The organism is Flavobacterium amnicola, assembly GCF_004122165.1.
Lineage (GTDB): Bacteria > Bacteroidota > Bacteroidia > Flavobacteriales > Flavobacteriaceae > Flavobacterium > Flavobacterium amnicola.
Genome location: NZ_SBKO01000001.1, coordinates 403,701 through 519,043, shown reverse-complemented (window position 1 = coordinate 519,043; position 115,343 = coordinate 403,701). Strand labels below are relative to the sequence as shown.

107 protein-coding genes and 1 tRNA gene (2 of these 108 cut by a window edge) are annotated in these 115,343 nt (G+C 35.0%); 68 read left to right on the top strand and 40 right to left on the bottom strand.

What is annotated here, in order from left to right; genetic code table 11:
- Window positions 1-575, top strand: the final stretch of a protein-coding gene (locus EQG63_RS02400) for an amidophosphoribosyltransferase (RefSeq protein WP_129434047.1). Its footprint begins 1,324 nt before the window's first position; only the last 575 of its 1,899 coding nucleotides appear in the window; its start codon lies off the left edge, out of view; the stop codon is at window positions 573-575.
- Between the two features lie 473 nt (window positions 576-1,048).
- On the opposite strand, the gene EQG63_RS02395 is transcribed toward EQG63_RS02400, so the two are convergent.
- Entirely contained in the window at window positions 1,049-1,654 is a 606-nt protein-coding gene (locus tag EQG63_RS02395; protein WP_129434046.1) for a superoxide dismutase, read from the bottom strand.
- 113 nt (window positions 1,655-1,767) lie between these two features.
- On the opposite strand from EQG63_RS02395, the gene EQG63_RS02390 reads away from it, so the two are divergent.
- The 4 genes from EQG63_RS02390 (at window position 1,768) to EQG63_RS02375 (ending at window position 10,515) form a co-directional block, all read left to right on the top strand.
- A complete protein-coding gene (locus EQG63_RS02390) occupies window positions 1,768-4,914 on the top strand; it encodes a UvrD-helicase domain-containing protein (protein ID WP_129434045.1) in 3,147 nt (1,048 codons plus the stop codon).
- A gap of 48 nt (window positions 4,915-4,962) precedes the next feature.
- Window positions 4,963-6,159 carry a glycine C-acetyltransferase gene (gene kbl, locus EQG63_RS02385; RefSeq protein WP_129434044.1) on the top strand — a complete coding sequence of 399 codons (1,197 nt, stop codon included), beginning with the start codon at window positions 4,963-4,965 and terminating at the stop codon, window positions 6,157-6,159.
- A 104-nt stretch (window positions 6,160-6,263) separates the two neighbouring features.
- Window positions 6,264-7,691: an OmpA family protein gene (locus EQG63_RS02380; protein ID WP_129434043.1), complete on the top strand. Its 1,428-nt coding sequence runs from the start codon at window positions 6,264-6,266 to the stop codon at window positions 7,689-7,691.
- Window positions 7,692-7,752: 61 nt separating this feature from the next.
- Window positions 7,753-10,515 carry a PD-(D/E)XK nuclease family protein gene (locus EQG63_RS02375; protein WP_129434042.1) on the top strand — a complete coding sequence of 921 codons (2,763 nt, stop codon included), beginning with the start codon at window positions 7,753-7,755 and terminating at the stop codon, window positions 10,513-10,515.
- Here the strand turns inward: EQG63_RS02375 and EQG63_RS02370 are convergent.
- Window positions 10,512-11,294 carry an alpha/beta fold hydrolase gene (locus EQG63_RS02370; protein WP_164974443.1) on the bottom strand — a complete coding sequence of 261 codons (783 nt, stop codon included), beginning with the start codon at window positions 11,292-11,294 and terminating at the stop codon, window positions 10,512-10,514. The genes EQG63_RS02375 and EQG63_RS02370 overlap by 4 nt on opposite strands.
- 36 nt (window positions 11,295-11,330) lie before the next feature.
- The gene (locus EQG63_RS02365) at window positions 11,331-12,233 is read right to left on the bottom strand and encodes an alpha/beta fold hydrolase (RefSeq protein ID WP_129434040.1); all 903 of its coding nucleotides are present in this window, start codon (window positions 12,231-12,233) and stop codon (window positions 11,331-11,333) included.
- A gap of 83 nt (window positions 12,234-12,316) precedes the next feature.
- Between EQG63_RS02365 and EQG63_RS02360 the strand changes: the two genes are divergently transcribed.
- Entirely contained in the window at window positions 12,317-13,537 is a 1,221-nt protein-coding gene (locus EQG63_RS02360) for an AbiH family protein (protein ID WP_129434039.1), read from the top strand.
- Between the two features lie 55 nt (window positions 13,538-13,592).
- Here the strand turns inward: EQG63_RS02360 and EQG63_RS02355 are convergent, their stop codons facing one another.
- Together EQG63_RS02355 and EQG63_RS02350 are read right to left on the bottom strand one after the other, a co-directional pair.
- Entirely contained in the window at window positions 13,593-14,885 is a 1,293-nt protein-coding gene (locus EQG63_RS02355; protein ID WP_129434038.1) for an aminopeptidase P family protein, read from the bottom strand.
- Between the two features lie 149 nt (window positions 14,886-15,034).
- Window positions 15,035-15,619 (bottom strand): Crp/Fnr family transcriptional regulator, encoded by a 585-nt coding sequence (locus EQG63_RS02350; protein WP_129434037.1) that lies wholly within the window; start codon window positions 15,617-15,619, stop codon window positions 15,035-15,037.
- Window positions 15,620-15,708: 89 nt separating this feature from the next.
- On the opposite strand from EQG63_RS02350, the gene EQG63_RS02345 reads away from it, so the two are divergent.
- The 9 genes from EQG63_RS02345 (at window position 15,709) to EQG63_RS02305 (ending at window position 23,870) form a co-directional block, all read left to right on the top strand.
- Window positions 15,709-16,572 carry a ChaN family lipoprotein gene (locus tag EQG63_RS02345; protein ID WP_129434036.1) on the top strand — a complete coding sequence of 288 codons (864 nt, stop codon included), beginning with the start codon at window positions 15,709-15,711 and terminating at the stop codon, window positions 16,570-16,572.
- Between the two features lies 1 nt (window position 16,573).
- Window positions 16,574-17,461 (top strand): hypothetical protein, encoded by an 888-nt coding sequence (locus EQG63_RS02340; protein ID WP_129434035.1) that lies wholly within the window; start codon window positions 16,574-16,576, stop codon window positions 17,459-17,461.
- A gap of 123 nt (window positions 17,462-17,584) precedes the next feature.
- Window positions 17,585-18,400, top strand: coding sequence for a succinate dehydrogenase cytochrome b subunit (locus EQG63_RS02335; protein ID WP_129434034.1), 816 nt, complete (start codon window positions 17,585-17,587; stop codon window positions 18,398-18,400).
- Between the two features lie 19 nt (window positions 18,401-18,419).
- On the top strand, window positions 18,420-20,429 hold the full coding sequence (locus tag EQG63_RS02330) for a fumarate reductase/succinate dehydrogenase flavoprotein subunit (protein WP_129434033.1): 2,010 nt from the start codon (window positions 18,420-18,422) through the stop codon (window positions 20,427-20,429).
- Between the two features lies 1 nt (window position 20,430).
- Window positions 20,431-21,015: a DUF2846 domain-containing protein gene (locus tag EQG63_RS02325; RefSeq protein ID WP_129434032.1), complete on the top strand. Its 585-nt coding sequence runs from the start codon at window positions 20,431-20,433 to the stop codon at window positions 21,013-21,015.
- Window positions 21,016-21,019: 4 nt separating this feature from the next.
- Window positions 21,020-21,781, top strand: a complete 762-nt coding sequence (locus EQG63_RS02320; protein ID WP_129434031.1) for a succinate dehydrogenase/fumarate reductase iron-sulfur subunit — start codon at window positions 21,020-21,022, stop codon at window positions 21,779-21,781.
- 70 nt (window positions 21,782-21,851) lie between these two features.
- On the top strand, window positions 21,852-22,433 hold the full coding sequence (locus EQG63_RS02315) for an outer membrane beta-barrel protein (protein ID WP_129434030.1): 582 nt from the start codon (window positions 21,852-21,854) through the stop codon (window positions 22,431-22,433).
- Window positions 22,434-22,518: 85 nt separating this feature from the next.
- Window positions 22,519-23,034 (top strand): thioredoxin family protein, encoded by a 516-nt coding sequence (locus EQG63_RS02310; protein WP_129434029.1) that lies wholly within the window; start codon window positions 22,519-22,521, stop codon window positions 23,032-23,034.
- A 68-nt stretch (window positions 23,035-23,102) separates the two neighbouring features.
- Window positions 23,103-23,870, top strand: a complete 768-nt coding sequence (locus EQG63_RS02305; RefSeq protein ID WP_129434028.1) for a nitrilase family protein — start codon at window positions 23,103-23,105, stop codon at window positions 23,868-23,870.
- A 13-nt stretch (window positions 23,871-23,883) separates the two neighbouring features.
- On the opposite strand, the gene EQG63_RS02300 is transcribed toward EQG63_RS02305, so the two are convergent.
- From EQG63_RS02300 to EQG63_RS02290, 3 genes are all read right to left on the bottom strand, one after another.
- Entirely contained in the window at window positions 23,884-25,344 is a 1,461-nt protein-coding gene (locus tag EQG63_RS02300) for a rhomboid family intramembrane serine protease (RefSeq protein WP_206733252.1), read from the bottom strand.
- 59 nt (window positions 25,345-25,403) lie between these two features.
- Entirely contained in the window at window positions 25,404-27,005 is a 1,602-nt protein-coding gene (locus EQG63_RS02295; protein WP_129434027.1) for an Ig-like domain-containing protein, read from the bottom strand.
- Between the two features lie 74 nt (window positions 27,006-27,079).
- A complete protein-coding gene (locus EQG63_RS02290) occupies window positions 27,080-27,763 on the bottom strand; it encodes a ComF family protein (protein WP_129434024.1) in 684 nt (227 codons plus the stop codon).
- Between the two features lie 68 nt (window positions 27,764-27,831).
- Here EQG63_RS02290 and EQG63_RS02285 point away from each other — a divergent pair, with 68 nt between their 5' ends.
- Together EQG63_RS02285 and EQG63_RS02280 are read left to right on the top strand one after the other, a co-directional pair.
- Window positions 27,832-28,674: a hypothetical protein gene (locus EQG63_RS02285; RefSeq protein WP_129434022.1), complete on the top strand. Its 843-nt coding sequence runs from the start codon at window positions 27,832-27,834 to the stop codon at window positions 28,672-28,674.
- Window positions 28,675-28,744: 70 nt separating this feature from the next.
- The gene (locus EQG63_RS02280; RefSeq protein WP_129434020.1) at window positions 28,745-30,286 is read left to right on the top strand and encodes a glycine--tRNA ligase; all 1,542 of its coding nucleotides are present in this window, start codon (window positions 28,745-28,747) and stop codon (window positions 30,284-30,286) included.
- An 80-nt stretch (window positions 30,287-30,366) separates the two neighbouring features.
- Here the strand turns inward: EQG63_RS02280 and EQG63_RS02275 are convergent, their stop codons facing one another.
- Window positions 30,367-30,957: a riboflavin synthase gene (locus EQG63_RS02275; RefSeq protein WP_129434018.1), complete on the bottom strand. Its 591-nt coding sequence runs from the start codon at window positions 30,955-30,957 to the stop codon at window positions 30,367-30,369.
- Window positions 30,958-31,015: 58 nt separating this feature from the next.
- Between EQG63_RS02275 and pdxA the strand changes: the two genes are divergently transcribed.
- From pdxA to accC, 6 genes are all read left to right on the top strand, one after another.
- Complete coding sequence (gene pdxA / locus EQG63_RS02270) at window positions 31,016-32,065, top strand: 4-hydroxythreonine-4-phosphate dehydrogenase PdxA (protein WP_129434016.1); 1,050 nt, start codon at window positions 31,016-31,018, stop codon at window positions 32,063-32,065.
- 175 nt (window positions 32,066-32,240) lie between these two features.
- Entirely contained in the window at window positions 32,241-32,765 is a 525-nt protein-coding gene (locus EQG63_RS02265) for a YceD family protein (protein ID WP_129434014.1), read from the top strand.
- Window positions 32,766-32,774: 9 nt separating this feature from the next.
- Complete coding sequence (gene rpmF / locus EQG63_RS02260) at window positions 32,775-32,969, top strand: 50S ribosomal protein L32 (protein WP_129434012.1); 195 nt, start codon at window positions 32,775-32,777, stop codon at window positions 32,967-32,969.
- A 161-nt stretch (window positions 32,970-33,130) separates the two neighbouring features.
- The gene (locus EQG63_RS02255) at window positions 33,131-34,132 is read left to right on the top strand and encodes a beta-ketoacyl-ACP synthase III (protein WP_129434010.1); all 1,002 of its coding nucleotides are present in this window, start codon (window positions 33,131-33,133) and stop codon (window positions 34,130-34,132) included.
- Between the two features lie 22 nt (window positions 34,133-34,154).
- On the top strand, window positions 34,155-34,640 hold the full coding sequence (gene accB, locus EQG63_RS02250; RefSeq protein ID WP_129435246.1) for an acetyl-CoA carboxylase biotin carboxyl carrier protein: 486 nt from the start codon (window positions 34,155-34,157) through the stop codon (window positions 34,638-34,640).
- Between the two features lie 94 nt (window positions 34,641-34,734).
- On the top strand, window positions 34,735-36,081 hold the full coding sequence (accC, locus tag EQG63_RS02245; protein ID WP_129434008.1) for an acetyl-CoA carboxylase biotin carboxylase subunit: 1,347 nt from the start codon (window positions 34,735-34,737) through the stop codon (window positions 36,079-36,081).
- Between the two features lie 70 nt (window positions 36,082-36,151).
- Here the strand turns inward: accC and EQG63_RS02240 are convergent, their stop codons facing one another.
- The 4 genes from EQG63_RS02240 to tyrS form a co-directional block, all read right to left on the bottom strand.
- Entirely contained in the window at window positions 36,152-37,345 is a 1,194-nt protein-coding gene (locus EQG63_RS02240) for a C1 family peptidase (RefSeq protein ID WP_129434006.1), read from the bottom strand.
- Between the two features lie 139 nt (window positions 37,346-37,484).
- Entirely contained in the window at window positions 37,485-39,383 is a 1,899-nt protein-coding gene (locus EQG63_RS02235; RefSeq protein WP_129434003.1) for a S9 family peptidase, read from the bottom strand.
- A gap of 110 nt (window positions 39,384-39,493) precedes the next feature.
- A complete protein-coding gene (locus tag EQG63_RS02230) occupies window positions 39,494-43,432 on the bottom strand; it encodes a reprolysin-like metallopeptidase (protein ID WP_129434001.1) in 3,939 nt (1,312 codons plus the stop codon).
- 165 nt (window positions 43,433-43,597) lie between these two features.
- Window positions 43,598-44,908: a tyrosine--tRNA ligase gene (gene tyrS / locus EQG63_RS02225; protein ID WP_129433999.1), complete on the bottom strand. Its 1,311-nt coding sequence runs from the start codon at window positions 44,906-44,908 to the stop codon at window positions 43,598-43,600.
- Window positions 44,909-45,039: 131 nt separating this feature from the next.
- Here tyrS and EQG63_RS02220 point away from each other — a divergent pair, with 131 nt between their 5' ends.
- Window positions 45,040-46,020 carry an NAD-dependent epimerase/dehydratase family protein gene (locus tag EQG63_RS02220; protein ID WP_129433997.1) on the top strand — a complete coding sequence of 327 codons (981 nt, stop codon included), beginning with the start codon at window positions 45,040-45,042 and terminating at the stop codon, window positions 46,018-46,020.
- Here the strand turns inward: EQG63_RS02220 and EQG63_RS02215 are convergent.
- From EQG63_RS02215 to EQG63_RS02205, 3 genes are read right to left on the bottom strand one after another with little or no spacing between them, the layout of a single operon-like run.
- Window positions 46,017-46,448, bottom strand: coding sequence for a DUF4296 domain-containing protein (locus EQG63_RS02215; protein WP_129433995.1), 432 nt, complete (start codon window positions 46,446-46,448; stop codon window positions 46,017-46,019). The genes EQG63_RS02220 and EQG63_RS02215 overlap by 4 nt on opposite strands.
- Window positions 46,448-47,785: a dihydroorotase gene (locus EQG63_RS02210; RefSeq protein ID WP_129433993.1), complete on the bottom strand. Its 1,338-nt coding sequence runs from the start codon at window positions 47,783-47,785 to the stop codon at window positions 46,448-46,450. Before EQG63_RS02210 ends, EQG63_RS02215 begins: the two co-directional genes overlap by 1 nt.
- A gap of 10 nt (window positions 47,786-47,795) precedes the next feature.
- A complete protein-coding gene (locus tag EQG63_RS02205; protein ID WP_129433990.1) occupies window positions 47,796-48,521 on the bottom strand; it encodes a polyprenol monophosphomannose synthase in 726 nt (241 codons plus the stop codon).
- Between the two features lie 99 nt (window positions 48,522-48,620).
- Between EQG63_RS02205 and EQG63_RS02200 the strand changes: the two genes are divergently transcribed.
- From EQG63_RS02200 to EQG63_RS02190, 3 genes are all read left to right on the top strand, one after another.
- Window positions 48,621-49,286 carry a DUF4271 domain-containing protein gene (locus EQG63_RS02200; RefSeq protein WP_129433988.1) on the top strand — a complete coding sequence of 222 codons (666 nt, stop codon included), beginning with the start codon at window positions 48,621-48,623 and terminating at the stop codon, window positions 49,284-49,286.
- 33 nt (window positions 49,287-49,319) lie between these two features.
- Window positions 49,320-50,069 (top strand): uroporphyrinogen-III synthase, encoded by a 750-nt coding sequence (locus EQG63_RS02195; protein WP_129433986.1) that lies wholly within the window; start codon window positions 49,320-49,322, stop codon window positions 50,067-50,069.
- A 69-nt stretch (window positions 50,070-50,138) separates the two neighbouring features.
- On the top strand, window positions 50,139-50,903 hold the full coding sequence (locus EQG63_RS02190; protein WP_129433985.1) for an enoyl-CoA hydratase/isomerase family protein: 765 nt from the start codon (window positions 50,139-50,141) through the stop codon (window positions 50,901-50,903).
- Here the strand turns inward: EQG63_RS02190 and arfB are convergent.
- Genes arfB through EQG63_RS02170 form a run of 4 tightly spaced genes read right to left on the bottom strand, consistent with a single transcriptional unit; the run spans window position 50,900 to window position 54,125 of the window.
- Entirely contained in the window at window positions 50,900-51,301 is a 402-nt protein-coding gene (arfB, locus tag EQG63_RS02185; RefSeq protein ID WP_129433983.1) for an alternative ribosome rescue aminoacyl-tRNA hydrolase ArfB, read from the bottom strand. The two genes, EQG63_RS02190 and arfB, sit on opposite strands and share 4 nt — an antisense overlap.
- Window positions 51,294-52,829 carry a DUF4301 family protein gene (locus tag EQG63_RS02180; protein WP_129433981.1) on the bottom strand — a complete coding sequence of 512 codons (1,536 nt, stop codon included), beginning with the start codon at window positions 52,827-52,829 and terminating at the stop codon, window positions 51,294-51,296. The genes arfB and EQG63_RS02180 overlap by 8 nt, the downstream gene beginning before the upstream one ends.
- Window positions 52,799-53,413, bottom strand: a complete 615-nt coding sequence (gene pnuC, locus EQG63_RS02175) for a nicotinamide riboside transporter PnuC (RefSeq protein ID WP_129433979.1) — start codon at window positions 53,411-53,413, stop codon at window positions 52,799-52,801. The genes EQG63_RS02180 and pnuC overlap by 31 nt, the downstream gene beginning before the upstream one ends.
- 1 nt (window position 53,414) lies before the next feature.
- Window positions 53,415-54,125 carry a geranylgeranylglyceryl/heptaprenylglyceryl phosphate synthase gene (locus EQG63_RS02170; RefSeq protein WP_129433977.1) on the bottom strand — a complete coding sequence of 237 codons (711 nt, stop codon included), beginning with the start codon at window positions 54,123-54,125 and terminating at the stop codon, window positions 53,415-53,417.
- 117 nt (window positions 54,126-54,242) lie between these two features.
- Here EQG63_RS02170 and EQG63_RS02165 point away from each other — a divergent pair, with 117 nt between their 5' ends.
- Complete coding sequence (locus EQG63_RS02165) at window positions 54,243-54,569, top strand: hypothetical protein (protein WP_235827799.1); 327 nt, start codon at window positions 54,243-54,245, stop codon at window positions 54,567-54,569.
- Between the two features lie 12 nt (window positions 54,570-54,581).
- On the opposite strand, the gene EQG63_RS02160 is transcribed toward EQG63_RS02165, so the two are convergent.
- Window positions 54,582-55,232 (bottom strand): 4'-phosphopantetheinyl transferase family protein, encoded by a 651-nt coding sequence (locus tag EQG63_RS02160; protein ID WP_129433975.1) that lies wholly within the window; start codon window positions 55,230-55,232, stop codon window positions 54,582-54,584.
- A 141-nt stretch (window positions 55,233-55,373) separates the two neighbouring features.
- Here EQG63_RS02160 and ahcY point away from each other — a divergent pair, with 141 nt between their 5' ends.
- On the top strand, window positions 55,374-56,690 hold the full coding sequence (ahcY, locus tag EQG63_RS02155) for an adenosylhomocysteinase (protein WP_129433973.1): 1,317 nt from the start codon (window positions 55,374-55,376) through the stop codon (window positions 56,688-56,690).
- Between the two features lie 84 nt (window positions 56,691-56,774).
- Here ahcY and EQG63_RS02150 read toward each other — a convergent pair whose 3' ends face one another.
- On the bottom strand, window positions 56,775-57,179 hold the full coding sequence (locus tag EQG63_RS02150; protein WP_129433971.1) for a hypothetical protein: 405 nt from the start codon (window positions 57,177-57,179) through the stop codon (window positions 56,775-56,777).
- Window positions 57,160-57,750, bottom strand: coding sequence for an RNA polymerase sigma factor (locus tag EQG63_RS02145; RefSeq protein WP_129433969.1), 591 nt, complete (start codon window positions 57,748-57,750; stop codon window positions 57,160-57,162). Before EQG63_RS02145 ends, EQG63_RS02150 begins: the two co-directional genes overlap by 20 nt.
- Before the next feature lie 146 nt (window positions 57,751-57,896).
- On the opposite strand from EQG63_RS02145, the gene EQG63_RS02140 reads away from it, so the two are divergent.
- From EQG63_RS02140 to EQG63_RS02130, 3 genes are all read left to right on the top strand, one after another.
- Window positions 57,897-58,244, top strand: a complete 348-nt coding sequence (locus EQG63_RS02140) for a DUF6249 domain-containing protein (protein WP_129433967.1) — start codon at window positions 57,897-57,899, stop codon at window positions 58,242-58,244.
- A 31-nt stretch (window positions 58,245-58,275) separates the two neighbouring features.
- The gene (locus tag EQG63_RS02135; protein ID WP_129433965.1) at window positions 58,276-59,133 is read left to right on the top strand and encodes a CPBP family intramembrane glutamic endopeptidase; all 858 of its coding nucleotides are present in this window, start codon (window positions 58,276-58,278) and stop codon (window positions 59,131-59,133) included.
- A 79-nt stretch (window positions 59,134-59,212) separates the two neighbouring features.
- Complete coding sequence (locus tag EQG63_RS02130; RefSeq protein WP_129433963.1) at window positions 59,213-61,471, top strand: M1 family metallopeptidase; 2,259 nt, start codon at window positions 59,213-59,215, stop codon at window positions 61,469-61,471.
- Window positions 61,472-61,528: 57 nt separating this feature from the next.
- On the opposite strand, the gene EQG63_RS02125 is transcribed toward EQG63_RS02130, so the two are convergent.
- The 7 genes from EQG63_RS02125 to EQG63_RS02095 all read right to left on the bottom strand — a co-directional run bounded on the left by EQG63_RS02125 (window position 61,529) and on the right by EQG63_RS02095 (window position 70,641).
- On the bottom strand, window positions 61,529-62,509 hold the full coding sequence (locus tag EQG63_RS02125; protein WP_129433961.1) for a LuxE/PaaK family acyltransferase: 981 nt from the start codon (window positions 62,507-62,509) through the stop codon (window positions 61,529-61,531).
- Between the two features lie 71 nt (window positions 62,510-62,580).
- On the bottom strand, window positions 62,581-62,907 hold the full coding sequence (locus EQG63_RS02120; RefSeq protein ID WP_129433959.1) for a hypothetical protein: 327 nt from the start codon (window positions 62,905-62,907) through the stop codon (window positions 62,581-62,583).
- A gap of 233 nt (window positions 62,908-63,140) precedes the next feature.
- Complete coding sequence (locus EQG63_RS02115; protein WP_129433957.1) at window positions 63,141-63,962, bottom strand: T9SS type A sorting domain-containing protein; 822 nt, start codon at window positions 63,960-63,962, stop codon at window positions 63,141-63,143.
- Window positions 63,963-64,134: 172 nt separating this feature from the next.
- Entirely contained in the window at window positions 64,135-65,892 is a 1,758-nt protein-coding gene (locus EQG63_RS02110) for a T9SS type A sorting domain-containing protein (protein ID WP_164974442.1), read from the bottom strand.
- A gap of 107 nt (window positions 65,893-65,999) precedes the next feature.
- A complete protein-coding gene (locus tag EQG63_RS02105; protein WP_129433953.1) occupies window positions 66,000-66,335 on the bottom strand; it encodes a T9SS type A sorting domain-containing protein in 336 nt (111 codons plus the stop codon).
- Between the two features lie 107 nt (window positions 66,336-66,442).
- Window positions 66,443-67,660: a hypothetical protein gene (locus EQG63_RS02100; protein ID WP_129433951.1), complete on the bottom strand. Its 1,218-nt coding sequence runs from the start codon at window positions 67,658-67,660 to the stop codon at window positions 66,443-66,445.
- A 167-nt stretch (window positions 67,661-67,827) separates the two neighbouring features.
- Window positions 67,828-70,641: a TonB-dependent receptor gene (locus EQG63_RS02095; RefSeq protein ID WP_129433949.1), complete on the bottom strand. Its 2,814-nt coding sequence runs from the start codon at window positions 70,639-70,641 to the stop codon at window positions 67,828-67,830.
- 176 nt (window positions 70,642-70,817) lie between these two features.
- On the opposite strand from EQG63_RS02095, the gene EQG63_RS02090 reads away from it, so the two are divergent.
- The 3 genes from EQG63_RS02090 (at window position 70,818) to EQG63_RS02080 (ending at window position 73,004) form a co-directional block, all read left to right on the top strand.
- Complete coding sequence (locus tag EQG63_RS02090) at window positions 70,818-71,501, top strand: response regulator transcription factor (RefSeq protein ID WP_129433946.1); 684 nt, start codon at window positions 70,818-70,820, stop codon at window positions 71,499-71,501.
- Window positions 71,502-72,542: a sensor histidine kinase gene (locus tag EQG63_RS02085; protein WP_129433944.1), complete on the top strand. Its 1,041-nt coding sequence runs from the start codon at window positions 71,502-71,504 to the stop codon at window positions 72,540-72,542. It begins immediately after the preceding gene.
- A 111-nt stretch (window positions 72,543-72,653) separates the two neighbouring features.
- Entirely contained in the window at window positions 72,654-73,004 is a 351-nt protein-coding gene (locus EQG63_RS02080) for a toxin-antitoxin system YwqK family antitoxin (RefSeq protein ID WP_129433942.1), read from the top strand.
- Between the two features lie 47 nt (window positions 73,005-73,051).
- Here EQG63_RS02080 and EQG63_RS02075 read toward each other — a convergent pair whose 3' ends face one another.
- Together EQG63_RS02075 and EQG63_RS02070 are read right to left on the bottom strand one after the other, a co-directional pair.
- Window positions 73,052-74,119, bottom strand: coding sequence for a glycosyltransferase (locus tag EQG63_RS02075; RefSeq protein ID WP_129433940.1), 1,068 nt, complete (start codon window positions 74,117-74,119; stop codon window positions 73,052-73,054).
- A gap of 2 nt (window positions 74,120-74,121) precedes the next feature.
- Window positions 74,122-74,946, bottom strand: a complete 825-nt coding sequence (locus EQG63_RS02070) for a UDP-2,3-diacylglucosamine diphosphatase (RefSeq protein WP_129433938.1) — start codon at window positions 74,944-74,946, stop codon at window positions 74,122-74,124.
- Between the two features lie 117 nt (window positions 74,947-75,063).
- Between EQG63_RS02070 and trmB the strand changes: the two genes are divergently transcribed.
- The 8 genes from trmB to EQG63_RS02030 all read left to right on the top strand — a co-directional run bounded on the left by trmB (window position 75,064) and on the right by EQG63_RS02030 (window position 80,604).
- Complete coding sequence (trmB, locus tag EQG63_RS02065) at window positions 75,064-75,738, top strand: tRNA (guanosine(46)-N7)-methyltransferase TrmB (RefSeq protein ID WP_129433936.1); 675 nt, start codon at window positions 75,064-75,066, stop codon at window positions 75,736-75,738.
- A complete protein-coding gene (locus EQG63_RS02060) occupies window positions 75,738-76,370 on the top strand; it encodes a LysE family transporter (protein WP_129433934.1) in 633 nt (210 codons plus the stop codon). The genes trmB and EQG63_RS02060 overlap by 1 nt, the downstream gene beginning before the upstream one ends.
- Window positions 76,371-76,372: 2 nt before the next feature.
- Window positions 76,373-76,705, top strand: a complete 333-nt coding sequence (locus tag EQG63_RS02055; RefSeq protein WP_129433932.1) for an MGMT family protein — start codon at window positions 76,373-76,375, stop codon at window positions 76,703-76,705.
- A gap of 116 nt (window positions 76,706-76,821) precedes the next feature.
- Complete coding sequence (locus EQG63_RS02050; RefSeq protein WP_317125536.1) at window positions 76,822-77,211, top strand: YMGG-like glycine zipper-containing protein; 390 nt, start codon at window positions 76,822-76,824, stop codon at window positions 77,209-77,211.
- Window positions 77,212-77,449: 238 nt separating this feature from the next.
- On the top strand, window positions 77,450-78,583 hold the full coding sequence (locus EQG63_RS02045) for an Mrp/NBP35 family ATP-binding protein (protein WP_164974441.1): 1,134 nt from the start codon (window positions 77,450-77,452) through the stop codon (window positions 78,581-78,583).
- A gap of 5 nt (window positions 78,584-78,588) precedes the next feature.
- Window positions 78,589-78,828: a NifU family protein gene (locus EQG63_RS02040; RefSeq protein ID WP_129433924.1), complete on the top strand. Its 240-nt coding sequence runs from the start codon at window positions 78,589-78,591 to the stop codon at window positions 78,826-78,828.
- Between the two features lie 150 nt (window positions 78,829-78,978).
- Window positions 78,979-80,037, top strand: a complete 1,059-nt coding sequence (locus EQG63_RS02035; RefSeq protein WP_129433922.1) for an NAD(P)/FAD-dependent oxidoreductase — start codon at window positions 78,979-78,981, stop codon at window positions 80,035-80,037.
- Entirely contained in the window at window positions 80,038-80,604 is a 567-nt protein-coding gene (locus tag EQG63_RS02030) for a ferritin-like domain-containing protein (RefSeq protein WP_129433920.1), read from the top strand.
- 1 nt (window position 80,605) lies between these two features.
- Here the strand turns inward: EQG63_RS02030 and EQG63_RS02025 are convergent, their stop codons facing one another.
- The gene (locus EQG63_RS02025; protein ID WP_129433918.1) at window positions 80,606-81,472 is read right to left on the bottom strand and encodes a DMT family transporter; all 867 of its coding nucleotides are present in this window, start codon (window positions 81,470-81,472) and stop codon (window positions 80,606-80,608) included.
- Between the two features lie 92 nt (window positions 81,473-81,564).
- Here EQG63_RS02025 and EQG63_RS02020 point away from each other — a divergent pair, with 92 nt between their 5' ends.
- Both EQG63_RS02020 and EQG63_RS02015 read left to right on the top strand, forming a co-directional pair.
- A complete protein-coding gene (locus EQG63_RS02020) occupies window positions 81,565-81,924 on the top strand; it encodes a heavy-metal-associated domain-containing protein (protein WP_129433916.1) in 360 nt (119 codons plus the stop codon).
- Window positions 81,925-82,089: 165 nt separating this feature from the next.
- Complete coding sequence (locus tag EQG63_RS02015) at window positions 82,090-82,680, top strand: hypothetical protein (protein WP_129433914.1); 591 nt, start codon at window positions 82,090-82,092, stop codon at window positions 82,678-82,680.
- Window positions 82,681-82,683: 3 nt separating this feature from the next.
- On the opposite strand, the gene gldD is transcribed toward EQG63_RS02015, so the two are convergent.
- Genes gldD through mutY form a run of 3 tightly spaced genes read right to left on the bottom strand, consistent with a single transcriptional unit; the run spans window position 82,684 to window position 84,742 of the window.
- Window positions 82,684-83,247, bottom strand: a complete 564-nt coding sequence (gldD, locus tag EQG63_RS02010; RefSeq protein ID WP_129433912.1) for a gliding motility lipoprotein GldD — start codon at window positions 83,245-83,247, stop codon at window positions 82,684-82,686.
- 5 nt (window positions 83,248-83,252) lie between these two features.
- On the bottom strand, window positions 83,253-83,672 hold the full coding sequence (locus EQG63_RS02005) for a single-stranded DNA-binding protein (RefSeq protein ID WP_129435242.1): 420 nt from the start codon (window positions 83,670-83,672) through the stop codon (window positions 83,253-83,255).
- Between the two features lie 38 nt (window positions 83,673-83,710).
- On the bottom strand, window positions 83,711-84,742 hold the full coding sequence (gene mutY / locus EQG63_RS02000; RefSeq protein ID WP_129433910.1) for an A/G-specific adenine glycosylase: 1,032 nt from the start codon (window positions 84,740-84,742) through the stop codon (window positions 83,711-83,713).
- A gap of 131 nt (window positions 84,743-84,873) precedes the next feature.
- Between mutY and EQG63_RS01995 the strand changes: the two genes are divergently transcribed.
- The 16 genes from EQG63_RS01995 (at window position 84,874) to EQG63_RS01920 (ending at window position 100,103) form a co-directional block, all read left to right on the top strand.
- Window positions 84,874-85,164 carry an HU family DNA-binding protein gene (locus tag EQG63_RS01995; protein WP_129433907.1) on the top strand — a complete coding sequence of 97 codons (291 nt, stop codon included), beginning with the start codon at window positions 84,874-84,876 and terminating at the stop codon, window positions 85,162-85,164.
- A 363-nt stretch (window positions 85,165-85,527) separates the two neighbouring features.
- Window positions 85,528-87,072 carry an Rne/Rng family ribonuclease gene (locus tag EQG63_RS01990; protein ID WP_129433905.1) on the top strand — a complete coding sequence of 515 codons (1,545 nt, stop codon included), beginning with the start codon at window positions 85,528-85,530 and terminating at the stop codon, window positions 87,070-87,072.
- Window positions 87,073-87,235: 163 nt separating this feature from the next.
- The gene (locus EQG63_RS01985; protein ID WP_129433903.1) at window positions 87,236-87,601 is read left to right on the top strand and encodes an NADH-quinone oxidoreductase subunit A; all 366 of its coding nucleotides are present in this window, start codon (window positions 87,236-87,238) and stop codon (window positions 87,599-87,601) included.
- A 10-nt stretch (window positions 87,602-87,611) separates the two neighbouring features.
- The gene (locus EQG63_RS01980; RefSeq protein ID WP_129433901.1) at window positions 87,612-88,163 is read left to right on the top strand and encodes an NADH-quinone oxidoreductase subunit B; all 552 of its coding nucleotides are present in this window, start codon (window positions 87,612-87,614) and stop codon (window positions 88,161-88,163) included.
- A gap of 2 nt (window positions 88,164-88,165) precedes the next feature.
- Complete coding sequence (locus EQG63_RS01975) at window positions 88,166-88,687, top strand: NADH-quinone oxidoreductase subunit C (protein ID WP_129433897.1); 522 nt, start codon at window positions 88,166-88,168, stop codon at window positions 88,685-88,687.
- Between the two features lie 21 nt (window positions 88,688-88,708).
- The gene (locus tag EQG63_RS01970; RefSeq protein WP_129433894.1) at window positions 88,709-89,944 is read left to right on the top strand and encodes an NADH-quinone oxidoreductase subunit D; all 1,236 of its coding nucleotides are present in this window, start codon (window positions 88,709-88,711) and stop codon (window positions 89,942-89,944) included.
- A gap of 5 nt (window positions 89,945-89,949) precedes the next feature.
- Window positions 89,950-90,480 carry an NADH-quinone oxidoreductase subunit NuoE family protein gene (locus tag EQG63_RS01965; RefSeq protein WP_129433892.1) on the top strand — a complete coding sequence of 177 codons (531 nt, stop codon included), beginning with the start codon at window positions 89,950-89,952 and terminating at the stop codon, window positions 90,478-90,480.
- 4 nt (window positions 90,481-90,484) lie between these two features.
- Window positions 90,485-91,852 carry an NADH-quinone oxidoreductase subunit NuoF gene (nuoF, locus tag EQG63_RS01960; protein ID WP_129433890.1) on the top strand — a complete coding sequence of 456 codons (1,368 nt, stop codon included), beginning with the start codon at window positions 90,485-90,487 and terminating at the stop codon, window positions 91,850-91,852.
- A 38-nt stretch (window positions 91,853-91,890) separates the two neighbouring features.
- Window positions 91,891-92,919 (top strand): 2Fe-2S iron-sulfur cluster-binding protein, encoded by a 1,029-nt coding sequence (locus tag EQG63_RS01955; protein WP_129433888.1) that lies wholly within the window; start codon window positions 91,891-91,893, stop codon window positions 92,917-92,919.
- A 3-nt stretch (window positions 92,920-92,922) separates the two neighbouring features.
- Window positions 92,923-93,960 (top strand): NADH-quinone oxidoreductase subunit NuoH, encoded by a 1,038-nt coding sequence (nuoH, locus tag EQG63_RS01950; RefSeq protein ID WP_129433886.1) that lies wholly within the window; start codon window positions 92,923-92,925, stop codon window positions 93,958-93,960.
- Window positions 93,961-93,964: 4 nt separating this feature from the next.
- The gene (locus EQG63_RS01945; protein ID WP_129433884.1) at window positions 93,965-94,504 is read left to right on the top strand and encodes a NuoI/complex I 23 kDa subunit family protein; all 540 of its coding nucleotides are present in this window, start codon (window positions 93,965-93,967) and stop codon (window positions 94,502-94,504) included.
- A gap of 1 nt (window position 94,505) precedes the next feature.
- Window positions 94,506-95,015 carry an NADH-quinone oxidoreductase subunit J family protein gene (locus tag EQG63_RS01940; protein WP_129433881.1) on the top strand — a complete coding sequence of 170 codons (510 nt, stop codon included), beginning with the start codon at window positions 94,506-94,508 and terminating at the stop codon, window positions 95,013-95,015.
- A gap of 1 nt (window position 95,016) precedes the next feature.
- A complete protein-coding gene (nuoK, locus tag EQG63_RS01935; protein ID WP_129433879.1) occupies window positions 95,017-95,337 on the top strand; it encodes an NADH-quinone oxidoreductase subunit NuoK in 321 nt (106 codons plus the stop codon).
- Between the two features lie 6 nt (window positions 95,338-95,343).
- The gene (gene nuoL, locus EQG63_RS01930; protein WP_129433877.1) at window positions 95,344-97,227 is read left to right on the top strand and encodes an NADH-quinone oxidoreductase subunit L; all 1,884 of its coding nucleotides are present in this window, start codon (window positions 95,344-95,346) and stop codon (window positions 97,225-97,227) included.
- Between the two features lie 12 nt (window positions 97,228-97,239).
- The gene (locus EQG63_RS01925) at window positions 97,240-98,679 is read left to right on the top strand and encodes a complex I subunit 4 family protein (protein WP_129433875.1); all 1,440 of its coding nucleotides are present in this window, start codon (window positions 97,240-97,242) and stop codon (window positions 98,677-98,679) included.
- A 53-nt stretch (window positions 98,680-98,732) separates the two neighbouring features.
- Window positions 98,733-100,103 carry an NADH-quinone oxidoreductase subunit N gene (locus EQG63_RS01920; protein WP_129433872.1) on the top strand — a complete coding sequence of 457 codons (1,371 nt, stop codon included), beginning with the start codon at window positions 98,733-98,735 and terminating at the stop codon, window positions 100,101-100,103.
- A 62-nt stretch (window positions 100,104-100,165) separates the two neighbouring features.
- On the opposite strand, the gene EQG63_RS12215 is transcribed toward EQG63_RS01920, so the two are convergent.
- Window positions 100,166-100,306, bottom strand: a complete 141-nt coding sequence (locus tag EQG63_RS12215) for a hypothetical protein (protein ID WP_164974440.1) — start codon at window positions 100,304-100,306, stop codon at window positions 100,166-100,168.
- 233 nt (window positions 100,307-100,539) lie between these two features.
- On the opposite strand from EQG63_RS12215, the gene EQG63_RS01915 reads away from it, so the two are divergent.
- The gene (locus EQG63_RS01915; RefSeq protein WP_164974439.1) at window positions 100,540-102,273 is read left to right on the top strand and encodes a helix-turn-helix domain-containing protein; all 1,734 of its coding nucleotides are present in this window, start codon (window positions 100,540-100,542) and stop codon (window positions 102,271-102,273) included.
- Here EQG63_RS01915 and EQG63_RS01910 read toward each other — a convergent pair.
- The gene (locus EQG63_RS01910) at window positions 102,270-102,494 is read right to left on the bottom strand and encodes a hypothetical protein (protein ID WP_129433868.1); all 225 of its coding nucleotides are present in this window, start codon (window positions 102,492-102,494) and stop codon (window positions 102,270-102,272) included. The genes EQG63_RS01915 and EQG63_RS01910 overlap by 4 nt on opposite strands.
- A gap of 258 nt (window positions 102,495-102,752) precedes the next feature.
- Between EQG63_RS01910 and EQG63_RS01905 the strand changes: the two genes are divergently transcribed.
- The 6 genes from EQG63_RS01905 to EQG63_RS01885 all read left to right on the top strand — a co-directional run bounded on the left by EQG63_RS01905 (window position 102,753) and on the right by EQG63_RS01885 (window position 111,448).
- Window positions 102,753-104,324 carry a vitamin K epoxide reductase family protein gene (locus EQG63_RS01905; RefSeq protein ID WP_164974438.1) on the top strand — a complete coding sequence of 524 codons (1,572 nt, stop codon included), beginning with the start codon at window positions 102,753-102,755 and terminating at the stop codon, window positions 104,322-104,324.
- A gap of 62 nt (window positions 104,325-104,386) precedes the next feature.
- Window positions 104,387-107,137: a T9SS type A sorting domain-containing protein gene (locus EQG63_RS01900; RefSeq protein ID WP_129433864.1), complete on the top strand. Its 2,751-nt coding sequence runs from the start codon at window positions 104,387-104,389 to the stop codon at window positions 107,135-107,137.
- A 140-nt stretch (window positions 107,138-107,277) separates the two neighbouring features.
- Window positions 107,278-107,451 (top strand): hypothetical protein, encoded by a 174-nt coding sequence (locus EQG63_RS12210; RefSeq protein ID WP_164974437.1) that lies wholly within the window; start codon window positions 107,278-107,280, stop codon window positions 107,449-107,451.
- 345 nt (window positions 107,452-107,796) lie between these two features.
- Complete coding sequence (locus EQG63_RS01895) at window positions 107,797-109,989, top strand: peptidase domain-containing ABC transporter (RefSeq protein ID WP_129433861.1); 2,193 nt, start codon at window positions 107,797-107,799, stop codon at window positions 109,987-109,989.
- A 2-nt stretch (window positions 109,990-109,991) separates the two neighbouring features.
- The gene (locus EQG63_RS01890; RefSeq protein WP_129433860.1) at window positions 109,992-111,290 is read left to right on the top strand and encodes an HlyD family secretion protein; all 1,299 of its coding nucleotides are present in this window, start codon (window positions 109,992-109,994) and stop codon (window positions 111,288-111,290) included.
- Between the two features lie 84 nt (window positions 111,291-111,374).
- Window positions 111,375-111,448: transfer RNA gene (locus tag EQG63_RS01885), tRNA-Ala, on the top strand.
- 65 nt (window positions 111,449-111,513) lie between these two features.
- Here the strand turns inward: EQG63_RS01885 and EQG63_RS01880 are convergent.
- Both EQG63_RS01880 and EQG63_RS01875 read right to left on the bottom strand, forming a co-directional pair.
- A complete protein-coding gene (locus tag EQG63_RS01880) occupies window positions 111,514-114,978 on the bottom strand; it encodes an efflux RND transporter permease subunit (protein WP_129433857.1) in 3,465 nt (1,154 codons plus the stop codon).
- Window positions 114,979-115,093: 115 nt separating this feature from the next.
- Window positions 115,094-115,343, bottom strand: partial view of an efflux RND transporter periplasmic adaptor subunit gene (locus EQG63_RS01875; protein WP_129433855.1) — the end only. 890 nt of this gene lie beyond the right edge of the window; the window shows 250 of its 1,140 coding nt (coding positions 891-1,140); its start codon lies beyond the right edge, outside the window; the stop codon is at window positions 115,094-115,096.

Genomic DNA, 115,343 nt, shown 5'->3' with positions numbered 1-115,343 from the left:
TATATGATGTGACCTATGGCGTAATCAAACCAACTGATAATTTGGTCATTATTGACGATAGTATTGTACGTGGTACAACCTTGCAAAAAAGTATCATCAAAATGATGGATCGATTAAATCCTAAAAAATTGGTGATTGTTTCTTCCGCACCACAAATTCGATATCCGGATTGTTACGGAATTGACATGGCGAAGCTAGAAGGATTAGTTGCCTTCAGAGCGATGTTGGCCTTGTTAAAAGAAGCAAAAAAATACCATTTAATAGACGAGGTTTATGCCAAATGTAAAGCACAAGAGCATTTTCAGGATTCAGAAGTAGTGAATTATGTCAAAGAGTTGTATGCGCCATTTACAGACGAACAAATTTCAGACAAAATCGCCGAAATGCTTACAGAAGCCTCTGTAAAAACCGAAGTGAAAATCATTTTCCAATCGGTAGAAAATTTACATAAAGCTTGTCCAAATAATTTAGGAGATTGGTATTTCACTGGCGATTATCCTACTGACGGTGGTAATCGAGTAGTAAATCGAGCCTTTATGAATTTCTACGAAGGCAAGGATGCAAGAGCGTATTAAAAGGATTGTTAAAATGCTTTTAATCGAGAATAGTTGCTTTTCACCGATTTTCTTTGGAGATATATTTCCCTAGCTATAAATTCGCAGCACCATTTACATGAGTAGGTTAAGTTTATGGTAGATTTGGGGCAAAAAAGGTAGAAAGGAATTTCTACCTTTTTTATTTTATACCCCCTTGTAAGTAATTCGGAACTTTATCTAACTAAAATTGGTTAGACAAAAAGTTTCAAAAATCATCTCAACGACTTTTTTATCTGTTCACCGATTTTCTTTGGAAACAAAATATTCTCACTATACATTTGACTCACCATTACATAAGTAGGTTAAGTTATGGTAGATTTGGGGCAAAAAAGGTAGAAAGAAATTTCTGCCTTTTTTATTTTAAGTTGGCTTCGATTGTCCCAGCGAACAAAAACTTTCCTCACAAAAAAAGCCCCAACTATGTGGGACTTTAAAAGTATAGTGAAAACTAATTATTTTGCTTCAGCAAATCTTCTTGAAACCTCTGCCCAATTAATTACATTAAAGAAAGCTTCAATATAATCAGGACGACGGTTTTGATAGTTCAAGTAATACGCATGCTCCCAAACATCCATTCCTAAAATTGGTGTGCCACCACAACCAACACCTGGCATTAATGTATTGTCTTGGTTTGGTGTACCACATACTTCTAATTTTCCCTCTTTTACACATAACCATGCCCAACCTGAACCAAATTGAGTAGCACCTGCTTTAGAAAAAGCCGCTTTAAATTCGTCAAAAGAACCAAAAGCTGCATCAATAGCATTGGCTAATTCACCTGTTGGCAAACCTCCACCATTTGGCGACATCACAGTCCAAAATAAATTGTGGTTGTAAAAACCACCACCATTATTACGAACTGCTGCTTTGGATAAATCTAGGTTTTTTAAAATTTCTTCAATTGATTTTCCTTCCAAATCAGTTCCTGCAATAGCAGCATTTAGGTTGGTGGTATAGGCATTGTGATGCTTACTGTGGTGAATCTCCATAGTTCGTGCATCAATATGTGGTTCTAGTGCATCATATGCATAAGGTAATTGCGGTAATTCAAAAGCCATAATATTGTTTGTTTAAAGATTAATAAATATTGAATTCCAAAATTAATCATTTAACTTTGGAATAGGAAATAGTTATTTTTTATTTCACCATAATTTAAAACTCTTGTATTCTTTTGAAAAAAGCTGCCTTTTCAATTTATAATGCTTCGGCTGGTTCGGGTAAGACGTATACCTTGGTAAAAGAGTACTTAAAAATTATTTTAACTTCCAAAAAAGAGGACGCTTATAAAAATATTTTAGCCATTACGTTTACCAATAAAGCGGTACACGAAATGAAAAGTCGTATCGTAGATAGTTTGTTCGATTTTACCAAAGACAATCCATCCGAGAAATCATTGGATTTAATGCAGGATATTTCCGTCGATACGGGTTTGAGTCTCAACGAAATTACGCACAAGGCCAAATCGATTATCAAAAACATTATTCATAATTATGCGGCTTTTGATATTTCTACCATTGATAAATTCACGCATAAAGTCATTCGTTCCTTTGCAATCGATTTGGATCTGCCGATTAATTTCGAGGTTTCTTTAGATACCGAAAATTTATTACAAGAAGCGGTCGATGCCATTGTAGCACAAGCAGGTGAAGACGAAGAGTTGACCAAATTGCTAGTCGATTTCACGATGGAAAAAACCGATGATGACAAATCATGGGATGTTTCCAATGATATTTTCAGTACCGGAAAATTAATTCTGAACGAGAATAACCGAAAAGAAGTGGTTTCCTTAAAAGAAAAATCGATACCGCAGTTTATTGCACTTCGTAACGAATTGGTGTTGCTTTGCCAACAATTGGAAAGTGAAATTACTGTTTTGGCTTCTGAAGCATTAACCTTGATTGACAAAAATGGAATTGAGTTATCTTCATTCCCGTATGGGACATTTCCCAATCATTTAAAATTTATTTCTGAAAATGATGATCGGGCTAATAAATACCGATTTAGAAATGTTGACGAAATAAAAATAAAGAAAGGAGATAAAAACGAGGCAATTATTCGAAATATACTGCCCGACCTTATTAAAATTCTTGATAATGTCTATCAAAAATTAGAAAAGAAAAACCTTTACGAAGCCTTCTTAAAAAATATTACGCCGCTTTCTTTAATCAATACGGTAAGCAACCAATTGGCCAAAATTCAGGAAGAACAAAATGTGTTGTCAATTTCTGAGTTTAATAAACTCATCAACGAGCAAATTCAGCACCAACCGGCGCCGTTTATCTACGAGCGATTGGGAGAACGTTACAAGCATTTTTTTATTGATGAGTTTCAGGATACTTCCGAAATGCAATGGCAAAATTTAATTCCACTAATTGATAATGCACTTTCGAGTGAAGATTTGCAAGGCAATCAAGGGTCGTTGCTTATTGTGGGCGATCCGAAGCAATCCATTTATCGTTGGCGTGGTGGAAAAGCAGAACAGTTTATAGACTTAGCAAAGCATACGAATCCGTTTAGTAATAAGGATAAACAAGTGGTTACTCTAGAATCCAATTATCGTAGTTATGATAAGGTGATTCATTTTAATAATGACTTTTTTAAGTTTTTGTCACAGAAATTCGAAAACGAAGACTATAAAGAACTTTATGAAAAGAAAAGTTTTCAAAAACCGAATAAAAAAACAGGAGGATTCGTCAATATTTCTTTTTTACCAAAGTTGGATAAAGAGGAAGTAGAAGAAGAGATTACCCAAGACGATTTATATCTTCAAAAAACGTTTCAAACGATTGAAGAGCTGCAACAGAAAGGATTTTCGTTGGGTGAAATCGTGATTTTGGTACGAAGCAATAATAAAGGAGTTTTACTGGCTAATTATTTGACCGAAAATAAAATTCCTGTGATTTCTTCCGAGAGTTTGCTTTTAAATACGTCTTCCGAAGTGCAATTTGTACTCCACATGCTTCGCTATTTAAATGATAAAAAGGATAAAGAATCACTTGCGCATGCCTTGTATTATTTTTCAAAGCAATTTGTGACTAGTCTTCCTACCCATGATTTTATTTGGCAAGGGATCCAAAAAGAAAATGAAGAGACGTTGCAAAATTGGTTGTCGGAATTTGGAATCGATCTTCCTTTTAAAGTCATCCGAAAAAAATCATTGTATGAATTGGTTGAAAGTGTTGTTTTAAGTGGAATTTCTTCCGAAAAAAACAATGCCTACGTGCAGTTTTTTCTGGATATTGTTTTGGAAAAAGATATTAAATACCAAATGAGTATTGCCGATTTCTTGGAGTATTGGGATAAAAACGGACACAAATTAAGCGTGCCTACTGCGGAAGGTTCTAATGCCATTCGTATTATGACCATTCACAAGTCGAAAGGATTGGAGTTTCCAGTGGTAATTTTCCCTTTTGCTGAAGAAAATTTTAGTCGAAATAAAAGCGAAAAGATGTGGCTTGATTCGCCCACGGATGAAGTAACGTTTGAAAAATTTCTGATTGACAAATCCAGCAAAGTGAGTGATTATGGCGATAATGCTAAAGAAGTGTACGATCAAAAAACCCAAGAAGATTTATTAGACAATATTAATGTGTTGTATGTAGCCTTAACGCGTGCGGAAGAACAATTGCACATTATCTCGAGTTGGAAAGAGCGAAATAGTAAAGGGAATTTACCCGAAAACTTAGCCTCTTTTTTTATCGAGTTTGTGGAAGATAGAGTTGATTTTGAAGAGAACAAATTGAATTATTCTTTTGGGCAACCCGAAAGAATCTCGAAACCACATTCGATTCAAAAAAGTAATGAAGCCATACAAGTTGTCACTTCAACCATACAACCGGAATCGATAAAAATTGCACAACGAGAAGCCTTAATGTGGGGAACCTCGAAGCAAAAAGCCATCGAATTCGGAAATGTCATGCACAAAGTTTTGTCGTTTGTAAAAACCAAATTCGATATCGATTTAGCGATCACAAAAGCAATTGAAGAAGGATTGATTGCAATGCATCAAGAGCAAATCGTTCGAAGCTATGTGGAAGCGATTGTAGGCAATGAAAATTTAAAAGAATTTTTTGACGGAAGTTATCAGGTTTATAATGAGCGGAGTATTATAAAAAAAGGAACACAAACGATGATTCCGGATCGCGTGGTAATTAATAACAAGGAAGCTTATTTGTTAGATTATAAAACCGGGACACATAATCAGAAGTATGTCAATCAAATTACAACGTATGAAAGTGTTTTGCAAGAAATGGGATTTGTAGTTAAGAAAAAATCACTTATATATATAGGAGAGCAATTAGAAATAGTAAATTTGTAACTCGATTTAAAATTCGAAGGATAAAATAACCGAATTAACACATATAATATGTACGGAAAAATTAAACAACACTTACAGAATGAATTAACTACCATCCAAGAAAACGGATTGTATAAAAAAGAAAGAATCATCACGTCTCCACAAGGAGCTGAAATTACGGTTAACGGAGAAACGGTTTTAAACTTTTGTGCAAATAACTATTTAGGATTATCGTCACACCCAGAAGTGGTGCAAGCGGCGAAAGACGCCTTAGATACGCACGGCTTCGGAATGTCTTCGGTACGCTTTATTTGTGGAACTCAAGATATTCATAAACAACTGGAAGAAACGATCGCTAATTTTTACGGTACAGAAGATACTATATTATATGCAGCAGCCTTTGATGCAAATGGTGGTGTTTTTGAACCGTTATTGGGAGAAGAAGATTGTATTATTTCCGATAGTTTGAATCATGCTTCCATTATTGATGGTGTACGTTTGTGTAAAGCAGCGCGTTATCGCTATGAAAATAATAATATGGCTGATTTAGAAGAACAGCTTAAAAAAGCAACTGCAGCAGGGCATCGTTTTAAATTAATTGTAACGGATGGCGTTTTCTCTATGGATGGTTTAGTGGCACCTTTAGATAAAATTTGCGATTTGGCCGATCAATATGATGCGATGGTAATGGTGGATGAATGTCATGCAGCTGGATTTATCGGAGCAACAGGAAAAGGAACCTTAGAAGCCAAAGGAGTAATGGGACGTGTCGATATTATCACAGGGACTTTAGGTAAAGCGCTTGGAGGGGCGATGGGAGGTTATACTACCGCTAAAAAAGAAATCATTGAAATTTTACGTCAACGTTCTCGTCCCTATTTGTTTTCCAATTCTTTGTCACCTGCCATTGTGGGAGCTTCGCTAAAAGTGTTCGAATTGTTAGAAAAAGACACGTCTTTGCGTGATCAATTAGAATGGAATACCAATTATTTTAAAGAAGGAATGAAAAAAGCAGGATTGGAAATCATTGATGGTGATTCTGCTATTGTTCCAGTAATGCTATATGATGCAAAATTGGCTCAAACTATGGCAGATGAGCTACTTAAAAAAGGAATTTATGTAATTGGTTTCTTTTTTCCAGTAGTTCCAAAAGACAAAGCTCGTATTCGCGTGCAGCTTTCTGCAGCGCACACTAAGGCCCATTTAGACAAAGCAATTCAGGCTTTTGCTGAAGTTGGAAAAGTACTAAATGTCGTAAAAAAGTAAAAAAAAATAGAAAAACTTCGTTTTTTTTAACAATTCATTTTGTAATTAATATCTTATGACTTACTTTTGTCGTAATAACGTATTGTAATCAAATAAAATTAAGTATGAAACATCTTAACAAACTTTTTGTTTCCATGTTGATGATCGCTGGTTTAGGTGCAAATGCACAAAGCACTGATAATCCATGGGCAATATCTTTTGGAGCTAATGCAGTAGATACAAGAACTAGTGCTGGAACAAGAGATTTTAATGTAAAAGACCACTTTTCTCAGTTTTTTAATGCAAAAGACAATTGGAACATTCTTCCATCTGTATCTTATTTAACAGTTGCAAGAAATGTTGGTGGAAATTTTTCAGTTGGTCTTACTGGATCAGTAAACAAAATAACGAAATGGGTTGAATGGGCTGGAGTAGGAACTTCTTCTAATTCAACTGTTGTTTTCAATCCTGGTGATTTAATGTACTACGGAATTGATGGTAAAATTTCTTACAGTTTAAAAAATTTAATCGGAATCAAATGGTTTGACCCTTCTGCTCATATTGGTGGAGGTTATACTTTCTTAGGAAACCAATCTGCTGGAACAGCTAATGCTGGTGCTGGAGTTACTTTTTGGTTAACTGAAAATGTTGGTTTATCATTAAGTTCTACATACAAAAAAGCATTCTCTGATAGAGTTTATACAAATTCTAACAATTTTGATATGCCTTCAGTGTTTCAACACATGGCAGGTTTAACTTTCCAATTTGGTGGTAAAGATACTGACAACGACGGAATCTATGATAAAGATGACGCTTGTGTTGATGTTGCTGGTTTAAAAGAATTCCAAGGTTGTCCTGATACTGACGGAGACGGAATCCAAGATAAAGATGATGCTTGTCCAAGTGAAGCAGGTTCTAAAGAAATGAACGGTTGTCCTGATAGAGACGGAGACGGTGTTGCTGATAAAGATGATGCTTGTCCAGATACTGCAGGTTTAGCTAACTTACAAGGTTGTCCTGATACTGACGGTGACGGAATTGCTGATGGAAAAGACAAATGTCCTACTGTAGCAGGTCCAAGAGATAACGCAGGTTGTCCATGGCCAGATACTGACGGTGACTCAGTTCTTGACAAAGATGATAAATGTCCAGATGTAAGAGGTACTGTTGCTAACAATGGTTGTCCAGAAGTAAGCGAAGACGTAATGAAAAAATTAAACGACTACGCTAAAACTATCTTATTCGATACTAACAAAGCTACTTTCCAACAAAGAACTTACCCAGTATTAGAAGCTATGACAGCTATCTTAAAAGAATACCCAGGATCTAACTTCTCTATTGAAGGTCACACTGATGCTGATGGTAAAGATGCTACTAACCAAACTTTATCTGAAAACAGAGCTGCTGCGGTTAAAGATTATTTAATCTCTCAAGGTATTGATTCTTCAAGATTGACTTCTAAAGGATTTGGTGAAACTGTTCCAGTTGCATCTAACAAAACTAAAGCTGGTAAAGCTTTAAACAGAAGAGTTGAAGTGAAATTAGTAAAATAATTTCTTTAAAATATTTTTCTAAAAACGCCCCGATTTCGGGGCGTTTTTTTATTTTTATCTAATGGAAAACAATACTTTTTTAGACAATTTAGTAGCGTATTTATATAACTCAAATTCAGCATCTGTTTCTGATATAGTAATTGTACTTCCCAACCAAAGAGCCAAAGTTTTTTTGGTAGAAAAACTAAAGAATAAATTTTCAAATGCTTTTTTTTCTCCACAAATAATAAGTATAGAGGAGTTTATTCAAGAATTGTCGGGAATTCGAAATATCGATCCGGTTGAATTATTATTCGAATTCTATGAAGTATATACCGCGCTTCCCAATGATAAGGTTCAAACTTTTGAGCAGTTTTCCAATTGGGCCAAAACCCTTTTACAAGATTTTAATGAAATCGATCGGTATTTAATCGATCCCAATTATGTGTTTTCCTATCTTAAAGAAATTAAAGTCTTAGAGCGTTGGGAATTAACCATTGAAAATAAAACCGACCTAATTAATAAGCAATTGGAGTTTTGGAATAAATTGCCTTTGTATTATGAATGTCTTTATAAATGTTTGTTGGAAAAAGGCATAGGCTACCAAGGTCTTATTTATAGAGAAGCAGTTAATAATTTAGAATTTTATGCTTCCAATGTGGTGTCAAAGCTCGTTTTTGCTGGTTTTAATGCTTTAAATCAAGCCGAAGAAAAAATCATTCAGCATTTATTAGCTATAGATAAGGCTGAAATACTTTGGGATATTGATCAAGTGTTCGTCCATGACAAACTTCATGATGCTGGCTTGTTTGTACGCCGATTTAAAGAAAATTGGACGCATTATAAAACCCATCCTTTCGAATGGATAGTAGACGAATTTTCACAAGAAAAGAAGATTGAAATTATCGGCACGTCTAAAACGATTGGCCAGGCTAAAATTGTCTCTTCCATTATAGAAGAAATCATATCTAAAGATTCCAATTCCAATTTGGATAAAGTTGCATTGGTTTTGGGAGATGAAAATTTACTGATTCCAGTATTGCATTCTTTGCCTTCTTCCGTACCTAGTTTGAATATTACTATGGGCTATTCGAGTAAGAATAATCCAGTACAAATCTTAGTTGCCAAACTATTTAAAATGCACAACAATGCTTTATTGCGAAATGCGACGAGTTATGTTTTTTATTACAAAGATGTGCTTGATGTGTTGTCGAATCCAATTGTTGAAAGTTATGTCAATGCTACTTCGTTGGTTGGTGTCATCAAGAAAAATAATTACACGTTTATCACGCATCAAAAAGTGATTTCTTTACAAGAGAATTCCAATCAATTATTCGATTTAATCTTTCAAAAATGGACTGATAGCTCGATTGAAATTTTGGAACGAATCAATGAAATACTATTTTTAATCAAACAGCATTTAGATGTTAATTCAGAAGATGACAAAGTAGTGAAGACGTTTTTGTATTCTATTTTCAAAGTAATTAATAAATTGATTTCGTATTGTTCTAAAAACGAGTACGTAGATTCGGTTGAAATTTTACAGTCATTTTACAAACAGATTATTGATGTTGCCGAAGTTTCTTTTGAAGGAGAACCACTGTCCGGATTACAAATCATGGGGGTTTTAGAAAGTCGTGTATTGGATTTTGAAACAGTCATCATCACCTCAATGAACGAAGGGAAATTTCCAGCTGGAAAATCGGTCAATTCCTTTATTCCTTATGATATAAAGCGTGAAATTGGCTTGCCCACTTTTAAAGAAAAGGATGCGATTTATACGTACCACTTTTACCATTTATTACTTCGTGCCAAAAATATTTATCTTTTGTATAATACCGAAAGCGAAGGATTAGATGGAGGTGAAAAAAGCCGATTTATCACGCAATTGGAAGTTGAAAAACAAGCAAAACACATTCTTAATCACCGCATTGTTCAGCCCAATGTACCTAATATTGCCTATGAAAAACTAAGCATCCCTAAATCGGAAAAAGTGCTCGAGCGACTTGAAGAAATTGCTTCTGTCAAAGGTTTTTCGCCTTCGGCATTAACGACTTATGTGCGCAATCCCATTCAGTTTTATTTTCAACGCGTGTTGTCAATTAAAGAAGCGGAAGAAGTGGAAGAAAATATTGCTTTAAATACGTTGGGTACGATAATTCACAAAACCTTAGAAGAATTGTACAAACCGTATTTGGAGAAATTTTTGATGGTTTCCGATATTGATTTTATGATGGCAATGGCCGATGAAGAAGTCCTGAAACAATTCAAAGAAATCTACAAAGAAGGCGAAGTGAAAAAAGGGAAAAATTTATTGGCTTTTGAAGTTGCCAAACGAAATGTTTTCAATTTTCTTAAAGCGGAAAAAGTAGCAATTGAAAGCGGAGATGCTGTTAAAGTGATGCATCTTGAAAAAACGTTTTCTCGTGAATTAAAGGACAATCGATTGCCATATACAGTGCTCCTTTCAGGAAATGTTGACCGAATTGAAATTAGAAATAATGTCCTGCGAATTATCGATTATAAAACTGGAAAAGTAGAACAAAATACCCTTCGAATTTCAAACTGGGAGGGCTTAACAACCGATATCAAAAATGAAAAAATCATTCAGTTGCTTTGTTATGCTTTTATGTTGGAACAAGAACACACCATGCCTTCAATGGAAGTGGGAATCATTTCGTTTAAAAATATGAAAGCCGGCTTTATGCCTTTTGGATTCAAAGAAGGTAGAGAAATTTTCACGACAATTACTCCAGAAATTTTGGAAGAATTCAAAACCCAGATAATTGACTTGTTACTTGAAATTTTAAATAGCGAAATCCCTTTTGAGGAAAAAACTACTTAGCATTTCTTAATAAAATCTAGTAGAACAGTCAGTAAAGCCTCTTTGTTTTCAATATGACTCATATGTCCGTCAGGGAAAGAAATGAGTTGTACATCGGTTCCCTCTACTTGTTTTATGTTGTTGTCATAATTGAGAACACCGTCTTTTTTGCCTAGAATTAATAATTTAGGATACGAAGTAAGATGTAAAAGCTGTTCTGTATTCTTTCTGATTTTCATTCCTTCTTGCGCGGCAATATATCCTTGCAATGGTGTCTTTAAGGCTTCTTGTTTCACTTGTTCCATTTCAATTGTAAGCGATTCGCGATTGTCTACGCTAAACAAATTCGCAATGGAAATTTGTACCAAAGAAGTATATTCTTTGTGTGCCATTTTTATGGCGCGATTTCTATTGATTTTTCGCTCGTGGTCATCCGCAAAAGTAGTCGAATTTAACAACACCAATCCTTTGATACATTCGGGATATAATTCGGCGAAAGCCAATGAAACATAACCTCCCATCGAATGTCCGACAAAAATAGCTTTCCTGATTTTTAGTTCGTGTAACACCGCATGAACGGCATCCGCCATATCTTCCATAGTATGAATATAGCCCAGGCATTCTGTTTGTCCATGGCCCAATAAATCGATAGTAATGACACGGTTTTTTTGCGCAAATTCATTCCCATAGAAAGCCCACATGGTCGAATTTTCTAAAAATCCATGTAGTAACACCACAGCAGTTCCTTTTCCAGTATCGGAATAAGCTATTTTGGTGTTTTTATAAAGGAGCTGTTTCAAAATGGTGTATTACTATCTAGCAAAGGTACATTCTAATTATGATTTCAGAAAATCAAAAATGGCTTTAAAATAGGCTTCTTCCGTATCCAACCAACCATAATGACCACAATTGTCAAGTAAAATTACTTTTGAATTTTTAAGGGCTTGATGTGCAATTTCGGCAGTTTCCGCTTTGATGATATCTTGTTTGCCTTGAATAATTAAAACAGGTTGAAGGAAGTTTTTGAGTTGGGGTTTACAATCAAATTTTATTTTTTGTAAATCATCCCAAACCAATTGATTCAATGCAGCGTTTCCTTGTGTCAATCTTTCTGCTAATGTTGGAATGTTTTTTTTGTTGTACAGATAGGCCGGTGCCAAAGCTCTGCCTCTTCCCAATAAATTGGCTTTACTACGATTGCCTCTGTCAATTTTTGTATTGTAATACGCTAACGAATCGCGTTCTATTTGGGTTAAATTATTGTTGATGTTTTGAGAAACGTATGTGGTCAAACCTAAATCAACCCCACCCGAAGCCGATAAGATGATCTTGTCAATGCTATTGGGATATAATGTTGCATAATAAGAAGCCAACATGCCACCAAAAGAATGTCCTAAAACCGTCCATTTTTTAATGTTTAAATGTTTGCGAAGGGATTCAATATCGTCAACCATCGCTTTCATGGTAATGGTTTTGGAATTCAATTCTTTTAAAACTGATTTTCCAGTGCCGCGTTGGTCGTAAATTATGGTTTGATTTTCTTTGGCCAATTGTTGCGCCAAATACGAAAATCCTTCACTGTTCATTCCGGGTCCACCATTGATAATCAAAATTGGTTCGCCTTTTCCAAAGGTTTTGTAAAAAGTTCTGGAACCATCAAGGTTTGGGGAATAACTTTCGGTTTGGGAAAATCCAATATTGAAAATAAATAATAAAAGTATGTTGATAATTCGCTTCATAATAACTTGACATTGTTAATAACAGACCACAACAAAAATAGTTTTTTAATTTACTAAAGTTTATTTTTGAGAAAAGCATTTTTATGGGTAAAATTCTAATTACTGGAAATGGATTTGATTTGTTTCATGGACTGCCAACTAAGTATGGTCATTTTATGGCCATAATGAAATCTATAGAAGAATTATCAATTGATGGAAAAATTACATTTGAGTCTTTATTTAATGAGAGTTTTCAAGATAAATATAAGAATGATTATAATTTGATTTTAGAAAATTATAAAGTAGAAAAAATTATTTATGAGGAATTAGAAATTAATAAACTTTTTCAAAACCTGTCAAAAAATCTGTGGTATAAGTATTTTAAAACAGTTCTCGAAGTTGATACCTGGATAGATTTTGAAATTGAAATTGAAAACGTACTTAGTCAATTAGCATTGCTATTTGATTATATGAGTTTAAATCACAATAAACAGAAAAGGCTTATTCCTATACAAGAGATTAATATTGATGAAAATTTTTTTGTTTTTGGATTCACAAGATTTCATAATGAGAATTATAATAGATTAAATGATGATTTTATTAAAAAGAAAAATCAAAAGATTGATGAATTAAAAATTCTTAAATTACTCTCATCTTCTCTTGATGAATTCAAAAGCATTTTTAATTCTTATTTAGAAAATATTGTTTATAAACTTTTTGAGTTTAAAAAAACAGAAACTGATTTTCCTTTTAATCAATTGACAAATATTTTTACATTTAACTATACACCTACAGTTGAAAGACTATATAATATTAACATTGAAAAAGTGATTTATTTGCATGGTAAGTCAAATTCAAAAGACGATATTCAAAATTTAGTGATGGGAATCAGTGATATAGAGGGTGTAATTAAGAATCATAAAATGTATGATTTTGCAAAATATTATCAAAAATTTATTGGAAATTCAAATCAAAAATTCATAAAGGTTCCAAAACAAAAAACTAATAGTTTAAATGAACACATCTTTTATATAATTGGTCACTCTCTTGACAAGTCAGATAAGGAGTATATTTCTGAAATATTTAAATTCCTTGAATATGATTTGAAAAAAAGATCAAAAATTTGTATTTTTTATTATGATAAAAATGATATGGAAAGTAAATCTAAGAATTTGTTTAGTATTATTGATAAAAATTTAATTATTGAATTTAATAAAGAGGGAAGGATATATTTTGTTGAACTTAACAATCAAAATATTAAAATCGAGCTCAATAAAACAATTTATAATGACTATTCAGGTGAAAATAGAATTTCAATTAGATAATAAAAAAACGACCCACATGAGTGAGTCGTTAAGTTGTATTTAACAGTTTCGAAAATTACGAATTCATAATCGATTCAATCTCATCGGCTTCAATCGGAATGTTACGCATCAAGTTAAAAGGTTCTCCTTTTTCTTGAATTACCACATCGTCTTCCAAACGAATACCAAAACCTTCGGCAGGGATATAAATGCCTGGTTCTACCGTAAACACCATGTTGGCTTGCATCGGTTCGTGTAATAATCCGTAATCGTGTGTATCCAATCCTAAATGATGTGACGTGCCGTGCATAAAGTATTTTTTATACGCTGGCCAATCTGGATTTTCATTTTGTACATCGGCTTTGTCAATTAGTCCCAAACCTAATAATTCGGAAGTCATCACTTTGCCTACTTCGATATGATATTGTTTCCATAAAGTCCCTGGAAGCAACATTTTAGTGGCTTCATTTTTTACATTCAACACCGCATTATAAACAGCGCGTTGTCTGTCGGTAAAGCGACCAGAAACCGGAATCATACGTGTCAAATCACTCGAATAATTAGCGTATTCAGCCCCAACATCCAATAAAATCAAATCACCAGCATGACATTGTTGGTTGTTCTCTATATAATGCAACACGTTCGCGTTATTACCAGAAGCAATAATTGGTGTATAAGCAAATCCTTTAGAACGGTTTCTCAAGAATTCGTGTGCCAATTCGGCTTCGATTTCGTATTCCATAACGTTAGGTTTTACGAAGTTCAATAATCTTCGCACTCCTTTTTCGGTAATGTTACACGCTTGTTGAATCAAATCAATTTCTTCACTTTCTTTGATAGAACGAATGCGTTGTAAGATTGGATTCGATTTTTCTACTTTATGGGCTGGGTAAGTTTCTTTCCACCATTTGATAAAACGCGCTTCACGAGTTTCGGTTTCTATTGTGGCGCGATAGTGTTCGTTGGTGTTGATGTACATCGTGTCGGCATACATCATGATTTCCTTTAATGTTTTGTGGAAATCTTGTAACCAAATCACGGTTTTTACACCCGAAACTTCAAAAGCACGCTCTTTGGTCAATTTTTCGCCTTCCCAAATGGCAATATGTTCGTTGGTTTCTTTTAGGAATAAAATTTCTTTCAAATGCTCATACGGCGCATCTGGAAATAATAACAAGATGCTTTCTTCTTGATCTACTCCTGATAAATAAAAAATATCGCGATGCTGTGCAAAAGGCAAAGTCGAATCGGCAGAAACGGGATAAATATCGTTAGAGTTGAAAACGGCAACACCGTTAGGCTTCATCATGGAAGTGAATTTTCTTCGGTTTTTGATGAATAAATCGCGGTCTATTTGATGGTATTTCATAAATGTAAATTTTATTTATTAGAGGTTATTTATGTTATCGCTTCAATTTGGTGTTCCTAACGGAACTAATTCTGTTAGCGATTTGATAAATATAAATTTTGAATCCCAAAGTTACACAAACCGATTTAGTAAAAAGTAGCCAAATGGCGTTATTTTATATTCTTTCGAATGCGACTCATATGACGAGAGGAAATCCCAAGGAAGGATGCGAGGTAATGCAACGGGACTTCTTGTAATAAATTTGGTTCGGATAGCAATAATTTTTTGTACCGTTCTTCGGGTGTCAAGGTCAACAAATCAATGCGGTAATCGTCTATCAGGCAAATTTGTCTTTCAATAATAGTGTGGTAAAATTGATGAAATGCAGGATTGTTTTTAGATAAGTTTTGAAAGGTTTTCAAATCGATTACCCATAATTTGGTATTCGTTAAGGCTTTGATGCTTTTTCGAGAAGGTGTCTGATTCAAAAAACTATTTAAAGACGAGGTGACAGAGTTTTGCAATGCCAAATAAGTGGTTTTTTCTTCGTCAAGCACTATAATAGCATGTTGTAAAATCCCACTTTCTATAAAACAGAAATAAGTACAGATTTCATTTTCTTTTACGAAGTAATCATTTTTATTTAATGCTACTACTTTAAAATGACTGATAATTTCAGTAGCAATAGTCTCAAAATTAGAAATGTTTCCAAGGTAAAGTTGTAGATAATTAAAAAAATTAGCGGTGCTTTTCATTTTAAAACAATAACACACAAAAATATCTTTTTAATAGTAAAATCTTGTTTAAATGTATAAAAATTCTATTTTTATGAAAAATAATAAGGATGAAAATTAGATTATTCTGTGTGTTGGTTTTTACTTCGTTCTTGGCCATTGCTCAAGATAAAATGCCCTATCAAATTTATACCCATTCGGGGCAGGAAGCAAGCTTTAAGGATATTTTAAAAGCATCGGAAAAAGCGGAAATTGTGTTGTTTGGCGAACAGCATGATAATGCCATTATTCATTGGTTGCAATTGGAACTGATCAAAGATTTGAAAGGGATATTCGATGGAAAAAAAACATTAGTTCTTGGTGCTGAAATGTTTGAAGCCGATAATCAAGTGCTCTTAAATCAATATCTAAAAGGGGAAATCAATCAGAAACAACTCGATACAACGGCGCGTTTGTGGAAAAATTATAAAACGGATTATAAACCTTTGGTTGAATTTGCAAAACTTCATGCTATCCCATTTATAGCAACCAATATTCCCCGAAAATTTGCCAGTTTGGTGTATAAAAATGGCTTTGAAGCATTGAATGAATTAACACCAGAAGAAAAATCATGGATCGCAACATTGCCTATTTTATATGATGCGAAATTGCCGGGTTATGTAAAAATGCTGACGGAAATGCAAGGGCACGGGGGTGAAAATTTACCTAAAGCGCAGGCAATAAAAGATGCGACAATGGCGCACTTTATTTTGAAAAATAAAAAAGAAAAATCAACATTTGTTCATTTTAACGGCACCTACCACAGTGAAAATTTCGAAGGGATTGTTTGGTATTTAAAACAAAAAGACCCAAAGTTAAAAATGGTAACTATTGCTTCAGTCACCCAAGAAGATATTATTCGTTTGAATAAAGAACACATTAATAAAGCCGATTTTATTATTGTGGTGGATGAAGATGTAACCAAAACCTACTAAAATGAAAGCAAAAAATGTAAAATTGATTTTGTGCGCACTTACGACGTGTGTACTATTTTCCTGTACCGATAAAGATGATGTTGCCATTATAGAAACGCCTACAGTGCCAAGCTTAATAGTTAAATTTAAATTTGATCCGGATCAGGAGCGATTGAATAATTTGGGACAACCATCAACAGTACCGGCTGGAAATGCGGCTCAAACTCCTGATTTCAATAAAATTAGCTCCCACTTTTTAGAATTTTCTCCAAATGCCAATACGCCATTGGGAGAAGGTACTCGTTTGTATCGTGGACAAGAAACCAGTATTGGTGGAGAGCCTGCTTTCGATTTTAGTAAAGCGATTATTTGTGCTCAAGGGGAAACGTTTCTGTCTATTCCGTTAAAAGATATCAAGCCGGGAAGTTACGAATGGGCGAGATGTTCGTTGTCGTATCAAAATTATGATATTAGTGTACTGAGTTCTGGTATCGATTACATAGGTACTTTGGCGAGTTTTGTGGGAACCAGAACGTATATCACTACGCATAAAGTCGGAAATTATCCTTTTGTAATTAATGGAAATCGTAATCAAGGATATTGGGCATTTGGTTTGAAAGGAGTTGATTATTCTACATCTGGACAAGCGCCTGCTGGTGCTACCACAGTTCCTAATCCGATTGCAGCCACATCTCCACTACCACCAAACTCTTGTGTGGTCACTGGGAAATTTCCAACCAATTTGGTGATTACAGGAAAGGAAACCAAAGATATTGTGGTAACACTTTCACTTTCCATTAACAAAAGTTTCGAGTGGACAGAAGTAAATGCGGATGGGAAATACGAGCCAAGTGCTGGTGAGAACGTTGTAGACATGGGATTAAGAGGTTTAGTTCCTAGTTTTAAATAAATTTCTATCCTAAAAAGATAAACACTTTAAACTCATTATAAATTACTTCTAAAAGGTTGTACATGCCCCTAAAATCATTTATTTTTGTTTTCAATTTTTAAACTATACAATCAAACAAATATTATGGCAAAATCTGCACTTTTAAAGTCATCGCTAGCAAAAAAATACTGGATGGCTCTTACAGGTTTATTTTTGTGCTTGTTTTTGGCGGGTCACTTAGCTGGAAATCTACAGTTAATCTTTGGTGATGCATTGAAATTCAATCAATATGCATTATTCATGACTTCCAATCCGGCAGTAAAATTACTTTCGTATTTAACGTACATTTCTATCATTTTTCATGCAATTGACGGAATCATGTTGGCTTTTCAGAATAAAGCTGCAAGACCTATTGGTTATGCAATGAATAATCCAAAAGGGAATAGTAGTTTCGCTTCAAGAAATATGGCAGTGTTAGGAACTGTAGTGTTAGTTTTTATTGCGACTCACATGATGAATTTTTGGGCAAAAATGCATTTTGATGAAAAAATGCCTTTGCAAAAAATTACCATCGAAATGCAAGGAATGAAAAATGATTTTTATTTGACTACTGATGGTGGTTATGTTCCTGCAAATGATCAAAATTATATTATTAAAAACAGAACGGAAATATACGATGCAACCGCCAATGTAAAAGTGAAAGAAGCGTATAAGGATTTACATAAAATCACTTTCGATTTCTTTAGAGATCCTCAATACGGATTAGCCTTTACAATTTTCTATGTCATTTCGATGTTAGTATTGGCTTTCCATTTACTACACGGATTTCAAAGTGCCTTCCAAACCTTAGGAGTAAACAATAAATTTACGCCTCTAATCAAAGCTTTCGGAACCGGTTTTGCGATTATAGTACCACTATTATTTGCCATAATTCCATTGTACATTCACTTTACTAAATAATCAACATCAGAAATATATTATGAAGTTAGATTCTAAAATACCAGAAGGTCCTATTTCAGAGAAATGGACGAATCATAAAAATCATTTAAAATTAGTTGCACCAAATAACCGTCCGAAAATTGATGTTATCGTTGTAGGAACTGGTTTGGCTGGAGCTTCAGCTGCCGCTTCTCTAGGAGAAATGGGCTATAATGTAAAAGCATTCTGTTTTCAAGATTCTCCTCGTCGTGCGCACTCGATTGCAGCACAAGGGGGTGTGAATGCAGCCAAAAATTATCAAAATGATGGTGACTCGGTTTACCGTTTATTTTACGATACCATCAAAGGTGGAGATTACCGTGCACGTGAAGCAAACGTACATCGTTTAGCGGAAGTGTCTGGAAACATCATCGACCAATGTGTGGCACAAGGAGTTCCTTTTGCTCGTGAGTATGGTGGGTTGTTAGACAACCGTTCTTTCGGAGGTACACAAGTACAACGTACCTTTTACGCAGCGGGTCAAACAGGACAACAATTATTATTGGGAGCCTATTCAGCTTTGTCTCGTCAAATCGGTTTAGGTCGTGTGAAAATGTACAACCGTCACGAAATGCTTGACATTGTAAAAGTAGATGGTAAAGCTCGCGGAATTATTGCTCGTGACTTAGTTACAGGTGAAATTCAACGTCATTCGGCTCATGCTGTAATCATTGCTTCGGGAGGTTACGGAAACGTATATTTCTTATCCACCAATGCAATGGGTTCTAATGTAACGGCTGGATGGAAAATTCACAAGCAAGGGGCGTTATTCGCCAATCCTTGTTATGTACAAATTCACCCAACTTGTATCCCAGTACACGGAACGAATCAGTCAAAATTAACGTTGATGTCAGAATCGTTACGTAACTCAGGCCGTATTTGGGTACCAAAAAGAAAAGAAGATGCAGAAGCAATTCGTGCTGGAAAATTAAAACCAACACAAATTGCAGAAGAAGATAGAGATTACTACTTAGAAAGAAAGTATCCAGCATTTGGAAATTTAGTACCTCGTGATGTGGCTTCTAGAGCTGCCAAAGAAGTGTGTGATGCAGGTCACGGAATAGAAGCGAATGATACCAATGAAGGGGTGTATTTGGATTTCTCATCTGAAATTCAAAACAAAGGAAAACAAACGGCTTATGCCAAAGGAAATCATAACCCAACGCAAGAAGAAATTACTTCATTGGGTAAAAAATGGTTAGAAGAAAAATACGGTAACTTGTTTACCATGTACCAAAAAATTACCGACGAAAATCCATACGAAACACCAATGAAAATTTACCCAGCGGTGCACTATACGATGGGTGGTGTTTGGGTAGATTATAACTTACAATCCACGATCCCAGGATGTTTCGTAGCGGGTGAAGCCAACTTCTCTGACCACGGAGCAAACCGACTTGGAGCTTCAGCTTTAATGCAAGGTTTGGCAGATGGATACTTTGTGTTGCCGTATACGGTTTCTAACTATTTAGCAGATGAAATTCGTACCGGTAAAATTGCTACCGATTCTCCAGAATTCGTAGAAGCAGAAAAAAGAGTAACCGATCAAATCAATTTCTTCCTAAACAATAACGGATCAAAAACCGTAGATCATTTCCATAAGAAATTAGGTTTAATTATGTGGAATAAAGTAGGAATGGGACGTAATGCACAAGGGCTTACTGAAGCAATCGCTGAAATTGCTCAATTGAAAGAAGATTTCTACAAAGAGGTATATGTTCCAGGAAGCAATGACGAAATGAACCCAGAGTTGGAAAAAGCACTTCGTGTGGCCGACTTTATTGAATTGGGTCAATTGATGGCAATGGATGCCTTACAACGTAACGAATCTTGTGGTGGTCACTTCCGTGAAGAATACCAAGACGCTGAAGGTGAAACTTTGCGTGATGATGAAAATTTTGCTTTCGTTGGGGCTTGGGAATACAAAGGCGACGACATCAGTAAAGAAGAATTACATAAAGAGGTATTGAAATACGAATCGATTAAAATTGCAGCACGTAATTATAAGTAAAATGAGAGTCAAATTAAATTTTATCCTTATATGTTCTTTGATTTCAATGTTTTCATTTTCTCAAGAGATTAGTAAACCATTAATAAAACCATCAGAAGGTAAATGTATACTATATTTTGTTAGACCAAATTTTACATTATCGTCATTAGGATTTAAAATGTTTATTGATGATAAATATTTAGGGAAACTGAAACAAAGAGAGTATTTATATTATGAATGTGAACCAGGAGAACATGTAATTTGGGCCACTGCTGTTAATGAAGATTTTGTTAAAGCTAGTTTTGAAGCAAATAAAATATACGTAGTTCGTTTAAAACCAGTTCATGATGATTTGCTTTCGAGCGATTTAAGATTAAATGTATTAAATCCGTTAGACTATGATGATGCTAAAGATTTTAGTAAATCAATAAATAAAGACAACGGTCGTAAGTTTACAGAAGTATCAGTGCAGTTTGAAGATGAATATGAATTAATTGTTAAAAGTATGAAAACATATAATCGATTATTAAAGAAAAATTCTGATAGAATAGAAGTTTTGTCATCAAATATGAATTTTTTAAATTCAAATTATCCAGAAAAAAAATAAGATTATGGCATCTAAAAAGAACATCAATATAAAATTAAAAGTTTGGCGTCAGAAAAAAGCTTCTGAAAAAGGCCAAATGGTAGATTATTCTTTAAATGAAGTGTCTACCGATAGCTCCTTCTTGGAAATGTTAGACCAATTGAATGAGCAATTAGTAAACGAAAGAAAAGAACCAATCGCATTCGACCACGATTGTCGTGAAGGAATTTGCGGAATGTGTTCGTTATACATTAACGGTCGTGCGCATGGACCTGATACTGGAGTGACCACGTGTCAGTTACACATGAGATCGTTCAAAGATGGCGATACCATTTATGTAGAGCCATGGAGAAGTAAAGCATTTCCAGTAATTAAAGATTTAGTAGTAGACAGAAGTTCCTTCGACAGAATCCAACAAGCTGGAGGTTTCATATCAGTAAATACGTCTGGAAATACGATCGATGCGAATGCGACTCCAATTAATAAAGAAGATGCAGACAAAGCTTTTGAAGCGGCGGCTTGTATTGGATGTGGCGCTTGTGTAGCGACGTGTAAAAATGGTTCGGCGATGTTATTCGTTGGAGCAAAAGTATCGCAATACGCTTTGTTACCACAAGGAAAAGTAGAAGCAACGAATCGTGTGTTAAACATGGTGCGTCAAATGGATGAAGAAGGATTCGGTAACTGTACCAATACAGGAGCTTGTGAAATCGAATGTCCAAAAGGTATTTCATTAGAAAATATCGCTCGTATGAATAGAGAATATCTAAAAGCGAGTTTGAAATAATAATAAAGTAAAATAAAGTTGAAAGCATCTCAAGGTTTTACTTTGAGGTGCTTTTTGTTAAATAGTAAACATGAAAAACAGAATTGTAGTAATAGTGTTGCTCTTTTTAAGTGTAACCGCAATTTCACAAAATAAAAAATTTAGTATTGATGTAAATTACCCTTTGTCTCTAAACGCATATGAATTTCAAAAAATTAATGGAATTATTGATGCTAGTTTTAAATATAGATTTAAAGAAACTAATGCTATGAAATTGGGAGCATCTTATACATTTGATTTATTAAATGAAAAAGACCCTTTTAACAATGAAGTTTTAGATAGAAAATATAGTTTTCATCATTTAGATGTATTTAGTGAATTTAAATTGAATAATGCAGAAAAACTTCACCCATTTGTTGGAATTGGGTATTCTATGCTTTTTTCTGAATATGAATACTTTTACTCACAAAATCAATTTACTGAAATTAAAACAGAAAAATACAATGCTGGAGGATTGAATTTTAATTTAGGGTTGTCTTACGATATTTCTCCCAAGTTTTTTATTCAATCTTATTTTCATTATGTTCGCATCTACAGGGAAAGTCCCATAACGAATAAAATGTCAGGAATTAATTATAACCAAATAAAATTGGGAGCCGGTTTCAGATTTTAAAGAAAGATTAAAAAAAAGTATTCTTATTAGAATGCTTTTTTTTATGGCTTAGTTTTTGTTATTTTTAACCTATAAAATTACAGATATGAAAAAAATATATTTAATGGCCTTATTATTGGTCACTACCATTGGATTTTCTCAAACCCAAGAAGAAAAGGATGCTAAGAAAAAACTAGCCGATGCCGAAAAAGCAGCATTACCAAAACCGTATCACGAAATGGAAGATGCCGATGCCAAAGTGAAAGAATTGCTAGTACAAGCAAAAGCAGAAAATAAAAACATCATGATTCAAGTAGGTGGTAACTGGTGTATTTGGTGTTTGCGTTTGAACGATTTCATTCAAAAGTCAGACGAGTTAAAAGGAATTATCAGTGCAAATTATTTGTTTTACCACTTGAATTATTCCCCTAAAAACAAAAATGAAAAATTCTTTAGTCAGTATGGGAATCCAGGAGAAAAGCAGGGCTATCCTGTTTTTATGATTTTAGATCCAAACGGAAAACTACTGCATGTTCAGGAAACGGGATCTTTAGAAGACGGAAAAGGATATGGCTTGGAAAAAGTTAAGGGATTTTTAAATGCATGGTTAGCTAAAAGCTAAAAGGCATTAAAAATAAATTCTTTGCAAAACGCATTCATTGATTTGGATGCGTTTTGTATTTTTATCATATGAAAGTAGTAATCCTCCAATCGGATATCATTTGGGAAAATCCTCAGGCCAATCGAATCCGTTTCGAACAAAAAATTAAGACGATTCAAGAAGAAGTTGAACTAATTGTACTGCCCGAAATGTTTTCGACAGGTTTTACGATGCATCCTTTTGAAGTGGCGGAAACCATGCAGGGCCAAACGGTGGCTTGGATGAAACAAATGGCACAACTTAAAAAAAGTGCCGTTACTGGAAGTGTCATCATCACCGAAAACGGAAATTTCTACAACCGTATGGTTTTTGTGTTTCCCAATGGAGCAATACAAAGCTATGACAAACGACATTTGTTTTCTCTAGCCAAAGAAGAAGCCATTTTTACACCTGGAAAGGAAAAAGTCATCGTGGACTATAACGGTTGGAAAATTTGCTTGCAAATTTGCTACGATTTGCGTTTTCCGGTATTTGCCCGCAATGTCGAAAATTACGATGTTTTACTGTATGTGGCGAGTTGGCCCAAACCGCGCATTAATGCTTGGGACACGCTTTTACAAGCTCGCGCCATCGAAAATATGTGCTACGTTGTTGGTGTAAACCGAATAGGCATTGATGGCAATAATTACGAATACATTGGACATTCGCAAGCGGTAGATTTTTTGGGAAATTATTTGGTTGCACCTTTTGAAGAGGAAACCTTCAAAATCATCACATTGGATAAAAACCAAATGCTCGAAACCAGATCTAAATTAAATTTTTTGAAAGACAGAGATACGTTTGAGATTTTTAAATGATACTAAGTATATTTCACTGACCTCCATTCAATTCATTTATAATTGTTTGAATTTGGTTGTCATAATTTTTAATTTCAAGGTCGTATTTATTAGTTTCTTCCGATACTGCTTTATAAATTAATTGAAAACTCTTCACCCTTAATTCACAATAAGATAATATTTTTGAATTTTTCTGATGAATTTCATCTGGTAGGTTTAATTTATCGACTTCATTGATTAGGTCAATATTTGCATTCCAATAGTAAATACCCCGATCTTTAATGTCGTATAATAATTCTTCTTTAGGCTCATAATTTACTCTACTATAAATTTCTAAAGCCATTTTTTCCATATCATAAAATTCTTTCATTCTAGAACTATAGACTGCCAAATCATTATTTAAACCATTGCAAACGATAAATGTGACGACAGAAAAAACAATTGTAAATGTTCCTACAATCTTATATTTTAAATTTACTTGATTCTCCTCGTCTAAATTGAAGGTGTACGCATAACCAATTATTAATCCAGCAATCAATCCGCCAATATGAGCCGCATTATCAATATCCCCTTTTAGACCGTAAATTAAGTTGTAGCCAACAAAAATTGAAATACTTGTTAGTAATGTTTTTCTAGTGTTTTTTTCAATTAAATTGGTGGTTAACAACGCTAAGAATACTCCATACATTCCAAAGATAGCTCCTGATGCACCTGCGCTAATGGTGAAATCATGCCACCATAAACTTGTTACACTCGCTAATAAACCTGCCAGTAAATAGGCAGAAACAAACTTAAATTTGCCTAAATACGGTTCTAATAATACTCCAATGTACATCAAAGCATACATATTCATTAATAAATGAAAAATTCCAATATGCAAAAAACAATTGGTGACTAAACGCCACCATTCGCCATCTAAAATTAAAGGTCTAAAGTTTGCTCCCCAAAGAATCAAATTATCGGAAGATGGTGAGAAGAAATCAACTCCCAATAAAACCATAATCGCAAAAACAATGATGTTTAGGTAAATTAGAATTGGAGTAATGAAATAACCTTCAACAGGTTTAAAAATTGAAAAAAAACTTGAATTTTTTTCAAGTGAAGATGGATTTAAAATTTCATCATCATTATTTAATTCTGCTTCAATCTCTGCAAACTTTATTGAAAGTTCTTCATTGGTGAATTTCTCTTTTAATTCGATAAAATTCTCGATAAAATTTTCAACATTTTTTTTATTCTTTTTCCAATCAAACATTTCACCACCAATTGAGGAGCTTTTTATAGTCGCAGTACTGTTTTCAATTGTGATTTTAATCTCTGCATTCCATGAAAGCATTCCATTATTAGTATATGCTATTATTCCGTTTTGACTTAAAAAAGCAATTTTCCAATTATTTTTTTTTACAGTCTCAAATAACAATACAAGAAATTCTTTTTGTGTTAAATTTTCAACTTCAATAATTTGAGTATGGTTTGGTGTTAGTCCGAATGACATATATTAAATTTTTACTTATTTTTTGAATAGTTGATTTTGAAATCTCAACTTTCATAGATCTACTTCCCTAAATCCACTGCTTGTTCCACATCCCAATTGGCACGCACGTCAATTTCATTAGGAAAGTGGAAGACTTCTTCGGGTTGACGCTTTTCCAAATAAGAACCCGTGTCGCGTTCTTTGTTGTTGTTGGTGTCGTAAATCACACGAATTGCGTATTTTTTAGGTTCTAATAGTAAAAATTCGATTGTAGGATTTTTTTCAGCATACTCTGTATACAACACTTTTCCTTTGGCATCGGTCAGTTCTACAATTAGCGGAAATGATTTAGGATTTTGCAATACCAATTTCAAATTGCCATAATCCGTTTTGTTTTTGGTACTTGCTGTAAAACGGACTAAACTATCGTTCTTCTGTCCTAAATAATCTTCAACTGCTTGAGGTTGCAGTACAAATGTGTATTTTTCATTTTCTTCCTTATCGAAAAGAATTTCTAGATTTTGATTGAATTCATCATATTGGGCAGTAAAAGCCACCTTCGAAGAATCTTTTTTAATCAAATTCATTTTTGCCACATCCCATTTTTCTAAGGGAACGGAAGTAGCAATTTTTAAAGTTTCTTTAAAATCTAGCGCGGTGTTTTTGGAAGTCAATTTCAAAGTGTCCTGACGTTGATTTTTCAATTTTACAACAAAATCCTTACTGTAATTTTCGTTGGCAACATTCACCTGAATCGAATCGTTTTTAATCGGTTTGAACCAAAGTTGCAGCGAGTCTTTATCGGCAAATTTTGTGATTTTATGGGCTAAGCTCGCTTCTTTGTATTTCGGACTGATTTTAATGTTTTTCGCATTTCCTTCATACCCCATTAAGACACGGTTACCAGAAGCTTGTGTTGGTTTTTTAGCTACGAATTTTGGTACTTCTTTGAATAATTCCAATTCAAAAATAGCTTTGTCCGGAACGGTAATTGTTTGATCATAAAAACCAATGCGGTCTTTTTTAGAATCGAATTTATAATTGGTTGTTGTTTCTTTTAACGCCACCAATTTGTATTTCCCTGCTTTTACGTTTTCGATTTTAAACGTTTTCGTGCTGTCTAGAGTGTTGGTAATGTATCTCGGAACTTCTTTGTAAACGATAGAATCATTGTACTTGTCATCCACTTCATACAACATTACATTGACAAAATTCGGAATTTCTTTTTCGTAAGAATCTTTAATAGTTCCTTCAACGGTTAAGGAATCTAATTCGGCACCCGTTGCAAAAACATATTTAAATTGTTGCAATACATTGCCCTCGTTGTTGTCAACAATACTTTGCCCGAAATTAAAACTATAGGTAGTATTTGCTTTTAGCGTGTCGTTGATTTTTATGGTTAAATATTTACTCACACCCCCTTGAGGCAACACCGTAATGGGAGTTTTCATCGGAGGGGATACAATTAAGTTTTTTTGTAAATCTTTAACTTTAATAAATTCGTTAAAAGTGATTTTGATTTCTTTTTTGTCAAAATTTGTCGACCCATTTTTAGGCGTACTCGACAAAATTTTTGGCGCAGTAACATCTTTATCACCACCAGTAATAGAGCCTCTTTTAGCGCAACTTGCCAAAAGTAAAACTACCGAAAGAAAAAGAAGTAAGATGTTATGTTTTCTCATATGCTGTAAATAATCACCACAAAATAACAACTATATTTAGTGGGAACGAAATATTTTTTTATTTGTTTAACCTTTTACGAGTGTGAAAATGCCATAGTGACGATACTGATTTTTGCATTAGGAATCGTGAGTAGCGCTTTTCCACAAGCTTCTAATGTAGCGCCAGTGGTTAGCACATCGTCAATTAATAGAAAATGTTTGTCGTGATGTTTTTCGTCGAAATGTACGTCAAAAGTAGTAGTCGCCACTAAGTTTCTGTCGGTTAATTTTTTTTTGGATTGAGTAACGGCATATTCATTTCGATACAGGATGTTTTCATTCAAGGGAATTTGCATTCCTTCCGAAATACGCTCACAAAAAGTAGTCACTTGATTATATCCTCGTTTTTTCAATCTTTTTTTATGTAAGGGAACCGGAACAATATAATCGACCGATTTTAGGATGTCATTTCCTTTCAAATTTTCTACATGCCAATCGCCTAAAATGGTCCCGATATTTTGTTGGTTTTTGTATTTTAGGTTGTGAATTAATTGCTGCACAATGCCCCTTTTATGATAATACATCATGGCTGAAACATGTTCTACAGGAAGTTTTCCGTTAAATTTATTATAGGCTTCGTTATTTTTTTGCTCCAAATGACTCGTTAAGGGAATTTCATGCCGACAAGTTACGCAAATACCTACTTCATTGGTATTGAGCATCTTTTGACATCCATTACAAACCAAGGGGAAGAATAAGTTCATCAAGTTTTTAAGCATTTTGTCGATTTTATTTTTTAGTCTAAAACTAATAAAATATTTTAGCATTAATTAAAATTGCCCAGAGAATGTCTATCAAAACCACAGTAACCCTTCTTAAAATATCTACTGTTACTATATTGTCGTTTGCATTTGCACTCGGGATGAAGTACTATGACAGTATTCAAAAATATGAGAAGCTTCAAGAATTAAATAAAATTGACAAAGAAGCCTATGCCAACGATTTAAAAGAAATCTTGAGTCGCTATGATGCAGAAGTTCAAAAAAACTATCAATTAACTACTCAAAATCAAAACAAAAAAGGGATTGTTGTTGAAAATGAAAGCAAAAGTGTTCGAAAAATGAAAGAAGTTCCTAATACTTCTACTCTTTATCTAAAGAAAATTGATTCATTTAAAACTGTTCTGAAAAAGCAAAATAACGAAAATTCAGAATTGAATACTCAAGTCAGCACATTAAAGGATAAAAACAGAGAATTGGCATCCAAAAACTTAGCCAATGAAACGATAATTTCAACCTCAAAAAATCTTACGGCTATTAATGTTGTCGCTAATGGAGTTAGAATTTCAGCCAATAATATTATAGAAACCAAACGTTTTAATACTACAGAACAAGTAAAAGTGTGTTTTACATTACTTGAAAACAAAGCAGCAATTAAAGGATATAAAGATATTTACATTCAAATTTTAAATCCAGAGAATAAAGTGGTGGCTAAAAACGGAGAAGTAATCGATTCGGACAACAAGTTGCTTCTTTTTAGTGCAAAAACCAATGTGTATTATGATAACGAAGATTTAGATGTGTGTGTTTTTGTGGATCCAAACAAACAACAAATAATCAAAGGTGACTATGAAATCAATATCTATTCTGGAATTAATTTAATAGGAAGCACCGTTTTTTCACTGAAATAACCAACAAAAGACAGAATATTATAATTTAAAACGGATTTTTTAAGTCCGTTTTTTTTATTTTTGCACCACTATGGCAAAACAAGAAGATTTATTTAAGAATGTAGTTTCGCATGCAAAAGAATATGGATTCATTTTCCAATCGAGCGAAATATATGATGGTTTGAGTGCAGTATACGATTATGCACAAAACGGAGTAGAATTAAAAAAGAACATTAGAGACTATTGGTGGAAATCGATGGTGCAAATGCATGAAAATATTGTAGGAATTGATGCCGCAATTTTTATGCACCCAACGACGTGGAAAGCTTCGGGTCACGTGGATGCTTTTAACGACCCATTGATTGACAACAAAGACTCTAAAAAAAGATACCGTGCCGATGTTTTAATTGAGGATTATGCCGAAAAATTAAACCAAAAAGCACAAAAAGAAATCGAAAAAGCGAAAGGTCGTTTTGGCGATGCTTTTGATGAAGCGCAATTTGTAGCGACTAACGAAAGAGTTAAAGGCTATTTGGATCAAAAAAATGCCATCCTACAACGAATGGCTAAAGGTTTAGATTCTGGTGATTTGGCCGATGTGAAAGCGTTAATCGAAGAATTGGAAATTGCTTGTCCGGATTCGGGTTCAAAAAATTGGACGGAAGTACGTCAATTTAACTTGATGTTTGGAACCAAATTAGGTGCTTCTGCCGATACGGCTATGGATTTATACTTACGTCCGGAAACGGCTCAGGGTATTTTTGTGAACTTCTTGAATGTACAAAAAACAGGGCGTATGAAAATTCCGTTTGGTATTGCCCAAACAGGAAAGGCGTTCCGTAACGAAATTGTAGCGCGTCAGTTTATCTTCCGTATGCGTGAATTTGAACAAATGGAGATGCAATTTTTTGTAAAACCAGGCGAAGAAATGAAATATTACGAGTATTGGAAAAATACGCGTTTGAACTGGCATTTGTCTCTTGGATTAGGAAAAGAAAACTACCGTTTTCACGATCATGAAAAATTAGCACATTATGCCAATGCAGCTGCCGATATCGAATTCAATTTCCCATTCGGATTTAAAGAATTGGAAGGAATTCACTCGCGCACTGATTTCGATTTGAAAGCCCACGAAGAGTTTTCAGGTAAAAAAATGCAGTATTTCGATACTGAAGAAAATAAAAACTACACGCCATACGTAGTAGAAACTTCGGTAGGATTGGACAGGATGTTTTTAGCGGTTTTCTCAAATTCTTTAAAAGAAGAAACCCTAGAAGATGGTTCAACCAGAACGGTATTGCGTTTGCCAAGTGTATTAGCGCCTACAAAAGCCGCGGTGTTACCATTGGTCAAAAAAGATGGCTTACCAGAAATTGCCAAAGAAATCATCGAGGAGTTGAAATGGGATTTCAATGTGGCGTATGATGAAAAAGATGCGGTGGGTCGCCGTTACCGTCGTCAGGATGCTTTAGGAACCCCTTTCTGTATTACTGTCGATCACCAAACGTTGGAAGACAAAACCGTTACGATTCGTCACCGCGATTCGATGCAACAAGACCGTGTTTCTATTTCAGAATTGAGAGGAATTATCAGTAATGAGGTTTCGATGCGCAATTGGTTAATGAAAATGTAAGAAAATACGAAGTACGAAGTTAAAAGTACAAAGTGTAATAATAAAAAATCCCAAACTGTAAAGTTTGGGATTTTTGTTTTTTAAGCTTGTAATTGATGCAGCCTCGCTACATACTTCCCAATCACATCAAATTCTAAATTGATTTTCGTTCCAATTTTAAAAGAGTGAAAATTAGTATGTTCATAGGTGTATGGGATAATCGCGACGCTAAACTCATTAATTTTTGAATTCACCACTGTCAAACTCGTTCCGTTCACTGTGATGGAGCCTTTTTCAATGGTAATGTTATTTAAGCTTTTATCATATTCAAAAGTGAAATACCAACTGCCATCAGCTTCTTCAATATTTTTGCAAACAGCGGTTTGGTCCACATGGCCTTGTACAATATGTCCGTCCAAGCGATCACCCAGTTTCATGGCGCGCTCCAAATTTACTTTGTCGTTTACTTTCCAGTCGCCCAAATTGGTTTTATCAATGGTCTCTTTGATTGCTGTTACCGTATAGGTGTCGTTATCTATCGCTACCACCGTCAAACAAACACCGTTGTGTGCTACACTTTGGTCAATTTTAAGTTCATTGGTGATATTCGATTGCACGCTAACGTGTATGTTTTCGCCTTCTTTTCGTAATTCCTTGATAGTACCAAGAGTTTCTATGATTCCTGTAAACATTAACTGATTTAATTTTAGTAAATTTGCATTCAAAATTAGCAATAAATACATTGAACTGATGACAAAAAGACCAGAAAATATATTCGTAGGAATTTCAATTGGAGATTTAAACGGAATTGGGAGCGAAGTAATCCTAAAATCGTTTGAAGATACCCGTATGTTGGAACTTTGTACGCCAATTATTTTTGCTAATGTAAAAATCCTTTCTTTTCTAAAAAAACAATTAGAATTGAATGTCAATTTACACGGCATTGATAAAATCGACCAAGCATTGGTTGGAAAAATCAATGTGTTGAATGTTTGGAGAGAAGGGGTGAATCTTGAATTGGGTAAAGAGGACGAAACAGTCGGAAAATATGCAGTAAAATCATTTACATCGGCAACCCAAGCCTTAAAAGATGGTTTGGTAGATGTGTTAGTGACGGCGCCAATTAGTAAATCAAATATCCAATCGGAAGAATTTTCATTCCCAGGACATACCGATTATTTGAATCAGGAGTTGGAAGGCGATGCTTTGATGTTTATGGTGCAGGATAATTTACGCGTAGGCTTGTTTACCGATCATGTGCCTATCAATGAAGTGGCCAAACATCTAACCGAAGCATTAATTCGTAAAAAAATAAAAACCATCAACCAATCGCTAATCCAAGATTTCGGAATTACGAAACCTAAAATTGCGGTGTTGGGATTAAATCCACATTCGGGTGATAATGGTGTAATAGGAGATGAAGAAGAGAAAGTGTTAAAGCCAGCTTTGAAGAAAATTTTTGAAGAAGGGACCTTGGTTTTCGGACCTTATTCTGCTGATGGTTTCTTCGGAAGTGGGCAGTATGAAAAATATGATGCAGTAATCGCAACCTATCATGACCAAGGTTTGATTCCGTTCAAAACCTTGTCTTTTGGTAAAGGAGTAAATTATACTGCTGGATTAAATAAAGTAAGAACATCTCCGGATCACGGAACGGGATATGATATTGCCGGAAAAGGAATTGCCGACCATAATTCGTTTACAGAAGCCATTTATATGGCGATCGATATTTATAAATCGCGAATTGAGTATCAAGAAATAACCGCAAAGCCTTTAAAAATCAAAGAAAAGCAGTTATGAACAAAAAAAGGTGAATAACTCTTTTGATTTTATAAAATATTTATATCTTTGCACACCCTAATTAAGGGACAAATTGTTGTTAAGATGAAACGCAATTAAAAAATTACACTCTTTTTAAGAGATTAATTTCTAGAGCGTTCCATCTGATACCTATAAAAAAATATAGTTTTATCAGATGAAAGTTACAAATGAATTTTTAATCCCATTTTTAGGATTAAAGCTTGGAAAACATCAGTTTGAGTATCAAATTAATAAAGCGTTCTTTGATCACTTTGAATATGATGAATTTGATTCGTCAGCTATAAAAGTGAATCTGGTTTTAGATAAACAAAGCACGATGCTTGAATTAAATTTTAAGCATTCGGGGACCATAAATGTTCCATGTGACGTAACCAATGAAATGTTTGATTTGCCTATCAAAGGAAAATTAAAATTGATTGTTCGTTTTGGAGAAAAGTTTAATGATGAAAATGAGGAGTTGCTCATTTTGCCTTTCGGTGAACATCAAGTAGACGTTTCGCAATACATTTATGAAATGATTGTTTTATCGATACCATTAAAAAGAGTCAGTCCTGGTGCTAAAGATAAAAAAGCACTAGAAAAGCTTAATAATATTGAAGTCAAAGACGAACAAGAAGTAAAAGAAGAAGAAATTGACCCACGTTGGGCAGCATTAAAGAAACTATTAACGGATAAATAATTTTGTAAAATGGCACATCCTAAGAGAAAAACCTCGAAAACAAGAAGAGATAAAAGAAGAACTCACTATAAAGCAACTGTTGCTCAAATCGCAACTTGCCCTATCACTGGTGAAGCACATTTATACCACAGAGCTTACTGGCATGAAGGTAAAATGTATTACCGTGGTCAAGTAGTTATCGATAAATCGGTAGCTGTTGCTTAATACGTTTTAGTATAAGAATCTAACTCTCACCTAGTGAGAGTTTTTTTGTTGGGAATAACCGAAAAAATAAAAATTCGAAGTTATAATTTCTATTTTAAAGATTTTTTGTAACTTCATCGTCTTTTAGAACGCAGATTTTAGGACGCATTATTTTGAACTTTATGAATACAATTACTGCCGCAATTACTGCCGTTGGCGCTTATGTTCCTGAGTTTGTTTTATCTAATCAAGTATTAGAAACAATGATCGATACTAATGATGAGTGGATTACTACTCGAACGGGTATCAAGGAAAGAAGAATATTAAAAGAAAAAGGAGCAGGAACTTCCTTTCTTGCTATCAAAGCAGCTCAAAACCTTATTGAAAAATCAGGGATCGATCCTAAAGAAATAGATTTAGTACTATTAGCAACCGCTACTCCAGATATGCCTGTGGCTTCTACTGGAGTGTTTGTGGCCACACAAATCGGTGCGGTAAATGCGTTTGCTTACGATTTACAAGCAGCATGTTCAAGTTTTCTTTACGGAATGTCAACTGCTGCAGCCTACATACAATCAGGTAGATATAAAAAAGTATTGCTAATTGGTGCTGATAAAATGTCATCAATTATTGATTATACCGACAGAGCAACCTGCATTATCTTTGGAGATGGTGCAGGTGCTGTTCTTTTTGAACCGAACCATGAAGGATTAGGAGTACAAGATGAAATTTTACGCTCCGATGGTATTGGTCGCGAATATTTAAAAATTGACGCGGGTGGTTCTATTCTTCCTGCTTCAAAAGAAACAGTTGAAAATGGTTTACATACGGTTTTCCAAGATGGAAAGACTGTATTTAAGTATGCAGTTTCCGGAATGGCTGACGTGAGTGAAAAAATCATGCAGCGTAATAATTTAACGCATGATGATGTCAATTGGTTAATTGCTCATCAAGCGAACAAACGAATTATAGACGCTACTGCCGACAGAATGGGATTAGACGAAAATAAAGTATTGGTAAACATTCACCGATACGGAAATACAACTTCAGGAACTTTGCCTTTATTGCTTAGTGATTATGAAGACAAACTTAAAAAAGGAGATAATCTTATCTTTGCATCCTTCGGTGGTGGATTCACTTGGGGATCAATTTATTTAAAATGGGCATATGACAAACAACGATAAAATAAACCAAAAGAAAAATATCATGGATATTAGAGAAATTCAAAACCTAATCAAATTTGTAGCAAAATCAGGTGCTACAGAAGTAAAATTAGAGATGGATGATTTCAAAATCACTATCAAAACTACAGAAGCAGGGGCTGCAGAGCATACGTACATTCAACAAATGCCTATGCAAGCAATGCCTCAAATGCAAGCGGCTCCAGTTGCTCCAGCAGCAGCCCCAGTAGCAGGCGCTCCAGCAGTAGAAGCAGCGGATGATAATTCTAAATATATCACTGTAAAATCACCAATGATTGGTACTTTTTACCGTAAACCGGCTCCAGACAAACCAATGTTTGTAGAAGTAGGTGCTACCATTGCTAAAGGTGATACGTTATGTGTTATCGAAGCGATGAAATTATTCAACGAAATCGAAAGTGAAGTATCAGGAAAAATCGTTAAGATTTTAGTAGACGATTCTTCTCCAGTAGAATTCGATCAACCATTATTTTTAGTTGACCCATCATAATAAGTTAGAAGTTAGAAGTTAGAAGTTAGAATTTTTCTTGCTTCCTATTTAATTGTCTAATGGACACATTGTCTAATTATCTAATTGAAAGATTATGTTTAAAAAAATATTAATTGCAAACAGGGGAGAAATTGCACTTCGTGTAATTAGAACTTGTAGAGAAATGGGAATTAAAACCGTTGCGGTTTATTCTACTGCTGATGCAGAAAGTTTGCACGTAAAATTCGCGGATGAAGCGGTTTGTATTGGACCACCACCAAGTAATTTATCGTACTTGAAAATGTCTAATATTATTGCTGCTGCAGAAATTACAAATGCAGATGCGATTCACCCAGGTTACGGGTTCTTATCTGAAAACGCTAAATTTTCAAAAATTTGTCAAGAACACGGAATCAAATTTATTGGGGCTTCTCCAGAAATGATTGACCGTATGGGAGACAAAGCTTCGGCAAAAGCAACTATGAAAGCGGCTGGTGTTCCTTGTGTGCCTGGTTCTGATGGTTTGTTAGATTCATTCGAACAAGCTCAAGAACTAGCAGCAGGAATGGGTTACCCAGTAATGCTTAAAGCTACTGCCGGTGGTGGTGGAAAAGGAATGCGTGCGGTATGGAAAGCGGAAGATTTATTGAAAGCATGGGAAGGCGCTCGTCAAGAGTCGGCTGCTGCTTTCGGTAATGACGGGATGTACATGGAGAAATTAATCGAAGAACCACGTCACATTGAAATTCAAGTGGTTGGAGATTCTTTCGGAAAAGCCTGTCACTTGTCTGAAAGAGATTGTTCGGTACAACGTCGTCACCAAAAATTAACAGAAGAAACTCCTTCTCCGTTTATGACTGATGAATTACGTCATGCGATGGGAGAGGCTGCAGTTAAAGCGGCTGAGTTTATCAAATATGAAGGTGCTGGAACTGTTGAATTCTTGGTTGACAAACACCGTAATTTCTACTTTATGGAAATGAATACTCGTATCCAAGTAGAGCACCCAATTACAGAACAAGTTATCGACTACGATTTAATTCGTGAGCAAATATTAGTAGCGGCAGGAGTGCCAATTTCAGGTAAAAACTATTTACCACAATTACACTCTATCGAATGTCGTATCAATGCGGAAGATCCTTACAATGATTTCCGTCCTTCGCCAGGTAAAATCACTGTTTTACATGCGCCAGGAGGTCACGGAGTGCGTTTGGATACTCACGTGTATGCTGGATATACGATTCCGCCAAATTATGACTCAATGATTGCGAAGTTAATTACAACGGCGCAAACAAGAGAAGAAGCTATCAGTAAAATGAAACGTGCTTTGGATGAGTTCTATATTGAAGGAATTAAAACAACAATTCCTTTCCACAGACAATTAATGGACGAACCGGATTATGTAGCTGGAAATTATACTACAAAATTCATGGAGTCTTTTGTTATGAAAGAAGTTAAATAATAAAAAATCCCAATCAAGCGATTGGGATTTTTGTTTGTAAAAGGCCGAAATTAATTTCGGCCTTTTTGTATTATGATAATTTTAATTTTGTGGCAATGCTTGCAGGAATTGCTTTTTTGTGTAACATGATAGCGGTTGCTTTGTATTTGGCAAATTCTTTGGTCATATACAAATACCCTTTGTGATCATTTGAAGTACCCCATGAGTTTTTAACGATGTAGTATTCTTTGCCGTTTTGGTCTTTTGAAATACCCACAATGTGCATTCCGTGATCATCAGTGGTAGCGTAATTATCAAATGCTTTTTGACGCATTTCTTCGGTTACCACTAACTCATTTTTAGGACCGTTAAATAAATCGGCTTTTTCTTCAGGAGTCATGTCATCCATTTTCTTTTCTGGCACGAAAGCAACTCCATTTTTCCAAGAAAAACTTTTTTCACTTACATCTCCAGCCCAAGCCACTGAGTAACCATTTTTAAGAGCACTGTCGATAATCTCCGTTAATTCATTCATTTTTACGTTATACACTAGATCATAAGACCAATTGTCAGGAACCATCAATACAAATTTTGAATAATAAGGATGTTCTTGTAGTGAAGAAATTTCAACGTAATCTTCTGCATTAATGCCTACGACTTCTTTGGCAAAAGTTTCAGGAGTATATTTTTTTCCGTTATAATCGAAAGTTTTAGGAACCGATCCTAAGTAAGAGTCAATAATAGCCGTATATGCTTTTTCCCAGTTCGGAGTTAATTCTCCATTTGGATTGGTTACCACCGCTTTTAAGAAAGCTTCTGTTAAAGCGCCCATTTCAGAAAATTGATTTTTATCGGTGCCATAATTTAACCCAGTGTAAACCGATTGTGGCACCGCGCCATATTTACGATACATGTTAATTACATCGTGAAAAGCACCACCGTCTCCTAAAGCTACCGAACCATGCATACGTACATAGTTCCTTCCTTTTTCGACATAGGCGTTACGTGCTGAAAAAATTTGCGACAATTCGACTGGTTTTTTTCCCATGCGAATCATTTCCGATTCTAAAAAAGAATTCGCCGAATAACTCCAACAGGTTCCAGAAGAACCCTGATTTTTTACAGAAGTATTTTCAATATTGATAACATCCGAAAATTTAAATGATTCTTTGCTTTTTTCGCTAGCATTGATTTTTAATGAATTCACTAAATTATCTTGAGCAAAATTTGAAGTGCTCATCAATAATGAAGCCGCGATGATTAATGGTTTTGTAATTGTATGCATATGATTGATAGATTTTTACAGATTTGCTGGTAAAAATAATAATCGGTTATAATGGAGGGTATTATTTAACACCAATTTATATTTTATTTAAGAAAAAATCCCAATCGAATGATTGGGATTTTTGATTCAGTATACTCGACTATAGAGTTTCTTTTAACCATTTAAAAAACTCACGTTGCCATACCAAGGCATTTTGCGGTTTGAGCACCCAGTGGTTTTCTTCTGGGAATAATAAGAATCTACTTTTTATACCTTTTAACTGAGCCGCTTGAAAGGCTTCCTGACCTTGACCAATAGGCACGCGATAATCTTTTCCACCTTGAATAATCATAATTGGCGTATTCCAGTTATTGACCATGTTGATTGGGTTGAATTCATTATAGGTTTTTTGGGCTATCTTATTTTCTTTTTCCCAATAAGCACCTCCCGAATCCCAGTTCGTAAAGAATACTTCTTCGGTGGTGCCATACATACTTTGGGTGTTGAAAATTCCACAATGTGAAATAAAAGTTTTAAAACGGTTTTTGTGAATTCCGGCCAATTGAAATACGGAATACCCTCCGTAACTAGCTCCAACAGCCCCTAAACGCGTTTTGTCTACATACGATTCTTTGGCTACATCATCAATGGCAGCTAAATAATCATCCATTACTTGACCGCCCCAATCTCCTGAGATTTGTTCGTTCCATTTCACGCCATGACCCGGCATACCGCGACGGTTGGGTGCTACAACTACATACCCTTGCGAGGCTATTGTTTGAAAATTCCAACGGTAGGAATAATACTGAGATAATGCACTTTGTGGTCCTCCTTGACAATACAATAATGCAGGGTATTTTTTAGTAGGATCAAAGTTTGGCGGTAAAATTACCCAAACCAACATTTTTTTACCATCAGTGGTAGTTACATATCTTTTTTCCGTTTTACATAACGTTAATTTACTGTACGTTTCAGTATTGACATTGGTAAGTTGTTTCCAAGTTTTCTTTTTTAAATCATATGAAAAAATCTCTGAAGCATGATTCATATCGTTTCTAGCGACAATTACTTGATCAAGATTGAATCCTACAATTTCTGTCACATCAAAAACGCCATTGGTGATTTGTTTTACAGTGACTGCAATTCTTGTCAAACCCGGGAAATTCACTTCAAATAATTGTTTTGTGCCATCAACGGGTGCAATGAAATAGACTTTTTTACCATCAGTACTCCATTTGAAACTTTCTACCGTTCCGTCCCAACCTGCAGTTAAATTAATGTTCATTTCTTTAAAACGAACAATAATATCATTTTTGTCAGCTTCATAACCATCGCGTTTCATTTGCAACCAGGTTAAATCACCATTAGGAGAAAAAGAGGGGTGAGTGTCGTAGCCTAAATTGCCTTCCGTAAGATTTTTTGTTTCTTTGGTTTCGATGTTGTATTGGTACAAATCAGTATTAGTGCTAACAGCATATGCGGTGCCTGCTTTCTTTTTACACACATAAATAATGCTTTTGCTATCAGGAGACCAAATGTAATCTTCATCACCTCCAAAAGGTTTTTGAGGGGAATCATACTCTTCTTTTGGCATGATATCGGTTTTCGATTTTCCATCTGCCGTAGCAAAAAAAACATGATTGTAAGTACCGTCTCTCCACGTGTCCCAATGGCGGTAATCTAAACCGTCATACACTTTGGCATCCGATTTAGGAAGCTCTGGATACACATCTTTTCCTAAGACCTTTGTTATTTTAACTTCTTGATGCGATAGCAGGTGCAGTCCATCTGGAGCAGTATTTTTGTCGGCAATTAATTCTTTGTATTCCGTGACTTCGGTTGCATTTCCACCAGTAACGGGAATGGTGTAATATTTTGAGTTCGATTTATTTTCTTCCACCGATGGAATGGCCACTTTGTAAACAATGTTTTTTCCGTCTTTTGAAAGGCCAAGCGGTGTTACACGTCCTAATTTCCAAAGTAATTCAGGCGTCATAACATCTTGGGCATTTGCTGATAATCCCATGATACCAAGAGTTAAAATAAGTAGTTTTTTCATTTTTTTTCATTTTTGAAAGTGTCGCTAAATTACTGAAATTTTTTTAGGGTTGAATTACGAGCATAAAAAAACGCCTCAACTAGGAGGCGTTTTTAAGTTTGGTTGTTCGTTTAGTTTTTGATAAAACGTTTGGTAGTTGAAGTTCCGTTATCAGAAATTTCCATAATGTAATTTCCGTTTGTTAAACGAGAAACATCAATAGTTCCATTGTTTATTTTTCCATCTAAAATAGTTTGTCCAAATACATTATATACTCTGTATGTAGCATTTTCAGATACAGCAGTAATGTTTAAGATAGAACTTACTGGATTTGGATACAATTTGATTTCCACTACTTCGCTAGCTTCCGTTTCTCTTACCGTCTCTTTCGCTGTAGAAGTAATATTAATCGTATAATCTTCTACTTGACCGTAAGAAAGTGTTTCACAAGAAGTCGGAACTCCGTTGTATTTCATCGAAACTCTCATTCGTGTCGCTCCTAAAGTAGCGGTGGCAGGAATTGTAAAGCTTCCAGTAGCTGGCGTTACCGTTGAAGTTGCTTTAGTGAGTACTGTTTCCCCTGCATCTGTAAACACACCATTTTGGTTATAGTCAATAAATACCGCATATCCTTCGCTATACACTGTTGAAGTCCAAGCTGGTGTAATGGTTATAGTTTGTGCTGCTCCTCTTACTGCATTAGTCGAAATAGCGGTGAAATTTTCATATCCAGCTGTTCCTGTAGAAGGATTATTGATGGTGCCAATTTGTACCCTTCCAATTTTTTCATCTGCAGTACTACTACTTGTGGAAGCACAATAAGTAATTGCTGTAGATAGAGTAGTCACATTTACGGTGTTACTTGAAGCCGAAACATTTCCTGCGGCATCTTTTGCTTTTACTGAGAAAGTATAAGCAGTCGCAGCCGTTAAGCCTGTTACAGCATAAGTTGTGCCTGTTACGGATCCTTTTAAAGTAGCTCCTTGGTACACATCATATCCAGTTACCCCTACATTGTCTGTAGAAGCGGTCCAAGATAAATTTGTGGATGAAGAAGTAGTTCCTGAAGCGGTTAAACTTGTTGGAGCAGTTGGAGCAGTTGTGTCTGCCGATCCAGCAACTAAATTAACCGTGTAATCTTCCACTTGTCCATAAGAGAATGCTTCACAAGCCGTTGGGATTCCGTTATATTTCATTGATACTCTCATTCTAGTGGCACCTGTTAAAGCGGAAGCAGCAACTGTAAATGAACCTGTTGCGGGGGTTGTAGTTGCAGCTGCTTTCGTCCAAACAGTTTCTCCGGCATCAGTAAACACTCCATTTTGGTTGTAGTCAATAAATACCGCATAGCCTTCTGGATAAGCAGAGCCTGTCCAGGTTGGAGTGATAGTAATTGTTGTTGAGGCGCCTTTTGTAAGATTGGTTGAAATAGCTGTAAAATCGGTATAACCTGTTCCTCCTGTCGAAGCATTATTGATGGTGCCTATTTGTACTCTTCCGATTAATTCATCCGCTACACTTCCCCCTTGAGAAGCACAGTAAGAAATCGTCACTGCTGAAGTAGTTACGTTTACAGTGTTGCTTGTTGCTGAAACATTTCCGGCCGCATCTTTTGCTCTCACTGAGAAAGTATATGCAGTTGAAGCGGTTAATCCAGTAACAGCATAAGAAGTTGTCGTTACAGTTGCTTTCAATGTCGCGCCTTGGTATACGTCATATCCTGTTACACCAACATTATCTGTAGAAGCGGTCCAAGATAAATTAGTTGAAGCGGAAGTTGTTCCTGAAGCTGTTAAACTCGTTGGTGCTGTTGGCGCCGTTGTGTCTGCCACAGGAGCCAAAGTAGTAACATTTACCACATTGCTTGAAGCCGAAACATTTCCGGCAGCATCTTTTGCTTTTACAGAGAATGTATACGCTGTTGAAGCGGTTAATCCTGTTACAGCATACGAAGTAGTTGTTACCGTTGCTTTTAATGTTGCACCTTGATATACATCGTATCCAGTTACTCCTACATTATCGGTAGAAGCGGTCCAAGATAAATTAGTAGTGGTTTGAGTCGTTCCTGAAGCAGCCAAGTTGGTTGGTGCTGATGGAGCCACTGTGTCAGAAGAACCCGCAGTAATTGTAAAATTAGTATTGGAAACATCAAAGAAGATGTGGTTGGTTCCTTTAACCATAATTCTGTTCGTTGTTCCTGCAGTATTAGGGATCGTAACATTTTCAGAACCATCATTCGGAGTTGCTGCTAACAAAGTAGTCCAAGTAGTTCCTCCATTAGTAGAAATTAAAATATCTACGTTAGCACAATTTACACCATTGGCAGTAGTTCCACCAACTACCCAAGTAACAGCTTGTGAACTTCCACCAGCATATGAAACGGCTGTGTTTGGAGAAGAAACAGAAAACGGACCCGCTGTACCATTAACGGTTACAATCATGTCATCAGAATTGTTTGCTGAACCACCCGCTCTATTATCTCTTGTAGTGAATCTAAAATTAAGAGTTCTCGCTACTGAAGGTAAAGCTTCCACAGTAATTTCTGTTCCTGCTGTAGTTGTTGCTCCAGTTAAAATAGAACTCATTTTAGGAAAATAACGTACTGTTGAAGTACTCGGTGCGTAAGATCTAAAAATTGGACCTGTTGCTTTCGTAGCACTTGCCGCCGAACTTGCTCCTGTTTGTGAACTTGAAGCATTGTCAAATTGTTCCCAGATATAGGTTAAAGCATCTCCATTGGCATCGGTACCCGAACCGGTTAACATGAATGGAGTACTTTTTGGGATGGTATAGTCTAAACCAGCATTAGCAGTTGGAATTGCATTTCCAGTTGCAGTGTTGGTTTGACACGTTTTGGTTTTAATATTGTTGGTTACTTGTTGGATGCTTGCTGCATGAAAATACGCATCAGAATGTGGTTGCACGTCTTGAGATGTAATTCCAGCATAACTCATAATGGTAGATCCAGAACCTGGTTCCATGTTTACCCCTGTTCCTTCATTGCTGTGTGAAAAAGTGTGGTTGGCTCCAAATTGATGTCCTAATTCGTGCGCTACATAATCGATGTCGAAATTATCTCCCGATGGAATTCCGTCGCCTGGGGAAGTATATCCTGAACCTTTTTGACCATTAACACAAACACATCCAATACAGCCAGCGTTTCCACCACCGCCAGAAGCACCAAAAAGGTGACCTACATCATAATTCGCTTCTCCAATTACAGAAGTTAAAGTTGATTGTAATTCACTATTCCAAGCGCCACCTGCACCTGTAGAAGCAGCAGAATAAGGATCCGTAGATGCTGAAGTATAAATAACCGCATCATTGTTAGCGATAAGTACCATACGAACCGCAAAATCTTTTTCGAAAACACCATTTACACGGGTCATTGAAGCGTTAATTGCGGCTAACGCCTGTGCTTTTGTGCCTCCAAAATATACCGTATATTCACCTGTAACCGACATGGCTAAACGGAAAGTACGCAAGGTTGCATCATCGGCGTTTGGACGTAAAACAGCGTCATTTAATCCCCCTAATTTAGGTTCGATTTTATCGATGACTTTACATTCAAAAGGACTTAGATTTTGATTCTTATCTGCTTTTTTATAAACCGAGTAGGTTTTTAAGTCGGTAGAAATTGGCTCAATAAATACTGCCGATTTATCGGCACTTACCACCATCGATTTAAAACCAAGCGGCGACATACTGAAATAGGCTGTAGCAGTTGGGTTGTCGATACCGATACCGATATAGGATTTAATATCTGGATATCTTGCTGCTAAAGCAGGATCCATGGTTGAATTTTCATAAATGCGGAAGCTTTCTAAAACGCCATCAGCATTGGGTAAAGAAATAGAAACACTTGAAGATCTTGCATTTCGTAACGGTGAATTTTTTAATTGCTCTCTTAAATTGGTTACATCTAAATCAAAGAGATTTTTTTCTGGTAATTGCATTCTGCTTTCAAGAGCAGGTTTTTTGGATGAAGTGATTTTCTTCCATAAACCGTCTTGGGCGAATGTCAAACTCGTGACCGCTAGCATTGCTAGCGAAAGTAGTTTAATTTTCATAATTTGGTTGGTTTTTTAGTTTATTGATTGCGAATATATCAATATATTTCTTTAAAAAATGAATATATGGCAAAAAATTAAACGTTAAAAAGTGTCGTTCATCGATTTTAACAAAAAAAGAGCCATTCTGTGGGAGAATGGCTCTTTATCAACGATTTGTAAAAATTATTTCACTTTGACAACGAAGTAATTTTTCTTACCACGTTGTAACAATATGAATTGATTGTTTATTAAATCGGAAGTAGAAATTTGATAGTCTTCCGTTACTTTTTCTTTATTGATGGAAATTGAATTTTCTTGTAGTGCACGACGTGCTTCTCCGTTTGATTTTAAAAATCCGGTTTTGGCATTTAAGACATCCACAATATTAATGCCCGCTTCAATTTCTGCTTTTTCAATTTCTGCTTGTGGAACCCCTTCAAAAATTTCTAAAAACGTTTCGCTATCCAATCCTTTTAAATCATCAGAAGTTGAGTTTCCAAACAAAATATTACTCGCCGAAATGGCTTTTTCTAAAGCGGCTGCACTATGTACAAAAACAGTTACTTCTTCTGCTAATTTGCGTTGTAACACTCTTAAATGCGGGGCTTGTTTGTGCTCTTCAATCAGTTTTTCGGTTGTTTCTTTGTCTAAGAAAGTGAAAATTTTGATATACTTTTCAGCATCTTCATCGGACGTATTCAACCAAAATTGGTAGAATTTATATACCGAAGTTTTATCAGTAGTTAACCATACATTTCCGCCTTCCGATTTTCCAAATTTAGAACCATCGGCTTTTGTGATTAAAGGAGTGGTTAAAGCAAAGGCTTTGGCGCTTTCACCCGAACCATCCACATTCAAACGACGCACCAATTCGGTACCGGTAGTAATATTTCCCCATTGGTCACTTCCGCCCATTTGAAGCAAGCAATTATATTCTTTATGTAAATGATAAAAATCGTATCCTTGAATAAGTTGGTAGGTGAATTCTGTAAAGGACATTCCGTCTCCCGCTTCTCCCGACAAACGTTTCTTTACCGAATCTTTTGCCATCATATAATTTACCGTGATTCTTTTTCCTACTTCACGAGCAAAATCAATAAATGAAAAAGTTTTCATCCAATCGTAGTTGTTAACTAAAATGGGCGCATTCGCGTCAGTACTGTTAAAATCTAAGAAATGAGATAAAACTGCTTTTATTCCGTTGACATTTTTAGCTAAAGTAGCTTCATCTAACAAGTTACGTTCGTCGCTTTTACCCGATGGATCACCAATCATACCGGTTGCACCTCCCACCAATGCGATAGGCTTGTGTCCGAAATTTTTAAGATGAACTAATAGTATAATTTGTACCATGCTTCCAATATGTAAGGAATCAGCCGTAGGATCAAAACCAATATAGGCAGTGGTTGCTTCCTTTAGTAATTGTTCCTCGGTACCTGGCATACTGTCATGGTATAAACCTCTCCACTTTAATTCTTCAACTAAATTTTTCATTTTTTATACTAATTTGGCGCAAAGATAAAATTTAAAGTTGATTTGGTTATTTGTTGATTTGGTTATTTGTTAGTTTTGGCAATTGAATCTTTAAATTTTTTAATTATTCAATCATTCAATATATTTGAAATATGATTTTAGTAACAGGCGCTACAGGATTAGTAGGTTCACATATTGTTTTTCATTTGGTTTCTCAAGACCAAAAAGTAAGAGCATTGTACAAAACTGAAGCTTCTAAAAACAAGGTGTTAACCTTATTTAAACACTACAAAAAAGAGCATTTGTTTGCCAATATTCTTTGGTTTGAAGCAGATATTTTAGATGTGTCTCAATTAGAAAAAGCGTTTCAAAGTATTGATTTTGTATACCATTGTGTGGCAGTGATTTCATTCAGTCCGAAGGACGAAGCCATTTTGAGAAAAGTCAATATTGAAGGTACTGCCAATGTGGTGAATTTGTGTTTGGATTTCGGAATTAAGAAATTATGCCATATTAGTTCTATTGCGACATTAGGTGATCCCAAAATTGGGGAAACAAAAATTACCGAGGAATCCGATTGGAATCCAGAAGCCTATCATAGCGATTACGCCATCACTAAATTTGGTGCTGAAATGGAGGTTTGGCGCGCCTATCAAGAAGGTTTGAAAGTAGTAGTCGTAAATCCAGGGGTAATTTTAGGACCTCTGTTTTGGACAGAGGGAAGTGGTGATATTTACCAAAAAGTCAAAGATAAATTCCCGGTTTATACAACTGGAGGAACTGGTTTTGTTTCGGTAGTGGACGTAGCTTCCTGTGCCATACAGTTGTTAGAAAGTGAAATAGTTGGGGAACGATTTATCTTGGTTTCCGAAACACTTTCGTTTGAAAACATTTTTAAAATTATTGCTCAAAAGTTAAACGTGAAGTCGCCTAAAATAGAAGCTAAAAAATGGATGACCACTATAGCCTGGCGATTGGATGTTTTGTTTGGGGTTTTCGGTAAAAAGCGTTTTTTAACCAAAGAGATGGTGCATACTTTGCATCATATTGATTATTTTGATACTTCAAAAGTGGAAAAAGCCATCGGTTTTAGATTTGAAAAAATAGAAGATTATATTCAAAGACAAGATTAGCCTGTTGCAATTACATTCGATTTTTTGCTTTTATTTATCTTTTTGATAGAATCTCTTTTTCTTTTTTGTTTGGCTTCAAAATCTTTTCTCACTTTTGCATCAATCACTTTCTTGTCGATTGACATTTTTTCGATGACGTTATCAAACATTGTTTTGTATAAAGTGATATCCGAAGAATAATACGCATTGCTTTCTGCAAATTGTGTGCTATCTACCTTGTATTTTTGGTAAATATAGGTTTTAGGATTGATGCTGTTTTTAGGTAATAAAGTAGCGTCATGGCCTTTTATGGCTTGTAGCATTGCCAAATCGTAGATGATTTTTTCCATGGTTTCTTGGGCGATTAGTTTTTCAGGCTTTTCGAGTTCTTTGTTTCCACAAGAAAACAGTACAAATGATAGGGCAATAATTATAAGGTTGAGTTTCATTATCTATTGAATGCTAAACGTTTTCCATTTCGGATTTCTTTCACCTGGTCATTTTCATATACCAATGTTCCATTGACAAAGGTATGGGTTATTTTTGAACTAAAAGTAGTGTTTTCAAATGGCGACCAACCACAATGGTATAAAATATTTTCTTTGCTAACGGTCCAATCCGAATTCGGATTCACAATCGCTAAATCGGCATAAAACCCTTTTTTGATAAAACCGCGACGGTCCATTTTGAAGATTTTGGCGGGATTATGTGCCATTTTTTCCACTATTTTTTCGATGGAAATAACACCTTGTTTATGTGCTTCAAACATGGCAATAACAGCATGCTGTACTAATGGTCCACCTGAAGGTGCAGTCGTATATGGGTTTTGTTTTTCTTCTAAAGTATGAGGCGCATGATCGGTAGCAATAACGTCAATTTTATCGTTTAATAATGCTTCCCACAAACCTTCCTTATCCTTTTGTGTTTTTACAGCAGGATTCCATTTTATGAGAGTGCCTTTGGTTTTGTAATCGTCATTCGTAAACCAAAGATGGTGTACGCAAACTTCGGCAGTAATCTGTTTTTCTTCTAACGGAATATCATTTCGGAACAATTCTGTTTCTTTGGCTGTTGAAATGTGAAAAATATGCAAACGAGCTCCTGTTTTTTTAGCGAGTTCCACTGCTTTGGAAGACGATAAATAACATGCTTCTTCGCTGCGAATCAAATGGTGGAATTCCATAGGAATGTCTTCTCCATATTTTTCTTTGTATTCGGCTAAATTGTTTTTAATGGTCGTTTCATCTTCGCAATGAACGGCAATTAACATTTTGGTATTCGAGAATATTTTTTCTAATACTTCTTCTTTATCAACCAGCATATTTCCGGTAGATGAGCCAAGAAAAATTTTAATGCCGGCTACGTTTTTCGGATTCGTTTTTAAAACTTCTTCTAAATTGTCATTCGTTGCACCCATCATAAATGAATAATTGGCATACGAAGTCTGAGAAGCGATTTGGTATTTTTCTTCTAATAGTTCTTGAGTAACCGCATTAGGAACCGTGTTGGGTTGCTCGATAAAAGAAGTAATTCCGCCGGCTACTGCAGCACGAGATTCGGAAGCAATGTTGCCTTTGTGGGTTAATCCGGGTTCTCGAAAATGCACTTGATCGTCTATAGCGCCGGGAATAAGATAGTTTCCTTCGGCATTGATAATTTGATAGTTTTCTTTTGAGGGAATAGTCTCGGCGATGTCAACTATAAACTCGTTTTCAATTAAAACATCACCTTTTATTATTTTTCCTTCGTTAACAATTTGGGCATTTTTAATTAAAATAGGTTGCATAGTGTTGTTTTTATAATCGGTTGAATATTTTTCGGATACGTAGCATGATCACGCCCAAAACGGCTTCTCTTATAATGGCGCCGCTCATTTTGGATTCTCCTTTGGTTCTATCGGTAAAAATAATAGGCACTTCAATTATTTTAAAATGATTGACAAAAGTTCTGTATTTCATTTCAATTTGGAAGGCGTAACCCGTGAATTTTAATCGGTCCAAATTGATTTTTTCTAAGACTTGTCTTTGATAGCAAATAAAACCAGCAGTTGCATCGTGGATTTCCATTCCAGTGATCAATCGCACATAAACCGAAGCGAAATAAGACATCAACACACGGTTTAAAGGCCAGTTAACTACATTTACACCCGTAATATAACGAGAACCTATCGCCATCCCGGCATTTTCACTTTTACAGGCGTTGTATAGTTTTTCTAAATCATTAGGATTATGAGAGAAATCGGCATCCATTTCGAAAATGTATTCGTAATGATGTTGTATCGCCCATTTGAATCCGTGCACATACGCAGTGCCTAAACCTGCTTTTCCTTTTCTTTTTTCAAGGTGTAAGGAATCCGGAAATTCTTGTTGCAGTGCGATTACTTTTTCAGAGGTGCCATCGGGAGAATTGTCATCTACCACTAAAACATCAAATTTTTTCGGTAATGCAAAAACAGCACGAAGAATGGTTTCGATGTTTTCTATTTCGTTGTAGGTAGGTATAATGACAATAGAGTCCTGCATAATGATAAAATCTGATGCAAAAATAAACTTTTTAGACAATGTGTTTCTTAAATTATTTATAATTAAATGATGCGATTAAAAATTTTGTAATTTTGCGGTATGAATAAATATGAACTTATTCCGAGAATCGTTGAAAATAAAGACTGGATAACAATTATTTTTGTTGTTACCCTTATTGTTGTGACTATTGCAAAAGCAGGCTTTGAAAATAGATTTAACGATTTTATGAACTTAATTGTGAATAATAAGTATCTAAAAATCTATAAGGACCCAAGTAACTTGATGAGTTGGTTTACCATTTTGTTGTTTTTTGTGCAATTGGTTTCCTTTTCTTTTTTCGTTCAATTGGTGTTGAGTTATTTAGGATATACCACTAAAACCAATTGGATTACCTTTATTCAAATTATTACTTTTTTAAGCTTTTTTGTATTGTCTAAATACCTGATTGAGAAAATTATTGCGACTTCTTTTAACATGGAATCGTTCATTGAGCAGTTCAATTTGTTTAAAGTAAGCTACAGAACCTATATTGGATTGCTGTTGTTGCCGGTTAATATTTTTTTGTATTATACTGATTATGTGAATAAATACACAATAATTAGTGTTTTGATTGTATTATTGATAATAAATTCGCTAACATATTTGGCTTCGTTAAGAAATTATCAAAAATTACTTTTCGGTAAGTTGTTTTATTTTATTTTATATATTTGCGCACTTGAAATCGCACCGTATTATTTTATGTATTATTTCATTTCAAGTAAATAGTATACAGCGTAATATCCAAGAACAAAGTTGAATATGAAAGTGAAAACAATTTTAGTATCGCAACCAGAACCGAAGGTTGAAAATTCACCTTATTTTGATTTGCAAAATAAGCATAAGGTAAAAATTGATTTCAGACCATTTATACATGTCGAAGGAGTAGAAGCCAAAGAAGTTCGTGCTCAAAAAATCGATTTAAATAATTTTACTGCAATAATTTTAACTAGTAAAAACTCGGTAGATAACTTTTTTAGAGTAGCCGAGGAAATGCGATACAAAGTCCCAGAAGATTTACGATATTTCTGTCAATCTGAAGCCGTTGCTTTCTATTTGCAAAAATATGTAGTATATAGAAAACGTAAGATTTATGTGGGGCAAAAAGATTTTGCTGACATGTCTTCTCTTTTCAAAAAATATAAAGACGAAAAGTTTTTGTTACCAGCGTCTGACAAATTGAATGCCGATATTCCTCAAACGTTGAATAATCTTAAAATTGATTGGACGCCAGGAACTTTTTACAAAACCGTAATGAGTGATTTGTCTGATTTGAAAGATGTGTACTATGATGTATTAGCATTTTTTAGTCCAACAGGAATTCAGTCGTTGTTTAAGAACTTCCCTGACTTTGAACAAAATAATACCCGTATTGCCGTTTTTGGAAGTACCACTCAAAAGGAGGCTTTAGAACATGGTTTACGAGTTGATATATTGGCGCCAACGCCAGAAACACCTTCAATGACGATGGCACTTGAAAAATATGTGGCCGAAGCCAACAAAGGAAAATAATAGGAATCCCGATTTTATCGGGATTTTTTTTATGCTTTTTAATTAAATTTGTAGAACGAAATTAGTAGTATGAGCACTTTAAACGGAACAATCGAGACGGTAATTGAAAATAAAATTGCTACGGTTACATTTAGTCACCCGGCAAGCAATTCTTTTCCAAGCCATCAGCTTAAAGATTTGACGAATCAGTTGAATGTTTTGAGCGATGATGCCAATGTTTCCATTATTGTTTTGAAAAGCGCTGGAGATGGTGCTTTTTGTGCTGGAGCCTCTTTTGATGAATTGCTATCCGTTTCGAATTTTGAAGAAGGAAAAGCTTTTTTTAGTGGTTTTGCCAATGTGATTAATGCCATGCGTTCCTGTTCTAAAATTATTGTAGGAAGAATTCAAGGAAAAGCTGTTGGAGGTGGTGTCGGATTAGCGGCAGCTTGTGATTATACTTTTGCAACTGAAGAAGCTGCTATAAAATTATCCGAAATCGCTATTGGGATAGGTCCATTTGTAATTGAACCTGCCGTTTCTAGAAAAATAGGAAAAATGGCAATGGCCGAAATGACTTTAACGCCAACCAAATGGCAAACGGCCGATTGGGCATTTGAAAACAAATTGTATTCCCAGATGTTTGATTCTATTTCCGATATGGATTCTGCTTTAAATGGTTTTGTTAGCCTTTTGGGGAGTTATAACCCTGAGGCTTTACTTGAGATGAAAAAAGTACTATGGGAAGGCACTGAGCATTGGAGCGAATTGTTGTATGAAAGAGCTGCTATTTCTGGAAAATTAGTCTTAAGTGATTTTACCAAGCAGGCATTGCAGCAGTTTAAAAAATCTTAGAGTTCTGGTTTTCTTCTGTTTTTTTTAATTTCCGAAATGTTTTTCTTGTCTTTTATGCGTTTCCGAATTACTGATTTTGGAATTTTTGTTGCTTTTCTAATTTTCGGGACTATCAAATTTTTTTCCAGTAGCTCAAATAATTTTTTGGTAACAATTTCTTTGTTTTTGAGCTGACTTCTGTCTTCTTCGGAAGTTAAAATCAGTAAACCTTCCAGACTTAATTTTTTAGCAAGTTTAGATAAAAGAAGTGTTTTTTCTTCTTCCGAAAAACCATTGGAGCCCTCTAAATTAAAGCTTAAAACAACTTTACTTGCTACTTTGTTTACGTTTTGACCGCCAGCACCACTACTTCGAACGGCTTTGTAAGTAACTTCCGATTGAATAATTTCTTTATTCATGATTGGCCTGATGTGCAGGTTTTAATAAATCGTTTACCGTTTTAACCGGATTGAACGTTGATAATGGGACTTCTACAAAAATAGTACTCCATTTAGCCATGGCACCATTCCATAATCCTGGTAGTTCAAATGCCTTTATGGGTTTTCCGAGTTTTGTTTTTTCAGTAATAAATGCGGCTTCAGGATCAACAAACTTGTTCAAATCAAACTTATTTCCTTGAAAATCTTTCACTCCACACACAATATCTACCGGATTAAAATGGGTAGCGTTATGTAAAATGTTTTTTTGCGTTTTATCTGATAAATTTACTTGAGAAGATTCTACAATTTGTAATGACAATCGTCCTTTGTCATCTTTTACCCAAAACGGACCTCCTCCCGGTTCGCCTTCGTTTCGGACCATACCGCACACACGAATCGGGCGATTTAGTATTTTAATTAAATATTCCTTTTGGTATTCTTTTTGAAATCGAGCAAAGTCTTCCGTTAATGGAAATGATAAAGTACTTTCCACAAATGATTTAATTTCTTCGATTTTGTCGTCTGGGCAATTTCCATCATGTAAAAGTTTTAAATATTCAAACACATGAAATTGGGTATGAAGTAATATGCCTCCTAAGACTTTCTTGTTTTCGATCAGTTCATTGATTCCTATTTGAGAGACGTTATCGATATTTTTGATAAAAATAATATCCGAGGTTAATTGATTTAAATTTTCTATCAATGCCCCATGTCCTCCAGGTCTAAAGAATAAAGAGCCATCTTCTAGCCTAAAAGGTGTATTGTTGGCATCAACAGCAATAGTATCACTACTTTGATCTTGATACGAAAAGGTAGCTTCTATATTTGGGTATTTACTTAAGATGCGTTCAAAATCATTTTGAAATTCTACTGAAACGGTGAAATGAATTTTTGTTTTCTGATTTTCTTTGACGAAAAAAGCAGCTTCCCACACATGTTCGTCAATGGGTGTTTCTACAAGATCTTCTTTCAGGTGAAAAGGTAAAATTCCTTTCGGTTTGCTAGCAAAATCTAGACCTTTTTTATCCAATAGTGTGAAGATAATAGCGTGTACTTTTTTGTCAACACTATAATTGGGATAGTCGGGAAATAATTTTTTTGTTTTTTCTTTTAATTCGGTATAAAACGGAAAATTTCGAATTCCTACAATAAAGACTGAAAGATTAGTGTCGTTGTATTTGTTAACATAACTATTTATAGTGTCTGTTTCTGGATTAAAACGATTTAAAAATTCATTTAAAAACTGAAACATTCGTGTAGCAGCACCAGAAGCAGGTACAAATTTCTGAATGGTATATCTTGATTTGTGCTGGTCAAAATAGGTTACCCATTGCGATTTTTCTGTTGCATCGGGACACAAAATACCATTGCCAATGGTTGCCGATTGGTGTAAATTAATTTTAGGAATACCGTTTTTGAAATAATACAATTGCTGCATTATTTTATCTAATGAATTTCCTCTTTTTGAGATATAGTTTAAATCTGTTTGACTAAATGTTTTTTCCATTCTAAATAAGCTGCGATAGCTAAAATTGTAAACACAATGTATTGAATACTTGTAAAGGTATATCCTTTGGTAAAATATAAAGGAATAGAGATGAAGTCACCAATAATCCACAAAATCCAGTTTTCGATTTTTCGTTTGGCCATCAGCCACATTCCCACAAAGAAAATACCCGTAATAAAGGTGTCAACATACGACGCCCAACTCGTAAATTTATCAAAAAAAAGATAAACAATAATAACAAAAACCTCAGTTAAAACAAAAATAATGAGTGCGTTTGTTTTTTCTCTGGAAGTAATTTTCGAAATGGGGAATTCAACAACTTCTCCTTTTTTTCTCGACCAATGATACCAGCCATAAATACTCATGATAAAATAGTATACATTAATCATAGAATCACCCAATAAGGACCATGTCCACAGTAAATATGCGTATATTAATGTACTGATGATTCCTGTTGGAAAAACTAAAATATTGTCTTTTTTGGCACACCAAACACTCCAAAGTCCAAAAAATATTGCGGTGAGTTCAAGTATGATATGATAGGTTGGATACCCTCGATATTGCGAAAATAAATAGTCGATCATTTTAGGAATTAAAAAAATTAATGTCATTTTCAAAAGCAGTTCCAATGACAACCAAATCGGCTCCTACTGAAAAGGCCTCGTCAATTGCTTGTTTAGAACGAATACCACCGCCAACAATAATCGGGATTTGAATGTTTTGTGAAACTTTTTGAATCATAGCTAAAGGCACCGCTTGTTGTGCACCACTTCCTGCTTCGAGGTATATGAGTTTGTTGCCAATATATTCCCCAGCTTGAGCGGTTTGAAGCACATAATCTGCATCGTCTCGGTTTAAAGGTGTGGTTTGACTTACGCGTTCCACTGCCGTTTGTTTGCCACTTTCAATCAAAATATAACCCGTTGAAATGACTTCAAGATGGGTTTTCTTTAAAATAGGCACGGCATTTACTTGATGTTCGATTAGGTAATCGGGATTTCTTCCAGATAAAAGTGTCAGAAATAATATAGCATCAGCTTTATCGGAAATTTGTGAAGGATTTCCAGGGAATAAAACTACGGGCAGGTGTGTTTTTTCTTTCAGCAAAAGAATTAATTCGTCAATGATGTTGGCTTCCACAAGACTTCCGCCAACAAAAATATGAGTCGCTGGTGAATGGTTAATTTTTTCAACCAAAGTAGCTAACGAACTTAGGTCAATTTTGTCGGGATCCAATAAAATGGCCAACAATTTTTGGTTGTTTTTTTTTGCCGCTACAATTTGTTGGTAAACCATTTGTTTTTCTTATTCTGTTGTAAAAATAAGTCTTTTGAGAAGAATATTGTTTGGAATACAAAAAGTATATGACTAAAATATTTTTTCTGATATGATTTTTGTCATGAAATAGATGGAATGTCAGAAGTAATTTTGGAGTATAAAATAATAGAAATCATGACATTATATCAAAAAACATTTCAAAACTTTGAGGAGGGATATTTAGGTTTTACCACTTTAGCCATTATTGGACAAAGTTGTTTGGGTGGCGCAGCAGCCATGTATATTTTACAAAACGGTGTTTCCTTTTTTCAAATGATTCAATTGGCGATGGTGGTGTTAGCCTGCAGTTTTGCTAATGGGGCCATTTTAGCACAACAAAAACACAAATTGGTATTCGATTTAATTGGAATTAGTGTTGTAATTAGCATAATGATGATTGTTTTAAACGTCTGGGTTATTTAAAAGTCAAATAAATTATTTCATCGCACAAACCAAAGTGTAATTTTGACTCATTTGTTCACTGTCGTTCGAGTCTATTTCTTCAAAATAAATGGTGTACTGTTGAATAGTATTATTGAAATGCAGTTCGGCAGTACATTTTTTTTCGGCTAATTGGAATGGGTTTTCAAAAATATGATCTAGAAAACTAATACCTACTTCGTTTTCAAGTTTGAAAATGGATTCTTTTATTCCCCATATAATGGTAGCTTTTTTCATTTGGTCTTGATGACTTAAATGCTCTAAATGTGAAATTTCCATAAAACGCGGGGCAATTTTCAACACTTTTTCTTTAATAAGTTCCAGATCAATTCCAATGTTCTCATCGCTGATAGCAATTGCTGAAAAATCAAAAGAGTGAGAAATCGAAATGTGTTTTCCATCGTTGAGGTGCGGCTTGCCAAATTCATCATAATACAAATCAAAATCACTATAACCACAATGGTTGAGTAACATCCTAACGGAAAGAAATCCTTTTTGATGACCTTCCGATTTCATCGTGTTTAATCGGATATAATTGACGTCGGTTAAGGCAACAGTATCAAATAAATCTTCAAAAGGCTCTGTGATTTTCCACAGATAAATAGTTGTTGAATCGTTGATTTTTAGCGTCTGATGTAAAGGCATTGTAATCTGTTTAGCTCATTGGGTTGAAAATTAGTGAATTAGATTTCTTAAACAATTATTAATTATTGCTTATAAATTGGGAAATCGAAAACTAATCTGTAATTTTGCAGTCCGAATTTGTTAAACAAATATACTAAATAGATGAGTACAACAACATTGCCTTTTGTGGCGTACAAAGTAAAAGATATTAATCTTGCCGCTTGGGGAAGAAAAGAAATCGAATTGGCGGAAGCTGAAATGCCAGGTTTAATGGCGCTTCGTGCAGAATATGGTGCGAGCCAACCGTTAAAAGGGGCACGTATTGCAGGATGTTTGCACATGACCATTCAAACGGCCGTTTTAATTGAAACATTAATTGCTTTAGGAGCTGAGGTAACTTGGTCTTCTTGTAATATTTTTTCAACTCAAGATCAAGCTGCTGCTGCAATCGCTGCTGCTGGAATTCAAGTATATGCTTGGAAAGGTCTTGATGAAGAGTCTTTTGACTGGTGTATCGAGCAAACATTATTCTTTGGTGAAGATAGAAAGCCATTAAACATGATCTTAGATGACGGTGGAGATTTAACTAATATGGTTTTTGACCGTTACCCAGAATTAATTCCTGGAATCAAAGGATTGTCTGAAGAAACTACCACTGGAGTTCACAGACTTTACGAAAGAATGAAAAACGGAACGTTATTCATGCCGGCAATTAACGTGAATGACTCGGTTACGAAATCGAAATTTGATAACAAATACGGTTGTAAAGAATCGGCTGTAGATGCTATTCGTCGTGCTACTGATGTAATGTTAGCAGGTAAGAGAGTGGTAGTTTGTGGATACGGTGACGTAGGTAAAGGTACAGCGGCTTCTTTCCGTGGTGCTGGTTCTATTGTTACAGTAACTGAAATCGATCCAATTTGTGCGTTACAAGCGGCAATGGACGGATTTGAAGTGAAAAAATTAAATACTGTTGTTGGAAATGCTGATATCATCATCACCACTACAGGAAACAAAGATATCGTTATGGGAAGCCACTTCGAACAAATGAAAGATAAAACAATCGTTTGTAACATTGGTCACTTCGATAACGAAATCGACATGGCTTGGTTAAACAAAAACCATGGGGCTTCAAAAATCGAAATCAAACCACAAGTAGACAAATATACGATCGCTGGAAAAGATATCCTGATCCTTGCGGAAGGTCGTTTAGTAAACTTAGGTTGTGCTACAGGTCACCCATCATTCGTAATGAGTAATTCATTCACTAACCAAACGTTGGCACAATTAGAATTGTGGACAAACTCAGCGGCTTACAAAAATGAAGTATACATGTTACCAAAACATTTAGATGAGAAAGTTGCAGCGTTGCACTTGGCTAAATTAGGTGTTGAATTGGAAACATTAAACGCAGAACAAGCGGCTTATATTGGTGTAGAAGTACAAGGACCATTCAAGCCAGAATACTACAGATATTAATTGACATTGCAAGGAAACGAAGCAATCTCATCCATAAAAAAAGCCTCTCAATTTTTTGAGAGGCTTTTTTGTGTTCTTTTGTTTTTAAGCTTCAAATTTACTGTCATAGTAATTTTTCAAAAGCGGAATTTGAATGCATAACATTATCGTGGTTAATACAACAGTATAAGTAGTTATAGTAGAAAACTGCCAGGTTTTTATCGGATTAAAATTAGTCAATAAATTATAATTCAGATGTAACAGTCTGTTGTTTGATGCAGCAGTACCATTCCATAAAACATAAGCAATTAAAACGGCCAGACCAATAAAAATGGCAATGAAAGTCTGCTTCGAAATTAAGGGTTGGTAGGTTGTTGCAGCACTCGTTTTATTAGCAATTACTTGCGACATAACTTTTGATGTAAAATCAAAGGAAGGAGAGGCTAATGTAGTATCCTTCATGAGATGATCAATCAGTTTTTCTATATTTTTATCTTCGTTCGCTTTCATAATATTCTACTATTTCAGGTTCTAATCGTTCTTTTAAAATGGAAGCCAATTTTTTCCGGGTTCTAAAAAGTTTGACTTTAATATTACTGACACTATTGTTCATTACTTTGGAAATTTCATCAACAGATTGATCATCAAAATAATATAAGGTCAATAAGAAAGCTTCGTCATTTGGTAATTCCTCCAAGCAATCTTGGATTACTTGATTTCTTTCCTTTTCATCAATGGTGTCTAAAACACTTTCTAATTCTTTAACTTGATGCTCACTAAAATCTTCTATATAGCTGGTCTTTTTTTCTCTTTTACTTTTCTTCAACGAATCAAGACAAGTATTGTAAGTAATTTTATACACCCAAGTCGAAAATTTAGATTCGCCTTTAAATTTTTCCAAAGAGCGAAACACTTTAATGAAAGTATCTTGGGCTATTTCTTCGGCTTCTTCTTTATTAGTGACCATTTTTAGGGCCAAAGTATACACCATGTCTTTATAACGGTCGACCAAAGTTGTAAACGCATTTGGGTTTCCATTTAAAATTAGATTGATATAATGTTGGTCTTCTATTTTGGCCATATCTACATAGGACGATAAAACATCAAATTAGGTTACAAGTTACGCCAAAAAAAATATTTTTTCTTTTTCTGTAACCAAAATAAAACTCTTGTCGTCATAGCTTATGAACTTATAAATAATTATCAATTTTTTAAATCAATCAAATCATGAACGGAGACATTTTAGTACCAATGAGTATGTTTTTAGCAATTTTCGGGGTAGTATACCTTTATTTATCCACTAGAAACAAAGAGCGTTTAGCCCTTATCGAAAAAGGAGTAGATGCCAGTATTTTTATGAATGGAGGGCAAGATCGCACCCCTTTCTACAAAGTAATTCTTTTAAACTTAGCCTTATTATTAATGGGAATTGGAGTAGGTGTTTTTATCGCCTTGTTATTAGCAACCTATACTTCATTAAACGAGAGCGCATTGTATCCAGCAATTATTTTCACCATGGCAGGGGCCTCTTTGTTTGTGGGATTTACAATGACTAAGAAATTAGACGAAAAATAAAAGAATAAGATTGCAATTCATAAACAGAAATATGTTAAAAAAAATATTTTTAAATCCAGAGGAAAAACTAAGAGATGGTTGGTGGGTTGTAATCTTCTTTAATATTTTAATCGCTTTTTTATTTCCATTAATTATTTTGGCAGATAAATATGCAGTTGAAATTACAATAATTCATCAAGCATTTTTAATTTTTATTGTTTCAATTATTTGTCAGTTTTTAAGGAAAAATCCGATTGGTAATGTAACGGGAAACATTAATAAAAAATGGTTTAGTGAACTTGTGATGGGCGTTGGAATTGGAGCGTTATTAATGATTTTGCCTGCAGTAGTGTTAACCCTTTTAGGTTATGTCAGTTGGCAAATTAATGCAATTTCATATTCAACATTAATTTCTGGTGTTATACTTTTCATTAGCGTTGCTATTGCAGAGGAATTATTGTTCAGAGGTTTTCTATTTCAAAGGCTAATAGCTTCCATTGGTGAATGGCCTGCTCAATTCATTATTGCGGGATTATTTTTACTCACACATCTTAATAATCCTGGAATGACAGGTGTTGTCAAAATTTTTGCGTCGATCAATATTTTTATAGCCTCCTTGTTGTTTGGACTGGTTTATTTGAAGACCAAAAGTTTAGCGATGCCTATTGGATTGCATTTTATGGCTAATTTCACACAAGGAACATTACTTGGTTTTGGCGTGAGCGGAGATAAAGAGCCTAGTTTAGTAATTCCAAATTTTAATAACGCACCATTATGGCTTAGCGGAGGAGCGTTTGGTATCGAAGCTAGTGTTTTGGGCTTGTTTTTTTTAATCGTAATAACTTTTATGGTAGGTTTCAATTATGATTTCAATAACCGCTTTATTTCTAAAAATGTATTAAAAAATTAAAACAAAAATATAATTACAATTAGATAGTCTTCTTAAAGGAGATTATTATTCAAACATCAATCAAAAAATCAATCAAATTATGAAAAAACAATTTATTGTTGGAGTATCATTATTGGCTTTGTCGATAGGAAGTTCAACACTGCAGGCGCAAGAGCAATCTGCAAAAACGACGTCTAAGTATAATTATCATGATGCTTTTGCACCAAATTTTTATACGAAAAATGCTACCGAAACCCGTTCGGTGAGTGGACAGCCCGGAGCTAAATATTGGCAAAATAAAGCCGATTATCAATTGACTGCCACTTTAAACGAGAAGAAAAATGAGATTGTTGGGACAGAAATTCTGACCTATACCAACAACAGTCCAGATAAAATTTCCTTTTTATGGATGAATGTCGATCAGAATTTGTTTCAAAAAGATTCTCGCGGAAAATCTATCATTCCAGTTTCAGGAAGTAGAAATGGAGACAAAGGACAAATTTTCGATGGCGGTCACAAAATTAAGTCAATTAAAATAGTGTCAAATCAAAAGGGGAAGACTCTAGAAAGAGACGCTAAATTTGAAATTATTGACACTAGAATGCAGATTTTTTTACCAGAAGAATTACAATCTAATGGCGGAAAAGTAACGCTTAAAATTGAATTTTCGTTTATTTCTCCCGATTATGGTTCGAACAGAATGGGGGTTTTAGAAACAAAAAATGGAAAAATATTCACCATGGCGCAATGGTATCCAAGAATGTGCGTCTATGATGATATTAAAGGATGGAATTCATTACCCTACTTAGGTGCTGGAGAATTTTATTTAGAATATGGTGATTTTGATGTTACCATTACCGCTCCGGCGAACCATATTGTAGTGTCTTCGGGGGAGTTAATCAATCCAAATGAAGTCTATACTGCGGAACAACAAAAACGTTGGAATCTAGCCGCTCAAAGTGAAAAAGTTGTAATAATTCGTTCGGCAGAAGAAGTGGTAAATCCGAATTCACGACCATCTGGAAAAGCGACATTGAATTGGCGTTTTAAAATTAAAAATGCAAGAGACATTTCTTGGTCATCCTCAGCAGCATTTGTTGTAGATGCTTCCAAAATTAATTTACCAAGTGGGAAAAAATCGTTAGCCATTTCTGCATATCCTATAGAAAGTGCGGGTCCAGAAGCTTGGGGAAGATCTACCGAATATACCAAAGCATCTATCGAAAATTATTCTAGAAGATGGTTTGAATATCCGTATCCAACAGCGATAAATGTTGCAGGAAATGTAGGCGGAATGGAATATCCTGGAATTGTTTTCTGTGATTGGAAAGCTACCGGAGAAGATTTATGGAGAGTGACCGATCATGAGTTTGGACATACCTGGTTTCCAATGATTGTAGGTTCTAACGAGCGTTTGTTTGCTTGGATGGACGAAGGATTGAATACGTTTATCAATTCATTAAGCGCAACTGATTTTAATAAAGGCGAGTACAAGTCGCGACCAAGAAACATGCACCGTGGGGCTAATTTTTTAACAAGTCCAGATTTAGAGCCGATAATGACAACTCCCGACGGAATGAAAGAGCAAAATTTAGGAACATTAGCCTATGAAAAGCCATCATTAGGATTAGTAATCTTACGTGAACAGGTGTTGGGTGCAGAACGATTTGATAGAGCTTTTAGAATCTATACAGAACGTTGGGCTTTTAAACATCCTACGCCAGACGACTTTTTCAGAACGATGGAGAATGTTTCCGGAGAAGATTTGAATTGGTTTTGGAGAGCTTGGTTTGTTAACAACTGGAGACTGGATCAAGGGCTTACTAAAATTAAATATATAAAAGATAACCCGAAAAATGGCGCTCTAGTTTCAATTGAAAATTTAGAAAAAATGGCCATGCCTGTTGTTTTGGGAGTAAAAACAAAATCGGGAGTGGTGAGCCGAGTAAAACTTCCGGTGGAAGTTTGGCAACGCAACGCCGACTGGAAATTTAAAATCAATACAACCGAAGAAATCGCATCCATTACGATTGATCCTGATCGTGTTTTTCCAGATGTGAATCCGAGTAATAATGTGTGGGAAGCTGGAAAAGGGGAATTGGAAAAAGAACCAGTTTTGGATGCTTACTTAGGGAAGTTTTCGAGCAAACAGCTTCCAATTAAACTTACTTTTACAAATGTAGATGGAATGTTGGTTGGAACACCACAGGACGGTCAAGGACCACCACTTGCTTTTGAAGCGGTTGCCAAAGACAAATTCAAATCGGAGGAAGCTGGAGTGGAACTTCAGTTTAACGAAGCTAAAAATGAATTTGCCATCAACATGGGTGGACAAAGTTTTGTCTTCACGAGAGAATAATTTTGGAACTATAGATTTTACAAACCCTTGCAGCAATGTGAGGGTTTTTGTTTTAGGCTATATCACCATTAAATTACATCCACGAATATCAGAATTATCGAAACGTCCTAAAACTTCGAAGGCAGTATTGCCTACAATTTTACCCAAATCCTGTGTGGCAATAAAAGAGCATGAATTGATATTGGCCAAATCAATAACGTTTATTCCGCCCGTTTTACCATCAGAAATATACGTTAAAGCATCTTCGGTATCTCGAATTAAAATTTGCATCCAATTAGGGCATTCAAACACTCCATCTCCTAACGAATAGGCTTGGGAGAGTAATTCGGTCATACCATATTCAGAATGGATTTCAGAAACTCCAAAGCCTTTACAAAGAAGTTGATGTAATTCTTCTCGAATAATTTCTTTACGACGGCCTTTCATTCCGCCGGTTTCCATAATGATTGTGTTCTTTAAGTTGAATTGATGTTTTTCAATCAAATCCAATAAAGCATAAGTCACCCCAATTAAAATTACATTTTGACCATCCGTATCTAATCGGATCAATTTTTCGATTAATTCCTCATGATTGTTGAGGTAAAAACCACTTTCTGTATTGTTAGACAATTGAATTAAATCGTCTACCATATGAATCAATGAAGAGCCATCTCTTTCTAAATAAGAAGGTAGTAACGCCAAAACCACATAGTCTTCGATATTGCCATAAAATTGTCTGAATGCTAAGCGATAACTTTCTTCGTAAAAAGACAAATCAGTTACATGATGTTTGCTGGTGCTCATTCCTGTAGTACCACTACTGGTAAATGTAGTTTGAATAGGAGCAGTCGAACTTAAAACGTCATGGCTTTTAAAAAATTGAATGGGTAAAAAGGGAATGTCTTCCATTCGTTTTACATTGCTTTTGTCTTTTTTTAAGAGTTGACAAAATTCTTGGTACACTAAATTGTTATCATATTGAAATCGGAAAACCTTTAGCGTGATTTTCTCAAATTCTTTTTTGGATCCGATTTCAAATATGTCTGACGTTAAAAGCATAGTCCAAAAGTACACAAAATAAAAAGTCCCGCAAAAAGCAGGACCTCAAAAAGTATTTATGTTTGTGTGTGTTATTCTACAGTAAATTCTTTGATTTCTTGTTTTTTCCCCTCAACGATTTTTACAGTATATTTTCCTTTTTTAAACTTTGAAAGATAAATAGCTGATCCAACAGTTTTCGTAGAGAATACTTTATCACCTTCGTTATTGTAAAAAGTAATTTTCTTTTTGGTATAGATGTCAGAAACCACGTAAATGTGTTTTCCATTTTTTTGTGAATCGTAAGAAACAATTTTCAAACCTGAAATAGTATTTCTTGTCGGATTTGGATTTTCGTTTTTAGGGTTGTTGGCAAAAGTTGCAAAGCTTACTAGTAAAAATAAATAAATAGTTTTCATATCTTATTGTTGTTTGTTTATCATTTATTAACAGGACAAATGTATAGTGGGATTGTGAGTTAAAATAATATTTTCGATGAGATAGAATTATTTTCGTTGAAAGCCTGTTTTGCTGTTTTTGCGGTTAGAGAAAACTCACTAAAATAGGTGATATTTGGCTAGTAAAATGAACTAAAATAAAAATCCCGTCCTTTTAAAGTGACGGGATTTTGATAAAATATGGTTTCAATTAGTTATTCAATCACTATTTTACGAGTGGCTGTTTTACCTTCTTCTGAAATTTTTAGCATATAAACGCCTTTAGGAAGACTAGATACGTTTATTTGATCGTGGTTTACTTTGGTTGTGGCAACCTTCTTGCCCAACACATTAAATATTTCGACAGTTTGAAGCGCGTAACCATCTGAAGTAATATTTACAACTGTAGTTGCTGGATTCGGATACACTTTCAAATTGGAAATGTTGTTTTCAGTTCTTTTTAAAGTGGCGAACGCAATGCCTACATTGTCAAAATACCATTTACCGTTGCTTCCATTATATCCTCCACCCTGAACTTGTTCGTATTGTGTTCCACCGCTTGGGTTAAAAATAGAAACGATTCTGAAGGCGAAATTTGGATTGTTGTCGCAACTTGCCGGAAAGTTTAAAGTAGTTGTGGTAAATGAAGAAGAAAGTCCTCCATTGTTATTACTTAAAACGTTCCATGTTGATCCGTTGGTAGTATACTCATACTGTTGCCATCTTGAAGATTGGTTGTGTCCGTAAGTGTCAAAGCTAATGCTAATTCCTGCATATCCAACTGTACTTGTGGCAAATCGGATACCAGCAGTTCCAGAGCCAACAGTTAAGGCAGGGAAATCGGCAAAACCAAGCGCTTGAGTTCCACTGTTGTTGATGTAAACTACAGATCCAGTCCCGCCAATAAAACTTAGTGTTCCTGTTCCTGTAGTAGCGTTTGTATTACTTGAATTAAAATTCCAACCCGCTATGGTTCCTTGTGCTTTGGTGAAATTTAAAAATAAAAGACATACTAATAGTGTGTAGAGTTTTTTCATACGTATTTGTGTTAAATTGTTTCGTAAAACAAAATTAGGATGTTTCTTTTTTGCAATCGTTAAACTTGTGGTAAATTTCGATAAAGCGTGTTGTTTGTCTGTTCAAATGCTCTTTAAAATAAAAAGCCCTAACTGTATTTAGTTAGGGCTTTACTATTTTTATTAGAGAAGATTACTCAATCACTAATTTGCGAGTAGTGGTTTTACCGTCTTCGGTAACTTTTACCATGTAAATACCAGCGGTTAAACCAGCTACATTTACAGGAGCATTTGTTACTTGAGTTGCTAAAACTTTAGCGCCCATAACATTGAAGATTTCTACATTTTTAGTAGCAAAACTATCAGAAGTAATGTTTAAAACCGTGTTGGCAGGGTTAGGGTAAACTCTTAAACCAGCGATAGCGTTAAAATCGTTTCTTGAAAGTGAAGGTAATGTTGTACTTATTCTTAATTCGTCAAACACGATGGTTGGTGTTGATGCAGCAAGATCTTGACGTAACATAAATCCACCTAAATTAGTAAAGGCAGCGCCAGGTGTTACGGAAACATTAGGAGCAGCAGGTGTTGCTTGGTTTTCATATAATGCCAATGTATTTGTTCCAAAATCATAACCCAAAACTAAATACTGAACAGTTCCGGAATTGTAAAGATTTGAAGACCAAGTCACATTTGCTGAAGTTGAATCTGTACTTAATCCAAATTGGTATTGACCTGCGTTATTTCGTAACCAAATTCTTGCATTAGTGGAAGCACCAGTGTTGTCTGTGAATAATGCAAAATAAGTTGGAGTTAAATCAACTGTAACATTAGATAAATCTGTAATCGAAACCAAATTCGAAGAATAGATGGTTCCAGAAGTGGTACTTGTAAATGGTGTTCTTGCTTCTGCACCAGCACCTGACCAAGTTACTGAATTTCCAACTGGAGTTACACCAGGGTAAGTAAGATTTCCTGTAGCTAGAAGAATATCATCACCTGAATTTAGGATTGTCCATTTTTGCTCATTTGTTAAAACGTTACCTACAGTATAATTAAATGATTCGTAGTATGGTAAAGTATTAATTGGTTTGCAACCTCCTGTTGGAGCGATTACAGGAATAGTAAAGCTGCAAGTTCCACCTGTAATGGTTATTGAATTGTTTACTCCTTCGTTAGTACCTGTAATTGTTATGTTTCCTGCAGCTACTGTGCTAGGGTTGTCTCCACCTACCACTCCGGTAGTTGGGGTAACTGTGTAAGCAGCAGTCCCACCACCTGTGTAAGGTATAGTGATTGTATAAGTGTCAATTCCTAATGTTGTTGCTGCACATGCTGTTGTTGGAGCACCAGGAACTAAAACACAACTTGCAGACACGTTTTTAACGACAATGTCATCAATTCTAAATTGCGTTGTATTCGGAACTGCAACAGTTGAAGGATGCGTAAAACGTAAAGAAAGTGTTGTTGAAGAAGGAATTTGTCCAGGGTCAACATTTACCAAGTTCCAAGAAGTGTTGGTATTGTTTGTGAAAGTTATAGGTGTCCAGTTTGTGCCATCTGTACTTTTTTCAAGTATTAATTGACTTGTAGTTACAGAAGTTATATATCCAAAAGACATTTGAAGACCAGACGTCAAATAAGCTGATGTATTAATTCCATCAATTCTAAAAAAGTGACCAACATTTCCTGTTTGAGATAGGAATACATTTCCACCCCCAGAAGAACCAGTATATCCAGTTGAAGGTGCTGTAACTCTCATACTTGTTGCGCCAGAAGTTCCAGAATAGACAATCGGAGAGCCATTTTGGAATGTCGCTGGGGCTGATCCAGTGATATAATTGGCTACAGTGGTGTTTGCTGTAGGTACTCCCATATTCTCAGAGTACACTGTTTGTGCTTGCGCAACATATACTCCTATTAATGTTAATACTAATAAGTAAATTTTTTTCATTTGAATTTTGTTTAAAAATTGGACTACAAAGATAATAAGTAATTTCATTTGTAAGAAAAAAACAATGTGAAATTATTGTAAATAAAATTAGGAGTGTAAAGTCTTAACTACTTTACAATCAATTTTCTAGTAGCGCGTTGCTCGCCATCTTTGATTTTTATGATGTAAACACCAGGATTTAAGGCGGCAATGTTTAATTCCTTTGTAGACAAAGTTGTTTGCATTACTCGTTTCCCTAGTACATCATAAATTTCAATATCTTTTGGGGTAGAGGTTTTGGAACTAATATATATCTTTCCGTTGGCAACAGGATTCGGATATACATTCATTTCAAAAGGTTGTTCTTGTTTAGAAGCCAATGCACTATCCTTACCCTCCTGAGCACTAACGCTCAAAGAAAATAAAAAGAACAGTGATGTGATATAAAAGTAATTTTTCTTCATTGATTTCTATAATAGTGTAAAGTTATAAAAATATTTCAAATACCGTACCAAAAAAAAAGCCAGAAAATGATTTTTCTGGCTTTTTAACAATTTAGGATATAACGTAACTACAAATTGCTTAATAAATTTACTCCGTTTACAGTAGCCCATGGACCTGCACTTAATGAAGTTCCAGTGCTTGATGCTGATGTTGACCAATTGGAGTTTGGATTAAAACTAGATGCTTGTAATGTAAAAGTTCCTGCTCCTGATATAAAAGTATTATCAGTGTTTGAAATTTTCACATTGTTCAATTTGATTTTACCTCCTGCAATTTGGTTATTGTAGGTGTTTAAATCTAAAACTTGTACGGCACCACCATTTCTTGAAGAAGGTGACGTTTGGTTTTTGTAACCATCGATCACAATGTTGCTAAAATCCCCATTTCCTTCTTTTTTGAATTGGATAGCGTCTAATTGAATTTCACTTTGTGCTTCAGTAACGGTTCCTGCCGCTCTTTTTAATGTGATGTTAGTTACCACTGGCCAAAAAGCATTGTTTACTCCTTTAGCTTCTGCTTCTATACCATAGTTTGCAGTACCTACTTGGTAAGCATACCAGTTAGTGTTTAATTGACCTCTCCATCCATCTTGCCAGTCGAAAGCATCGTCTTTATTTCCGTAAGAAACTAAGTTTTTACCACTTACTGTTCCTCCATAAAATTCGAAACCGTCATCATTACCCATGTAAGAAACTAAGTTTTCTAAAACGGTTCCTGATCCTACAGAATAAAATGAAAAGCCATTATGTTCTTTGTTATTAGTAGTAATTACTTGTCCTGCATATTCTACACGAACATATTTTAAAGTACCACCATTATGACCAGCATTAGACCCACCATATACTAATGATAAACCATCTTCTGAAGTGGAAGTTTGTGGTGCAGGGTTTACAGCAGAATTCACAATAGGAGCATCACCATACATGATAATACCTGCCCAAGAACCCGCAGTTTTAGATTTTTCTGTAAATACAATTGGAGCATCAGCAGTTCCAACAGCGATTAATTTACCTCCATTTAAAACGATTAATCCGTTTTCTCCAGTGGCATTGTCACAAGTAATTGTTGAACCTGCTTCAAAAGTAACAGTTACTCCATTTGGAATTTTAACCATTCCTTTTAAAGTATAGTTTCCGTATGCAAATGTTTTATTTGCTGTAAAATCGCCAGTAATTTCTCCAGAAGCTGGAACTTTAATTATTGGAGTTGATGTTTCTTCGTCATCGCTAGAGCATCCAGTGAATATTGATGCTAAAATTGCTAAACCTAAAGCAAACTTTTTCATAGTATTGTTGTTTATATTTTTGATACACAAAACTATTTTTTTGTCTGCTAAAAGGTGTTATCTAAAAATTATATAAACGTTATTATAATCCTTAAAAAAAGTAAATTTAATGTTAACAAAAAAAAGCACTCTGGCTAGAGTGCTTTTTTTGTTATGATTTTGAACCTTTAGAAAGTATAGGCTAAGTTGAAAGAAAAACCTACTCCTTTTTTATAGTCTTTAATCGTTAAATCACTTTCGTTAATTTTCACACGACTTTTATCGCCCATTTCGATTTTGTATTTCGGGTTTAGGATATTGTCAACTGAAAATTTCACTTCCCATTTTTCTCCTAATTTATTGCCCCAAACAAAGTCTAATTTGTCAAATGGCATTTCGTAGTAGTGGTCTAATTTATTAGTACCTACGGCATAGATTCTTTTGCTGTATCGGTTGTACACCAATGTCATCGTGTTTTTCCAGTTTTTGCTAAACTCTGACTCGTATTTTAAGTCGGTATTGATGATCCAAGAAGAAGCGCCTTGCAGTTTTCTAGATGGATTTGGGTCGTTTGCAATCGTTTCAATACTTGTTTTCTTATCCTTTGTTAGGTAAATGTCTACTTTAGAATCTAAGTAAGAAACATTACTTCCAAGTGAAAAGTTTTTAAGTACGTTTGAAATTTTTTCCAATTGGAAAATGGCTTCTAATTCTGCACCGTACAAAACCGCTTTTTTAGAGTTGTCGTAGGTAATGATTTGGCCTCCACTTCCAGCAGATTGCGTAAATAATCTTTCGATTGGGTTTTGGATTATTTTAGAAAAAGCAGTTACCGATACTAACTCTTTGTTGGTTGGAAACAATTCATATTTTAAATCTACATTATAATTATCACTGTTTTCAACTTTTATGTTTCCTTGTTCTAAAGTTCCGTCGGGATTTACGAATTCGGATGGGAATGCTTCCATAGTAACGGGCCTTGTAATTGTTTTAGAAGCCGCTAAACGGATGTTTGAATTTTCAGTTAATTTGTATTTACCATTGATAGAAGGTAAAAAATCTAATTTTTCAGTTGTAACCACAGTGTATGGATCGTCGAAACTTCCAGTTGGACGGTATTTAATTTCCTTTGTTGTTTGCTCGGTTCTCACCCCAGCATTAAGGTCTATTTTTGAGCCAAATTTTAAAGCAATATCTAAATATCCAGCATTTACAAACTCAAACAATTTAGATTTATAACTCGATGTTGAACCATCTTTATAGGTAACATTACCATTTTGTATTTCCGACAATAATTGCGAATCGGGAGTATTGGTATTGAAAACACCATCAGTTGCAGTTGCGCCACTTACTGGTTGTGAGATAACAAATCTGAATTTAGAATTCATTTTGTTGATATAACCATTATATCCAACCGTTAATTTGTTTGATTCCTCAATTTCTTTTTTGCCAAAATTCCAGCTGTATTCTGCTAAACCAGAAATATGGTATTTTCCGTCATAGTCATAGTATTGTCTAGAAATACTGTTTCCTCCATAACTAATAGCGGTTTTCTCTTCGTCTATTTTTGAACCTCTAAACGATTTTCTATCGGGTAATTCCATATTGGTTTTGGTATAGGAAACACCTGCTTTTACATTATGTCTTTCGTTGCTAGTCAGTTTGTATTTAGCGAAAAGTTGTGTATTTAAATACTTGGTTTGTTGCAATTCGTTTAATCGAATAAAAGTATCGGTTTGAGTAGATTGCGTATTTACAAATCCTAATTGATCTTGTATAGTGTTTTCAGTCGAATTTAAAAAGAACGTATTTGACGTTACATTTAAGCGTTTCGATTTGAAATTTAAGGCTCCTAAAAGCGATGAATTCGTAATGTATTTGTATTTTGTAGTATACAAGTTATTGTCATAAACACCTAATTGTGTTTCAAAAAAACGATCCACGCCTTCTCTTACTTGGTATTTGTTGTCAAAATTAGCAGATAATAAATATTGGAAACTATTTTGTTTTTCACCAATATTAAATTTTTGAGTGTGTGTTACTCCAAAACTAGTATTTAAAGGCGATTTGTCTTCTTCAACATCAAATCCAGAACCAAATCCGTTTATAGCTTCTTCTTTTGTGAAAATATGATTCGAAGGGATTGACTTCCCAATTACTTTAGGAATGTCTCTTTCATTTCCTGAAAAACCGAAGAAATCACTTGTAGAAGAAGCATCTTTAGATCGTAAAAATTTAGACAAGTTATTACCTGTAGTATAACCGGCTCCAAAATTAACTTTCGTTTGACTTTTTCCTGAATTTGCCGTTATAATATTAAAAGTACCTCCAGCAAAATCTCCGTAAATATTTGTGTTGAATGTTTTATAGGTTTCGATAATACTTACAATATCTGTAGGAAAAATATCTAAAGGAAGAATTTTCTTGAACGGATTATTAGAAGGAACGGCTAAATCGTTTATTAATAAATTATTATATCGGTCTTCTAATCCACGAACAAATAAACCACGTGATTCAACTTTAGAAATTCCTGTAATTTTTGTTAATCCTTCTTCCACATCACTTACTCCTTTTCTTGACATTTCTTGTGCGCCAATACTTTGTTTGATTTCAACTGCTTTCTTCTGTTCTAATAATAAAGCCGTTTCTTTTTCTTTACTTGCAGTGGCTTTAACCACAACGTCTTGTAAAGTTACGCTACCAGAACCAAGTGTTTGGTTGATAGTTTTATTTTCGCCTTCTGCAACTGTAACGGTTATTTCTTTCGATTCGTAACCTAAAAAGCTAAAAACGATAATATGGGTTCCTGCTGTAGTTTCAATGGCAAATTTTCCATCGATATCGGTAGTAGCACCATTTGTTGTACCTTTGATTACGACATTTGCAAAAGCTAAAGGTTCATTGTTTAAATCTTTGTCAGAAATGATTCCAGAAATAGTTGCTTTTTGTCCGAAAGTGCAAAGTGACAATAATAGGAATAAAATAGATAAATTAAGTTTCATTCGTTGTGTGTTTAATTTGGTGCAAAGGAATGGTCTTAATGTAAATTTGTTGTTATTTCAAGGTTACATTTAAGTTTTAAATATGTTACCAAAAAGTTAAGAGGTTAAATTTTTGTAACCCGTTTATTTTTCTTTCAAATATTGGTTACTTTTACGGCAAACAACAATCACTTTTTATGAAAAAGAAAGATATCAAGATACTTTTAGTAGATGATGAAGTCGATATTTTAGAAATTGTAGGCTACAATCTAACACAGGAGGGATATCAAATTTTTACTGCTGAAAACGGCAAAAAAGCTGTCGAAAAAGCAAAAAAGCATTTGCCACATCTTATCATTATGGATGTGATGATGCCCGAAATGGATGGGATGGAAGCTTGTGAAATTATAAGAAGAGTACCAGAACTTTCGAACACAATTATTACTTTTTTAACCGCCAGAAACGAAGATTATTCGCAGGTGGCAGGTTTTGATGCTGGTGCCGATGATTATATTGCCAAACCAATTAAGCCGAAAGTATTAGTCAGTAAAGTAAAAGCTTTGCTTCGCCGATTTAAAGATGAAGAAGTATCTTCAGACAGCTTGAATGTAGGCGGTATTGAGATTAATCGTGAAGAATATAAGATTGTTAAAGAAGGGCAAGAAATTGTATTGCCCAGAAAAGAATTTGAATTGTTTTATTTATTAGCTTCTAAACCTGGAAAAGTTTTCAAACGTGAAGAAATCTTGGACAAAGTTTGGGGAAATGAAGTAGTTGTAGGAGGAAGAACCATTGATGTTCACATTCGAAAATTACGTGAAAAAATTGGAGATGATTTTTTTAAAACCATTAAAGGTGTTGGCTATAAATTTGAAATATAAATGAGTGTTAATTTAAAAAAGACCTACAAGTTTGCTGTTAAATCTTCAGCATATATCACAATATTTTCAACTGGGTTAGTAGCAATACTAACCTCTTTGTTTTATAAATTGTCTTTTCTTTTTTTACTCATTTTTGGAATTTCGGTCTTGCTTTTTTCTTTTTTCATGCTGCAGTATCGTGTAGAACGTTTTATTTACCGTCGTGTAAAAAAGATTTACGACGAAATATCCTTTTTAGATACCGTCGATTTCAAAAATCAAGCCATTACTACCGATATGGCTACCTTGACCAAGCAGGTTAAAAAATTCGCCACCGATAAAAAACTAGAAATCGAAATGCTAAAGGATCGCGAAGAATACCGTCGCGAATTTTTAGGAAATGTGTCGCATGAACTCAAAACACCATTGTTTACAGTGCAAGGGTACATTTCTACCTTGCTTGATGGAGCTCATAAAGATAGAACACTACGAAAAAAATATTTGGAACGTGCTGAAAAAGGAGTGGAGCGTTTGGCCTATATTATTGAAGACTTGGATATGATTGGAAAACTGGAGATGGGAGACGAAAGCCTCGAAGTCAAAGAGTTTGATATTGTGGAGTTGTCACAAGGGGTTATGGATTTATTGGAAATGAAAGCCAATAAAAAAGATATTTCATTACATTTTGATGAAAAATATTACCGTCCAATAAGGGTTATTGCCGATTATGAAAAAATTCAGCAAGTCATGATGAACTTGGTGATGAATTCTATTAAATATGGAAAACAAGGTGGATCTACTGAAATAAGTATTGAAGATTTAACCAACCATAAAGTAATTGTTCGCGTGATTGACAATGGAGAAGGTATTGAAAAACACAACATTCCACGTTTGTTTGAACGCTTCTTCCGTGTCGATAAAAGTGGCGCCCGATCGGAAGGTGGCTCAGGATTAGGACTCGCTATTGTGAAGCATATTATTGAAGCCCACGATGAGAAAATCTACGTAGAAAGTAAGTTCGGCAAAGGGTCTGAGTTCTCTTTCACGCTTGAAAAAGCTTAATCCCAATGTTAAGTTTTTATCCAATGTTACCAAATTGTTAAGCAAAAGTTTTTTTATTGTAAATTATTGATTATATTTGAATTGTAATATTCATCCTTAAATCACATTACCATGAAAAACTTTTTACTAGCATGTGCTTTTTTAATGACAGGAGTTGTTGTAGCACAAGGAATTGAGCCTACTTATGAAGTGCAAGGAAATCTTGTAAAAGCAACCTATTATCATGATAATGGTAAAGTAAAACAAGAAGGTTTTTACAAAGATGGAAAAGTACACGGGAAATGGATTTCTTATGCCGAAAATGGTAAAAAACTATCTTTGGGAGAATATAAAAATGGACAAAAATCAGGGAAATGGTTTTTTTGGGACGCCGCAACATTAAGCGAAGTGGACTATTCGGATAGCAGAGTAGCAACCGTTAGCAAATGGGAAAAAGGAATGGTGGCCTACAACAAAAAATAAAACTACTACTTATATATATGGAATAGCTGGCTTAATAGCCAGCTTTTTTATTGAAATACCGCAAACAAATCTTTCCATTTTAGGGTGGAAGAAGTATTGGTAAAACCGCGATGCAAAACCACTTTGTTTAATTTGGAAAGTTTGAATTTTTCTTGTTTACAACTGGGAGCAATTCCTTCGGCTTTAAATTTCTTGGCTAAATATTCTTGTTCGTACTGACCAGGAGTTGGAATAAGAAACGCTTTTTTGTTTAAAAAGGCTAAATCCATAATCGTGGTATAACCGGAGCGACAAAGAATGGTGTTACTTTCATTAAAAGCAGTTTCTAACTGTTTTGAATTCATATAATTGTAGAAGGTGAACTGATTTTTTTGGACAATAATTTGTTCTGTTTCAATTTTTCCTTTTATGAAAAGGACATTGCCTTCATAATTGTCCAATTCTTCGATCAGTTTTTCTTCCAACAAGGTTCGTTGCGGTTCTGGCCCCGAAAGAATAACCATTAAGTCATATTTTTGCTCCATTTTTCTTTTTTGTAAGCGACTTAATGGGCCAATATATTTTACGTTTTTCGGGTCTTTTTCCAAATGACCTAATTTGCCTGACAGGTTCGGAATCGTATTCACATCAGGTACCCAACACTCATTAAACTGATTGATAATGTTTTGATGCAATTTAGTACTCAACCATGTGGTGTTTCCGGTTAAGACTTTTAATTGATGGGTGATAAATACTGAGGGTACCTTTTTACTATAAACACCTAATCTGTTATCGGAAATAATTCCTTCAATGTTATGTACCGCAATTGCTTTTCCGACTAACTTTCGCTCTTTTAGAATGGCGCGAATCATTTTTGGACTGTTGACCAGCATTTTCAATTTAAAATATTTCCCATCTTTTGGATATTCAATATGATAAGAAGGAAATTCAATCGTTTGTAAATCAGGAAATTCTTTTTTTAATAAATCTAAAGCCACCCCATCGGAAGCTAAAATTGGATTGTAATTATTGTCTTCTAGTGCTTTTATAATGGGTATGCAGCGCGTGGCATGACCCAAGCCCCAATTCAGTGGAGCAACTAAAATATTTTTCTTTGTATGTGCTGATTCAAGCATAATTATTTGTCAATAATACTAATAAATTGATGGAGTAATTGCGTTTCATATTCGAAATTTTCTTCTTCATGATCAAATGTAGCGCTTTCTGTTTTATGATGGTACAATCGCCATTTTTTGTTGTGGTATTCTAGAGCCGTTAAATTTTCAATCCAATCCCCCGAATTCAAATAGGTTGTTTTTCCGTAAGCATTCTCTATGAATTCAATTTTTGGCTCGTGAATGTGACCACAAATCACATAGTCGTATTTTTTTTCGATGGCCAATTCAATGCAAACATTTTCAAAGTTGGAAATAAACTTTACTGCCGACTTTACACTCGATTTTATCTTTTTAGAAAGCGAATACGGTTCTTTGTTGCATTTTACCAATACCCAGTTGATGGCTCGGTTGAAAACAATTAAAAAATCATAACCCCAACCGCCTAATTTGGCGAGCCATTTGGCATGAGTAATGGAAGAATCGAAAACATCACCGTGAAAAATCCAGGCTTTTTTGCCATCCAAATCCAGAGTTAGCTTATTGATTAAACTGAAATTGCCCAAATGAATATCGGTAAATTTTCGAAGCAATTCGTCGTGATTGCCGGTCAAATAATACACTTTTGTTCCTTTCGAACTCATGGATATTATTTTTTTCAACACTTTTAAGTGACTGGAAGGGAAATAGGATTTTCTAAATTGCCAGATATCAATGATATCACCATTTAAAATTAGAATTTTCGGTTTTATGGAAGACAAATAATCTAAAAGCTCTTTGGCATGACAGCCATAAGTCCCTAGATGAACGTCGGAAATTACAGCTACTTCAATTTTTCTTTTTTTCAAATCTTTTTTTTTCAAATTAACGCTTCAAGTGTTTTGGTAACGTTACACTACTGTTATAAAATATTTATGATTTTTAAAAGAATTTAATTAAGTACTTTTGTCAAAATTTTGAACGAAGTGGGAAGTAAGAATAAATTAAAGAGGTTTAAAGAAAACGAAACGTTTACAAATGTTTTTCAGCCAACAAGAGAAGAAGTAGTATCTGGAAATTTTCCGTTAAAAGGAAAATGGAACAGCGATTTTTTTAAAAATGACCATCCTATTATAGTAGAATTGGGTTGTGGAAAAGGCGAATATACCATTGGTTTGGCCGAAAGAAATCCAAATGCGAATTATATCGGAATTGATGTAAAAGGGGCTCGTTTTTGGCGTGGTGCGAAAACGGCTGCTGAAAACGGAATGAACAATACCGCTTTTGTGCGTACCCAAATCGAATTAATTGAAGATATTTTTGCGGTGCATGAAGTGAGCGAAATTTGGATTACCTTTCCAGATCCGCAAATCAAATACAAACGTACCAAACATAGAATGACCAATTCGGAATTCTTGAAATTGTACAAAAGAATTTTAAAACCAGATGGAGTAATGAATCTTAAAACTGATTCGGAATTCATGCACGGTTACACCCTAGGGTTACTACATGGAGAAGGACACGAAGTGTTATATGCCAACCATAATGTCTATAAAAATGAAGGTTCACCTAGTGAAGTGTTAGACATTCAAACCTTTTATGAAAAGCAATATTTGGAAATAAACAAAGCAATTACGTATATTCGATTTAAAATTAAATAGTGTCGTACTTACTTTCTTTTGCGTTAGCAGTTTTATTTTCTTTTGTAGGTGTTTTACCTCCCGGTATTGTAAACATGACGGTTGCCAATTACAGCGCCAAAAAAACACTTAAAAAGGCAAAGAAATTTATTTACGGCGCAATTTTAGTCGTATTTACTCAAAGTGCATTGGCGTATTTTTTTGCTACTTTTTTACAAGACCATCCTGCTGTTATTCAAAACTTAAAATTGGTAGGAAGTATTGTTTTTATTTTGCTTACTATATTTTTCTTGGGAAAAGGCATTCAAGTGTATTTGCAATCTAAGGAAACAATCAAAAGAAAACCAGCGAAAAGTAAACTCAAGCCTTTTTATCATGGGCTTGTTATCTCGGCCTTAAATGTATTTCCTATTCCGTATTATGCTTTTGTAAGTTTGTATTTTTCGGCATTTATTCCTGATTTCTTTAATTATTCGGTAGGCTTGCTATTTGTGCTTGGGGCAACACTAGGGACTTTCCTAGTTTTTATTGGATATGCGTATCTGTTTCGAAAAATCAAGCATAAAGTATCCTTTTTTATCAATAATATTAATTTTATTATTGCTACCATCACGGCATTAATTGCCATTTTCACCATCTATAATTTCATATAACCATGCCAACCAAAGACGACAATTTCTTCGAGAGAGTATATGAAATTGCTCGCCAAATACCAGAAGGCAGAGTTACTTCTTATGGCGCCATCGCCAAAGCCTTAGGTGCTGCTCGTTCGGCAAGAATGGTAGGGTGGGCGATGAATGCGAGTCACAACCGCGAAGATATCCCAGCACATCGCGTCGTAAATAGAAATGGATTATTATCAGGGAAGCATCATTTTGATGGAACTAATCTAATGCAACAACTATTGGAAAGCGAAGGGATACAAGTGGTGAACAATCAAATTGTGGACTTTGAAAAGCATTTTTGGCAACCTCAGGTAACTTTGTAATATCTTGATTTTCTTTTTTTGACGTAAGTTTTGCAATAAAAAACACTTTTTCCGGTAATTTTTCGTTAACTTGATAAGTTAAACTTTTAAACGTATACGATATGAAAACGATTTGTATGATAGCAACAATCGGATTAGTGTTTTTTTCTTGTCAGAATTCCAAAGAGAAAGAAATTCAGGCAGCCAAGCAGGCAACTTTAGATTCGATGAAAGTAGTAGCGGAAAAACAAAGAGTAATCGACTCGATGCAAACCGAAATGGACAAACAAGAAGCATTGAATGAGAAAAAAGAAGTCACCGTTATTAATCAAACGACAACCACCGCTGAACCCAAACGAAAAAAATGGAGTAATACAGCTAAAGGTGCCGTAATTGGTGCAGGTGTTGGTGCAGTGACGGGAGCAATTATCAGTAAGAAAAAAGGTGAAGGGGCCATTATTGGTGGGGTAGCAGGTGCTGGTGTTGGTGCTGGTACAGGTGCCATAATTGACGATAGTAAAAAGTAGCCAGTATAGCAATACGAATTCAAAAAGAAAGGGCTTACCATCATATGGAATTAAGCCCTTTTTTTATGCCTTTTTCCGACTTGTTTCAAGGAATCGAATTTTTTTATACTAGTATAGACTTTGCGTCTGATAATCGTTGTCACTTTGTAACTACTTCACTATCTTTGCAATCTAAAATCAGTCTTAATAAGTTTAACCTTTTTACTGATTAATACATTACCGAAAACGATTCAACATAATGAAGTTAGATAGAAAAGAAATTCTGAAAGCATTAGAAAGCATTACTATTGCTGGAGAAGGAAAAAATATGGTGGAAAGTGGTGCCGTTCAAAACGTCATCACATTTGGAAACGAAGTAGTAGTCGATTTGACTTTGTCAACACCAGCGATGCATATTAAAAAACGTGCAGAAGACGATATTCGTAAATTAATTCAGGAAACATTTTCTGCCGATGCGGTGGTAAAAGTGAATATTAAGGTAGAAGCCAAAGAAAATCCAAACGAAATTAAAGGAAAATCCATTCCGGGAATCAGTAATATTATTGCTGTAGCTTCTGGAAAAGGAGGCGTTGGAAAATCAACTGTAACGGCAAACTTAGCGGTAACGTTAGCGAAAATGGGGTTCAAAGTGGGTGTTTTAGATGCCGATATTTACGGACCTTCGATGCCAATTATGTTTGACGTAGAAACGGAAAAGCCTATTTCTATTGAAGTGGATGGCAAATCAAAAATGAAACCGATTGAAAGTTTTGAAGTAAAATTACTTTCTATCGGATTTTTCACGGCACCAAGTCAAGCTGTTATCTGGCGTGGTCCAATGGCTGCGAAAGCCTTAAATCAAATGATTTTTGATGCCGCTTGGGGAGAATTGGATTTTATGTTAATCGATTTACCTCCAGGAACAGGCGATATTCACCTTTCGATCATGCAATCGTTACCCATAACAGGTGCAGTAGTAGTAAGTACACCGCAAGCTGTGGCGTTGGCCGATGCGAAAAAAGGAGTATCCATGTTTTTGTCCGACAGTATCAAAGTTCCCGTTTTAGGAATCATCGAAAATATGGCCTACTTCACACCAGAAGAATTGCCAAATAACAAATACTATATCTTCGGAAAAGAAGGTGCTAAAAATTTGGCAGAAGATTTACAAGTGCCATTTTTAGGTGAAGTGCCTTTAATTCAAAGTATTCGTGAAGCAGGCGATTATGGTCGTCCAGCAGCATTACAAACGGCTTCTCCATTAGAAGGAATTTTCGAAAATATTGCTCGCAATGTGGTGCAGGAAGTGGTTGCCCGTAACGAAAATTTAGCACCAACCGAAGCGATTAAAATAACAACAATGGCAGGTTGTTCGGCAGTAAATAAAAAATAGAAAAAATGACAAACGAAGAATTAACGCAAAATATATTAAAAGCGCTAGACGAAATTCGTCCGTTTTTAAATTCCGATGGAGGAGATATTTCATTGGTTTCTATTGAAGATGAAAAGCACGTAAAAGTACGTCTAGAAGGAGCTTGTACGAGTTGTAACTTAAGTATCAGTACGCTTAAGGCAGGTGTAGAAACGACTATCAAGAAATATGCGCCACAAATTGAAAGTGTGGTTAACGTAGCGTAATTTTTTTTGGGCGTTACTTGTGCTAACGCACAAGTCGGGCTGTTCACAGTACACGGTACTTTGCTTTCATCCCTAACGCAAATACAAGTAAAATAAAGTTTATAGTAAAATATTAAACGAAGTTGAGATTGCTTCGTTCCTCGCAAAGCCATGATTGAAACCGATATACTTATCATTGGAGCAGGTCCAACCGGACTCTTTACTGTTTTTGAAGCAGGATTATTGAAATTAAAATGCCATATTATTGATGGTTTACCACAACCGGGTGGACAATTAACCGAACTATATCCGAAGAAACCTATTTTCGATATTCCAGGTTATCCTTCTGTAAATGCTGGTGATTTAGTAGATAATTTGATGGAACAAATCAAACAGTTTCAGCCTGGATTTACCTTAAACGAAGTAGCCGAAAAAATCCAAAAATTAGACGATGGAAATTTTATCGTAACGACCAATAAAGGAACCGAACATAAAGCAAAGGCAGTAGCTATTGCAGGTGGTTTAGGTATTTTTGAACCTAGAAAGCCTGTTTTAAAAGATATCGAGTTTTATGAGCAAGACGATCGAGGTGTTGAGTATTTTGTAAAAGATCCAGAGAAATTCCGAGGTAAGAAAATTGTGATTTCTGGTGGAGGAGATTCGGCTCTAGATTGGAGTGTGTTTTTATCAAATGTTGCTTCAGAAGTGACTTTGGTGCACCGAAGAAATGAATTTAGAGGCGCTTTAGATTCGGTAGAAAAAGTACAGGAATTAAAATCACAAGGGAAAATTAAATTAATCACTCCCGGCGAAGTTATCGGATTTAGTGGTTCTGAAAGAATCCATTCTGTTGATATACAAGTGGGAACTGCGCGAACTACCGTTGAATGTGATTATTTTATTCCGCTTTTTGGTTTGACCCCAAAATTGGGTCCAATTGCCAATTGGGGACTTGAAATTGAAAAAAATGCGATCAAAGTTAACAATGCACTAGATTATCAAACCAATATTGAAGGAATTTATGCTATTGGTGATGTCAATACGTATCCTGGTAAGTTGAAGTTGATTTTATGTGGTTTCCACGAAGCCACTTTAATGTGTCAGAGCGTTTACAATAAATTGAATCCAGGTAGAAAATATGTTTTAAAATACACTACAGTTTCTGGAATTGACGGCTTTGATGGTTCCCGAAAAGAAGCTGAAAAAGCTGTTGTAAAATCTATAGAGTAGATGAAAATTAAGCACCCTGAATTAATTGATTTACTCAAAAAAGCTTATTCTGCTGAAAGAGCAGCTTCGTTTGCATATCAGGGACATGCGGCTTCAGTAAAAGATGCTAGTGAAAAAAAAGAAATCCGTCAAATTGAAATTGACGAATGGAATCACCGTGATGAGGTATTGCAAATTATGAATGAATTGGAAATTCCAGTTTCTAAGTATTATGAAATCAAATTTTATATTATTGGAAAAGTAATTTCAGGTAGCTGTTTTGTGATTGGTTGGTTTATGCCATTTTATTTTGCGGGACGACTAGAAAGTGGCAATGTATGCGAATACTTCCGTATGAAGCAATTTTTCAATTCCTTAGGAATTTCTAAATATGACGAAATTCTATACGAAATGGGAATGAAAGAAAAAGAACATGAAATTTATTTCCTTGGAAAAATAAAAGACAATAAGTTGCTTCCTTTTTTCGAAAAGGTATTTAGTTGGGGCGGTAATCAAGGTTTTAATGATATCGATTTAGAGAAAAAATATCCTGTGGAAAATTCAGGGCATTATTGTAAAGCAAAATAACTTATCTCTTACTCGCCAAATAAACACCACTCAAAATAATTCCTGCACCTACAAGTTGCATAAAGTTCAAACTTTCACCATCTAAAAATCCCCAACCCATCGCGATAATCGGAATGAAATAAGTTACCGAAGAGGCAAATAAAGGGGAGGTAATTTGAATCAGCTGATAATACAAAATATTAGCAATTCCAGTGCCGATCATTCCAAGTATTATAATGAATAAGGTAGAGTGAATGACTTCAGGTTGTGTCATTACATCGGCATATCCGTTAGCGAATAAAATGATTAACGCTGGGACCAATAAAGTTAAAAAGTTGCCAGTCGTAATGGCTATCGGACTCACATCGGAAAGGTGTTTTTTTATCAAATTCACATTGAGAGCATAACATACTGTAGCTATAACCACTAAGAACGCACAGAAATAATTGGTTTCTCCATTGGCTGTTTTTCCAAACAATACCAATAAAAAACAACCGGTTAATCCCAACACCACGCCAATCACTTGACTTCTCACAAAACTGAGTCCGAATGCCAATGCGCCTATTAGTAACGTATATAAAGGGGTTAAGGAATTAAGTATACCACTAACGGAACTTTTCATGCCAGTTTGTGCATAAGCAAATAGAAAAACAGGCAATCCATTTCCAAAAACAGAAGTAATTGCGACATATTTCCATTTGGTAAGCGGGATGGTGGGCAAACTTCTAAATCCAACAACTAGCATAAAAAGACAAGCAAAAATAATTCGTAAGGCTCCTAATTGAAATGGGTCAAGCCCCACTAATCCGCGTTTAATCAAGATAAAAGAACTTCCCCAAATAAGCGAAAGCAAGAGTAGTAAAAGCCATTTGTTGTTTTTAGTAAGCATGTGTCTGATTTGAATTCCCAAAATTCTGTTATTTTTTTCAAACCAATGGGCTAATTGTATAATTTTGTTTCACAAACCAAAAGAAATTAGTGATGAAAAAGATATTTATATTGGCAGTAGCAACTTTGGCTATAGTTAGTTGTAAAAAAGAAGGAGCAGACAACAATACAACAACTGCTTCAACTGAAGTAAAAAAAGACCAACCAGTAGCCGAAGCTAAAAAAGCAACAATGAAAATTGAAGGGATGACTTGCGCTATGGGATGTGCAAAAACGATAGAAAATAAATTGGCTGGACTTGAGGGTGTTCAAAAAGCGGCAGTTGATTTTGAAAAAAAAGAAGCTACCATTGAATATGACGGACAAGTGCAAACAATTGAAACCTTATCAAAAACGGTTGAAGAAGTTGCCGATGGGAAAACGTATAAAGTAAAAGAAGCGAAGAATATTTAATTCTGAATATTGATAAAAGAAGAGGTTTGCAATTGCAAGCCTTTTTTTATGGTATTTAGTTACAAAAAATTAAAATTTGAAGCTAATGATTATGTTTTAGTAAAGTAGTAGTTACCCTCTAGTAATGTTGTTGCGATAGCTTCGCAGTCACAAATCTAAACTACTATGAAAACTACACTTATTTTTACTCTAGCTCTTTTTTATGTCAATTTGAGCCTTTTTTCGAAGACCATTGATGATGAGATTATTTTAAAAGATGGAAGCAAAGCCATTATAGAACCCAATTCCTTTAAAGTCGATTTTGAAAACAAAACAGTATCGTATAAAACAATAAACAGTTCGCAAAAGAAAATCAGTTTTAAAGATTTTATTTCGGTGGAGTTTGGTGCCAATAAATTTCAGACCTTCAAATTGATTGGAGGAAATGTTTTTGAAGGTTTTTTTGTAATTGCAGAATCGGAAACTAAAAAATTGGTGGTGCATACCCTACCACAAGAGGAAGAAGGAATAACTAGGTATGAGTTTCATATCATAGAAAACGACAGTCAAATTATAGATTCACATATATTTGATAACAAAAAGAATCAGAAAAGTTCCAATTTAAGAGCTGATATTTACGGTAAAATACGATTTCACTTTCCTAATCATATTCAATTATTGAAAAGGCTTGAAATGTATGATAAAAATTCCTTCGCTATCGATAACACTAAAATATTAGGATTTTTTAATAATCCAGTGTATTTCAAAAACAAGTAAAGATTATTTCCATTTTAAGGATTCCATCAATATGCGTAAATCATTTTTGATGTAATGAGCAGCAGGTAAAACAGAATCAAAATTGGGCTTCGCATAAAAATAAATAGAACCCATCAAAAAATGTTTGGTGCTATCAGTTACATAAAACTGTGATTGTGAAGCAGCATTTCCACCGACTTCATAAAACATGCCGTAGGTTTTGTGTTTGTTGTTTACAAAAGGTTGTTCGGTGATTCCGTCGGCCTTAATAACGTGTTCATACGTAAGTTTTTGGGCATCACGTAATAGAATATCTATGTTTTTATTTACCGGGCGGTAGTTTAAATAGACGGTCGCTTTAAGTTTCGGATATACGATATGAAAATTACAATCTCCCTTGTCTTCAATTCTTCCAATTGAATTATACTCAAAGGAATACCCGCAGGTTTTGTCAAATGAGACATATTTTGGTTCGGGATAGTTGAGACTCAAATAGCCTTTAGGCTTTGGCAATACTTCGTCTTTACAACTCACAATACTTATTAAAATGGTTGCGAAAAGTAAAAAAGGAATAGAATTCTTAATCATTGTTTTTAAAAAGGTAAATCATTTTCGACAGTATTGTCAAAACTTGTGTTTTTCGGTGGCTCTGGTTGTTTTACGTTTTCTGCATCTTTTTTAGTCGTTAGAAACGTAAATTCTGTTACCTGAATTTCAGTAGTATATTTAGTAGATCCGTCTTCTGCTTGCCACTGACGTGATTTTATACGACCTTCTACATATATTTTATCGCCTTTAGATAAGTATTTTTCGCAAATTTCGGCCGCTTTATTGCGAACTACTACATTGTGCCATTCCGTTGAGGTGATTTTTTCTCCCGTAGTTTTGTTAATGTAAATGTCGTTAGTGGCTAATGGAAATCTGCCGATACAGTTTCCTCCATCAAAATAATGCATTTTTACTTCATCACCTAAGTGACCTATTAATATCACTTTATTCAAAGTTCCGTTCATGGCTTGTAATTTTGGTTTATTCAAAGATAGACATTTTTTCAGAAACTATTGCGTTCTATAAAATTGTGTATCACGATAGGTACGGGTAGGTTTACTAGCTCATTATAGGACAATCCGTTTTTATGATTGATTTTCGTGTGGATTTTCCAAAAATGGATATGTAAATGTTGGTGCGATAGTTTGTGAAGCACTGTTTCAGAATCTAATTGAATCATTTTATCCGTTTCCGGAAATTGTACTTGTATCAACTCAGAAATGGTTTTTGTCGATTCTAGTTTCTCGGTTTCAATCACAGGAAACTCATAGAGATTGTGCCAAATTCCCTTTTGGGTTCTTTTATGAACAATCGTTTTCTGTTGAGGGTCTATTACTAATAGGTAATTAAAATAACGATGGGTGACTTTTGTCTTTTTCTCTTTTACAGGTAATAAGGCTACTTTTTTGTTTGCCAAGGCCCAACAAGAAGTATTCAACGGGCAAATGTCACAATTAGGATTTTTAGGGACACATTGCAAAGCGCCAAATTCCATTATCGCTTGATTGAAAGCTGCTGGTTGTTGTTTGTCAATTAATTCGGAAGCTAATGCCGTAAATTCTTTTTTTGCTTTTGGTGAAGAAATATCGGTTTCAATCCCGAAATATCGGGATAAAACTCGGTAGACATTTCCATCCACCACTGGCGCTATTTCATTATAGGAAAAGGAAGCAATAGCAGCTGCTGTATATTCGCCAACTCCTTTTAATGACAGCAAGCTTTTGTAATTGTCAGGAAATATTCCATTTAACTCGCTTGCCACATATTTGGCAGTATTGTGTAGGTTTCGCGCTCTGGAATAATAACCCAATCCTTGCCATAGTTTTAAAACTTCTTCTTCATGTGCATTGGCCAAATCGAAAACCGTCGGAAAGGCTTTTGTAAAGGATAAATAATAGGGCAATCCTTGTGCTACTCTTGTTTGTTGGAGCATAATTTCCGACAACCAAATGTGATACGGATTGGTCGTTTTACGCCAAGGTAAGTCTCGCTTATTTTGTAAGTACCACGTTGTTAATAAATTGCTAAAATTCATGCATAATAATTGTGTGGCAAAAATAATTGTTTATGTGGTTAAATTTTAATCATTTATACTTGAATTATTCTTTTTTTAATTTATATATTTGCAACCTCAAAAAATTACATAAACTTAATTATATAATTAAAATGACAAAAGCAGATATCGTAGCTAAAATTGCTGACAAATTAGGCTTAGAAAAAGGAGATGTTCAAGCTACAGTAGAGTCTTTTATGGACGAAGTAAAAAATTCATTGGAAACAGGTGATAACGTTTACTTAAGAGGTTTCGGAAGTTTTATCGTTAAAACAAGAGCGGAAAAAACAGGTAGAAACATTTCAAAAAACACTACTATTAAAATTCCTGCTCACAATATTCCAGCATTCAAACCAGCTAAAGTGTTTGTAGAAGGAGTGAAAACAAATAACGAAACAAAATAATTTACTAATCAATAAAACTACAAAGTTATGCCAAGTGGTAAAAAAAGAAAAAGACATAAGGTAGCTACTCACAAACGTAAGAAAAGAGCGAGAGCTAACCGTCACAAAAAGAAAAAGTAGTTCTAAACTACTTTTTTCTTTTTAAACGTTCATTGAAATTGAAATTTAAGATTGTAAATTTAAGAGTGACGATAGCGGAAATTTCTGAAGTCTGATCTCTTAAAAATCTAAAATTTCTTCGGGTGTAAACCTGTAACATAATGTTTAATCCATCCTTACATTCAGTTATAAGTTATGAGTTATGAGTTTTTTAAACTGTAAACCGTAAACTGTAAACTAAAAGTTGGGATAAAAATGTATAGTGTGAATAAAGAACTTATTATTAGATCAAGTCAAGACGCTGTAGATTTTGCCTTATTAAAAGATGGAAAACTAGTTGAATTACACAAAGAAGAAGAAACAAGCAACTTTCAGGTTGGAGATATTTTTATCGCCAAAATCAGAAAACCAGTTGCCGGACTTAATGCAGCTTTTGTAAACGTGGGGCACGATAAAGATGCCTTTTTGCATTACCACGATTTAGGTCCAAATTTAGCTTCTCAGTTGAAATTCATCAAACAAGTAAGCGCAGGTAAATTAAAAGATTTTTCCCTAAAAACATTTTCTTTTGAGCCAGAAATAGATAAAGATGGAACCATAGCCGATGTGCTAAGTGCCAATCAATCTATACTGGTGCAAGTAGTTAAAGAACCAATATCCACCAAAGGTCCAAGAATAAGTTCTGAACTTTCTTTAGCCGGTAGATATATCGTCTTGGTTCCATTTTCTGAAAGAGTTTCGATTTCTCAAAAAATTGATTCGAAAGATGAAAAAGACAGACTTAAAAGATTGGTGCAATCCATCAAACCAAAAGGATTTGGGGTTATTGTTCGCACAGTAGCCGAAGGCAAAAAAGTAGCCGAAATTGACAAAGATTTACAAAACTTGATGGACAAATGGACATCAATGAGTAAAAGACTTCCAACGGCACATCATCCATCTAAAATTTTAGGAGAGCTAAACAGAGCATCTTCGATTTTAAGAGATGTTTTTAACGACACATTCAGTGCTGTTATTTTAGATGATAAAGAATTATTGGAAGAAACGAAGGACTATTTACAAGAAATAGCTCCCGGGAAAGAATCAATCGTTAAACTCTACAACTCTAAAGAAGTACCGCTTTTTGAAAAGTACAATATAGAGCGACAAATTAAAACTTCTTTTGGCCGAACCGTTTCTATGAGTAAAGGGGCTTACCTAATCATAGAACACACAGAAGCCATGCACGTTATCGATGTAAACAGCGGTAACCGTTCCAACAAAGCAGCTTCACAAGAAGATACGGCTTTGGAAGTCAATCTAATTGCAGCAGCTGAAGTGGCACGTCAATTACGATTACGAGACATGGGAGGAATTATAGTAGTCGATTTTATTGACATGCAAAATCCGGATAACCGAAAAGTGTTATACGACTTCTTAAAGGAAGAAATGAGTGACGATAAAGCAAAACACAAAATATTGCCTCCAAGTAAATTTGGACTGGTGCAAATTACTCGTCAACGAGTACGACCAGAGGTGAATATTAAAACACGTGAAGAAGATCCGAATAATGAAAATGGCGAAATTGACGCGCCAATTCAAATTATTCCTAAAATCGCTTCCGATATCGAAAGAATTATCAAGCAGCATAAAAAAGTACGTTTAAATGTACATCCGTTTATTGCTGCCTACCTTACCAAAGGTTTTCCATCAATACGTTCAAAATGGTTTTTTGAACATAAAAAATGGGTAAAAATCATACCGCGTGACGCTTACACGTATTTAGAATACAAGTTTTTTGACGAAAACGGAAATTCTATACTAGATTAAAAATAAACCGCCTTGAGAAATCTTGGCGGTTTTTTTGTTTATTGTTTAGAACGAATAAAAATAACGTTTTTAACACTTATTTTTTCGACGAAATTCAATTTTATAATTGTTATTTAATTCAACCCAATTATCTTTGTAGTTCGGATAAAACTATTCAAAAACTATGCAAACAAATCAGTTAGATTTTATACCTATCCTTATGCAAGTTGGTTTGGCTGTAGGATTTGTAGGTGCTACAATCTTTATTTCGGGATTGTTAGGGCCTAAGCGTCATTCGGCTAATAAAGACAAGAACTTCGAATGTGGTATCGAATCCGTTGGAAATGCACGTATTCCTTTCTCTGTAAAATATTTCTTAGTAGCTATACTTTTCGTATTGTTTGATGTTGAGGTGATCTTTATGTATCCTTGGGCAGTGAATTTCCGCGAAATGGGAATGGAAGGATTGGCTAAAATGGGGCTTTTCATGGCGCTATTAGTAATCGGGTTCTACTATGTGATCAAGAAAAAAGGATTAGAGTGGGAATAAAGATTTAATTATGAGTGATACTTCTAAATATACAATGGCTGAGGCACCAGCAGGTTATGCTGGAGAAGGTTTTTTTGCTACAAAATTAAGTGATGTAGTTGGGTTGGCTCGTGCCAATTCACTTTGGCCATTACCCTTCGCAACGTCTTGTTGTGGAATTGAGTTTATGGCAACCATGGCATCGCATTATGATGTGGCACGTTTCGGTTCTGAGCGTATGAGTTTTTCTCCTCGTCAGGCCGATATGCTTTTAGTAATGGGAACTATTGCTAAAAAAATGGCGCCTATTTTACGTCAGGTATACGAACAAATGGCCGAGCCTAAATGGGTGATCGCGGTGGGAGCTTGTGCTTCTTCTGGAGGTGTTTTTGATACGTATTCTGTTTTGCAAGGAATCGATAAAGTGATACCGGTAGATGTTTATGTGCCAGGTTGTCCGCCAAGACCAGAGCAAATTTTAGATGGCGTAATGCGTTTGCAAGACATTGTAAAAAGTGAATCGGTTCGCCGCCGTAGTTCCGACGAGTATAAAGATTTATTAGGTTCTTATAACATCAAATAAGTATGGCTTTAGAGAGCGCTGTAATTCAACAAAAAGTAATTGACCAATTCGGATTAAAAGTTGCCGATTTTGTGCAATTACACGATATCCTAACTTTTGAGGTAGCACCCGATGCCATTTTAGAAGTGATGAAATACCTTAAAGAAGACGAAATACTTCGTTTTAATTTTCTAACCGACGTTTGTGGTGTTCATTATCCAGAATATGCTGAAGAGCGTCAGTTTGCTGTAGTGTATCATCTGCACAATTGGGTAGATAATGTTCGCATCAGAATAAAAAGTTTTCTTCCAGCGTCCAATCCGGAAATTGATTCGGTTGTTCCTTTATTTTTAGGAGCCAACTGGATGGAGCGTGAAACGTACGATTTCTTCGGAATTATTTTCAAAGGACATCCGCAGTTAAAACGTATCCTGAATATGGATGAAATGACGGTGTTTCCTATGCGTAGGGAATTCCCATTAGAAGACGGAGGTCGTACCGATAAAGACGACCGTTTCTTCGGAAGAACACAACAAAATTGTTAATAAACCTGAAATACCTTATCCATGTCAGAGTTATTATTACCACCAGAACAACGTTACGCTAGCGTCATCAATCAAAGAAGAAATGAAGACGGAAGCGAACTTTCTATATTAAACTTAGGACCTACGCACCCAGCGACACACGGAATCTTTCAAAACATTCTTTTAATGGATGGAGAACGAATTCTAGATGGCGAAAGTACTGTAGGATACATTCATAGAGCATTTGAAAAAATTGCTGAAAATCGTCCGTTTTACCAAATTACCGTATTGACCGATCGTTTGAACTATTGTTCGGCGCCTATCAACAATATGGGGTGGTGGATGACTATCGAAAAAGCCTTAGGTATTGAAGTGCCTAAACGCGTACAATACATGCGTGTTATCGTGATGGAGTTGGCGCGTATTGCCGATCATATCATTTGTAACTCGGTATTAGGAGTAGATACAGGAGCTTTAACTGGTTTCTTATATGTATTCCAATTCCGTGAAAAAATTTACGAAATCTACGAAGAAATTTGTGGGGCTCGTTTAACAACCAATATGGGACGTATTGGTGGTTTCGAAAGAGATTGGTCACCAGCCGTTTGGTCTAAAATCGATGCTTTCCTTGAGGAATTTCCAGCAGCTTGGCAAGAATTTGAAAACCTTTTGGTGCGTAACCGTATTTTTATGGACAGAACCATCAATGTAGGGCCAATTTCTGCTGAAAAAGCTATGAGTTATGGTTTTACAGGTCCAAATTTACGTGCCGCGGGAATCGATTATGATATTCGTGTGGCACAACCGTATTCGTCGTACGAAGATTTTGAATTCGATATTCCAGTAGGAAAATCAGGAGATACCTACGATCGTTTTTGTGTACGTAACGCAGAAATTTGGGAGAGTTTGAAAATTATCAAACAAGCCTTAGCCAAAATGCCGGAAGGTAATTTCCATGCTGATGTTCCTGAATATTACTTGCCTCCAAAAGAAGATGTATACACCACTATGGAATCGTTGATTTATCACTTTAAAATTGTGATGGGTGAAATTCCAGTGCCTCTAACAGAAGTATACCATCCAGTGGAAGGTGGAAATGGAGAGTTAGGTTTCTATTTAATTACAGACGGAAGCCGTACCCCATATCGTTTACATTTTAGAAGACCGTGTTTTATATATTATCAAGCATTTAACGACATGGTAAGAGGTCAGAATCTTTCTGATGCTATTGCAACACTATCAAGTTTAAATGTTATCGCTGGCGAATTAGACGCATAATGAGTATGGAAAAACATAATTTTAAGCAAGAAATAAATATTACTCCAGAGTTAATGGCTCGTATTAACGAGTTAACGAGTCGTTATCCTGAAGACAAACGTAAATCAGCATTAATTCCAGTGTTGCATGAAGTACAGGATGCTCATGATCATTGGTTGAGCTATGAATTACAGGACAAAGTGGCTGAAATTCTAGGTATTTTACCCGTTGAAGTTTATGAAGTGGTGTCGTTTTATACGATGTTCAACAGAAGACCAATAGGTAAGTACATGTTCGAATTCTGCCAAACGTCTTGTTGTGTAACCCGTGGTGTAGAAAACTTAATGGATTACACTTGTGAAAAATTAGGGGTTAAAATAGGGGAAACTTCTCCCGACGGACTTTTCGAAGTGCGTGGTGTAGAATGTTTAGGCGCTTGTGGATATGCACCAATGTTACAATTGGGTGATTTTTACCATGAAAACTTGACCAAAGAAAAAGTAGACCAGCTTATAGACGACTGTAAAGCGGGTAAAGTAACATTATTGGACAAATAGTGCTATGGGAAAAAAGATATTATTAGACAAAATTAATATTCCGGGGATTAAAACCTATGAAGTGTATCGTCAAAATGGCGGGTATGCTTCTGTAGAAAAAGCATTGAAACAAATGACTCCTGATGAAGTTACGGAAGAAGTAAAAACTTCTGGAATTCGTGGTCGTGGTGGTGCAGGTTTCCCTGTAGGAATGAAATGGAGCTTTATCGATAAAAAATCGGGTAACCCACGTCATTTGGTATGTAATGCCGATGAATCGGAGCCGGGTACGTTCAAAGATCGTTATTTAATGGAATATATTCCGCACTTATTGATCGAAGGGATGATCACTTCGTCTTATGCTTTAGGTGCGAACCTTTCGTATATCTACATTCGTGGAGAATATATGTGGGTGTATAAAATTTTAGAAAGAGCTATCGCCGAAGCAAAAGCTGCTGGTTGGTTAGGAAAAAACATATTGGGTTCAGGTTATGATTTGGATTTGTACGTTCATGTTGGTGCAGGAGCTTACATTTGTGGAGAAGAAACTGCGCTTATCGAATCGTTGGAAGGAAAAAGAGGAAATCCTCGTATCAAACCACCTTTCCCAGCGGTAAAAGGATTATGGCAAAACCCAACGGTAGTGAACAATGTGGAATCTATCGCAGCAGTGCCTTGGATTGTATTAAATACAGGAGAAGAATACGCTAAAATTGGGATTGGTCGTTCTACAGGAACAAAATTGATTTCGGCTTCAGGACATATCAAAAATCCAGGAGTATACGAAATTGAATTAGGACTTTCGGTAGAAGAATTTATGAATTCCGACGAATATTTAGGAGGAATGTACGACGATAGACCTTTGAAGGCATTAGTGCCAGGAGGTTCTTCGGTGCCTATTTTACCAGCACATTTGATTTACAAAACAGCAGCCGGTGAAGATCGTTTGATGTCTTACGAATCATTATCGGATGGTGGATTCGCAACGGGTTCGATGTTGGGCTCTGGAGGATTTATCGTGTACAATGATACGGCTTGTATTGTTCGTAACACTTGGAATTTCTCCCGTTTCTATCACCACGAATCCTGCGGTCAATGTACGCCTTGTCGTGAAGGAACCGGTTGGTTAGAACAAATTTTACACCGTATCGAAAACGGTCACGGTCGTGAAGAAGATATCGAATTGTTATGGAGTATTCAGTCTAAAATTGAAGGAAATACGATTTGTCCTTTAGGAGATGCGGCATCTTGGCCGGTAGCAGCCGCTATTCGTCATTTCAGAGAAGAATTTGAATACCATGTTCGTTTCCCAGAAAAAATTAAAAATAGAGAGCACTTTGTAAACGAGCCTTTTGAAAAAGTTCGTCATTTAGTCGCAAAACAAACAGTTTAAGAATATTAAAACTCCATAGGAGTGACATATTTATAGATATGAAAGTAACAATAGATGGTCAATCGATAGAAGTCGAACCAGGAACAACAATCTTGCAAGCTGCAAGAATGATTGGTGGCGAAGTAGTGCCACCAGCCATGTGTTATTATTCAAAATTAGAAGGAAGCGGAGGAAAATGTCGTTGCTGTTTGGTAGATGTTACCAAAGGGAGCGAAGCCGATCCTAGACCAATGCCAAAATTGGTTGCTTCTTGTGTAACGGGTTGTCAAGATGGTATGGAAATAGCCAGTAAAGCTTCTCCAAGAGTACAAGAAGCTCGTAAATCGGTTACAGAATTCTTGTTGATCAATCACCCATTGGATTGTCCGGTGTGTGACCAAGCAGGAGAATGTGATTTACAAAATCTAAGTTTTGAACACGGAAAATCGGAAACTCGTTTTATCGAAACCAAAAGAACTTTCGAACCCGAAGATATTGGTCCGAACATTCAATTGCATATGAACCGTTGTATTTTATGCCAACGTTGTGTTCAGGTAGCCGATCAGCTAACAGACAAACGTGTACACGGTGTAATGGATCGTGGCGATCATGCAAATATTTCAACTTGTATTTCCAAAGCCATCGATAACGAAATGTCAGGAAATATGATTGATGTGTGTCCGGTTGGCGCTTTGACGGATAAAACCTTCCGATTCAAATCGAGAGTATGGTTTAGTAAACCGTACAACGCACACAGAGATTGTGATAAATGTTGTGGAAAAACAACTGTTTGGATGTTCGGTAACGAAATCCAACGTGTGACAGGAAGAAAAGATGAATACCATGAAGTGGATGAATTTATCTGTAATACCTGTCGTTTCGACAAAAAAGAAGTAAATGATTGGACTATTGAAGGGCCTCGTACATTCGAGAAAACTTCGGTAATTAATCGTAACAAATATGCACTTCATGTTCCGAAAGTGGAAATCAAAACGGAAGACCACATTCTTATCGGACGTGAGGAAGATCGCAAAAAAATTAGTATGATTGATGTTCCTTTGGAGAACGCTGAAAATTCAAAACAATAAGAAATGGACAGTGCAATTATCATAGAAAAAGGAATATTTATTACCGTAATTTTTGCAATTACGATGTTAATGGCCATGTATTCTACATGGGCAGAACGTAAAGTAGCCGCTTGGCTTCAGGATCGTGTAGGACCAAACAGAGCAGGACCTCTTGGATTGTTTCAGCCTTTAGCAGACGGTTTGAAACTTTTCTCTAAAGAAGAGTTTATGCCCGATACTCCTAATAAATTTTTATTCATCTTAGGACCAGCCATCTCTATGAGTATGGCCTTGATTACCAGTGCGGTGATTCCTTGGGGTGATACTTTGGAAATCGCAGGTAGTACAGTTGTGCTTCAAGCGACAGATATTGATGTAGCGTTATTGTATGTTTTTGCCGTTTTATCTACCAGTGTTTATGGAATTATGATTGGTGGTTGGGCATCCAACAATAAATACTCATTAATGAGTGCACTTCGCGCTTCCTCTCAAATGATTTCGTATGAAGTAGCGATGGGATTATCCATTATCGCTTTAATTATGATGAGTGGAACGTTGAGTTTACGCGAAATGGCTGCACAACAACACGGAATGAATTGGAATATTTTCTACCAGCCGGTTGGATTTTTAATCTTTTTAGTGTGTTCTTTTGCGGAAACTAACAGAACGCCTTTCGATTTAGCAGAGTGTGAGGCCGAACTTATTGGTGGTCACCATACCGAGTATTCGTCGATGAAAATGGGATTCTATTTGTTTGGAGAATATGCGGCTATGTTTATCTCTTCTGCAATCTTGTCAATCTTGTACTTCGGAGCGTATAACTATCCGGGAATGGATTGGATGGCAGAAAATGCAGGAGCCAATATTGCCAATATCCTTGGAATTGTGGTGCTTTTTGTCAAAATCTGTTTCTTCATATTTTTCTATATGTGGATTCGTTGGACAATACCACGTTTCAGATACGATCAATTAATGAACTTAGGTTGGAAAATGTTAATTCCGTTAGCGATTGCTAATATTGTATTGACGGGAATTATCATAATTATAGCTGATAAATTATAATAAAATGTCATTAGATACCATTTCATTATCAGGAAGAAAAAAAGAAGTCTCAAACAAAAAGATGAGCTTCTTGGAAAGTTTGTACATCGTTGCCATTGCTAAAGGATTGGTGATTACTATCAAACACTTATTCAGAAGAAAAGTTACCATTAAATATCCGGAACAAAAACGTGAGTTCAGCCCGGTATATCGTGGTCAGCATATGTTAAAGCGTGATGAGTTAGGTCGTGAAAACTGTACCGCTTGTGGTATGTGTGCGGTGGCTTGTCCGGCAGAAGCAATTACCATGACGGCTGCAGAGCGTAAAAAGGGAGAAGAGAATCTATACCGTGAAGAAAAATACGCCTCAGTATATGAAATCAATATGCTACGTTGTATTTTCTGTGGTTTGTGTGAAGAAGCTTGTCCAAAAGATGCCATTTACTTAACCGAATCGAAAGTGATTGTAAAATCGGCTTCGAACCGTGAAGATTTTATCTATGGAAAAGATAAATTGGTAATGCCACTAGAAATGGCCATTAAAAATTCTAAATCAATTAACTAATATGTCGATACTTACTATATTCTATATTTTAGCGGCGTTTACTTTGGCTACTGGATTTTTGACGGTGGTTAGTAAAAATCCAATACATAGTGCGATTTATTTAGTATTATGTTTCTTTAGTGTTGCGGGACATTATTTAATGTTCAATGCACAGTTTCTTTCTCTAGTTCATATTATTGTGTATGCAGGAGCCATCATGGTATTGATACTTTTTACCATCATGTTAATGAACCTGAATAAAGAAAACGAACCCAATAAAAACCTATTGTCTAAAATTTCTGCGGCTATCGCTTTCGGATTGTTGGGTTTTGTTATGTTGGCTACTTTTATCAAAACAATGCCAATTATTGACACTTACAAACAATCAGGACAAGATTATCAATCGATAAAAGTGTTGGGTAAAGTATTACTAAACGAATATATGGTTCCTTTCGAATTTGCTTCTGTTTTATTATTAGTAGCAATGATTGGTGCGGTATTATTGTCTAAAAAATCAACTTCAATTCAGTAAGATGCAAAATATATTAGAACAAATAGGAATTGAAAATTACATATACTTATCAGTATTACTGTTTTGTATAGGGGCTTTTGGAGTGTTATACCGCCGAAATGCCATTATCATGTTTATGTCTATCGAAATTATGCTGAATGCAGTGAATTTGCTTTTAGTGGCTTTCTCAACCTATCATCAAGATGCGCAAGGCCAAGTATTCGTGTTCTTCTCGATGGCAGTGGCTGCCGCTGAAGTAGCAGTTGGTTTGTCTATTTTAGTCTCGATTTTCAGAAATACAGGATCAATTGATATTGATAATTTAAAAAATTTAAAAGGATAAATACTAATGGAGAAAAATTTAGCTTTAGTATTAGTTTTAGCACCATTTTTTGGTTTCCTTGCTAATATCTTTTTTGGAAAAAAAGCAGGAAAAGGATTTGTAGGATTGTTAGGAACGCTTTCGATATTGATTTCGTTTTTTGCGACTACTTACTTTTTCATGCAAATACAATCAACAGGAAAACCAATTGAAGTAAAATTATTTCCATGGATTGCATTGGAAAGTTTTCAAATCGACATGTCATTTTTACTAGACCAACTGTCTGTGCTGTGGTTGTTGTTCGTTACTGGAATCGGAACGTTGATTCATATGTATTCGATCAGTTACATGCATGATGACGAGAACATGCACAAGTTTTTTGCCTACTTAAATCTGTTTGTTTTCTTTATGATTACATTGGTTATGGGAAGCAACTTATTGGTGATGTTCATCGGTTGGGAAGGTGTTGGACTATGTTCATACTTACTAATTGGGTTCTGGTATAAAAACCAAGACTATAACGATGCGGCCAAAAAGGCGTTCATCATGAACCGTGTGGGTGATTTAGGCTTATTGATTGGGATTTTTATCCTAGCGTATGTTTTTGGAAGTTTGGATTATCATCTTATTGCCAGAGATATTTTTTCTCAAGAATTATCAGCTACCGATTCTGCTTTAATTAGTATTGCTGCTTTATGTTTATTTATTGGAGCAACCGGAAAATCGGCTCAAATTCCATTATACACCTGGTTACCAGACGCCATGGCGGGACCAACACCGGTTTCGGCTTTAATTCACGCTGCGACGATGGTTACTGCTGGTATCTTTATGGTTACTCGTTTGAATTTTGTCTTCGATTTAGCGCCAAATGTTCAAACAATCATTGCTGTAATTGGAGCAGGTACTGCAATTGTTGCTGCCGCTATCGGATTGGTGCAAAACGATATCAAAAAAGTATTGGCGTATTCTACCGTTTCACAATTAGGACTTATGTTCTTAGCTTTAGGATTGGGAGCGTACGAAGTAGCCGTTTTCCACGTAATTACTCATGCTTTCTTTAAAGCGTGTTTGTTCTTAGGTTCAGGATCGGTAATTCATGCTTTGCATGGAGAACAAGACATGCGTAATATGGGTGGCTTGAAAAAAGTGATGCCAATTACGTTTTGGACGATGATGATTTCGACGTTAGCGATTTCAGGAATTTTCCCTTTCGCTGGTTTCTGGTCGAAGGATGAAATTTTAATGACTGCTTTTCACGGAAATACAATTTTATGGGTGGTAGGTTCTATTGCTTCCATTATGACTGCATTTTATATGTTCAGATTGATGTATTTGACTTTCTTCAATGATTTTAGAGGAACCGAACATCAAAAAAAGCATTTACACGAAAGTCCAGCGTTAATTACTATTCCATTAGTAATCTTAGCAATCCTAGCTGCTGTTGGTGGATTAATTAGTTTACCAGGTAATAGTTGGTTGAACCATTATTTAGCACCGTTATTTCACAAAGCGCATGAAGCACATCATTTAGATGGAACCGCTTATATGTTGATGGGAATTGCAACGGTTGGTGCTTTAGTCGGAATTGGAATGGCATATGCTAAATACCTTAAAAAACAAGAAGTACCTGAGCAAGATTCGGAAATTACTGGAATTGCAAAAGTTTTATATAACAAGTTTTATGTGGATGAAGCTTACGAGATGTTGATCGTAAATCCGTTATACAAATTATCACATTTCTTTAGAAAATATATTGAAACTGCTGTTTCTGAATTATTATTTGGTTTAGGAAAAGTTACGAACTCAATTGGAAATCAAGGGAAATTAGTACAAAACGGAAGTGTGGGAGTATATCTTTTCGCTTTTGTTTTAGGACTTTCTTCGATTTTAATTTATTTATTTTTAGTTTAATAATTACACATAATGAACGTATCATTTATACTCATTCTTTTATTATTTGGAGCAATAGCGACCTATTTTGCTGGAGATAAATTGGCTAAAACAGTCGCGCTAGTATTCAGTTTAGCGTCGGCAGTATTTTCAGTTTATATTTTGAATTTACACCAGGCTGGGATTAATCCAAGTTTTATTTCACAATGGATTACCAATCCGAATGTATTTATTGCATTACAAGTAGATGGATTGTCATTAGCAATGTTGTTATTAACGACTTTCTTGACCACCATAATTATATTCTCCTCTTTCGGAAATCAATACAATAATAGCAAGACATTTTATGCTTTGGTATTATTCATGTCGTTTGCCATGATTGGAACTTTTTTAAGTGCTGATGCCTTTTTATATTATATTTTCTGGGAATTGGCTTTGATTCCGATTTACTTTATCGCTTTAGTTTGGGGTAATGGTGATGTCGAAGAAAGAAAAAGAGCGATTATTAAGTTCTTCATTTTTACATTGGCAGGTTCATTATTTATGTTAGTAGCATTTATTTATCTGTTCCAAAAAGCAGGTTCATTAATGTTAAGTGATTTATATGCAGTTCGATTGACTTCTCAAGAGCAATTTTGGATTTTCTTAGCTTTCTTTTTAGCATACGCCATTAAAATTCCAATTTTCCCTTTCCATACTTGGCAGGCAAATACCTATCAAAAAGCACCGGCAGTAGGAACAATGTTACTTTCAGGAATTATGCTAAAAATGGGATTGTACAGTGTGATTCGTTGGCAATTGCCTATTGCACCAATAGCGGCTAAGACCTATATGAATATTTTTATTGCCTTAAGTGTTGTAGGCGTGGTATACGGTTCTATTGTGGCTTTAAAACAAAGAAACTTAAAAAAATTACTAGCATATTCGTCATTGGCCCACGTTGGATTAATTGCGGCTGGGGCGTATAGTTTATCAGTTGATGGATTGCGTGGAGCGGTTTTACAAATGATTGCGCACGGATTTGTAGTGGTTGGTTTGTTTTTTGCAGCTGAAGTTATCGAAAGACGTTTTCAAACGCAAGAAATTGCAGAAATGGGTGGTATTAGAATTCAGGATTCTAAATTTGCCTCCCTTTTTATGATTGTAATGTTGGCTTCGGTAGCATTGCCATCTACTTTTAATTTCGTAGGAGAATTTACATTGCTTTACAGTTTGTATAATGTTAATATTTGGTTTGCAATTATAGCGGGGACAACCATTATTTTAGGAGCTGTTTATATGCTGAATATGTTTAAAAATGTAATGCTTGGAGATAAAGATTCAAGAGTTTTTGCAGTGGTAACAACGCAAGAAATTATCGTTTTTGTGGTCATTATCGCGGTCTTACTGTTTTTTGGAATGTATCCAAAACCAATTAGCGATTTAGTTACACCTCCGTTACAAGAAATTGTTGGAAGAATTAATAGATTATAATTTAGATATAATTTGAAGTGAATACTTTCACTTTAAATAACAAATTTTAAAAAATGAATACATTAATAGCGATATCAGGATTAGGAGTACTTTGTTTACTTGTAGAAATGTTTAATGCAAGAAAAGCAATTGTTCCAATCACTATTTTAGGATTGTTGGCGATTTTAGGGTATAATATTTCGGTATACAATACGTTGGGAACATTCTATAACAATATGATGTTAGTAGATCGGTTTTCGGTAGCTTTTTCAAGCTTATTTATTGTGATTACTACAGTTTTGATTACCATGAGTCATGAGTTTTACAAAGACAGACCTACTAAAATTTCTGATTTTGTTGCGATTAAAGTGTTCATGTTGGCTGGTGGAGTTGCAATGGTCTCTTTTGGAAACCTAGCGATGTTCTTTTTAGGAATTGAAGTGTTGTCTATTTCGCTTTACATTTTAGCAGCAAGTAATCGATTGAGTCTTAAAAGTAATGAAGCAGGAATGAAATATTTCTTGATGGGATCTTTCGCATCGGGGATTATTCTTTTCGGAATAGCACTTATTTACGGCGCAACTGGAAGTTTCGATTTGACAACAATTTATCAAGTAACACATACAGCCTCTTATCCGCAATGGTACATTATTGGAACGATTATGGTCGTTATAGGAATGTTGTTTAAAATAGCGGCAGTTCCTTTCCATTTTTGGGCTCCCGATGTATATGAAGGTGCACCAGCATTAACTACAGCAACCATGAGTACACTGGCCAAAGTTATTGCAGTGGCTACGTTGTATAAATTAGCTATTATTTTAGTGCCAGGTCAAACGTATGCTTTTCAAATGATTATTGTGGTAGTGGCTATGGCTTCTATGCTGCTTGGAAATATCATGGCCTTACGTCAAAACAATGTGAAACGTATGTTGGCATTTTCGGGTATTTCACATGCAGGGTTTATGGTGATGACTTTATTAATTTCGAACAACTCAGCAAATATTTTGTTGTACTATGCAACGTCTTATGCTGTAGCGGGATTAGCCATTTTTGCTGTGATTTTTTATGTAATGAAAGACAAAGAGAATGAAACGATTGATAACTTCAACGGATTTGGGAAAACACATCCTTTATTAGCAGCAGTGGTGACTACATCATTATTGTCTATGGCTGGAATTCCAATTTTATCTGGATTTTTTGCTAAATTCTTTTTATTAAGTCAAGTCATTCAAACCGGTTGGATTGTATTGGTAATTGTCGCCATTATAAGTTCTATCATTAGTGTAGGCTATTATTTTAAAATCATTTTAGCCATGTATACGAAAGATAGTGAGCAAGAATTAACTTCAATTCCTTTGGTTTATAAGATTGTTGCCATTTTATTATTGGTTGCCAATATTGCTATAGGTTTAATGCCTAATCTAGTTTTGAATTTGATCAGTTAGATGTTGATATAAAAAACAAAAGAGGCTCGTGTAAAACGAGCCTCTTTTGTTTTTTAGACTTTTTACCCATCACCATTACCAGAAGCAGTACCACCTGTAATTGGCCCTAGCGGTTTCTTTATGGGATCAGTTGTACTTCCACCTTTCACTTTTTTTTGTTGGGATATGTTAAGTGCCTTATCCTCGAATTTCTTTAATTCCATGAAAATTTCTTTTAATAATTATAGAAGCAATTTACTTTTTTTTGAGAAAACAAACAGACATTGTGGCATTTTTTCTAAATTAAATTTATCTAAAAATTTTAAGTCAAAAGTGAATAGTAAATTTAGTTTTGAATTTGATCAGCTAAAGATTTTACGATATTAAAAACAAAAAAGGTTCCGTTTTACGTGAACCTTTTTTTATTAGTTTTGCAACGTTCCAAATGTACTTTCCAATGAAGTTTATAATCCATTTTTGTTTTTTGTTCTTCAGCACTTTATCTTTTTCTCAGACAATAAAGTTGAGCGATACCGAATATCAAAAACTGCATGACAAAGCTCGATTATTAATCAATTCTAACATAGATAGTTCATTTGTTTATGCCAATAAAATTGAAAAATCAACTAACAATTTACACAAATCGTTTGCGTACGGAATTAAATCGTATTTGTACCAGCTAAAAGGCGATAGTATACAATCCAAAAAATTATACAAGAAATCATTAAGTTATTTAGAAAAGGTTCCAGCATCGAATGATAAAACAAAACTGCATGCTTATTTACTTAATTATGGAGGTTTGTCCGAATCCATTAGAGGAAATTTGAGTAATGCTTTGTTAAAATATGAAGCGGGAAAAAAGATTGCTATGAAAACAGATGACAAATTGCAAGTCATCAAGTTCGGATACAATATCGCTTCGTTATATGGAAGTGCAGGGAATTATAAATTGGCAATTAAAGAAGCACGAAAGTCAGATGAATTAATTGACAAATACCAGTTAAAAATTTCAAAGGAAAAATATGAAAACAATAAAAGTAATATTAATATCTGTTTAGGGAGCTTATATGAGTCATTACACAATTCAGATTTAGATAAAAAATCACTCGATTCAGCTAAATACTTTTATTCCAAAGCCCTTTTTGTTTCCACTAATTTACTATCCAATAAAATTAGAGCCAAAAGTGGGTTGGGAAATATTTATTGTCTCAAAGACAATTATCCGGACGCCATTAAAACCTATTTAAGTCTTTTGGTTGATTTAAAAGAAAACAATCAAAAATTAGAAAGTGCTCAAATATGTTATAATATGGGTATTTCGTATTATAATACCCAAAAATTCGATGAAGCATTAGTCTATTTTGTAAAATCAGATTCTATTTACAACGTCAATAAATTTGATAAAAGTCAGTATTTAGATTCTAATTATTATCAAGCAAAAATTTATGAAATTAAAAAGGAACCTTCAAAAGCTTTACAACATGCTAAAATTTATTTAAACAATTTTGAATCAAGTGAAGCCAAAAAGAATGCAGAAAAAAGCGAGGTGAATTTTCTTTTAGGGAAAAAGAATTTAGAGAATGAAATGATTCAAATAAGAGATAAGTTCAAAAGGCAGGTTTTGATAGAAAGTCTTTTGAAATGGGGAGGAATTGCCGTTATTTTTTTATTGATAATCATTTTACTTATAAACTATCGCAATAAAAAAGTAAATGATAAAAAATTTAATAATTTATTACTTGAATTTGAAACAATCGCGAATACTAAAAAAGTAATTGATAATAATGAAGCTTTTTCGGATTTAGAAAAAAATAAAAAAAGCAGTTCGTTTAATTTAGATGAAGACAAAGAAAATGAACTAATACAAAAATTTTCTAAACTTATTGATAAAAATGAATTTTTAAAAGAAGGATTTACATTGCAATATGTTGCTAATAAAATAAAGACGAATACTACTTATTTGTCTTATGTAGTCAATAAGAAATTTGAAAAAAGTTTTAGTGATTATGTAAATGAACTTAAAATAAATTATGCAATAAATGAGATTATTACGAATCCTACTTATCGCAAATATTCTACTCAGGCGATTGCAGAAAGCGTTGGGTTTAAAAATGCTATTTCCTTCACAAAGTCTTTTAATAAAAGAACCGGAGTAACTCCGGCTCAGTTTGTTAAAAGGATGAATGATTAATAAGTTCCACTTATTATAGTGCCATCTGCACGTTTACAATATATAAGGACATCATCAAAATCATAATAGCAAGTGATTGGAGGGTCAGTTGGACCACCACCGGGAATAATTACAACTTTTGGCTTCGGTTTGTCATCTATCCCACAAATAATATTTTTACTTTCTTCAGTTGTTAGTTGCAAATCTTTAAAACGGTCTAAATTTAGTTTTTTAGTTTTCATAAATTATTTTTTTTTCAAATTTAAGGAGAAAAGAAAAAGTAAATCGTTGTTTTTAGAGTATAGCTTGTTTTTAATTTAGTTAAAAATGTAAGTTTTTGATAATTAGAATTTTAACCTTATTTTTTACCTAAATAATTTATAAATTATGTATGTTATAATTTACAAATTGTAAAAGCATGCCCTTTTTTTTACTTCAAAATCGTTAAATATTTGCCTCGGAATTAAATGTTTTATTCCACGATTGTAAACCAATACACGATGGTAAATTTAGTAACGAAGTATTTAGAGATTAATAAATACAATGATAAAAACGAAGCGTTTGAGTCGTCTTATTTGTCTCATCCCAATTATCCGAGTTTGTATGCAGTAACCGATACTTTGAGCTTACTTCACATTGAGAATATCGCTGCAAGAATTCCCAAAGAACAATTTATTGAGTTGCCCGATTATTTTCTAGCCCTATTAGATGGAGAATTTGTATTAGTGCATAAAAAAGTAGCACATGTAGAAATCGAAACAATAAAAGGTAGTTTCTTTAAATTGTCGTTTGATGATTTTTTAAACCGATGGAACCAACTTGTTATTGCTGTCGAACCGAATCTTGTTTCAACCACCAAATTGAAGTATCCTTTTTCAAAATGGTACTTATACATTTTGCCTTGTATAGCCTTAATTACAGTATCGCTATTTTTTAAATCCTATGGTTTAACAGAATTTTTGTTGTTGTCAACTTCAATCCTAGGATTAGTAGTGAGTGTTTTTATTGTACAGGAAAAATTCGGCATTAAAAATGAAATGGCTACAAAATTGTGTTCTCTTAACACAAAAGCTTCTTGCGATTCGGTGATACAATCCGAAATAAGCACTATTAACAAATGGCTGAGTTTTTCCGATTTGCCCTTACTTTTCTTTGCTATTAGTGTGATGGCGATTTTAATGCAACCAAAAAATTCGGGAGTACTAGTTGGTTTTTTAAGCCTAGTCATGTTACCCATTATTGTCTATTCCATTTGGTTGCAAAAATTTGAATTAAAAAAATGGTGTGTGTTGTGTTTAGCGGTTTCGTTGTTAATTGTATCGCAAGGTTTGGTTTTTGGACTCACAACCGCATCATTTTTGAAAATACTTCTTTCTGTTAATGTATATGCGGTTTTGTTTGCCGCTATTGTGATCACTTCTTTATGGTTTTTGGTCAAACCTATCATTACTAAAAAACTACAATTTGAAAGCGAAGTCAATGAGCTCAAGCGATTCAAAAGAGATTTTAAACTCTTCACATTTTTATCCAAAACGATTCCTCAAATTGATGGATTCCAGGAACTTGAGGGTATTCAAATAGGGAATGTAAATGCGGAAGTTCAATTAACGATAATCATTAGTCCAAGTTGTGGGCATTGCCATACGGCTTTTCAGGAAGCTATAGAGTTGGTAAAGAACTATTCAGAGCGTGTTTTTTTACAAGTGCTCTTTAATATTAATCCAGAAAACAATAACAATCCGTATACGATTGTGGTGGAGACGTTACTTTCCATTAATGCCTTATTTCCTCAAAATGCGGAAGAAGCTTTAACAGATTGGCATGTTAAAAAAATGGAACTCAATCAATGGAAAGAAAAGTGGACGGTCAAAAGGATTGATACGAAAGTGAATCATCAGATTGCTATTCAATACCTATGGTGTCTTCAAAATAAATTCAATTATACTCCTGTCAAATTGATCAATGAGAAATTGTTTCCTACACAATATGAAATAAACGAGTTGAAGTATTTTTTAAATGATTTTTCGGAAGAGAAACAAGTCTTGGAAGATACTATCGCAATTGAAGCATAAATCAGGCAGAAGCTCTAACTGTCTCTATACGCTTAGAGTAATTTAAATCTTTACTATTTATTATGAAAAAACAATTATTAGTAGTTACACTGCTCTTATTTTCAGCAGTAAATTTTGCTCAACAGCAAAACAGACATTGGTATTTTGGTACTCATGCTCATTTAAATTTTGCTGGCGGGACAATTACACAACCCGCATCTGAAATTATGCCCTCAGGAAATGATTTTTGGGGAATGGAAGGATGTGCAACGATTTCCGATTATAACACAGGAGATTTACTTCTTTATTCCGATGGAAAAACAATTTTAGGAGCCAATCATCAACCTATTGTGAATGGAACTAACTTAATGGGAGACATGTCGTCTTCTCAAAACATTGTTTTTCTGCCAAGACCAGGAAACAGAAATAATTTCTACGCTTTTACTACTAATGGAATTACAAGTTATGAAGCAGGACTATTTTTTTCTGAAATCACAATTGATCCATGCACAAGAGTCGCAACAGTTCTCAACAATGCTTCGGGAACTAATACAACGCCTTTATTGAATCACTTTGGAAATCAAATAGGGAATGAATACGAATGTATTACCACGGCAAAACATAGTAACGGAGTCGATTATTGGGTTATTGCTCAAGTGAATGATTTCATCTATTCGTATTTGGTTACCAGCAATGGTGTAGTAGATGGGGCTGGAGTAGCGAATAGACCATTTAGTTCGTATTTGGTGCCTACACCACCTCATGGGACAGCATCTGTAGGCGATACAGGCAAGTTGAAAATTTCTCAATCCGACATATCTCCAAATGTCGTGAGAATTGCTAAAGCAGTAACCTACCAAGGTGTACATTCAGTTAGAGCAGGTACTTTTAACCGATCTACAGGAGTTGTTGTGTTCAATAATAATTTTGGATTAGCTGCTTCAGCGTATGGTGTAGAGTTTTCATTTAACGGCAATATTCTATATTACAGCGAGGGTAATAATAAAATCAAAAGAAGAAACATGCTTACAAATGCTGCTTTGTCTGATTTTATCGTTCCTGTTAATACTTCTTGTTCTGTTTTAGAAGTGCAGTTGGCTCCTGATAATAATATCTATGTTTCAAACAGAAGGGTGAGTTTGGGAAGAATTTCAAACGCAAATCTTACTACGGCTACTTTTACAGCCAATGCAATTACATTAATTACCGATGCAACACATACAACAGCTACAAAGTCAGAAATCGGACTTCCTCAGTTAATACAACAGCATCAACAAGCTCCAGTTCCAATCGTAACCTTAGTTGCCAATAATGATTCAATCTTCATGAATAGTTGTACAACTACAACTTCTACGGTGACTGTTCAAGCAAATGATACTATGAATGGAACAGCAATTGCATCTCCACTTTCAGGATTGGTAATTGTACCACTAAGTGCAGCGAGTCCAACTCCAACCAATGGAGGAATAACATTAAATGCAAATGGAACTATAACCCTATTGGCTGGAACTCCAGTAGGAATTTATACATTAACCTATCAAATTTGCACTTTAGGTTCATGTCCTTCTTGTAGTAATATAGGTATAATTAAAGTAGATGTTTCTGGTAGCAGTAATGTTTTAGTAGCGGCAAACGATTCTTTTAGCTATGATGAATGTATTCCTATGAAAATGAATGTAAAATATGCTAATCCAACGTATCCAGACACACTAAACGGAAACCCTATATTAGCAACAACACCGGGTATTACGGTACAACAAGTGCCAGGCTCGTTAAATCCAATTCCTACTACTGGAAGTATTTCTTTGGGAACAAATGGAATTATAACTATTGGTGTTGGGACACCCACAGGAATCTATAAGTTAAAATACAAATTGTTATTAAATGACAGTTGTGCTAGTCAAAGTAATGAAGCTGTAGTGACAATTACAGTAACTCAATCTGCTACTCCTCAAACGATTGTAATTACAGATGCTTATGTTGGTGTAGCTGCTGGTACAACAAGCATTGATTCCATTTTAGTTAATGATACTATAGGCGGAATCCCTTGTAATTCCTCTAATGTGGTTGTGATGCCATATCCTGGTACTCAACTCCCTGGAATTACATTAAATCCAGATGGTACTGTTACTGTTGCAGCTGGAACGCCAAATGGTGATTATTCAATTGCTTATTATTTATGTCAACCGTGTTTGTCGACTAATTGTACTTCTCCTAGAAAAGTATATGTGACAGTTGGTCTAAGAGCAAATCCAGACAGTATTTATTTTGATTCCAATGGAAATTATGTTAGTGGTAACTTAAATGTTTTTACGAATGATGTGTATGGAGCCTCACCAGTAACTCCTTCTGCAGTTTCAATCACGTATACTCCAAATCCTTATTTTTCTATCGATACCAATGTGGGAAGTCCTACTTATGGAGATATAATTGTTTCTTTGGGATTGCCAACCGGATGGTTTCATTACCAATCCAACTATACCATTTGTGAATTGGCTAATCCATCAAGTTGCGCTACTGCCACGGTTGAATTATGGGGAGAGGCAGCAGGCAGAACTTCAAATAATGAATTAAAAACAGAAAGCAAGATAGGGGTTGTATCGGTGTATCCAAATCCTAGTTCAGGAGTGTTTAGCATTCAATTGGATCATCAACATTCATCTGAAACTAATGTTAAGGTAGCTGTTTATACTGCTTTGGGACAAGTTGTTGTTGAAAAAACGATACCTCAAAACAATCCACAAATTGATTTGTCCAATTTTGTTAACGGAACCTATTTCTTGAAAATTCAAAGGGGAGAAGAGACCATCAACAAAATAATTGTCAAAAAATAAAGGGTCGAAACAAAGTTTGGAGAATCGGTTATTCACAGACAATCCAAACTTTGTTTTTCAAAATATTGTTGCAACGATAGACATAAGGTTCAAATGTCTTAAAATGATTGGACTAATAATTAAATTTTAAATTAAATATCATGTTAAAAAACATTTTAAACTTAGACGGTGCTCAACAATTATCTAATAATGAGCAAAAAGAAATTAATGGTGGATTAAGAATTTATAGAAGTTGTGAAGATGCAACTGCTATTTGTCCTGAAGGTAAAGAATGCATCGGGTTTGATACTGCAGGTAAAATTATTTGCAGATAAATCTAATTCCATTTTATAGGAGAGCATTCTCCATTTTTTCAATTTTAAAAGCAAATATCATGTTAAAAAACATTTTAAACCTAGATGATGCTCAACAATTATCTAATAATGAGCAAAAATCAATCAATGGGGTATTACAATAGCTTGTAACAATGCAATTCAAGGAGGAAGTTGTTATTGAAAAACTGCTGGAGTAGTTTGTTTGCCTGGATTTATAACAAATTCTGGAGCTTGTAAAATGGCTAATGTTTGTTGTGAACTAGGTCTTTAATATTGAGATCTTTAAACTGCCTAAATTTTTTTTAGGCAGTTTTTTACTTATTTTTGAAACCAAAATATAAAGCCTTGAAAAAATTTCCAAATTATATACAAGCCGATACCAAAGATTGCGGGCCCACCTGTTTAAAAATAGTTTCCAAACACTACGGAAAAACGATCAACATTCAGCAATTACGTGATTTTAGTGAGACTACTCGTGAAGGAAGTAATTTACTATTCTTGAGTGATGCGGCCGAGAAAATTGGATTTAGAACCCTTGGCGTAAAATTAAATCTAGAAAGTTTAGAAGAAGCTCCGTTGCCTTGTATTTTACATTGGAATAAGGAACATTATGTGGTGCTGCACGACATCAAAAAGGGCAACTATTGTATTTCTGATCCTGCTTTCGGATTACTTCAATACAATAAAGAAGAGTTTATCAAATTTTGGATTGGCAATAATGCTTCGGAAACCACACAGGAGGGAATTGCATTATTAATTGAACCTACACCCAAATTTTATCAATCTGAATTTGATAAAGAGGAGAAAAAAGGGCTAGGCTTCGGAATGTTGTCTCAATACGTATGGCGCTATAAATCTTTTATAACGCAGTTGAGCATCGGTTTGTTAGCAGGAAGTTTGTTGCAATTAATTTTTCCATTTTTAACCCAAAGCATAGTAGATGTTGGGATACAAAATCAAAACCTAAATTTTATCTATCTTATTCTTTTTGCACAATTATTTCTATTTGCAGGAAGAACAGGATTAGAATTGATTCGAAGTTGGATCATGTTGCATCTTTCGACTCGCATCAATATTTCTTTGATTTCTGATTTTTTTATCAAACTGATGAATTTGCCCATATCGTTCTTTGATGTGAGAATGACGGGAGATATCATGCAACGTATTAACGATCACCATCGCATCGAAAAAATTCTGACCACTTCTTCCTTAAATGTTTTGTTTTCGGTGGTGAATATGGTCATCATGGGAGGTGTTTTGGCTTATTATAACGTACAAATTTTTGCTGTTTTTTTCATTGGAAGTTTGCTGTATTTTGGTTGGATAACCTTGTTTTTAAAGCGCAGGGAAGCATTAGATTACAAACGATTCTCAGAAGTTTCGCAAGAACAGAGTAAAGTAATGGAGCTCATTAACGGCATGCAAGAAATCAAGCTGCATAATGCTGAAAAGCAAAAACGTTGGGGCTGGGAATATGTGCAAGCCCGATTGTTCCGCGTGTCGATGAAAGGATTGGTTTTGGAACAAACGCAAACCATTGGTTCTTCGGTGATTAATGAATTGAAAAATATTTTTATTGTATTTATCTCTGCCAAATTAGTAATCGACGGCCAAATTACTTTAGGGATGATGATGGCCATCAGTTCTATTGTGGGAAGTTTGAACGGTCCAGTCACACAATTGATAAGTTTTGTAAGAGAATTACAAGACGCCAAAATATCCTTAGCACGTTTGTCGGAAATTCATGAAAAAGAAGATGAAATCCAACAAGAAGTACTGCAAACGAATGATGTCCCTCAAGAAGAAGATATTGTTATTAAAAATTTATCTTACCGATACTTAGGGAATGATGTGCCCGTACTTGAAAATTTAAATTTAGTGATTCCTGCCAAAAAAGTAACGGCAATTGTGGGTGTCAGCGGAAGTGGAAAGACCACACTAATGAAATTATTACTTAAATTTTATGATCCAGAAAAAGGAGAAATAAGCATCGGAAATACACAATTAAAAAACATTTCTCAAAAAGCATGGCGAAACAATATTGGGGCGGTTATGCAGGAAGGGTTTATATTCAATGATACGATTGCCAATAATATTGCGGTTGGGGTTGACATCATTGACAAAGAACGCCTTGTGTATGCGGCCGATGTGGCCAATATAAAAGAATACGTCTCTGGATTACCCTTGGGGTACAATACTAAAATTGGTTCGGAAGGCGTCGGGATGAGTACCGGGCAAAAGCAACGTTTGCTGATTGCAAGAGCGGTGTATAAAAACCCGGAAATGTTGTTTTTTGACGAAGCTACTTCGGCTTTAGATGCCAACAATGAAAAGGAAATCATGCGCAAATTGGATTTGTTCTTCAAGGATAAAACCGTAGTGGTCATCGCACACCGATTGAGTACAGTAATGAACGCCGATCAAATTGTAGTCCTCGATAAAGGAAAGATTATCGAAATGGGGAATCATTCGGCTTTAGTAGAACAAAAAGGAAATTATTTTGAACTGGTTCGCAATCAGTTACAATTAGGAAATTAATTATGATAGAGCACAATTCAGAAACTTCTTTTGAACTCCGTAGCGAAGAAGTACAAGATATATTAACAAAAGTACCGCATTGGATGATTCGATGGGGGACAGTTCTGATTTTCGGAATCATTGCCATGTTGTTTATTATAGCAGGGTTTCTAAGATATCCAGATATAATACGAACTGAAATTATCATCACCACCAATGTTCCGCCAGAAAAATTACTCGCGAAAACTTCAGGGAGAATACAAGCGATTTTGGTGAAAGATAAAGCGCAGGTTTTGGCCAATACGCCACTGGCTATAATCGAGAATGCTGCCAATTACCAAGATGTTTTTCGTTTGAAAAAGGAATTGGAAACGTTTCAAAAATCGACTTCCAAAAATTTCCCGTTTGATGCTTTTAAAAACCTACAATTAGGTGAAATTGAAAGTGCTTATGCATTATTTCAGAAGGATTACGTAGCGAATACTTTGAATGAATCGTTGCACCCGTATCAAGTGGAAAGCAATGCCCAAAAATCGGAAAACACACAAATTCAGGAGCGCCTTACTTTACTTGTGCAACAAAAAGAAATCAATGAGCAGGAATTACTGCTACAGCGTAATGACATTGCCAGATATGCAAAGCTTCACGACAAAGGGGTGATTTCTTCTCAGGAATATGACACGAAGAAATTGAATTATTTACAAGCCGAAAAAAATTATAAAAACCTGTTGACTTCCATTTCTCAACTAAAATCTTCTTTAATTGAAAATACTAGAGCCACTAAAGGGACAGTTATTAATGATGTCAAAGAAAGTGTGAATTTAGACAGAAGCCTTTCGCAATCTTTTTATCAATTAAAAAAAGCGATCAAAGACTGGGAGTTAACTTATACCCTACAATCTGCTATTGAAGGAAAAGTAAGTTTCACTCAAGTATGGGTGGAAAACCAGACGATTGCGTCAGGAGATAATGTATTTTCAATTGTACCAAGTGCTGGAAAAGGATTTGTCGGAAAAGTAAAAGCGCCCTCTTTAAACTCCGGGAAAATACAGGTAGACCAACAAGTGAATATTCGTTTGGCTAATTTTCCTGATCGAGAATTTGGAATTCTAAAGGGGAAAGTGAACAATATTTCATTAGTGCCTGATAAAGATGGAAACGTAATGATTGATGTTATTCTGCCAGAAGGAATGGAAACCAGTTATAAAAAGCAAATCCCTTTTCAACAGGAAATGCGTGGTGCTGCCGAAATTATCACCCAAGATTTGTCGCTTTTAGAGCGTGTTTTATACCAATTTAAGGACATGTTAAATAGAGATTGATCAAAATCTTAGATTGTAAATAAAAATGAGAATAAAATTTTAGGGATTCTCAACAAAAAGAGTATATTTGGATTCCTTAAAAAAGGGGGATTAGCTCATTTGGCTAGAGCGCTTGCCTGGCAGGCAAGAGGTGACCGGTTCGAATCCGGTATTCTCCACAGATTAACCAACAAACCAAACCAATAAAAAAACGTCCCGATTTATCGAGACGTTTTTTGCTTTATTATACTTCCGCTAATCGCTTTGCTTTTTTATCACGTAACCAATATTTGGTTCGTTTCACCAAATAAAACATAACCGGTACCATGACTAAAGTCAATACTGTTGCATAGGTCAATCCGAAGATAATGGTCCATGCTAGTGGTCCCCAGAAAATAACATTATCTCCTCCCATGTAAAAGTGTGGGTTAAAATCGGTTACCAATCCGAAGAAGTCAAAGTTTAATCCGATAGCTAATGGAATTAATCCCAATACTGCGGTTAAGGCGGTTAATAATACCGGACGTAAACGCGATTTCCCTGATTCGATAATGACATCTTTAATTTGCTCAATGGTTAAATCGTCGTGACTTTCCAAGTTGTTGTCGGCTACTTTTTTATCCATTAATAAGACAAAGAAATCCATCAATACAATTCCGTTTTTCACCACAACTCCCGCTAATGAAATAATTCCCATCATGGTCATTAATCCCACAAAATCCATACGAGCAATCACATAGCCATAAAATACACCACTTAAACTCAGTAGTACGGTAAACATAATCACTAATGTTTTCGAAACCGAATTAAACTGCAATACAATAATAGTGGTAATTCCTGCAATGGCAAGGAAAAGAGCAAACATCAAGAAGGCCATTTCTTTACTTTGTTGTTCCTGTTCGCCAGAAAAAGAGAAGGTAATATCACCCGCTAATTTGTAATCGGCTAAATCTTTTTTAATGGTTTCAACAATTTCATTGGCATTATACCCCGTAATCACATTCGAATAAACCGTCATGATACGTTTGTAATCTTTACGTTTAATCTGATTGTAGGTTTTTGTTTTCTCCGTCGATGCGATAGCCGAAATCGGCACTTGCATGATCTGTCCGTTGTTCGGATTACGATATGTTAACGGTTGATTAAACAACACGCTTTCATTTTTGCGTTGGTCATCCTGCAAACGCATTACAATATTATAATCGTCATCTCCTTCTTTATAGGTGGAAATTTCTTGTCCATATACAGCACGACGTAAAGTAAATCCAGCCATTCCAGTAGAAGCTCCAAGACTTCCAGCATTAGCTCTGTCGATTTTTACTTCCAATTCTGGACTTTCTTTATTGATATCTACTTTTAATTTTTCGATTCCAGGAATGTTTTTACTGTTCAAGAAAACAATCATTTTGTCGGCTTCTTTCAGCATTTCCTCATAATTGGTTCCTTTCAATTCGATACTAACAGGATATCCTGCTGGTGGACCAGCCGCATCTTTTTCTACAGTAACCGAAGCACCAGGAATCGCTTTAATTTTAGCTCGTACTTCTTCCATCACATCGGCGGTATTGATTCCTTTTCTGAATTTGAATTCGGAGAAATTAACCGTTACTTTTCCTTTGTGTGGCGTTTCCGATTGCGAACCTAAATCGACTTGTGGATTCGTGGCTCCAACCCCAACTTGGGCTACAATCGATTCGGCCAAGAAATCTTTTTTCGTTTCCGGATCTATATATTTATTTAAAACATTGATGACTTGTTTTTCAACAAATTCCGTTGCTTTGTTGGTTTTAGAAATATCGGTGCCTTGCGGATATTCTATATAAGCTATTACCTGATTTGGAATATTTTCAGGGAAAAACAACGAATCGGTTGGAAATAAAACCACTAAGAAAATGGATAAAAATAACATTCCAACTATTCCTCCAAAAGCTTTCCAAGCATTGGTTTTGGTTAAGATTTTGGCCAACATGGCTTTGTATTTTTCTTCCATTCTTGGGAAGAAATCATGTTGAAAATCTTGTGTCCATTGGTATAATTTCAAATGGTACAACCACATTAAGGCAACAGCAATTAAAGACAAGTGTCCAATGCCTCGCATTAATTTCGAGTCGTAAAGGTTTCCAGGAATTACAAACAAGATTCCAATTGCCAATAAAATAATAGTGTTTTTTCTAATGGATTTTCTGGAGATATTTTTATCTTCAATATCCATAGAACCTCCTGTCATTGCTGCATTTACCACCATTGCTACAAACAATGAGGCTCCTAACGTTACTGAAAGCGTTAATGGAAAATATTGCATAAATTGTCCCATGGTTCCGGGCCACAAAGCAAACGGTAAAAAGGCCATTAAGGTAGTTGCGGTTGAGGAAATAACCGGCCATGCAATTTCGCCAATACCAATTTTGGAAGCCTGCATTCGCGGCATTCCTTTTTTCATGTTGGCAAAAACGTTATCGACGACCACAATACCGTCATCAACCAGCATCCCTAATCCCATTACCAAACCAAACAATACCATCGTATTCATCGTAACCCCAATTGCCGAAAGCAATGTGAAAGCAATGAAAATTGATAATGGAATCGCAGCGCCCACAAATAAGGAATTACGTAATCCCATGGTAAACATCAATACAATCATTACCAATACTACTCCAAAAATAATGTGATTGGTTAACTCATCTACTTGGTGTTCTACACGTGAAGATTGATCGTTGGTTAATGTTACACTTAGGTCTTTTGGTAATACTTTTTCTTGTGCTTTTTTAACCACTTCTTTTACTTGGTCAATTGCCGAAATCATGTTTTGCCCCGAACGTTTTTTAACATTCAGCATGACTACTTCTTCGTTGTGTTCACGGGCAAAAGTGGTACGTTCTTTTTCTTTAAAATTGATGGTTGCTATGTCTTTTAAATACACAGAACCTCCGTATGATTTTACGATAATGTTTTCTAATTCCAACGGATTTGAAATTTCTCCTACAATTCTGATGTTGTTTCTAGAACCTTCGGCGACTAAATTTCCGCCAGAAAGCGTCATGTTTTCATAACGAACGGCGCTCTGAATATCATCGAAGCTTACTTGCGCTGCATTCATTTTATAAACGTCAATGGCGATTTCAACTTCTTTATCGTCTACACCAAGAATGTCAACGGCTTTCACTTCCGAAATATCTTCGATTTCGTCTTCAAGATATTCGCCGTATTTTTTTAACTGTTGCGAAGTGTAATTTCCTTTTAGATTGATATTTAAAATCGGAACTTCCTCCGCAATATTAATGGTGAACACATTCGGTTCTACTTTACTTCCGTTGTCCATAGTTGGCCAATCGGTATCGGCTTTCGTTAAATCGACTTTGTCTTTTACCTTAGCTTTGGCTTCTTCTACGGTAATATCGTCTTCAAATTCGACAATGATCATACCGTAATCCTGAAAGGAACTAGAGGTTACTTTAGTAACGCCACTTATGTTTTTGATGTTATCTTCCAAAGGTTTTGTAACCAGTTTCTCTACATCTTCGGCTGAATTTCCAGGGAAAATAGAAGAAATATACGTTTTGTTTTCGATGATTTCTGGGAAATCTTCACGCGGCATAGTGATATAGGCATAAATTCCTGTAATCACAATAATACATGTTAGGATGTACACGGTTACACGGTTATCTACCGCCCAACTTGAAATGCCAAATTCTTTTTGTTGATGTGCCATTATATGTTTTCTTTTTTATATTTGGAACTGAAATTGAAAAGGTTAGCTGATTTGGATACTAAGAAATAAACCAACAAAACCTTTTTCGACAAACGACTAACCTTCAATTTCAATGTTAAAATGATACTTTCATTCCTTCTGCAAGTGCATTTGCACCTTCGGTAACGATGATGTCACCTTTGTTTAATCCGGAAACAATTTCTGTTACACTATTGGCATTTTGCCCCGTTTTAATCATTACTTTTTTAGCAACTCCTTCATTCGATTTCGCTTCAGTAACAGTATAAATAAACTTGTTTCCGTTAGCGTCTTGCTGAATAATATTTGTAGGAACGACAATTGCAGATGCTTTTGTGTAATCTACA

Bases quoted from the DNA above. Each gene is read 5' to 3' on its own strand.
- EQG63_RS02395 (WP_129434046.1), bottom strand. From the start codon at position 1,654: ATGGCTTTTGAATTACCGCAATTACCTTATGCATATGATGCACTAGAA.
- kbl (WP_129434044.1), top strand. From the start codon at position 4,963: ATGTACGGAAAAATTAAACAACACTTACAGAATGAATTAACTACCATC.
- EQG63_RS02380 (WP_129434043.1), top strand. From the start codon at position 6,264: ATGAAACATCTTAACAAACTTTTTGTTTCCATGTTGATGATCGCTGGT.
- EQG63_RS02375 (WP_129434042.1), top strand. From the start codon at position 7,753: ATGGAAAACAATACTTTTTTAGACAATTTAGTAGCGTATTTATATAAC.
- EQG63_RS02365 (WP_129434040.1), bottom strand. From the start codon at position 12,233: ATGAAGCGAATTATCAACATACTTTTATTATTTATTTTCAATATTGGA.
- EQG63_RS02360 (WP_129434039.1), top strand. From the start codon at position 12,317: ATGGGTAAAATTCTAATTACTGGAAATGGATTTGATTTGTTTCATGGA.
- EQG63_RS02355 (WP_129434038.1), bottom strand. From the start codon at position 14,885: ATGAAATACCATCAAATAGACCGCGATTTATTCATCAAAAACCGAAGA.
- EQG63_RS02350 (WP_129434037.1), bottom strand. From the start codon at position 15,619: ATGAAAAGCACCGCTAATTTTTTTAATTATCTACAACTTTACCTTGGA.
- EQG63_RS02345 (WP_129434036.1), top strand. From the start codon at position 15,709: ATGAAAATTAGATTATTCTGTGTGTTGGTTTTTACTTCGTTCTTGGCC.
- EQG63_RS02340 (WP_129434035.1), top strand. From the start codon at position 16,574: ATGAAAGCAAAAAATGTAAAATTGATTTTGTGCGCACTTACGACGTGT.
- EQG63_RS02335 (WP_129434034.1), top strand. From the start codon at position 17,585: ATGGCAAAATCTGCACTTTTAAAGTCATCGCTAGCAAAAAAATACTGG.
- EQG63_RS02330 (WP_129434033.1), top strand. From the start codon at position 18,420: ATGAAGTTAGATTCTAAAATACCAGAAGGTCCTATTTCAGAGAAATGG.
- EQG63_RS02325 (WP_129434032.1), top strand. From the start codon at position 20,431: ATGAGAGTCAAATTAAATTTTATCCTTATATGTTCTTTGATTTCAATG.
- EQG63_RS02320 (WP_129434031.1), top strand. From the start codon at position 21,020: ATGGCATCTAAAAAGAACATCAATATAAAATTAAAAGTTTGGCGTCAG.
- EQG63_RS02315 (WP_129434030.1), top strand. From the start codon at position 21,852: ATGAAAAACAGAATTGTAGTAATAGTGTTGCTCTTTTTAAGTGTAACC.
- EQG63_RS02310 (WP_129434029.1), top strand. From the start codon at position 22,519: ATGAAAAAAATATATTTAATGGCCTTATTATTGGTCACTACCATTGGA.
- EQG63_RS02305 (WP_129434028.1), top strand. From the start codon at position 23,103: ATGAAAGTAGTAATCCTCCAATCGGATATCATTTGGGAAAATCCTCAG.
- EQG63_RS02300 (WP_206733252.1), bottom strand. From the start codon at position 25,344: ATGTCATTCGGACTAACACCAAACCATACTCAAATTATTGAAGTTGAA.
- EQG63_RS02295 (WP_129434027.1), bottom strand. From the start codon at position 27,005: ATGAGAAAACATAACATCTTACTTCTTTTTCTTTCGGTAGTTTTACTT.
- EQG63_RS02290 (WP_129434024.1), bottom strand. From the start codon at position 27,763: ATGCTTAAAAACTTGATGAACTTATTCTTCCCCTTGGTTTGTAATGGA.
- EQG63_RS02285 (WP_129434022.1), top strand. From the start codon at position 27,832: ATGTCTATCAAAACCACAGTAACCCTTCTTAAAATATCTACTGTTACT.
- EQG63_RS02280 (WP_129434020.1), top strand. From the start codon at position 28,745: ATGGCAAAACAAGAAGATTTATTTAAGAATGTAGTTTCGCATGCAAAA.
- EQG63_RS02275 (WP_129434018.1), bottom strand. From the start codon at position 30,957: ATGTTTACAGGAATCATAGAAACTCTTGGTACTATCAAGGAATTACGA.
- pdxA (WP_129434016.1), top strand. From the start codon at position 31,016: ATGACAAAAAGACCAGAAAATATATTCGTAGGAATTTCAATTGGAGAT.
- EQG63_RS02265 (WP_129434014.1), top strand. From the start codon at position 32,241: ATGAAAGTTACAAATGAATTTTTAATCCCATTTTTAGGATTAAAGCTT.
- rpmF (WP_129434012.1), top strand. From the start codon at position 32,775: ATGGCACATCCTAAGAGAAAAACCTCGAAAACAAGAAGAGATAAAAGA.
- EQG63_RS02255 (WP_129434010.1), top strand. From the start codon at position 33,131: ATGAATACAATTACTGCCGCAATTACTGCCGTTGGCGCTTATGTTCCT.
- accB (WP_129435246.1), top strand. From the start codon at position 34,155: ATGGATATTAGAGAAATTCAAAACCTAATCAAATTTGTAGCAAAATCA.
- accC (WP_129434008.1), top strand. From the start codon at position 34,735: ATGTTTAAAAAAATATTAATTGCAAACAGGGGAGAAATTGCACTTCGT.
- EQG63_RS02240 (WP_129434006.1), bottom strand. From the start codon at position 37,345: ATGCATACAATTACAAAACCATTAATCATCGCGGCTTCATTATTGATG.
- EQG63_RS02235 (WP_129434003.1), bottom strand. From the start codon at position 39,383: ATGAAAAAACTACTTATTTTAACTCTTGGTATCATGGGATTATCAGCA.
- EQG63_RS02230 (WP_129434001.1), bottom strand. From the start codon at position 43,432: ATGAAAATTAAACTACTTTCGCTAGCAATGCTAGCGGTCACGAGTTTG.
- tyrS (WP_129433999.1), bottom strand. From the start codon at position 44,908: ATGAAAAATTTAGTTGAAGAATTAAAGTGGAGAGGTTTATACCATGAC.
- EQG63_RS02220 (WP_129433997.1), top strand. From the start codon at position 45,040: ATGATTTTAGTAACAGGCGCTACAGGATTAGTAGGTTCACATATTGTT.
- EQG63_RS02215 (WP_129433995.1), bottom strand. From the start codon at position 46,448: ATGAAACTCAACCTTATAATTATTGCCCTATCATTTGTACTGTTTTCT.
- EQG63_RS02210 (WP_129433993.1), bottom strand. From the start codon at position 47,785: ATGCAACCTATTTTAATTAAAAATGCCCAAATTGTTAACGAAGGAAAA.
- EQG63_RS02205 (WP_129433990.1), bottom strand. From the start codon at position 48,521: ATGCAGGACTCTATTGTCATTATACCTACCTACAACGAAATAGAAAAC.
- EQG63_RS02200 (WP_129433988.1), top strand. From the start codon at position 48,621: ATGAATAAATATGAACTTATTCCGAGAATCGTTGAAAATAAAGACTGG.
- EQG63_RS02195 (WP_129433986.1), top strand. From the start codon at position 49,320: ATGAAAGTGAAAACAATTTTAGTATCGCAACCAGAACCGAAGGTTGAA.
- EQG63_RS02190 (WP_129433985.1), top strand. From the start codon at position 50,139: ATGAGCACTTTAAACGGAACAATCGAGACGGTAATTGAAAATAAAATT.
- arfB (WP_129433983.1), bottom strand. From the start codon at position 51,301: ATGAATAAAGAAATTATTCAATCGGAAGTTACTTACAAAGCCGTTCGA.
- EQG63_RS02180 (WP_129433981.1), bottom strand. From the start codon at position 52,829: ATGGAAAAAACATTTAGTCAAACAGATTTAAACTATATCTCAAAAAGA.
- pnuC (WP_129433979.1), bottom strand. From the start codon at position 53,413: ATGATCGACTATTTATTTTCGCAATATCGAGGGTATCCAACCTATCAT.
- EQG63_RS02170 (WP_129433977.1), bottom strand. From the start codon at position 54,125: ATGGTTTACCAACAAATTGTAGCGGCAAAAAAAAACAACCAAAAATTG.
- EQG63_RS02165 (WP_235827799.1), top strand. From the start codon at position 54,243: ATGTCAGAAGTAATTTTGGAGTATAAAATAATAGAAATCATGACATTA.
- EQG63_RS02160 (WP_129433975.1), bottom strand. From the start codon at position 55,232: ATGCCTTTACATCAGACGCTAAAAATCAACGATTCAACAACTATTTAT.
- ahcY (WP_129433973.1), top strand. From the start codon at position 55,374: ATGAGTACAACAACATTGCCTTTTGTGGCGTACAAAGTAAAAGATATT.
- EQG63_RS02150 (WP_129433971.1), bottom strand. From the start codon at position 57,179: ATGAAAGCGAACGAAGATAAAAATATAGAAAAACTGATTGATCATCTC.
- EQG63_RS02145 (WP_129433969.1), bottom strand. From the start codon at position 57,750: ATGGCCAAAATAGAAGACCAACATTATATCAATCTAATTTTAAATGGA.
- EQG63_RS02140 (WP_129433967.1), top strand. From the start codon at position 57,897: ATGAACGGAGACATTTTAGTACCAATGAGTATGTTTTTAGCAATTTTC.
- EQG63_RS02135 (WP_129433965.1), top strand. From the start codon at position 58,276: ATGTTAAAAAAAATATTTTTAAATCCAGAGGAAAAACTAAGAGATGGT.
- EQG63_RS02130 (WP_129433963.1), top strand. From the start codon at position 59,213: ATGAAAAAACAATTTATTGTTGGAGTATCATTATTGGCTTTGTCGATA.
- EQG63_RS02125 (WP_129433961.1), bottom strand. From the start codon at position 62,509: ATGCTTTTAACGTCAGACATATTTGAAATCGGATCCAAAAAAGAATTT.
- EQG63_RS02120 (WP_129433959.1), bottom strand. From the start codon at position 62,907: ATGAAAACTATTTATTTATTTTTACTAGTAAGCTTTGCAACTTTTGCC.
- EQG63_RS02115 (WP_129433957.1), bottom strand. From the start codon at position 63,962: ATGAAAAAACTCTACACACTATTAGTATGTCTTTTATTTTTAAATTTC.
- EQG63_RS02110 (WP_164974442.1), bottom strand. From the start codon at position 65,892: ATGAAAAAAATTTACTTATTAGTATTAACATTAATAGGAGTATATGTT.
- EQG63_RS02105 (WP_129433953.1), bottom strand. From the start codon at position 66,335: ATGAAGAAAAATTACTTTTATATCACATCACTGTTCTTTTTATTTTCT.
- EQG63_RS02100 (WP_129433951.1), bottom strand. From the start codon at position 67,660: ATGAAAAAGTTTGCTTTAGGTTTAGCAATTTTAGCATCAATATTCACT.
- EQG63_RS02095 (WP_129433949.1), bottom strand. From the start codon at position 70,641: ATGAAACTTAATTTATCTATTTTATTCCTATTATTGTCACTTTGCACT.
- EQG63_RS02090 (WP_129433946.1), top strand. From the start codon at position 70,818: ATGAAAAAGAAAGATATCAAGATACTTTTAGTAGATGATGAAGTCGAT.
- EQG63_RS02085 (WP_129433944.1), top strand. From the start codon at position 71,502: ATGAGTGTTAATTTAAAAAAGACCTACAAGTTTGCTGTTAAATCTTCA.
- EQG63_RS02080 (WP_129433942.1), top strand. From the start codon at position 72,654: ATGAAAAACTTTTTACTAGCATGTGCTTTTTTAATGACAGGAGTTGTT.
- EQG63_RS02075 (WP_129433940.1), bottom strand. From the start codon at position 74,119: ATGCTTGAATCAGCACATACAAAGAAAAATATTTTAGTTGCTCCACTG.
- EQG63_RS02055 (WP_129433932.1), top strand. From the start codon at position 76,373: ATGCCAACCAAAGACGACAATTTCTTCGAGAGAGTATATGAAATTGCT.
- EQG63_RS02050 (WP_317125536.1), top strand. From the start codon at position 76,822: ATGATAGCAACAATCGGATTAGTGTTTTTTTCTTGTCAGAATTCCAAA.
- EQG63_RS02045 (WP_164974441.1), top strand. From the start codon at position 77,450: ATGAAGTTAGATAGAAAAGAAATTCTGAAAGCATTAGAAAGCATTACT.
- EQG63_RS02040 (WP_129433924.1), top strand. From the start codon at position 78,589: ATGACAAACGAAGAATTAACGCAAAATATATTAAAAGCGCTAGACGAA.
- EQG63_RS02035 (WP_129433922.1), top strand. From the start codon at position 78,979: ATGATTGAAACCGATATACTTATCATTGGAGCAGGTCCAACCGGACTC.
- EQG63_RS02030 (WP_129433920.1), top strand. From the start codon at position 80,038: ATGAAAATTAAGCACCCTGAATTAATTGATTTACTCAAAAAAGCTTAT.
- EQG63_RS02025 (WP_129433918.1), bottom strand. From the start codon at position 81,472: ATGCTTACTAAAAACAACAAATGGCTTTTACTACTCTTGCTTTCGCTT.
- EQG63_RS02020 (WP_129433916.1), top strand. From the start codon at position 81,565: ATGAAAAAGATATTTATATTGGCAGTAGCAACTTTGGCTATAGTTAGT.
- EQG63_RS02015 (WP_129433914.1), top strand. From the start codon at position 82,090: ATGAAAACTACACTTATTTTTACTCTAGCTCTTTTTTATGTCAATTTG.
- gldD (WP_129433912.1), bottom strand. From the start codon at position 83,247: ATGATTAAGAATTCTATTCCTTTTTTACTTTTCGCAACCATTTTAATA.
- EQG63_RS02005 (WP_129435242.1), bottom strand. From the start codon at position 83,672: ATGAACGGAACTTTGAATAAAGTGATATTAATAGGTCACTTAGGTGAT.
- mutY (WP_129433910.1), bottom strand. From the start codon at position 84,742: ATGAATTTTAGCAATTTATTAACAACGTGGTACTTACAAAATAAGCGA.
- EQG63_RS01995 (WP_129433907.1), top strand. From the start codon at position 84,874: ATGACAAAAGCAGATATCGTAGCTAAAATTGCTGACAAATTAGGCTTA.
- EQG63_RS01985 (WP_129433903.1), top strand. From the start codon at position 87,236: ATGCAAACAAATCAGTTAGATTTTATACCTATCCTTATGCAAGTTGGT.
- EQG63_RS01980 (WP_129433901.1), top strand. From the start codon at position 87,612: ATGAGTGATACTTCTAAATATACAATGGCTGAGGCACCAGCAGGTTAT.
- EQG63_RS01975 (WP_129433897.1), top strand. From the start codon at position 88,166: ATGGCTTTAGAGAGCGCTGTAATTCAACAAAAAGTAATTGACCAATTC.
- EQG63_RS01970 (WP_129433894.1), top strand. From the start codon at position 88,709: ATGTCAGAGTTATTATTACCACCAGAACAACGTTACGCTAGCGTCATC.
- EQG63_RS01965 (WP_129433892.1), top strand. From the start codon at position 89,950: ATGGAAAAACATAATTTTAAGCAAGAAATAAATATTACTCCAGAGTTA.
- nuoF (WP_129433890.1), top strand. From the start codon at position 90,485: ATGGGAAAAAAGATATTATTAGACAAAATTAATATTCCGGGGATTAAA.
- EQG63_RS01955 (WP_129433888.1), top strand. From the start codon at position 91,891: ATGAAAGTAACAATAGATGGTCAATCGATAGAAGTCGAACCAGGAACA.
- nuoH (WP_129433886.1), top strand. From the start codon at position 92,923: ATGGACAGTGCAATTATCATAGAAAAAGGAATATTTATTACCGTAATT.
- EQG63_RS01945 (WP_129433884.1), top strand. From the start codon at position 93,965: ATGTCATTAGATACCATTTCATTATCAGGAAGAAAAAAAGAAGTCTCA.
- EQG63_RS01940 (WP_129433881.1), top strand. From the start codon at position 94,506: ATGTCGATACTTACTATATTCTATATTTTAGCGGCGTTTACTTTGGCT.
- nuoK (WP_129433879.1), top strand. From the start codon at position 95,017: ATGCAAAATATATTAGAACAAATAGGAATTGAAAATTACATATACTTA.
- nuoL (WP_129433877.1), top strand. From the start codon at position 95,344: ATGGAGAAAAATTTAGCTTTAGTATTAGTTTTAGCACCATTTTTTGGT.
- EQG63_RS01925 (WP_129433875.1), top strand. From the start codon at position 97,240: ATGAACGTATCATTTATACTCATTCTTTTATTATTTGGAGCAATAGCG.
- EQG63_RS01920 (WP_129433872.1), top strand. From the start codon at position 98,733: ATGAATACATTAATAGCGATATCAGGATTAGGAGTACTTTGTTTACTT.
- EQG63_RS12215 (WP_164974440.1), bottom strand. From the start codon at position 100,306: ATGGAATTAAAGAAATTCGAGGATAAGGCACTTAACATATCCCAACAA.
- EQG63_RS01915 (WP_164974439.1), top strand. From the start codon at position 100,540: ATGAAGTTTATAATCCATTTTTGTTTTTTGTTCTTCAGCACTTTATCT.
- EQG63_RS01910 (WP_129433868.1), bottom strand. From the start codon at position 102,494: ATGAAAACTAAAAAACTAAATTTAGACCGTTTTAAAGATTTGCAACTA.
- EQG63_RS01905 (WP_164974438.1), top strand. From the start codon at position 102,753: ATGGTAAATTTAGTAACGAAGTATTTAGAGATTAATAAATACAATGAT.
- EQG63_RS01900 (WP_129433864.1), top strand. From the start codon at position 104,387: ATGAAAAAACAATTATTAGTAGTTACACTGCTCTTATTTTCAGCAGTA.
- EQG63_RS12210 (WP_164974437.1), top strand. From the start codon at position 107,278: ATGTTAAAAAACATTTTAAACTTAGACGGTGCTCAACAATTATCTAAT.
- EQG63_RS01890 (WP_129433860.1), top strand. From the start codon at position 109,992: ATGATAGAGCACAATTCAGAAACTTCTTTTGAACTCCGTAGCGAAGAA.
- EQG63_RS01880 (WP_129433857.1), bottom strand. From the start codon at position 114,978: ATGGCACATCAACAAAAAGAATTTGGCATTTCAAGTTGGGCGGTAGAT.